Raw genomic sequence first — 115,343 nt, forward strand, 5'->3', positions numbered from 1 at the left:
CAGGCCGTCGCCGCCGTGCCCGACGGTCTGCCGGTGTCCACGGTGGCGCTGTCCGACGAGTACGACCCGGTCGGGATGTGGCTGCGCGCCAAGGGGCGCCCCTTCTACGACCGCGAGGCGCATTCCGCCCCCGCGGCCCCGGCGGGCGGGTACGGCTACCCCCCGGCTGCCCCGCGCGCCTACTGACGTCACACGTAACACCTGCACAACACACCTCAAACCCTTCCCCATCAGTCACCGGTGTCCCGGTTGCCCTGACTGCTCCACCCAATTCGGCCATTCATCAAGGCAGTTGGGTGACATGACCGATCTGGTCGGTTAGTGCACGACTGGTCCGCTCAGACGATCACGACGTCCGGATAACGGAAGCCGTCTGACCGCATCACGTTTAGGCAACCATTCACCGTCAGGTCTGGCGGGTGATCGCGAACGCGTTGAAGACTCCCGGCTAACAAGGGCCGGTTGGCCCGTCGCAGATCACCGCACCACCTGATGGAACAAGCCGCCACAGCGGCTGGTACGGGCCGGCCATCCGCCGGCCGGGAGGGGTCAGAGGCACTGTGACCGCACCGCTCGAGACCACCGGATCGGCTGCCGAGGTGCCGCCGGAGGCAGTACTCACGGGGGCCAAGCAGAGCCAGATCGAGGGCCGTTCACTCGGACAGATCGCCTGGACGCGCTTCAAGCGCGACAAACTCGCGGTCGCCGGTGGCGTCGTCGTCGTCCTGCTCGTCCTGCTCGCCGTTCTCTCCAAGCCGATCCAGTGGGCGTTCGGGATGGATCCGAACGAGTTCCACCAGGACCTGATCGACCCGGCCCTGCTGGCGCCCAAGGGAGCCTGGGGCGGGATGAGTTGGGAACACCCGCTGGGTGTCGACCCGCAGTACGGGCGCGACATCCTGTCCCGGATCATCGAGGGCTCCTGGGTGTCGCTGCTCGTCGCGGGCGGCGCCACGCTGCTCTCGGTCGTCATCGGCGTGATCATGGGCGTCACGGCAGGGTTCTACGGCGGCTGGGCGGACACCCTGATCAGCCGCGCGATGGACGTCTTCCTGGCGTTCCCGCTCCTGCTCTTCGCCATCTCGATCTCCGCGTCCCTCCAGGACGGGGCGTTCGGAATGACCGGGCTGCCACTGAGGATCAGCGTGCTGATCTTCGTGATCGGCTTCTTCAGCTGGCCGTACATGGGCCGTATCGTCCGGGCCCAGACGCTCAGCCTGCGCGAACGCGAGTTCGTCGAGGCGGCCAAGAGCCTCGGCGCCCGCGGTCCGTTCATCCTGATCCGGGAGCTGCTGCCGAACCTGGTCGCACCGATCCTGGTCTACTCCACGCTCCTGATCCCCACGAACATCCTGTTCGAGGCCGGACTCAGCTTCCTCGGCGTCGGCATCTCGCCGCCGCAGGCATCGTGGGGCGGAATGCTCTCCACCGCGACCGACCTCTACGAGGCGGACCCGCAGTACATGATCGTGCCGGGCCTGGCGATCTTCATCACGGTCCTGGCGTTCAACCTGCTGGGCGACGGGCTGCGAGACGCCCTCGACCCGCGAGGCAAGTAAGCACGCGGCACCTGCCACACACGACACATCTGCCGCAACCATCCATAGAGGGGGCATTCCTCAGGTGAAGACGAGAAAAGCGACCGTCCTGATCGCTACCGCCGTGGCGCTGACGCTGGGGGCCACCGCGTGCAACGACTCCAAGGACGACAAGTCCGGCGGTAGCGGCACCAAGTCCGCCGCCGACGCCGGTCTGACCCAGATCGTCAACAAGTCCGACAAGAAGGGTGGCACCGCCACCTACGCGATGTCGGACGTCCCGGACTCCCTGGACCCGGGCAACACGTACTACGGCTGGGTGCAGAACTTCTCCCGCCTGTACGGCCGCACGCTCACCACGTTCAAGCCGGCCGCCGGCAAGGACGGCCTGACCGTGGTCCCGGACCTCGCGGAGTCGCTCGGCAAGCCCAGCGCCGACGCGAAGACCTGGACGTACACCCTGCGCAAGGGCCTGAAGTTCGAGGACGGCACGCCGATCACCTCGAAGGACGTCAAGTACGCCGTCGAGCGGTCGAACTTCGCCCCCGAGGCGCTGTCCAACGGCCCGACGTACTTCAAGTCCCACCTGATCGACGGTGACAAGTACGAGGGTCCGTACAAGAACAAGGACCCCAAGGGCATCGCGTCCATCGAGACGCCGGACGACAACACCATCGTCTTCAAGCTGAAGGACGCCTTCGCGGACTTCGACTACCTGGCGACGTTCTCCCAGACGGCTCCCGTGCCGAGGGACAAGGACAAGGGCGCGACCTACGTCCAGCACATCGTCTCCTCCGGCCCGTACAAGTTCGAGTCGTACGAGGAGGGCAAGGGCGCGACCCTCGTCCGCAACCCGCAGTGGGACCAGAAGACCGACCCGATCCGCCCGGCCCTGCCGGACAAGATCAGCATCCGGTTCAAGGTCAACGCGGTCACGGTCGACAACGACCTGCTCGCCGACAACCTGACCGTCGACGCGGCCGGCACCGGTGTCTCCCCGCAGACCCAGCCGAAGGTCATCACCAACCCGAAGTACAAGGCGCAGACGGACGGTTCGTACGCCGGTGCCACCTCGTACATCGGTCTGAACGTGCACGTGGCCCCGTTCGACAACGTGCACTGCCGCAAGGCCGTCCAGTGGGGCATCGACAAGGCGTCGATCCAGGCCGCCGCGGGTGGCGCGCCCAAGGGTGACGTCGCCTCGACGCTGCTGCCGCCGTCGGTCAACGGCTACGCCAAGTTCAACCTGTACGAGACCCCGGGCGACAAGGGCGACGAGGCCAAGGCCAAGGACGAGCTCAAGCAGTGCGGTCAGCCGAACGGCTTCTCGACCAACCTGACGGCCCGCTCCGACCGCCCGTCCGAGATGGCCATGGCCACCGCGGTCCAGGCGTCGCTGAAGAAGCTCAACATCAACGCCGAGATCAAGTCCTTCCCCGCGGGCAAGTACTTCCAGAACTTCGCCGGCAACCCGCAGTACGTGCACGACCACAAGCTCGGCATGATCATGACCGCGTGGGGTGCCGACTGGCCGACCGGCTTCGGCTTCCTGGACCAGATCATCAACGGCTCGGCCATCAAGCCGTCCGGTGGCAACAACGTCCAGGAGCTGAACGACCCGGCGATCAACAAGGCGCTGAACGACGCCATCGCCAACACGGACAAGGCCGCCCGTGAGAAGGCCTGGGGCGACATCGACAAGATGGTCGCCGAGAACGCCTCCGCCGTGCCGCTGATCTACCGCAAGAACCTGCTGTTCCGCCCGAACTCCGCGACGAACGTCACGGTCACCCAGGCGTACCTCGGTATGTACGACTACCTGCTGATGGGTTCCTCCAAGTAAGCGGCTGAGCCCCCGAGTTCTTTGAAAGGCAGGTGAAGGCTCCGGTGCCCGCCGGGTCGGGAAGACCCCCGGCCTGGCGGGCACCGGTTGCCGGACAGCTGTGGCTGCGTACATCATCCGACGCGCTTTCGGCGCGGTGGTCCTGCTGCTGATCGTCAGCGCGGTCACCTTCGCGATTTACTTCCTGGTGCCCCGGCTGGCCGGCCAGACGATGGACCAGTTGGCCGCCCAGTACGTGGGCAAGGACGCCAATGCCGGTGCGATTGCCGCGGTGAAGAAGAACCTCGGGTTCGATCAACCGCTCTACACCCAGTACTGGCACTTCATCAAGCAGATCTTCGTCGGCGCGACCTACAAGTTCGGCCCCGACGCCTCGGTCTGCAACGCCCCCTGCTTCGGCTACTCGTTCAAGAACCACGTCGAGGTCTGGCCGCAGCTGACCCAGCGCATCCCGGTCACCTTCTCGCTCGCCATCGGTGCGGCCGTCATCTGGCTGATCTCCGGTGTGGCGATCGGCGTCGTCTCCGCCCTCAAGCGGGGTTCGTTCATGGACCGCATCTTCATGGCGATCGCCCTCGCCGGCGTCTCGCTCCCGATCTTCTTCACCGGAATGCTGGGCCAGGGACTGTTCACCGTCCAATGGCCCATCTGGAACGGTGTGCACTATGTGAACTTCACGGACAACCCAGCCGACTGGGCCTGGAACCTGCTGATCCCCTGGTGCAGCCTCGCCTTCCTCTACTCCGCGCTCTACGCCCGGCTCACCCGGGCCGGAATGCTGGAGACGATGGGCGAGGACTACATCCGCACCGCCCGCGCCAAGGGCCTGCGGGAGCGGACCGTCATCGGCAGGCACGGCCTGCGCGCCGCGCTCACCCCGATCGTCACCATCTTCGGCATGGACTTCGGTCTGCTGGTCGGCGGCGCGGTCATCACCGAGCAGGTCTTCTCCTTCCCGGGCCTCGGCTTCTACGCGGTCGACGGCGTCCGCAACAACGACCTCCCGGTCGTCATGGGCGTGACCCTGGTCGCCGCCTTCTTCATCGTTCTCTGCAATCTGCTGGTGGACCTGGTGTACGCCGCGATCGACCCCAGGGTGAGGCTCTCGTGAGCGACCTGAACAAGACCGGCGCGGCCGTCGGCGAGCCGGTGGCCGAGCGCCCCGCCGACACCGGGGAGGCGTTCCTCTCCGTACGGGACCTGCGCATCCACTTCGACACCGACGACGGCCTGGTCAGGTCCGTCGACGGGGTCAGCTTCGACATCAAGCCCGGCAGGACCCTCGGCATCGTGGGCGAGTCCGGCTCGGGCAAGTCGGTGACCTCGCTCGGTGTGATGGGGCTGCACCGCAGCGCCAACGCCAAGATCTCCGGCGAGGTGTGGCTGGACGGCGAGGAGCTGATCGGCGCCGACCCCGACCACGTACGGCGGCTGCGCGGCCGGAAGATGGCCATGATCTTCCAGGACCCGCTCTCCGCGATGCACCCGTACTACTCGGTCGGCGCGCAGATCGTGGAGGCCTACCGCGTCCACAACGAGGTCTCCAAGAAGGTCGCCCGCACCCGCGCGATCGAGATGCTCGACCGGGTCGGCATCCCGGAGCCCGGCAAGCGTGTGGACTCGTATCCGCACGAGTTCTCCGGCGGTATGCGCCAGCGCGCGATGATCGCGATGGCGCTGGTCAACAACCCCGAGCTGCTGATCGCGGACGAGCCGACCACCGCCCTGGACGTCACCGTCCAGGCGCAGATCCTGGACCTGATCCGCGATCTGCAGAAGGAGTTCGGCTCCGCCGTCATCATGATCACGCACGATCTGGGCGTGGTCGCCGAGATGGCGGACGACCTCCTGGTGATGTACGGCGGCCGGTGCATCGAGCGGGGCCCCGCGGAGAAGGTCTTCTACGAGCCCCAGCACCCCTACACCTGGGGCCTGTTGGGATCGATGCCGCGCATCGACCGCGAGGAGACCGAGCGGCTGATCCCCGTCAAGGGCTCGCCGCCGTCGCTGATCAACGTGCCGTCCGGCTGCGCCTTCAACCCGCGCTGCCCGTACGCGGACCTGCCCAAGGACAACGTCACGCGCACCGTGCGTCCCGAGCTCAAGCAGTGGGACGACGCCGAAGGGCACTTCTCCGCCTGCCATATGTCGCAGGAGGAGCGGACCCGTATCTGGACCGAAGAGATTGCGCCGAAGCTGTGAGCGACAAGAAGCCCACGGGCACCGAGAAGGCGATCCCGGAGCAGTCGGCCGCCTCGCCCGAGCCGATCCTCAAGGTGGAGGGGCTCACCAAGCACTTCCCCATCAAGAAGGGCCTGCTCGGGCGGCAGACCGGTGCGGTCAAGGCGGTCGACGGCGTCTCCTTCGACGTCCGGGCGGGTGAGACCCTCGGCGTGGTGGGCGAGTCGGGCTGCGGCAAGTCGACGATGGGCCGCCTGGTCACCCGGCTGCTCGAACCGACGGGCGGCAAGGTCGAGTTCGAGGGCCACGACATCACGCACCTGTCGGCCGGGCGGATGCGTCCGCTCCGCCGCGACATGCAGATGATCTTCCAGGACCCGTACGGCTCGCTGAACCCGCGCCACACCATCGGCGGGATCGTCTCCACCCCCTTCCGGCTCCAGGGCGTCACGCCCGAGGGCGGGGTGAAGAAGGAGGTCCAGCGGCTGATGGAGCTGGTGGGCCTCAACCCCGAGCACTACAACCGCTATCCGCACGAGTTCTCCGGCGGACAGCGCCAGCGCATCGGCATCGCCCGCGCGCTCGCGCTCAACCCGAAGCTGGTCGTGGCGGACGAGCCGGTGTCGGCGCTCGACGTGTCGATCCAGGCGCAGGTGGTCAACCTTCTGGACGACCTCCAGAGCGAGCTGGGCCTCACCTATGTGATCATCGCCCACGACCTGTCGGTCATCCGGCACGTCTCGGACCGGATCGCGGTGATGTACCTCGGCAAGATCGTGGAGCTCGCCGACCGCAAGTCGCTGTACTCGGCCCCCATGCACCCGTACACCAAGGCACTGCTTTCGGCCGTGCCGGTGCCGGACCCCAAGCGCAAGGGCGTCAAGAGCGAGCGGATCCTGCTCAAGGGCGATGTGCCGTCGCCCATCTCGCCGCCGAGCGGCTGCCGCTTCCACACCCGGTGCTGGAAGGCGACGGAGATCTGCAAGACGCAGGAGCCGCCGCTGATCGCCCTGAAGACGGGCCATCAGGTGGCCTGCCACCACCCGGAGAACGCGCCGGACCAGGCCCCGGGCGAGACGGTGCTGCCCGAGGCGCGGGAGTCGGTGGAGGTGGTGTCGATGACGAAGGCCGAGGCTGTGGCGGAGGCGTCGACAAAGACCGAGCCGGTCGCCGGGACCGAGGCGGCGGATGAGGCCACTGAGACGGCCGCCGACGCGGAGGCGCCGGAGGCTTCCGAGCCTGCGGCGGAGTCCAAGGCGGAGCCCGCATCGGAGCCCGGGGCGAAGTCCACATCCGGACCGGACTCCACCGTTCAGGAGTCAACCGACAAGTAACGCATGACGGTTCGGCAAAGTCATGTTCACGCCGAAACGGGAGAGTGCAGAGTCTGCCTGTCCGTACGCACGGAAACGCGTTCGAAGGGCAGACCCATGGCACTCTCCCGTTCGGCACGCCGTACCTCACGGCTGCTCGCCCTCGCCACCGCGGCGGCATCGGCCTTCACCATCGCCGCCGCACCCGGCGGCGGCTCGCCCGGCGCCGCGGGCATCGGCGACCCCTACTTCCCCGACCTCGGCAACGGCGGCTTCGACGCCCTCCACTACGACCTCGGGGTCAGCTACCACCCGGACTCCGGGCGGCTCGACGGGCGTACGACGATCACCGCCCGCGCCACCCAGACCCTCACCAGCTTCGACCTCGACCTCCAGAAACTCACCGTCGACGCGATACGGGTGAACGGCAGACCCGCCGACTTCACCCGCAACGGCGACGAGATCCTGGTGACGCCCCGTCACAAGCTGCACAGGGGCCAGGAGTTCGAGGTCACCGTCGTCTACGGCGGCGTTCCCGTCGCGCTCAACGGCCCCATCGTCTTCGGCTCCGACTACGGCTGGATGAAGACCAAGGACGGCGTCTTCGTGGCCTGTGAGCCGAACGCCGCCTCCACCTGGTTCCCCTCCAGCGACCACCCCGCCGACAAGGCCACCTACGACATCCGCATCGACGCCCCCAAGGGCCTGACCGGTGTCTCCAACGGCCGGCTGGTCTCCTCGTACGACCGCGGCGACCGCTCGTACTCCCACTGGCGCGAGAACAGGCCCATGGCGACGTACCTGGCAACGGCGACCATCGGCAAGTTCGACGTGCGGACCGGGAGGACCCCGGCCGGGACGCCGATCTATGTGGCGATCGACCCGGTGCTCAAGGGGCAGAACCAGGTCGACGTGTACGGAGTGACGGCCGAGGCCACCGACTACTGGTCCGAGGTCTTCGGCCCGTACCCCTTCGAGGAGACGGGTGCGATCGTCGACGACATGCCGCAGGCGGGCTTCTCGCTCGAAGTGCAGTCCAAGCCCGCGTACTCGGCGGTGCGCAACGAGACCACCATCGTCCACGAGCTCGCCCACCAGTGGTTCGGTGACTCGGTCTCGGTGGCGCAGTGGAAGGACATCTGGCTCAACGAGGGCTTCGCGAGCTACGCGCAGTGGCTGTGGGAGGAGCACAAGGGCCGGGGGACCGCCCACGACCTGGCCCGCGCCTACTACAACCGGATCCCGGCCGGTGACGCGTTCTGGCAGATAAAGGTCGCCGACCCGCAGCGCGACACGATGTTCGCCGGGGCCGTCTACCGGCGCGGCGCGCTGACGCTCCAGGTGCTCCGCGAGCGCATCGGCGACCAGGCGTTCTTCAAGCTGCTGCCCGCGTGGACGAAGCTCCACCGGTACGGCAACGCGAACACGTCCCAGTTCGTCGCGCTGGCCGAGAAGATCTCGGGACAGCAGCTGGACGACCTCTTCCAGACCTGGATCTACTCGACGGGCAAGCCGGCCTGGTGAGCCGGTCCCGGTAGGGCGGCCAGGCCGGGAGCGCGAGCACCGGACATGTCCGGCTGAAAACTTCGAGTAAAAATGTCAGGTGCTCCACGAACTGTTCACCCCCTCCGTCCAGCATGCGCTCGACCTCGTCGGAATCTTCGTCTTCGCGATCTCCGGCGCGCTGCTCGCCGTACGCAAGAACTTCGACGTGTTCGGCATCGCGGTCCTGGCCGAGGTCACCGCGCTGGGCGGAGGGCTGTTCCGTGACCTGATCATCGGCGCGGTACCGCCCGCCGCGTTCAGTGATCTCGGGTACTTCATCACGCCGCTCCTCGCCGCCGTCCTGGTGTTCTTCCTCCACCCCGAGGTCGAGCGGACCCAGAACGCGGTCAACGTGTTCGACGCGGCGGGCCTCGGCCTGTTCTGCGTCACGGGCACGACCAAGGCGTACGACTACGGGCTCGGCCTCACCTCGTCCGCGGCCCTGGGCCTGGCCACGGCGGTCGGCGGCGGCGTCCTGCGCGACATCCTGGCCAACGAGGTCCCGTCCCTGCTCCGCTGGGACCGCGACCTGTACGCGGTCCCGGCGATCGTGGGCGCCACGATCGTGGCCCTCTGCATCCGCTTCGACACCCTGAACGCGGCGACGAGCGGCGCCGCCATCATCACGGCGTTCCTGCTCCGCCTGGCGGCGATGCGGTACCACTGGCGCGCGCCGAGGGCATGGAACCGGAGGAGCGCGGCGGCGGAGGAGTAGGCCCTGGCGGGGCCCGGTGTTCGTCTGCGGGTGGGTGGGTGGCTGGTCGCGCAGTTCCCCGCGCCCCTAAAAGCGCCCCTGCGGGCCGCCCAGGGGATTGCCGCGGAGCGGCATCTTTAGGGGCGCGGGGAACTGCGCGAGCAACCGGCCACCGGCCCGCAGACGAACGAGGAAGCGGGGTGCAGGGGCCGCAGGCCCCGCAAGCGGGGGCCGGGGGCGTAGCCCCCGGGAGACCACCTCAGCCCACCACCCACCCCCGGAGGGTTTAGGGAAGGGGCGGGGCGGGGCAAAAAAAGCTACCGCTCAGTAACGTACCCGTGTACCGTGGCCGCATGGCACAGGCAACGATCGGGGACAGCGAGTTCGACCGGGACACCGCCGTCACCCCGCGCGAAGACGAAGACGGCGTCTACGACGCCCACCTCTCGGCGGGGTGGACGATCATCCACGCCGTGAACGGCGGATACCTCCTCGCCCTCCTCGGCCGCACCCTCGGCCAAGCCCTCCCGCACGCCGACCCCTTCAGCGTGACGGCCCACTACCTCACCCCCTCGGCTCCCGGCCCCGCCGTCGTCCGCACCCAGCGCGTCCGCACCGGCCGCACGCTCTCCACCGGCCAGGCCTCGCTCTTCCAGTACGACGAGAACGGCGCCGAGGTCGAGCGCATCCGCGTCCTCGCCTCGTACGGCGACCTGGACGCCCTCCCGGACGACGTGCGCACCACGGCCAAGCCGCCGGCGATCCCGCCGATCGAGCACTGCCTCGGCCCGGCCGACGCCCCCGCCCCGATCCCGGGCAGCTCGGCCATCACCGAGCGGCTGATGCTGAAGCTCGACCCGACCACCCTCGGCTGGGCGGTCGGCGCCCCCTCGGGCAAGGGGGAGATGCGCGGCTGGTTCGGCCTGGCCGACGGCCGCGACCCCGACCCGTACTCGCTGCTGCTCGCCGTCGACGCCCTCCCGCCGACCGCGTTCGAGATGGGCCTGACCGGCTGGACGCCCACGGTCGAGCTGACCGCGCACATCCGCTGCCGCCCGGCACCCGGCCCGCTGCGGGTCTCCATCACCACCCGCAACCTGGCCGGCGGCTTCCTGGAGGAGGACGCCGAGGTCTGGGACAGCGCCGACCGCCTGGTCGCCCAGTCCCGCCAGCTGGCCCGCGCCCTGCGCACGCCGTAACCCGTACGCCCCTCCGCCGGGCCGCCGCCCTCCGCTCAGCTCTCAGTCGAGCTCTCAGCCGAGTTCTCAGCCGAGCTCTCAGTCCAGCCAGTGGCGGCGGCCCAGCGTGACCAGCCTCAACTGCCGCCGCGCGGTGGCCAGTACGGCCTCCTCGGCCCGCCGCGCCGCCTCGTCGCCGCCGTCCGGGTCCGCACCCGCGCCCGCCTCCAGGATCGCCGACGCCGTCATCACCATGTGGTCGACATAGACCCCGGCCAGCATCCGCAGATCGGCCGCGCTCCACCCCTGCGACTCGGGGTCCGCGCCCAGCGCCTCGGCCACCTCGTCGGCGAACCGCCGCAACTGCACGCCGATGGCGGCCCGCACCGGCGCCACCCCGCCGTGCCGCTCCCGCGCGATGAAGCGGACGTGCGCCGGGTGCGCCCGTACGTGCGTGGCGATCAAGGCCACCGCCCGGTCGATGCGCTCCTCGCTCCCGCCGGTCGTCACGATCGCCGCCCGGATCGTCTCGTGCAGACTCCCCAGCGCCTCCTCGACCAACGCCACCCCGAGGTCGGCGGTGTCCTTGAAGTGCCGGTAGAACGCGGCGGGGGCGACCCCCACGGCCCGGGTGACCTCGCGAAGGCCCAGGCTGCTGAGGCTCTGGTGCTCCAACAGCCCGAGTGCCGCGTCCAGGAGGGCCTGACGCGTCTTCTGCTTCTGGGCCTGTCGGATCCCGAGAGTGTGGCTCATTCCACTCAGTAAACAGCTGTTCGCTGATTTTGGAAAGGCTAGACTGGGTAGTCAGTGAACAGTCGTACTCTGAACGGCGGACTCCGCAACGGACTCCAAGAGCGACTGGTCCAAAACGACTGATCCAAAACGATTGATCCGAAACGAGACCAAGAGAGGCACCCCATGCTTTTCCTCGTCGCAGCCCTCCTCCTGCTGGGGGTCGTGCTGGGCTCAGCGGCGCACCTCCCGCTCCCGGTCACCCTCGTCGCCGCCGGCGCCATCGGGCTCTGGCTGATCGTCTTCGCCGTACGTGAACGCTTCTCGTCGCACCGGAGGGCCTGACCATGGAACTCGTCCTGAACCGCCGCCGTGTCCGTGACAAGGACGCCGACGGCATGGCCGTCGCCGCCTTCGTCCTCGGTCTGCTCGGCCTGCTGGTCATGAACGTCGTGCTCGGCCCGATGGCCATCGTGCTCGCCGGCCTCGCCCTGCGGTACCGCACCACCCGACGCGGCCGCGCCTGGCTCGGACTCGCCCTCGGCTTCGCCGACCTCGCGGTCCTCGCGGCCCTGGCGATGGCCGACGGAACCGTCTCCTGGGGGCTCGGCGCCTGAGGCCGGTCCGGGTGGCTCGTAGAATCGGGCCCACCATGGCTTACCTCGACCACGCCGCGACCACCCCGATGCTCCCGGAGGCGGTCCAGGCGATGACCGCCCAGCTCACCGCCACCGGCAACGCGTCCTCGCTGCACGCTGCCGGACGCCGGGCCCGACGAACCGCCGAGGAGGCCCGCGAGGAGCTCGCCGAGGCACTCGGCGCGCGGCCCAGCGAGGTCGTCTTCACGGCCGGCGGCACCGAGGCCGACAACCTCGCCGTCAAGGGCCTGTACTGGGCCCGCCGCGACGCCGACCCGCGCCGGGTCCGGGTCCTGGCCAGCCCCGTCGAGCACCACGCCGTGCTCGACGCGGTCCACTGGCTCGCCGAGCACGAGGGCGCGACGGTCGAGTACCTCCCCGTCGACCGGTACGGGCGGGTGCACCCCGAAGCCCTGCGCGAGGCGATCGCGCGCGACCCCTCCGACGTGGCCCTGGCCACCGTCATGTGGGCCAACAACGAGATCGGCACGGTCCTGCCGGTGGCCGAACTCGCCGCCGTGGCGCGCGAGTTCGACGTGCCGCTGCACGCCGACGCGGTGCAGGCCGTGGGCCAGCTCGACGTCGACTTCGCCGCGTCGGGTCTGGCCGCGATGACGGTCTCGGGCCACAAGATCGGCGGCCCGTACGGCATCGGCGCGCTGCTGCTCGGCCGTGAGTACACCCCCGTGCCCGTGCTGCACGGCGGCGGCCAGGAGCGCCATGTGCGCTCCGGCACGCTGGACGTCCCGGCGATCGCCGCCTTCGCGGTGGCGGGCCGGCTGGCCGCCGAGCGCCGCGCCGACTTCGCCCGGGAGGTCGGGGGCCTGCGCGACCAGCTGGTCGACGCGGTCCGCGAGGCGGTCCCGGACGCGATCCTGGGCGGTGACCCGGCCCCCGGCGGCCGCCTCCCGGCGAACGCGCACTTCTCCTTCCCGGGCTGCGAGGGCGACTCGCTGCTGCTGCTCCTGGACGCCCAGGGCATCGAGTGCTCCACCGGCTCCGCCTGCACGGCGGGCGTGGCCCAGCCCAGCCACGTCCTGCTCGCCACCGGCACCCCGCCCGACCTGGCCCGGGGCACCCTGCGCTTCTCCCTCGGCCACACCTCCACGGAGGCCGACGTCCGGGCGGTGGCGACGGCGATCGGCCCGGCGGTGGAGCGGGCGAGGACGGCGGGGCTGAGCTGACGCCCCCGGCGGGGTGCGGCCCGGCCCGCACCCCGCGCCCGGGATACTCGCGAGCCACCCGCCCCGCACGCCACGTACTCTGGTGGGTGCTATGACGAAGACATCCCCGCGCCCCCTCCGTGTGCTCGCCGCCATGTCCGGAGGCGTCGACTCGGCCGTCGCCGCCGCCCGCGCCGCCGAGGCGGGCCACGACGTCACCGGCGTCCACCTCGCCCTGTCCGCGAACCCGCAGTCCTTCCGCACCGGCGCCCGGGGCTGCTGCACCATCGAGGACTCCCGCGACGCCCGCCGCGCAGCCGATGTCATCGGCATTCCCTTCTACGTCTGGGACCTCGCGGAACGCTTCCGCGAGGACGTCGTCGAGGACTTCGTCGCCGAGTACGAGGCGGGCCGCACCCCCAACCCCTGCCTGCGCTGCAACGAGAAGATCAAGTTCGCCGCGCTGCTCGACAAGGCCCTCGCCCTCGGCTTCGACGCCGTCTGCACCGGCCACTACGCCACGGTCGTCCTCAACGAGGACGGCAGCCGCGAGCTGCACCGCGCCAGCGACATGGCCAAGGACCAGTCCTACGTCCTCGGTGTCCTGGACGAGAAGCAGCTCGCCCACGCGATGTTCCCGCTCGGCGACACCCTCACCACCAAGGACGAGATCCGCGCCGAGGCCGAGCGCCGGGGCCTGGCCGTCGCCAAGAAGCCGGACAGCCACGACATCTGCTTCATCGCGGACGGCGACACCCAGGGCTTCCTGGCCAAGCGGCTCGGCAAGGCCGAGGGCGACATCGTCGACGAGTCCGGCACCAAGGTCGGCTCCCACGAGGGTGCCTACGGCTTCACCATCGGCCAGCGCAAGGGTCTGCGCATCGGCCACCCGGCGGCCGACGGCAAGCCCCGCTACGTCCTGGACATCTCCCCGGTGAACAACACGGTCACCGTCGGCCCCGTCGAGGCCCTGGACGTCACCGGCCTGACCGCGATCAAGCCCCGCTGGTGCGGCGACGCCCCGGCCGGCCCCGGCACGTACACCGCCCAGCTGCGGGCCCACGGCGGCGAGACGGCGGTGACGGCGGAGCCGGTGGACGGCGAGCTCGTGGTGAGCTTCGCCGAGCCGGTGCGCGGCGTCGCACCCGGCCAGGCGATCGTGCTCTACGACGGCACGCGTGTCGTGGGGTCGGCGACGATCGCGACCACCACGCGGCGTACCGAAGCGCTGGCCTAGTCCGCCGCGAGGGCCTCGCCGGGCTCGGTGTCGGACTCCGTGCCTATGAAGCACAGGTGGTCCTTTATCAACGTCACGGCCGCCAGCGGCTCGTGATAGGCCCAGGCCATGTCCGGCGCGTCCGGCAGCGACCAGTACGCGGCAACTCCCTTGTACGGGCATGTGGTCCGGGTGTCCGACGCGCTCAGCAGATCCAGGCGGACGTCCTCGGGCGGCAGGTAGTAGCGGACGGGCAGGCCGTCCTCGCGCACCAGCAGCGGGCGGGTGCTGTCGGCGAGCACCTGCCCGTCCCGCACCACCCGGACGCGGAGCGCGCCCTCCCTGGCGGCCTCGGCCGAGACGAGGTGGTCCGGGTCGTACGGCGGCGGCGGGCCCGGCGGGGGTGTCGCGGCGCCGGTGGGCTCGGCGAGGATCGTGTGAATCGTCGTAGTCATGCCCGCTCAACGGCCCATCGCCCGCTGCTTGTTCCCCCGATTCGCCGTTCGGGACACTGTTCACCCGTTCGAGTGGCGAAGGGCTCCCGGCGTACGGTTGAGCCATGAACATCTGCGTCTTCCTCTCCGCCGCCGACCTCGACGACCGCTACACCCGCCCCGCCCGTGAGTTCGCCGAGCTGCTCGGCAAGGGCGGCCACACCCTCGTGTGGGGCGGCTCCGAGAGCGGTCTGATGAAGGTCGTCGCGGACGGCGTGCAGGAGGCGGGCGGACGGCTCGTCGGTGTCTCCGTCGACTTCCTGGCGGCCAAGGCCCGCGCCAACGCCGACGAGATGGTCATCGCCAAGGACCTCGCGGAGCGCAAGGCGCTGCTCCTCGACCGGGCCGACGCCGTCGTCATCATGGTCGGCGGCACCGGCACCCTCGACGAGGCCACCGAGATCCTGGAGCTGAAGAAGCACGGCAAGCACACCAAGCCGGTGGTGCTGCTGAACACCGCGGGGTTCTACGACGGCCTCAAGGTGCAGTTCCGCCGCATGGACGACGAGGGCTTCCTGCCGCTGCCCCTGACTGACCTGGTCTTCTTCGCGGAGGACGCGGTCTCCGCCCTCGCCTACCTGGAGGAGTCGGCGGGCATCCAGTAGTGCGAGCATGTCGGGTATGGCTACACACCTGATCACTGGGGCAGGCTCCGGCATCGGCGCGGCGGTCGCGCGGCGACTGCACGAGCGCGGCGACGAACTCGTGCTGCTCGCGCGCGACGCCGGGCGCGCCAAGGAGCTCGCCGGGCAGCTCCCCGGCGCCCGCACCCTCGTCGCCGACCTCGCCGACCCGGACCGCATCTCCAAGTCGCTCGGCATGCAGCCGATGCCGGACCACCTCGACTCCCTCCTGCACATCGCGGGCGTCGTCGACCTCGGCCCCATCGGTGACCTGCGCCCCAAGACCTGGCACCAGCAGCTCAACGCCAACCTGATCTCGCCCGCCGAGCTCACCCGGCTGTTCCTGCCCCAGCTGCGCGCCGCGCGCGGCCATGTCGTGTTCGTGAACTCCGGCGCCGGGCTCAACGCGCACGCCGAGTGGGGTGCGTACGCCGCCTCCAAGCACGGCCTGAAGGCGCTCGCGGACTCGCTGCGCCAGGAGGAGCACGCGGGCGGGGTGCGCGTCACCTCCGTCTACCCGGGCCGCACCGCCAGCCCCATGCAGGCCAAGGTGCACTCGCAGGAGGGCAAGGAGTACGACCCGGCGAAGTTCATCGACCCCGAGTCGGTGGCGACCACGATCCTCATGGCGATCGACCTGCCGCGCGACGCCGAGGTCAACGACCTGACGGTGCGGCCGGGCCGATGAGCGACGCCGTCAGCGACTTCCCCTGGGGCGCGGCCACCGGCGTGGGCTCCATGCCCGGCGGCGACGCGCGCGAGGCCGCCAAGACCGTCACCGGCTCCCTCATCGGGGCAGACGGCTCGGCCGGCGACTTCCCGTTCCTGCCCGAACTGCCCGCGCGCGGCCCCGGCGCCGACATGATCGGCCGCACCGCCGGGCTGCTCGTCGAGATGTACGCGCGCGTGGAGCCCAGCGGCTGGCGGCTCGGGGACCGGCCGGGCCGCGACACCCGGCGGGCCCACTCCTGGCTGGGCGAGGACCTGGACGCCCTGGAGGAGTTCACCCAGGGGTACGAGGGTCCGCTCAAGGTCCAGGCGGTCGGGCCGTGGACGCTCGCCGCCGCCCTGGAGCTGCGGGGCGGCGAGGCCTCGCTCGGCGACCCGGGCGCCTGCCGGGACCTGGCCGGCTCGCTCGCCGAGGGCCTGCGCGCCCACCTGGCGGACGTGCGCCGCCGGGTGCCGGGCGCGCGGATCCTGCTCCAGCTCGACGAGCCGTCGCTCACCGCCGTGCTGCGCGGGCAGGTCAGGACCGCCAGCGGCTACCGCACCTACCGCGCGGTCGACCGGCAGGTCGTCGAGTCGGCCCTGCGGGACGTCGTCGCGGTCCACGACGGCCCCGTCGTCGTCCATTCCTGCGCGCCCGACGTGCCGTTCGCCCTGCTGCGGCGCGCCGGCGCCGCCGCCGTCTCGTTCGACTTCTCGCTGCTCACCGAGCGTGACGACGACGTGATCGGCGAGGCGGTGGAGAGCGGCACCCGGCTGTTCGCCGGAGTGGTCGGCGGCACCGACGGCCCATTGTCAGACCCTGCCGGTAGCGTCATGGGTGTCAGGACGTTGTGGCGCAGGTTGGGGCTGCATCCGGGGACTCTCGCCGAGTCCGTGGTGGTCACCCCGTCGTGCGGTCTCGCGGGCGCCTCGCCGGCGTATGCCCGCGCGGCCCTCGCGCACTGCGTCCGGGCGGCGAGATCGCTCGCGGACAACCCTGAGTGACGGGGAAGACGGGAAACGGGAGGACATGACAGTGGCTGGCGAACAGAACGACGTGGTGCCCGCGGACGCACGGGAGAAGCACGCGCTCCTCGCCGAGCAGGTCGAGGAGCACCGCTTCCGGTACTACGTGAAGGACCAGCCGGTCATCAGCGACGGCGAGTTCGACAAGCTGCTGCGCGGCCTGGAGGCCCTGGAGGAGGAGTATCCGGAGCTGCGCACGCCGGACTCGCCGACCCAGAAGGTCGCGGGGGCGTACGAGACGGACTTCGCCTCGGTGGAGCACCGCGAGCGGATGCTGTCGCTCGACAACGCCTTCGACGACGAGGAGCTGGCCGCCTGGGCCGAGCGCGTCGCCAAGGACGTCGGCACCTCCGCGTACCACTACCTGTGCGAGCTGAAGGTCGACGGCCTCGCGGTCAACCTGACGTACGAGCACGGGCGGCTGACCCGCGCCGCCACCCGTGGCGACGGCCGCACCGGCGAGGACATCACGCCCAACGTCCGTACGATCGCGGACATCCCCGACCGCCTCAAGGGCGACCGCGTCCCCGACCTGGTCGAGATCCGGGGCGAGGTCTACTTCCCGATGGAGGCCTTCGAGGGGCTGAACGCGCGTCTGGTGGAGGCGGGCGACAAGCCGTTCGCCAACCCGCGCAACGCGGCGGCCGGTTCGCTGCGCCAGAAGGACCCCAAGGTCACCGCCACCCGCCCGCTCCACATGGTGGTGCACGGCATCGGCGCGCGCGACGGCTTCACCATCGACTGCCTCTCGCACGCGTACGAGCTGCTGCGCGAGTGGGGCCTGCCCACCGCCCAGCACAACAAGGTGGTCGGCTCGCTGGACGAAGTGCGGGAGTTCATCGCGTACTTCGGGGAGAACCGCCACTCGGTGGAGCACGAGATCGACGGCGTCGTCGTCAAGCTCGACGAGATCCCCCTCCAGGGCCGCCTCGGCTCCACCGCGCGCGCCCCGCGCTGGGCGATCGCCTGGAAGTACGCGCCGGAGGAGGTCAACACCAAGCTGGTCAACATCCGCGTCGGCGTCGGCCGCACCGGCCGCGTCACGCCGTACGCGCAGGTGGAGCCGGTGACCGTGGCGGGCTCCGAGGTCGAGTTCGCCACCCTGCACAACCAGGACGTGGTCAAGGCCAAGGGCGTCCTCATCGGCGACACGGTGGTGCTGCGCAAGGCCGGTGACGTCATCCCGGAGATCCTGGGTCCCGTCACGGACCTGCGGGACGGCACCGAGCGGGAGTTCGTGATGCCCGCCGAGTGCCCGGAGTGCGGCACCGCGCTGCGGCCCATGAAGGAGGGCGACATCGACCTGCGCTGCCCCAACGCGCAGTCGTGCCCCGCCCAGTTGCGCGAGCGGCTGTTCTACCTCGCGGGCCGCAAGTGCCTGGACATCGAGAACTTCGGCTATGTCGCCGCCGCGGCCCTCACCAAGCCGCTGGAGCCGTCCGAGCCGCCGCTGCTCGACGAGGGCGACCTGTTCGACCTGACCATGGACCGGCTGCTGCCCATCAAGGCGTACGTCCTGGACCAGGACAGCGGGCTGCCCAAGCGCGACCCCAAGACCGGCGAGGAGAAGGTCGCCCTGGTCTTCGCCAATATGAACGGCGAGCCGCGCAAGAACGCGGTCTCGATGCTGGAGAACATCGCGGCCGCCAAGGAGCGCCCGCTGGCCCGGATCCTCACCGGTCTGTCGATCCGTCATGTCGGCCCGGTCGCCGCCGAGGCGCTGGCTCGCGAGTTCCGTTCCGTCGAGCGCATCGAACAGGCCACCGAGGAGGAGCTCGCGGCCGTCGAGGGCGTCGGCCCGACCATCGCGGCCTCCCTGAAGCAGTGGTTCGAGGAGGAGTGGCACCGCGAGATCCTGCGCAAGTGGAAGGCCGCGGGCGTCCGCATGGAGGAGGAGGGCTCCGGCGAGGACGAGGGCCCGCGTCCGCTGGAGGGGCTGACGGTCGTGGTGACCGGAACGCTGGCCCACCACACCAGAGATGGCGCGAAAGAAGCGCTCCAGAGCCGTGGAGCGAAGGTAACCGGTTCCGTTTCCAAGAAGACGTCGTTCGTCGTCGTCGGGGACAGCCCTGGTTCGAAGTACGACAAGGCGATGCAGCTGAAGGTTCCGGTTCTCGACGAGGACGGGTTCGCTGTCCTGCTGGAACAGGGTCCCGAGGCTGCTCGCGAAGCGGCTGTGCCGAGCGCTGAAGAGGGGGAATAAGAGGAGTGGAAGGCTCCTCTCGGACGGCACCGGGTCACCCGTTCAGCGCATAGCAGACGGATCGAGGTGCCCAGGTCGCATTCGGGCAAGAGCTGTAGACCGCTGCCCGTCGGAGCCTTCCGCGGCCTACTGTTGTGATGAGCGCCAGTCGTGCACGGCTGAAACGGGGAGCTTGGGGGAGTTCCCGGTCGTGGTGGCATGACAGAGGGGCCATCGCGTGGCATCGGCACCGCCGGCTGTGAGAGGGACGGGAATGAAACCGACCGAGAGCACCGCCCCGGCCGCACGGCTGCGCGGGTTCGCGGGATTCTCCTCCAGGCTGACCGCCGGCGTCCTCGGGACCGCCGCTTTCGCCCTGGCCGTGGGGTTCTACCGGGCCCTCGACACGGGCGACGCCCTCTTCCCCGGCTCCACCACGGGCTGGGCGCTGGCCGTCCTCACCGGGATCATCGTGGGTCATCTGGTCGCGCTCGGGCGCGACCGCTGGTGGGGCGGCACCGGCTCCGGCGCCGCCCTCACCCTCGCCGTGCTGCTCCTGTACGGCTGGGTGCCGGCCGGGCTCGTCTCCATGGCGGTGGTGGTGCTGGTCGGCGCGGCCCGCCGGCACCGCTGGCGCCAGGGCGTGCTGCACGGCGCGGTCGACATCCTCGGCATCGGCGCGGCCGCGCTGGTGCTCGCGGTCTTCGGCCACCATCCCAGCGTCCGCTCACCCTGGTGGCCCACCGAGTGGACCGTCTCCTCGGCCCCGGTGGTGGTCCTGGCCGCCGGAACGTATCTGGTGGTCACCCGGATACTGCTCTGGTACGCGCTGGCGCCGCGCGGCGGCGGACTGCCCACGGTCGCCCGGACGGCCCTGCTGCGGCAGGGCCTCGTCGCGGTCGCCCTGCTCGGCATCGCCCCGCTCATCTGCGTGGTCGCGATGGCCCTGCCGGTCCTGCTGCCGCTCTTCGCGGTCCCGCTGATCGCCCTCGACTCCACGCTGTGGATCGCCCGCGCCCGCGCCGAGGAGCAGCTGCGCGACCCGCTCACCGGGCTGCCCAACCGCCAGTGGCTCCTGGAGCGCACCTGGGCGGCCCTGGAGGAGGCCGAGGGCCCCGGCAACCGGGCCGCCCTCGTCCTGATCGACATGGATCGGTTCCGCTCGGTCAACGACACCCTCGGCCACCTCGCCGGGGACCGGCTGCTCCTCCAGATAGCCGAACGGCTGCGGCTCGCCCTGCCGCGCGGCGCCGAGGCGGCCCGGCTCGGCGGCGACGAGTTCGCCGTCCTGCTGCCCGTGGCGGACTCCGCGACCAGCACCATGCGGATAGCCCGCGGCCTGGTCGCCGAGCTCTCCTCGCCGCTCGACCTGGACGGGCTCACGCTGGTCCTGGAGGCCAGCGCGGGCGTCGCCGTCTACCCCGACCACGCGCTGGACGCGGAAGGCCTGCTGCGCCGGGCGGACGTGGCGATGTACCAGGCCAAGCGGGACCGCACGGGCGTGGAGGTGTACGAGTCGAAGCGGGACTCCAACACCCCCGACCGGCTGGGCCTGTTGGGCGATCTGCGGCGCGCGCTCGACGCGGGCGACGTGGAGCTCCACTACCAGCCCAAGGTCCGCTTCGACGGCCAGGTGGCCGGGCTCGAGGCCCTGGTGCGCTGGGTGCACCCGGAGCGCGGCCGGGTCCCTCCCGACGAGTTCATCGCCATCGCGGAGTCCTCGGGCCTGATGCCGCACCTGACCGAGTACGTCCTGGAGACCGCGCTCGCCCAGGTCGCCCGGTGGCGGGCGCAGGGGCTCACCGTCCCGGTCGCGGTCAACGTGTCGCCGCGCGACGTCCACACCCCGGGCTTCGCGGGTGCGGTGGCGGCCCGCCTCGCCCGGCACGGGGTCCCGGCGGGCGCCCTCCAGCTGGAGATAACCGAGCACGTCCTCCTGGAGGACCCGCAGCGGGCCGCCGACACCCTGGCGGGCCTGACCGGCCACGGCGTGAAGATGTCCCTGGACGACTTCGGCACCGGGTACTCGTCGCTGGTGCACCTGCGCCGGCTGCCGGTCAGCGAGCTCAAGATCGACCGCTCCTTCGTGGCCCGCCTCGCCGTCGACAACGAGGACGCCGAGATCGTCCGCTGCACCCTCGACCTCGCCCACTCGCTCGGTCTGCTCGTCGTCGCCGAGGGCGTCGAGGACGACGAGACCTGGGAGCGGCTGCGCGACCTGGGGTGCGACGCCGTCCAGGGCTGGCTGGTCGCCGCCGCGATGCCGCCCGCCGAGGCCACCGCCTGGCTGCTCGCCCGCGGTTCACGCGGCTGGCAGCGCCCCGCCGACCTGGAGGCGGCGGCCAGGTCCGCCGCCGCGGCCGAGGAGCCGTCGGGCACGCCGGTCCAGTGACCCGGCGCGCCCGACCGCGCGGTGCTCAGCCCGCGTGGACCGTGCCCGCGTACCGCTGGACGAACCGGGTGCCCGCGTCCGACGTCACCGTAACGTCGTAGCGGCCCTTCAGGACACGGCAGTTGAGCGAGCCGTGGCCGTGCGGGCCCACCCAGACCGTGCGCGCGCCCCGCGCGTCGTCGTCGGCGGTGACGGTGAACGCGGTCGCCGTGTCACCGGAGTTGGCGAACCGCAGCTCCACCGAGGCGTGCTCCGGCCGGGTGCCGCGCAGCGCCGCCGTGGCCGACGGCACTGCCGCTCCCGCCTCGCGGCCCGCCCGCAGGACGGTGCCGGAGAAGCGCCGCAGGAAGCCGTCCGCGCCGTGCACCGCGAAGTCGTAGCGGCCGTCCGTCCCGGCGGTGTCCCAGACGTACGTGGCGCGCGCCCCGGGAGCCACCGTGAACGGCGTGCCGGTGAAGGGCTTCAGGGCGTTCGGCAGCACCAGGAAGTGGAAGGTCTCGCTCCCGTGGTTGGCGAGCGTACAGGTGACCTTGCCGGAGACCCGGTCCACCGAGACGTCCGCCCACGGGCGGTACGGCAGCGGGCGGTGCGGGCGCGTGCCCGGCTCCTGGGTGGCCATGGACTGGGCGCCGTTGCCCGGCAGCCGCACCGCGGGCAGCGCGTTGCCCGCGTCCGCCTTCGCCATCAGGGCCGTGGTGTCGGGCAGCTCCGGAATCGAGTAGTCCGGGTGGGTGAAGTCGAAGCAGCTGGTCAGATCGCCGCAGACGGCCCGGCGCCAGTCCGAGATGTTGGGCTCGCGCACCCCGGTGACCACCTCCAGGAAGCGCAGGACCGAAGTGTGGTCGAACACCTGAGAGTTGACCCAGCCACCGCGCGACCAGGGCGATATCGCCCACAGCGGCACCCGGTTGCCGAGCCCGATGGGCCGCCCCCCGGCGAACTCGTCGGGAGTGCCCGGCTCGGGGAACGGCGGCGGCACATGGTCGAAGTAGCCGTCGTTCTCGTCGTACATGAGCAGGAAGACCGTGTGCTTCCACACCTCGGGGTTGGCGAACAGCGACTGGAGGGCGGTGTTCACCCAGTGCGCCCCGTAGTCGGGGCTGGCGGCCGGGTGTTCGCAGAAGAGGTACGGCGCCACCAGCCACGACACGGTCGGCAGCGTGCCGTCCTTGCAGTGCCGGTCGAACGCGGTGAGGTCGAACTTCGTCATCGCGTTGACGTACCGGGGGTCGTCCTCGGGGAAGGCGTGGAACTGCTTGAAGTACGAGAGCCCGTTGTCGTCGTAGTCGCCGGTCCGGTCGTCCTTGCCGGGGTTGTGGTAGACGCGCCAGCTCACCCCGGCCGTCTGGAGGCGCTCGGCGTACGTCGTCCAGTCCGCGACCGGGTTGTCGGTGACCGGGGTGTTGTCCGTCCAGGGGCCGGTCGTGCCGTCCTTGCCGGGGCCGCAGGTGCCCGACCACAGGTACAGCCGGTTGGGGTCGGTGGGCCCGGCCTGCGAGCAGAAGTAGCCGTCGCAGAGCGTGAACGCGTCGGCGAGTGCGTACTGGTAGGGGATGTCCTCGCGGGTGAAGTAACCCATGGTGCGCTCGCCCTTGGCGGCGACCCACTTGTTCATCGCGCCGCCGTTGATCGCGGTGTGGCCGGTGCCCCAGTCGTGCGGCAGGCCGCCCGCGTTCTGCGCGTTGTACTTGGTGGTGTCCATCCGGAACGGCAGGACGAAGCCGTCGGCGCGGCCCGGGCTCGGCTGGCGGAAGACGGAGTCGCCGCCGGGGAGGGTCAGCGCCTGGCGGTCGTCGAAGCCGCGGACGCCGGAGAGGGTGCCGAAGTAGTGGTCGAAGCTGCGGTTCTCCTGCATGAGGATCACTACGTGCTTCACGTCCTCGACGCTGCCCTGGGGATGCGCCGCGGTGGCGGCGGCTTCGGGCAGGCCGACGGCAGCGGCGGCGGCGGTCGCGGCGGACGCGCCCACGAAGGCGCGGCGGCTCAGCGGAGTCATGTCAGCGGTGTCCTTCGAAAGCTCGGGTGGCGAAAGCTCAGATGGCGAAAGCTCGGGTGGCGCGAGCTCAGTGGAGGGTGAAGGTGACGGCCGGGGCGGCGTGGTCGGACGGCCAGCCGTTGGCGGCGGTGTCCGGCACCGGCCGGGGCCAGCCCGTGCAGAGCGTGTGCGCGGCCTCGACCCGGAGCGGCCCGGCGTACTGGACCTGGTCGATACGGTCCTGCGGCTCGTCGGGCCGCACCGGCGACCAGGTGGCCCCCGGTTCGCGCGCCGGACGTGGGTGCGCCTCGCGGTGGGCGTCGCGCAGCCCGGCGGCGGCCAGCGCCACGGTGACCGGCCAGCGCAGCCGGGCGCCCCGGTCCAGGTGCGAGGGCGAGGCGAGCCCGGCGGCGAGGAGGACGGGGGTGCGCCGGGACGCCAGGTCCTTCTCCATCGCGGCCAGCAGCGCCGTGGCCTGCCGGTGGCGCGTGCTCTTCAGCTCGGCCGCCTCGACCTCGGCGGGGGAGCGCCCGTCGCGCAGCGCGTACGGGCCGTACCCGGCCTCGTCGAGCTGCGCGGCCCACACCCGTACCGCCCGGCCGCCGGGCAGCCGCAGGGTGGCGGCGATCGCGGGCACGTCCGCGACCGGCGCCGAGGCGTCGTCGAGCGGGAAGCGGCTGAGCAGCCCGACCCCGGCCGCCGTGTCATAGGCATGCCAGCCCAGGGCGCGGGCGAGGGTCCCGGCCGAGGTCGCGGCGGACTCCTGGAGCGCCACCACGTCGAGCCGCTGCCCCAGGGCCAGCCGCAGCAGCTTCTCGTGCGCGTCGGCGGTGTGCGCGCCCGCGTCCCACAGGTTCAGCGACGCCACGGTCAGGCTGGGCCTCGCCCCGGCGCGCCGCACCGGCACCTGGACCGTGACCGTGTCGGAGCCGCCCGCACTGTCCCTGACCGCGACCGTGACCCGGCCGGGGTGCGCGCCGGGCCGGGCGGGCGCGGTGCCGGTGACCGTCCCGTCGGCGGCCACGTTCAGCCAGGAGTCGCCGGAGAGGCGGCGGAAGGACGGGGTGCCGGACGGGTTGCCCGCCGGGCGGATCCACAGGGGGGCCAGCGCCACCGAGACGCGCTCGCCCGGCCCGTACGCGCCGGTCGTGAAGGCGTCGGTGACCGCGTGCGGCCGGACGACGGGCGGCCGGGCGGCGACGGTGAAGGGCGCTGTCCGGGCGAGGATCCCGTATCCGTCCTTGGCCAGCAGGTACGCGGTGTAGACGCCCTCGCCGAGGCCGGCGGTGTCGAGCGTGATGTCACCGGCGGCGGCCGCCACGTACGACCAGACCAGGGCGGAGCCGGTGCCGGGGCGGCGGTCGCCGTCGTAGATCCCGATCCAGTTCTTCGGGTCGGGCGCGTCGGTGGCCCAGTGGAAGGCGAGCCGGTCGCCCTCGCGGGGAGGGGCGGGCGAGGTGAGGGTCAGGGTGGCGGCGGGGGCCGCGGCCGTTCTGAGGGGGGACACGGGGGGTCTGGTCCTCTCGGCTGAGTTGGCTGGACAACTTCGCCCAGTCAGCCAGGACTTCCCTCCCGTGACGTGAACGGGACATGACCGGCGGCCGCAGATCGGGGGACGCGTCGGCGGGCACGCGCGCGTGGCGGCGGCGAGGGCGGAGGGGGCCGCGCGGACGGTGATCGGCGTCCGCCCCGCAAACCGTTTAGTCGAGTGGCGACCGGGCCCCATAGGATTGGGGCCTGTCGTCACATTCCCGCCTGCCCCGCGACGTCTGGCACGCACGCTCGCCGCGTTGCCGAACCGCCCACGTGGCTCCGCCACGAGGGCGCTCCGGCGCCTTGCGATCGCACGCACCAGACGTCGCGGGGCCCGCCCTCCGGGCGGACGACGGGAATGTGACGACAGGCCCCAACCCCAAACCACACACACCCGAACCCCTGAGGATCGCTGCATGCCTGGCATTACGCGCGAGGAGGTCGCCCACCTCGCCCGGCTGGCGCGTCTGGAGCTGAAGAGCGAAGAGCTGGACCACTTCGCCGGACAGCTCGACGACATCATCGGCGCGGTCGCCCGCGTCTCCGAGGTCGCCGACCAAGACGTACCCCCGACCTCCCACCCGCTGCCGCTGACCAACGTCATGCGCGCGGACGAGGTCCGTCCGTCGCTCACCCCCGAGCAGGCGCTCTCCGGCGCCCCGGCCCAGGAGCAGCAGCGTTTCAAGGTGCCGCAGATCCTGGGGGAGGACTAATCACATGACGGACATCATCAAGCTCACCGCCGCCGAGATCGCCGCGAGGATCGCGTCCGGCGAGCTCACGGCCGTCGAGGTCACCGAGGCCCACCTGGCCCGCATCGAGGCCGTCGACGAGAAGGTGCACGCCTTCCTGCACGTCGACCGCGAGGGCGCGCTGGCGCAGGCCCGCGCCGTCGACGCCAAGCGCGCGGCGGGCGAGAAGCTCGGCCCGCTGGCCGGCGTCCCGCTGGCGCTGAAGGACATCTTCACCACCGAGGGCATTCCCACCACGGTCGGCTCGAAGATCCTCGAAGGCTGGATCCCGCCGTACGACGCCACGCTCACCAAGCGGCTGAAGGCCGCCGACGTGGTCATCCTCGGCAAGACCAACATGGACGAGTTCGCCATGGGGTCCTCCACCGAGAACAGCGCGTACGGCCCGACCGGCAACCCGTGGGACCTCACCCGGATCCCCGGCGGCTCCGGCGGCGGCTCCTCCGCGGCGCTCGCCTCCTACGAGGCCCCGCTCGCCATCGGCACGGACACCGGCGGCTCCATCCGCCAGCCCGCCGCCGTCACCGGCACCGTCGGCGTCAAGCCGACCTACGGCGCGGTCTCCCGCTACGGCATGGTCGCCTTCTCGTCCTCCCTCGACCAGGGCGGGCCCTGCGCCCGTACGGTCCTGGACGCGGCGCTGCTGCACGAGGTCATCGCCGGGCACGACCCGCTCGACTCGACCTCCATCGACGCGCCGGTCCCGCCGGTCGTCGAGGCCGCCCGCAACGGCTCGGTGGCCGGGATGCGCGTCGGCGTCGTCAAGCAGTTCTCCGGCGAGGGCTACCAGGCCGGCGTCGTCCAGCGCTTCAACGAGTCGGTCGAGCTGCTCAAGTCGCTCGGCGCCGAGATCGTCGAGCTGGACTGCCCGTCCTTCGACCTGGCGCTCTCCGCGTACTACCTGATCGCGCCCTCGGAGTGCTCCTCCAACCTGGCCCGCTTCGACGCCATGCGCTACGGCCTGCGGGTCGGCGACGACGGCACGAAGTCGGCCGAGGACGTCACCGCGCTCACCCGCGAGGCGGGCTTCGGCGACGAGGTCAAGCGCCGCATCATCCTCGGTACGTACGCGCTGAGCTCCGGCTACTACGACGCGTACTACGGCAGCGCCCAGAAGGTCCGCACGCTCATCACGCGGGACTTCGAGAAGGCCTTCGAGCAGGTCGACGTGATCGTCTCCCCGACGACCCCGACCACCGCCTTCCCGATCGGCGAGCGCGCCGACGACCCGATGGCGATGTACCTCGCGGACCTGTGCACCATCCCGACCAACATGGCGGGCAACGCCGCCATGTCGCTGCCCTGCGGCCTCGCGCCGGAGGACGGTCTGCCGGTCGGCCTGCAGATCATCGCCCCCGCCCTGAAGGACGACCGCCTGTACAAGGTGGGAGCCGCCGTCGAGGCCGCCTTCGTGGAAAAGTGGGGGCACCCGCTGCTTGAGGAGGCTCCGTCGCTGTGAGCAAGGCACTGTCCAAGGCCAAGGGCTTCAAGAAGTCCAAGTCCGGTACGTACCTGTCCATCGGAACCACCGCCTTCGGCGCCTTCAGCGTGATCAAGCAGGCCAAGAAGGCCCGTCTGGAGCACGACACGCTGAAGCTGGTCGACGCTGCCGTGTCCGCCGCCGCCATCGTGACCGGCCTCGCGATCCTGTACCGCGAGCTGAAGCGCCTCGGCGACGACGACGTCCTGCTGGGCTGAGAGGGAAAGTTTCACCGTGACCGTCACTGAACTCCTGTCGTACGACGCGGCGCTCGCCGCCTACGACCCCGTCATGGGCCTTGAGGTCCATGTCGAGCTCGGCACGAAGACCAAGATGTTCTGCGGGTGCTCCACCGAGCTGGGCGCCGAGCCCAACTCGCAGACGTGCCCCACCTGCCTGGGCCTGCCCGGCTCGCTGCCGGTCGTCAACGCCATCGGCGTCGAGTCGGCCATCAAGATCGGCCTCGCGCTGAACTGCGAGATCGCCGAGTGGTGCCGCTTCGCCCGGAAGAACTACTTCTATCCGGACATGCCGAAGAACTTCCAGACCTCGCAGTACGACGAGCCGATCGCCTTCAACGGCTATCTGGACGTCCAGCTGGAGGACGGCGAGATCTTCCGCGTGGAGATCGAGCGCGCCCACATGGAGGAGGACACCGGTAAGTCGACGCACGTCGGCGGTGCCACCGGCCGCATCCACGGCGCCTCGCACTCGCTCCTGGACTACAACCGCGCGGGCATCCCGCTCATCGAGATCGTCACCAAGCCGATCGAGGGCGCGGGCGAGCGGGCCCCCGAGGTCGCCAAGGCGTACGTCGCCGAGCTGCGCGAGCTCATCAAGGCGCTCGGCGTCTCCGAGGCCCGGATGGACAAGGGCCAGATGCGCTGCGACGTGAACCTGTCGCTGCGCCCCAACGGGACCGAGAAGTTCGGCACCCGCAGCGAGACGAAGAACGTCAACTCGCTGCGCTCGGTCGAGCGCGCGGCCCGCTTCGAGATCCAGCGCCACGCGGCGGTGCTCTCGTCCGGCGGCACGATCGTGCAGGAGACCCGTCACTTCCACGAGGACGACGGCTCCACCACCTCGGGCCGCATCAAGGACAACGCCGAGGACTACCGGTACTTCCCGGAGCCCGACCTCGTCCCGGTCGCCCCGGCCCGCGAATGGGTCGAGGAGCTCCGCAAGGGGCTGCCCGAGCTGCCCCGGGTGCGCCGCAACCGGCTCCGCGAGGAGTGGGGCGTCTCCGAGCACGACATGCAGTCGATCCTCAACGCGGGCGCGGTCGACCCGATCGTCGCCACCATCGAGGCGGGCGCGGACGCCGCGGCCGCCCGCAAGTGGTGGATGGGCGAGCTGGCCCGTAACGCCAACGAGCAGGGCGTGGCCCTGGACGAGCTGCCCGTGACCCCGGCGCAGGTCGCCCGGGTGGCGGCGCTCGTGGCCGCGGGCGACCTCAACGACAAGCTGGCACGCCAGGTCATCGAGGGCGTCCTCGCGGGCGAGGGCGACCCGGACACGGTCGTCGAGAAGCGCGGCCTGAAGGTCGTCTCGGACGAGGGCGCGCTCGGCGCGGCCGTCGACGAGGCCATCGCGGGCAACGCGGCCATCGCGGACAAGATCCGCGGCGGCAAGGTGCAGGCCGTCGGCGCCCTGGTCGGCGCGGTCATGAAGACCACCCGCGGCCAGGCGGACGCGGCCCGCGTCAAGGAGCTCATCCTGGAGAAGCTGGGCGTCAGCGAGGGCTGATCCCCGGCGGCTTCTTACGTACGTAGTACGTGTACGACTCGGCCCCCGTATCCCCTGGGATGCGGGGGCCGAGTCATGTGCCACGGTGGCGCGGAATCAAACCCTCCTGCCGGGTGACCTCGTTCCGGAACGTCTATAGGGTGCCGAGCGTGGACGGGCGAGAAGCGGTGAGAGTGCTCGGGCGCCGGACGGCGCTGCGGTATCTGGCGCTGGGGACGGCGGCCAGTGCGGTGTCCGCGTGCACCGGCGCGGGCGCGGCGGAGGGGCCCCGCAAGCAGGCGCTGAAGGCGTTCGTGAAGGGCGAGTGGGCCTACCGCTCCAACCAGAACCACCAGGGCGTCCTGACGGTCAATCCCGATGGCCACTGGTCTGTCACCCAATGGGGTGGATTGTCCGGTCAGTGGATGCTTGACGGCGCCGTGCTCTCGGTGAGCACCGACGCCCCGACGGGCGACGCGGAGTCCGAGGAGCAGGAAGCCTTCACGCTGACCAGCATGCCGGAGAAGGTCTCCCGGTCGTTCTCCGAGCTCCTCACGCTCTCCGGCGGCTGGTCGAGCATCGGCACCGCCGTCGAGGCCGCCTACAGCAAGGGCGTGCTGAGCCTCGCCTTCCGGGGCGACGGCGCCGAGGACCTGCTCGTCACCTGCACCCGCCGCAAGTGACGGAAGGGGCCCCTGGGCCTCCTGTACGCACGGCCCCGCGCCCGCTCCCGAAGCCGCCCCCCGGTCCGCCCCTGTGCCCGCCTTGTGAGTAACCCCACGAAACGGGCAAACGATCACTATTCGCTGTCAGAGTTGCAGCGCGTAGAGGTCATGCGTTCTTTGCGGGCTGTTCAAGCTTCGCGGGCTGTTCACGTCGTCCGTCGTACCGGCTGTTCCCGGGCAAAGATCCACGAACCATCCAGGGAGCACATTCGTTGGCAGCCATCGCACGGTGGTGCATCAGGCACCGCCTCGTCGCCGTCCTGCTCTGGCTCCTCGCGTTCGGCGGCGCCACGGCCGCCACCGCCGTCGCCGGCTCCGCGTACTCCAACGACTACGAGGTCCCGGGCACCGAGTCCGGCCGCGCCACCGCCCTGCTCGACGCCGGATTCCACGGCGGCCTCGGCGGCGACACCGACACGGTCGTCTGGCGCACCGACACCGGATCCGTGCGCGCCCCCGACGTACAGCAGCGCCTGTCCAAGGCCCTCGGCGCGGTCGCGAAGCTCCCCGGCGTGGCCTCCGTGACCAGCCCGTACGGCCGTGACGGCGGCGCGCAGATCAGCGCCGACGGGCACACCGCCTACGCCTGGGTCGCCTTCGACCGGCCCGCCGACGAGATCCCCGAGGCCCAGGCGCGGGCCGTCGTCGACACCGCGAGAGCCGCCTCCGCGGACGGACTCCAGGTCGCGGTCGGCGGCAGCGCCGCCGCGCTCACCGAGACCGGCTCCGCGCACCTCAGCGAGATCGTCGGGGTGGTCGTCGCGGCCGTCGTCCTCTTCCTCGCCTTCGGCTCGCTCGCCGCCAGCATCCTGCCCATCGTCACCGCGGTGGTCTCCGTCGGCACCGCGTACGCCGGCATAGGCCTGCTGAGCCATGCCATGACCGTCGCCGACTTCGCGCCCATGCTCGGCCTGCTCATCGGGCTCGGCGTCGGCATCGACTACGCGCTGTTCATCGTCACCCGGCACCGCCGCGGCCTGCGCCAAGGGCTCTCCGTCGACGAGGCCGCGACCCGGGCCGTGGCGACGACCGGGCGGGCCGTGGTCTTCGCGGGCGCGACCGTCTGCATCGCGCTGCTCGGCATGCTCATCCTGCGGCTCGGCTTCCTCAACGGGGTCGCCGTCGCGGCCTCGCTGACCGTCGTGCTCACTGTCGCCGCGTCCGTGACGCTGCTGCCCGCGCTGCTCTCCCTCATCGGGACGCGGGCGCTCAGCCGCCGCGAGCGGCGCCGGCTCGCGGAGCACGGGCCGCAGCCCGAGCCGCCCACCGGCTTCGCGGCCCGCTGGTCCGCCTTCGTCGAGCGCCGCCCCAAGCTGCTCGGCTCGGTCGCCGCCGCGGTGATGCTGGTGCTAGCCCTGCCCACGCTCTCGCTCCACCTGGGCACCTCCGACCAGGGCAACAACCCGGCGAAGTCCACCACCCGCACCGCCTACGACCTGCTCGCCGACGGCTTCGGACCCGGCGTCAACGGGCCGCTCACCCTCGCCGCGAAGCTCGACGGCGCCGACGACCGGCTCGCCATGGAGCGGCTGCCCGACGTACTGCGGTCGAGCCGGGGCGTCGCCTCGGTGAGCCCGGTGACGTACAACGCCAGCGGGGACACGGCCGTCCTCACCGTGGTGCCGGACTCGGCGCCGCAGTCCCAGCACACCAGCGCCCTAGTCGACCGGCTGCGCCACGAGGTGCTGCCGGGCGCCGAGAAGGGCACCTCGCTCGACGTCCACGTGGGCGGCGTGACCGCGAGCTACGACGATTTCGCGGGAGTGATCGTCGGGAAGCTGCCGCTCTTCATCGGCGTGGTGATCGCCCTCGGCTGCGTCCTGCTGCTGCTCGCCTTCCGCTCGCTCGGCATCCCGCTCAAGGCCGCCGCGATGAACGTGGCGGCGGTGGCCTCCGCGTTCGGGATCGTCGTCGCGGTCTTCCAGTGGGGGTGGGGGAGCGAGCTGCTGGGCCTGGGGGCGTCCGGCCCGATCGAGCCCTTCCTGCCGGTGATCATGGTGTCGGTGCTCTTCGGGCTCTCCATGGACTACCAGGTGTTCCTGGTCAGCCGGATGTACGAGGAGTGGCTGGAGACCGGCGACAACCGGCGCGCGGTCCGGGTCGGCCTCGCCGAGACCAGCCGGGTGATCAACTCGGCCGCGGTGATCATGATTTCGGTCTTCCTGGCGTTCGTGCTCAGCGGCGAGCGGGTGATCGCGATGTTCGGCATCGGCCTCGCGGCGGCCGTCGCCCTCGACGCGTTCGTCCTGCGCACCCTGCTCGTACCGGCCCTGATGCACCTGCTCGGGGGCGCCAACTGGTGGCTGCCCGGCTGGCTGGACCGGCGGCTTCCGCGGATCAGCATCGAACCGCCCGAGTGCCGCCGTGCGACGATTCCCGTGCAGCGCGCGAGCGAGCCGGTCGACGAGCTCGTGGGCTAGCCGTACACATGGCCGTTGCGCAGGGACGTGGAGGAGCGGGATGTTCGCGATATCGCTGGGGGACGACGGCGCGGAGCTGCGGCCGCTGGAGCCGCACCACGCCGAGGAGTACCTTGCGCACATCGACCGGGGGCGTGACTTCATCGGGCAGTTCATCATGCTCGCCGAGGTGAGCAAGGACCTGGAGTCGGCGAGGGCGTTCCTCCAGGGGTACGCGGACAAGGCGGCCGCCGACACCGGGCGCCTCTACGGCATCTGGTCCGGCGGCACGCTCGTCGGCGGCGTCCTCTTCCGGACGTTCGACGCCCGGCTCGGCACCGCGGAGGCGGGCTGCTGGCTGGAGGAGTCGGCGGTCGGGCGCGGGCTCGTCACCCGCGCGGTCCGGGTGCTGATCGACTGGGCCGTCGAGGAGCGCGGGATCGAGCGCGTGGAGTGGCTGGCCGCCTCCGGGAACACCGCCAGCATCAACGTGGCCAAGCGGCTGGGGATGTCGCGGGACGGGGTGCTGCGGTCGAACTACCCGTACCGGGGTGTACGGCAGGACACCGAGGTGTGGTCGGTGCTGGCGGCGGAGTGGCGGGACGCGCGTCGTGCGCGTGAGGAGCGGTGAGCTTCTGCCGGTGAGCGGCCCCGGGGACGTCCGTTAAGGGCCCTCTCAGAAACGCCGCCTACCGTCCCCGGCATGACTGCCACCCCCGCCACCACCAAGACCGACAACGAAGCCGACGCCGAGGCGACGGCCACCGAGGAGTCGGCGGCCACTGACACTGCCGCTGACACGACCCCTGACACCGCCGCACAGGAGCAGGACGACGACGAGCTCGGCGACGACCTCCCGCCCGCCTCGCCCGTGCGCACCGCGATCGGTGCCGGTGCCGCAGCCGTCGTCTCCGGGGCGCTCGGCCTCGCCTCGCTCACCGGCACCTGGACGGGCAAGGTCCTTTCCGAGCGCGAGACCCTGCTCGGCCAGATCAAGACCGCCCAGGGCGGCTCGGCCTCCGCGCAGATCCACGAGATCTACGCCGACTCCTGGCACACCACCGCCGCCGTCAACGGCGGCTTCGCGCTGCTCGCCCTGCTCGTCGGCGCGTTCGTGCTCGCCCGCCCCGCGTTCGGCGCCCCCGACGCCCAGCCGCAGCCCGGCTGGGTACGGGCGGTCGCGCTCGGCGGGCTCGTCCTCGGCGCGATCGGCCTGCTGCTCTCCGTCGGGATGTTCTTCGACCTGTTCGCGACCCTGCCCTCGACCGGCTCCTGACGGCCCTGGCGGCCTTGACGGCTCAGAGCGACGGGGGCGCCATCGTGAAGCGGGCGAGGACGGTGGCGCGCACGGTCTGGCGCTGAGGCTCCAGATCGAGCGCCGGGACGCTCTCCGGCGCGCCGCCGCCGTACCCCGCCGCGCGCATCATCCCGGGCGCCGGCACCGGGTACGGCCGTGCGTCCTCGGCGCCCTCGTCGGCCAGTTCGAGCAGCGCCACCAGGTCGCTGCCGAGCGCCGTCGCGTACTCGCGGGCGCGCTCCACCGCCTGCTCCACGGCCCGGCGCCGGGCCTTCCCGTACGCGGGCGAGGCCGGGCGCAGGCCCCACCAGGGGCCGTCCACCCGGGTCAGTTCGAGGGAGGCCAGGCGCGAGGCGAGTTCGCCGAGCGCCGTGAAGTCACCGAGCTCCACCGTCACCCGCACGTGCCCGTGGTAGGCGCGCACCCGCTCGCCCCGGCCGGACTTGCCCAGTTCGGGGCTGACCGAGAACGAGCCCGTCTCCAGCTGCTCGACCGCCTCCCCGTACGACTTGACCAGGTCGAGGACGGCCGCGTTGCGGCGGGTGAGGTCGTCGAGGGCGGTACGGCGGTCGGTGCCGCGCGCGGTCACCGTCACGCCGAGCCGGGCGATCTCCGGGTCGACGTCGAGCACGGCCTCGCCCCGGACCGCGATCCGGGGGGCGTCGGGGGTGCCGTAGGGCAGGTGCGGGGACGGATCGGTCATCTCGGCTCCATGGGTCGGCTGCGTGCGGCCCACTCTTCCACCGGCCCGCCCCGTAAGGCATCCACCGAGGCATCCACCGGGGCATCCGCCCGGCATCTGAGGCCCCTTGCTCATGCCTAAGCACCCCGCCCCGCCGCCCTGAGCGGATCTAAGGCCCCGCCGCCGTACGGATGCGGCACTCTCCCGATGTGCCGGGACCCCCTGGGAGACGAGAGTTGAGGCATCGCAGGAAGCGATGAACCACCACTCAAGCCCCGCCCGGGGCACCAGGGAGCCCGAGATGTTCGCGTACGAGATGCACAAGGTGAACCAGGCCGAGCTGCTCCGCGAGGCCACCGCCCAGCGGCTGGCCCGCCAGGCCCGCGTCGCACGCCGGGCCCGGCGCAACGCCGACCACGAAGCCGAAGGGCGGGTGAGCCACCTCCGGGACCTGCGCGACCGTTTCGCGCACGCCGCCTGAGCGCCGCGATGATCTCCCCAGCCTCCACGGGTGCCGCTGGACCGGACGGCTGTGCGATGCTCGGCGACGTGGAGACCAGGTCTTTCAGCCCCGTGTTCGTCGGCCGCGCCGGAGAACTGACCGCCTTGACCGAAGCGCTCGCCCGCGCCACCGCGGGCGAGCCGCAGGCGTTGCTGGTAGGCGGTGAGGCCGGGGTCGGCAAGACCCGGCTCATCGAGGAGTTCACCAACGCCGCCTGCGACGCCGGAGCCGTGGTCGCGGTCGGCGGCTGCGTGGAAATCGGCGCCGACGGCCTGCCGTTCGCCCCCTTCTCCACCGCCCTGCGCACCCTGCGCCGCCGACTGCCCGACGAACTCGCCGCGGCCGCCGACGGTCAGGAGGAGGAGCTGGCCCGGCTGCTGCCGGAGCTCGGCGAGGCCAGCCGGGAGACCGGCGAGGACGGCACCGCCCGCCTCTTCGAACTCACCGTACGACTCCTGGAGCGGACCGCCGCCGACCGCACGGTCGTGCTGGTCCTGGAGGACCTGCACTGGGCGGACGCCTCCACCCGCCATCTGCTCGCCTACCTCCTGCGCACCCTGCGGCGCGGCCGCCTCGTCGTCGTCGCCACCTACCGAGCCGACGACATCCACCGCCGCCACCCGCTGCGCCCCCTGCTCGCCGAACTCGACCGGCTGCGCACGGTCCGGCGCATCGAGCTGTCCCGCTTCAACCGGGGCGAGGTCCACCGCCAGCTCACCGGGATCCTGGCCGCCGAGCCCGAACCGGCGCTGGTGGACGAGATCTTCGCGCGCTCCGACGGCAACGCCTTCTTCGTGGAGGAGCTGAGCGTCTGCCATGAGTCGGGCTGCGTCCCCGGCGGCGGCCTCAGCGAGTCCCTGCGCGACCTGCTGCTCGTACGGGTCGAGGCGCTGCCCGAGAACGCCCAGCTCGTCGTGCGCATTCTCGCCGAAGGCGGCTCCACCGTGGAGCACCCGCTGCTCGCCGCGGTCTGCGGGCTCGCCGAGGACGACCTCATCATCGCGCTGCGGGCGGCCGTTGGCGCCAACATCCTGCTGCCGACGGAGGACGGCGACGGCTACCGCTTCCGGCACTCGCTGGTCCGCGAGGCCGTCAGCGACGACCTGCTGCCCGGTGAGCGCTCCCGCCTCAACCGCCGTTACGCCCAGGCCCTGGAGGCCGACCCCGCGCTGGTCCGCGCCGATGTGCACGCCACCCGCCTGGCCAGCTACTGGTACTGCGCGAACGACGCCGCCAAGGCGCTGCCCGTGGTGCTGCGCGCCGCCGTCGAGGCCCGCAAGCGGCACGCCTACGCGGAGCAACTGCGCCTGCTCGAACGCGGCATGGAGCTGTGGGACTCTGTCCCCGCCGACGTCCGCACCGACCTGCGCCCGCTGGACTACGCGGGCGCCTACCCGTCGTGCGGCACCTGCGACCCCGCCACCACCCCGCTCGGCTATCTCGACCTGCTCGCCGAGGCGGCCGTCGCGGCCCGCTTCAGCGGCGAGCGCGAGCGCGCCGTGAAGACGGCCAGGCGCGCGCTGCGGCTCATCGAGTCCGAGGAGGGCGACGCCCCGCCGGGCACCCCCCACGGCGACCCGCTGCGGGCCGCCTGGTTCTGGACCGAACTCTCCAAGCTGGTGCAGAGCCTCGGGCGCGGCGACGGCTGGGACGAGATAGCCACCGCCCAGGAGCTGGTGCGCGGACTGCCGCCGTCCGCCGTGCACGCGGCGGTCCTGGCCACCGCCGCGGGCTGGGGCATGCTGCACCGCCCCGGCCCCGAGTCGCTCGCCGCCGCCGAACGGGCCGTCGAGTACGCCCGACTCGTCGACGCCGAGGAGATCGAGCTCAACGCCCGGCTCACTCTCGGCAGCCTGATGGTCGACGCGGGCGACATCGAGGGCGGCCTCGCCCTGATGCGCGGCGTCATCGACCGCTCCCTCGAACTCGGCCTCGTCGGCGAGGCGGCCCGCGGCCATGTGAACCTCTCCTCCAGTCTCGAATCGGTCGGCCGCTCCCAGGAGGCCGCGCGGACCGCCGCCCAGGGCGTACAGGTGTCGCGCAGGTTCGGCCTCCTCGACAGCGAGGCCTGGGCCGCCACCAACGAGTCCGACGCCCTGCTCAGCCTCGGCCGCTGGGACGAGGCCACCGAGCGCGTCGAGTGGGTCCGGCGCTCCGGGGTGACAGGCAAGCCCCGGGGCTACTCCGCACTCCGCCTCGCTCAACTCTCCCTGCTGCGAGGCGAGTTGGATCTCGCCGCCACCCGCCTCGCCGACGCCGTGGGCCACTTCGGCGCCCGCGACCTGCTCCCGCAGAACGCGTTGCCGGTGGCCCGGGCCGAGCTCACCGTCGCCGCCGGGCAGGGCCGGTTCGCCGACGCGCGCGCCGTGCTTGCCCGCGCGGCCGAGGCCGGTTTCCCGCCCGGCACCCAGCGGTACGGCTGGCCGCTGCTGATCACCGCCGCCGCCGTGGAGGCCGATCTGCGCGGGCTGCCCGCCGCCGCCGACGGCCGGACCGAAGCCCTGGCCCTGATCCGCTCGGCGGCCCGGACGATGCCCACCCCCAGCCCGCTCGCCAAGGCCTACGCCCTGTGCGTCGAGGCGGAGCTGGCCCGCGCCGACGGCCGGGACGAGGCGGCCCGCTGGGAGGCCGCCGCCACCGCGCTCCAGCCCCTTGAGCGCCCGTACGAACTCGCCCGGGTCTGCCACCGGTGGGCCGCCGCGCTGCTCGCCGAGGGCAACCAGCGCGACCGGGTCGGCACACTGCTGCGGCAGTCCCACTCCGCCGCCGTACGCCTGGGGGCCCGGCCGCTGGCGGAGGAGCTGGAGCTGCTGGCCCGCCGGGCCCGGCTGCCGCTCACCGCGCCGGAGACCGCCGTCCCGGACGAGCCCGCCGACCCGGCCGGGGCGCTCGGGCTGACCAGCCGGGAGCAGGACGTCCTGCGCCTGGTCGCCGCGGGGCACAGCAACCGGCAGATCGCCGAGGAGCTGTACATCTCCCCGAAGACGGCCAGCGTGCACGTCTCCAACATCCTGGCCAAGCTGGGCGTCTCGGGCCGCGGCGAGGCCGCCGCGCTGGCCCACCGGCTCAACCTCTTCACGGAGAGGGCGGCCTGAGCGGGAGCGGGAGCGGGGGCGGGGTGTGCTGCTCGGCGCGCCCCGTCCCCGTCGCCCGAGTCGCCCCTCGGTCGCCCCTGCGCCTACGTCACCTCCAGTTCCAGGATCCTGTCGTCGCCCGGCTTCGGGGTGCCCCGGCCGTCGGTCTGGCTGGTGACCAGCAGCAGGGTGTGCGGCCCCGTCGCTATCACCGTGCGCAGCCGTCCGTACGTGGACGTCAGGAACGCCTCGGGCCGCGCGAGCGGTTTGGTGCCGTCGAGCGGGATGCGCCACAGGCGCTCGCCGCGCAGGGAGGCCATCCAGATGCTGCCCGCCGCGTACGCCACACCGCTCGGTGAGGCGTCCGAGGTCTTCCACTGCTCCACCGGGTCCACGAACCCCGGCTTGCTCCCCTTGCCCTCGACCAGCGGCCAGCCGTCGTTGTCGCCCGGCCCGATCACATTGAGCTCGTCCCAGGTGTCCTGGCCGAACTCCGAGGCCCACAGCCGGTTCGCGCCGTCCCAGGCGAGGCCCTGCACATTGCGGTGGCCGGTCGAGTACACCACCGAGTCCGCCTCGGGGTTGCCGTGCACCGGCTGCCCGTCCGGCGTCATCCGCAGGATCTTGCCGCCCAGCGACTTCTTGTCCTGGGCCAGGCCCCGGTCGCCCGTCTCGCCGGTGCCCGCGTACAGCATCTTGTCGGGGCCGAAGGCGATCCGGCCGCCGTTGTGGATGGTGCCCTTGGGGATGCCCCGCAGGATGGTGTCGGGCGCGCCCAGCTGCTCGCCCGCCGGGCGCTTCTCGTCGTAGATCATGCGGGCGACGCGGTTGTCGGACTCGGTGGTGAAGTACGCGTACACCTGGTGGTCCGAGGCGAACGCGGGGGAGAGCGCGAGGCCGAGCAGGCCGCCCTCGCCGCCCGGTTTCACCCCCGGCACGCTGCCGATCACGGTCTGCTTGCCGGCCGCGTCGATCCGGCTCACCGTGCCCTCGTCGCGCGAGGCGACCAGCAGGCCCCCGTCGGGCAGCGGGGCCACGCCCCAGGGCGACTTGAGGCCCTGGGCCACGGTTCTGGTGACCTTCACCGAGCCCTTCGGGGGTGGCAGATCGGCGGCGGGCGCGGAGGTGGACGCTCCCGGGGAGCCGGTCGCGGGCGTCGAGCGGGCGCCGCCGTCGGGCCGCGGCGCGGTCCCGGACGAGCACCCGGCCGCGAGCACCAGCGCGGCAGCGGCCAACAGGGCCGTCACAGCAGGACGTTGCACGGTTCGCATTCCTTTCGAGCGGCTGCGGTCTCTACGGTACTTACACCGCCCGAGCCGCTCAGGTTCCCGATCTCCCCGATCGCCTTTCCGGCCCTGCGGGACCCCTCAGTCCCAGTACTCTCTCTCAGCCCCAGAGGCCTCTCGGTCCCAGGACCCTCCTCGGTCCGGGCCCGCTCCCCTCAGTCCCACGACCCCCGAGCCCCCGGCAGCCGCTCGATCTCCGCCTCGTCCCGGTCCGTCAGCGCGAGCCCGGCCGCCGCCGCGTTCTCGCGGGCCCACTCCTCGCGTTTGGTGCCCGGGACCGGGACCACGTGCGGGCCCCGGCCGAGCAGCCACGCCAGCGCGACCTGGGCCGGGGTCACCCCGTCCCCGTGGCGCGCCGCGACCCGGCGCAGCCCCGCCACCACGGGCTGGTTGGCCGCCATCATCTCGGCGGTGAAGCGGGGGTGCCGGGCGCGTACGTCGTCCGGCTCGAAGCCCTGGCCCGGCGTGAGCGTGCCGGTGAGGAAGCCGTTGCCGAGCGGCATCGCGGCCAGGAAGCCGACGCCCCGCGCCGCGCACCACGGCAGCAGCGCGTCCAGCGCCTCGCGCGCCCACACCGACAGCTCCGCCTGGACGGCGCTGACCGGGAAGACCTGCTGCACGCGCTCCAGTTGACGTATCGTCACTTCATAAGGAGCGCCGGACCGGCGGGCCGTCAGCGGGCCGCCCGTCGCGCACACCCCGAGCGCCCGCACCTTGCCCGCCGTCACCAGCTCCGCCATCGCGCCCCAGGTCTCCTCGACCGGCACCTCGGGGTCCGCCCGGTGCAACTGGTAGAGGTCGATCACATCCGTCTGGAGCCGCCGCAGCGAGGCGTCGCAGGCGCGCTTCACATAGCCGGGCCGCCCGTTGGCCACGACATGCGCGTCGCCGCCCACCAGCAGGCCGCACTTGGTGGCGACGAAGGCGTCCGCGCGGCGCTCCTTCAGGGCCCGGCCCACCAGCAGCTCGTTCTTGAACGGGCCGTACATGTCCGCCGTGTCGAGCAGGGTGGACCCGGCGTCGAGCGCGGCGTGCACGGCGCGCAGCGAGCGGTCCCCGCGCTGCTGCGACGTGGTGTAACCCCAGCTCATCGGCATGCAGCCGAGGCCGATCGCGCCCACCTCCAGGGCCGCCGCACCGATAGTCCTGCGCTCCAACTCCCCGTACCCCTCCGAACAGCCCTGGGTGTGCCCCCCAAACTAACCTCTGGCCGTCGCCGGTCCTGACATAGCCTCCCGGCATGACTGCAGACGTGTGGCTCCCCCTCCCGGCCGACGAGGTCCCGGGCCTGCCCGACGGCCTCTCCTACCGCTACTGGGACGGCGGCCCGGACTATCCCGCCGACCCCGCCGACTGCGCCTTCTACGTGGTCCCGTACATGAAGGGCTCCGAGATCGCGGTGCGGCCGCTCGCCGCGATGACCGGCGTACGGGTCGTACAGACCCTGTCGGCGGGCATCGACCACGTACAGCCGGGCCTGGACGCGCTGCCTAGGGGCGTGCGGCTCTGCAACGCGCGCGGTGTGCACGAGGCGTCCACCGCCGAACTCACCCTCGCGCTGATCCTGGCCTCGCTGCGGGGGATTCCCTCGTTCGTCGCGGGGCAGGAGAAGGAGGAGTGGCGGTCCGGGTTCTATCCGGCGCTCGCCGACAAGTCGGTGCTGATCGTCGGGTACGGATCGATCGGCGCGGCCATCGAGGACCGGCTCGCGCCTTTTGAGTGCGCCCGGGTGGCGCGCGTGGCGCGCTCCTGGCGCACGACTGCGCGCGGCCCAGTGCATCCCCTCACCGAACTTCCCGCACTCCTCCCGGAAGCCGACGTGGTGGTCCTCTCCACACCGCTCACGGAGCAGACGAAGGGCCTGGCGGGCGCAGAGTTCCTGGGCCGCATGAAGGACGGGGCGCTCCTGGTGAACATGGCCCGGGGCCCGGTCGTGGACACCAAGGCGCTCCTCGCCGAGCTGGAGAGCGGCCGCATCCGCGCCGCCCTGGACGTCACCGATCCCGAGCCGCTGCCCGCCGGACACCCGCTGTGGCATGCGCCGAACGTTCTGATCAGCCCTCATGTCGGGGGCTCCACTTCGGCGTTCCTGCCGCGCGCGAAGGCGTTGATCACCCGCCAGCTCACCAAGTACGCGGCGGGGCAGCCACTGGACAACATCGTCCTGACCACCGGGTAGGGCCGCGCCGCCTTCGATTCGCGACTCTGCGCACCGGTCCGAGTGCGATCCGTATCCACAACTCCCTTGGTGGTCACGGAGCGTAGAGGAACTATGTCCCTGAGTGACGAGACTGGTGTATCGTCCCGACCGGGGGCTGCGCCGCGTGTCTGGCGGCGCGGGGGAGCGAATGTCACAGCGAGGGGGGCGACGGGCGATGCACGGCCAATGGACGAACGATCCGACGCGGCGGAGCCGCCGACGGCTACCCCGAGGCGCACGGCCGGGGCTCCCGAGGGGCCGCACCCGGCCCAGGGTCCGGGTCCGGGCCCGCACCCGGATGCCGGCCCGGACCCGGCCGCCGGCCAGGGCGGCCCGCCCGCCCTCCCCGACCGCCCGCCCGGCGGCCGAGAGGGCCCACCCGCCGGGCCGGGCGAGCGGTTCCGGAGCGCTCCGCACCCGTATCGCGTGCGGACCCGGAGGGGCCCGGTGAGCGCCGGTGCGGTGCTGCCCCACCGGCCCGTCCACGGTGGCGGGACGGGCCTGGTCTCCCAGCTCGTCCTCGCGGTGATCTGCGCGGGGTACGCGACGGGGGCGGCGCTCGGCTGGGGATCCCCGGAAGTCGCCGATGTGATGGGGGACTTCGGGCTCAGCGCCGCGGCGACGGCGGCCTCGGTCTCCTGCTTCCTCTACGCGCGCGGAGGCGCCGGGGAGGGGGAGAGCCGCTTTCGGCCCGCATGGCTCCTCTTCTCGTTCTCCTCCGCCATGGCGGCGAGCGGCAACGGAGTCTGGGGGTGGTACCAAGTGGTGCTCGGGCACCCGGTCCCCTCGCCCTCCATGGCCGACCTGTTCTTCCTGCTCTTCGCGCCGCCCGCGATCGTCGGGCTGCTGGTCCTGGCCAAGCGTCCGGTCACCCGGGCGGGCTGGGTCTGCCTGGCCCTCGACTCCTGGCTGATCGGCGGCTCGCTGCTGACCCTGTCCTGGAGCCTGGCGCTGGCGCACACCGCGCACTTCCAGGGCGAGAGCGTCGCCCGCGCCGCGCTGGCGCTGGCGTACCCGCTGCTCGACATCGTGCTCGTGAGCATGGTGCTCGCGCTGCACTTCCGGCGCTCCTCCGCCAACCGGTCGGCGATCAACACGGCGATCGCCGCGCTCGCCCTGACCGTGCTGTGCGACGCGCTGTACACCTCGCCGCTGCTGCGCGCGCACTACCGCTCCGGCCAGCTCCTGGACGCGGGCTGGTTCGCCGCCTCGCTGCTGCTGGCCTACGCGCCGTGGGGCGTCCGCAGGCTCACGCCGGGCCCGGCGCCCGCCCCGCCACCGCCGCCCCGGCAGCCCGGCGCGCTCCCGGCCAGCAGGCCGATCGCGGGCTCACTGGGGGCGCTCACGCCGTACCTCGCGGCCGCCGTGTGCACCTTGGGGATCCTCTACAACGTGATCGAGGGCCGCCGGGTCGACCGGGTGGTGGTCTTCACCGGGTGCACGGTGGTGCTCGCGCTCGTCGTACGCCAGGCGATCATGCTCGTCGACAACATCGCGCTGACCCATGAACTGGCCCAGAAAGAGAACCACTTCCGCTCCCTGGTGCAGGGCTCCAGCGACGTCATCATGATCGCCGCGCCCACCGGCATACTGCGCTACGTCAGCCCCGCCGCCGCGGGTGTCTACGGGCGGGACGCGGAGGACCTGGTCGGCTCCGAGCTGGCCTCCCTCATCCACCCCGAGGACCTGGGCCGGGTCGTGCACGAGGTGCGGCGCTTCCTGGCCGCGCCCCCGCAGGAGGAGCCGGCCGGCCGGATCGAGTGCCGCTTCCGGTCGGGCACCGGCGAGTGGCTGAACGTGGAGTCGACCATCAACCGGCACCAGGGCGGCCTCATCCTCAACAGCCGGGACGTCACCGAACGGGTGCGCCTGCAGGCCCAGTTGCAGCACAACGCCGAGCACGACCCGCTCACCGACCTGCCCAACCGGGCCCTGTTCACCGAGCGCGTCCGCCAGGCGCTGAGCGGCCGCCGCGCCTCCGACCCCGGCACGGCGGTGCTCTTCATCGACCTCGACGGCTTCAAGCAGGTCAACGACACCATCGGCCACCAGGCCGGCGACGAGCTGCTGATCCAGGCGGCCCGCCGCCTCCAGGACTCGGTGCGGGCCGGCGACACGGCGGCCCGCCTCGGCGGCGACGAGTTCGCCGCCCTGATCCTCGGCGACGGCGGCCGCGACCGGGCGGCCCGCCAGCGCCAGGTGTGCGAGATCGCCGACCGGCTGCGCCTGACGCTCTCGCAGCCGTACCAGATCGACGGCAACGAGGTGCGGGTCGCCGCCTCCATCGGCGTCGCCTTCGCCGAGCGCGACGTCAGCGCCCGCGAGCTGATGCGCAACGCCGACCTCGCGATGTACCGGGCCAAGTCCGGCGGCAAGAACCGCGTCGAGATGTACGCGCCGCAGATGCAGGCCGAGGTCGTCCGCAAGACCGAGCTGGCCGCCCGGCTGCGCACCGCGCTGCACGAGGGCGAGTTCGCGCTGCTGCACCAGCCGGTGGTCAACCTCACCACCGGGCGGGTGGCGGCGGTGGCCGCGCAGGCGCGCTGGAGATCCGCCCAGGGCATCCTGTTCACCCCGGCCGAATTCCTACGGGTCGCCGACGACAGCGAGCGCACCGCGGAGCTGGGCCGCTGGCTCCTCGAAGAGGCCGTCGAGCAGGCCGCCGAGCGCGGCAGAGCCGGGCACGACACCCCGGTCGCGGTCCGCCTCCCGGCCCGCCGCCTGCTCGACAAGTCGATGCCGCTCGGCTCCGTGGAAGCCCTGCTGACCAGGCACGGCCTGCCGTCGGGCGCCCTGGTGATCGAGCTGTCCGACAGCGACCCCAGGATCTCCTTCGACGAGCTGGAGCGGCGCCTGGTGAGCCTGCGCCGGCTCGGCGTGCGGATCGCCCTGGACGGCTTCGGCAGCGGGTACGCGGCGATCAACGCCCTGCGCCGGCTCCCCATCGACGTACTGAAACTGGACAGGGGACTGGTCGAGGGCGTGGTCGAGTCCGCCCGGCTGCACAAGATCACCAGCGGGCTGCTGCGGATCGCCTGCGACCTGGGGATGCAGTCCGTGGCCGACGGCGTGGACGTGCCGGAGCAGGTGCTGGCGCTGCGGGCCATGGGGTGCACCCACGGCCAGGGCATGGCATTCTCCGGGCCGCTGGACGAGTACCGGCTGCGCAGGGCGCTGATGCGGGGCACCTTCCCGGTGCCTGGCGGGGCCGCGTTGCCCGTGCTCAGCGGCCGGGCGATGCCCTCCGTCCGGGTCAATCATTCAAATAGTGAGACACCCGTCCCACCCACTTGACACTACCGGGGCGCCGGGGGGAGGGTCAGTGCCATGCGCACCCGAATTCTCGTACTTGGAAAGCGCGTCGGCTGAAGCCGGGCCCCCACGCGGGCCCAGTGGACCACACCCGACGCGCTCCCCTCGCTTGCCTCACGGCACGAGGGGTTTTTTGTTGCACTGGCACCCCTGAAGCACGACAGCGATCTCGACCAAACCCCCGCAAAAACCCTCAGCTTCGAGAAGAGAATGCCGATGACCGAGCAGGCCACCGGGGCCCACCATCCGCAGCCGCGGGCCCGTAACGGCGGACACCACGCCGCCCCCGTCGAGCACGTCACGGGCGCGCAGTCCCTCATCCGCTCTCTCGAGGAAGTCGGGGCCGAGACCGTCTTCGGCATTCCGGGCGGTGCCATCCTCCCGGCGTACGACCCGATGATGGACTCCACCCGGGTCCGCCACGTCCTGGTCCGCCACGAGCAGGGCGCGGGCCACGCCGCCACCGGTTACGCGCAGGCCACCGGCAAGGTCGGCGTCTGCATGGCCACCTCCGGCCCCGGCGCCACCAACCTGGTCACGCCGATCGCCGACGCCCACATGGACTCCGTGCCGCTGGTCGCGATCACCGGGCAGGTCTCCTCCAAGGCGATCGGCACCGACGCCTTCCAGGAGGCGGACATCGTCGGCATCACCATGCCGATCACCAAGCACAACTTCCTGGTCACCAAGGCCGAGGACATCCCGCGGACGATCGCGGAGGCCTTCCACATCGCCTCCACCGGCCGCCCGGGCCCGGTCCTGGTCGACATCGCCAAGGACGCCCTCCAGGCCCGCACCACCTTCTCCTGGCCGCCGCACATGGACCTGCCGGGCTACCGCCCGGTCACCAAGCCGCACGCCAAGCAGATCCGCGAGGCCGCCAAGCTGATCGTCCAGGCCAAGCGCCCGGTCCTGTACGTCGGCGGCGGCGTCCTGAAGGCCGGCGCCACCGCCGAGCTGAAGGTCCTCGCGGAGCTCACCGGAGCGCCCGTCACCACCACCCTGATGGCGCTCGGCGCCTTCCCCGACAGCCACCCGCTGCACGTGGGGATGCCCGGTATGCACGGTGCGGTCACCGCCGTCACCGCGCTGCAGAAGTCCGACCTGCTGATCGCGCTCGGCACCCGCTTCGACGACCGGGTCACCGGCAAGCTGGACAGCTTCGCCCCGTACGCGAAGATCATCCACGCGGACATCGACCCGGCCGAGATCGGCAAGAACCGCGAGGTCGACGTGCCGATCGTGGGCGACGCCCGCGAGGTCATCGCCGATCTGGTGCAGGCCGTCCAGGCCGAGCACACCGAGGGCCACACCGGCGACTACACCGCCTGGTGGAACGATCTGAACCGGTGGCGCGAGACCTACCCGCTCGGCTACGACCAGCCGGACGACGGCAGCCTCTCGCCGCAGCAGGTCATCCAGCGCATCGGCGAGCTCGCCCCCGCCGACACCATCTACGCGGCCGGCGTCGGCCAGCACCAGATGTGGGCCGCCCACTTCATCAACTACGAGCGCCCCGCCACCTGGCTGAACTCCGGCGGCGCCGGAACGATGGGGTACGCGATCCCGGCGGCCATGGGAGCCAAGGCCGGTATGCCGGACCGCCCGGTCTGGGCGATCGACGGCGACGGCTGCTTCCAGATGACCAACCAGGAGCTCACCACCTGTGCGCTCAACAACATCCCGATCAAGGTCGCCATCATCAACAACGGCGCCCTCGGGATGGTCCGCCAGTGGCAGACCCTCTTCTACAACCAGCGCTACTCCAGCACGGTCCTGCACGCCGACGACACCGGCCACCACACGACCGGCTCCCAGGTCGGCGCGTCCAACGCACCCCGCCAGGGCACCCGCGTCCCGGACTTCGTGAAGCTGTCCGAGGCCATGGGCTGCTACGCGATCCGCTGCGAGCGCCCGGAGGACCTGGACAAGGCCATCGAAGAGGCCAACTCCATCAACGACCGCCCGGTCGTCATCGACTTCATCGTCCACGAGGACGCCCAGGTGTGGCCGATGGTCGCCGCCGGCACCTCCAACGACGAGGTCATGGCCGCCCGGGGCGTCCGTCCCGACTTCGGCGACAACGAAGACGACTGAGAGAGCAGAGAGAGACCGTCACCATGTCGACCAAGCACACGCTCTCCGTCCTGGTGGAGAACACCCCCGGCATCCTCGCCCGGATCGCCGCGCTCTTCTCCCGCCGCGGCTTCAACATCGACTCGCTCGCCGTCGGTGTCACCGAACACCCCGACATCTCGCGCATCACCATCGTGGTCAATGTCGAGGACCTGCCCCTGGAGCAGGTGACGAAACAGCTCAACAAGCTGGTCAACGTCCTGAAGATCGTCGAACTCGAGCCCAGCGCTGCGATCCAGCGCGAGCTCGTCCTGGTGAAGGTGCGTGCCGACAACGAAACGCGCTCCCAGATCGTCGAGATCGTCCAGCTGTTCCGCGCCAAGACCGTCGACGTCTCGCCCGAGGCCGTGACCATCGAGGCCACCGGCGGCGCCGACAAGCTGGAGGCGATGCTCAAGATGCTGGAGCAGTTCGGCATCAAGGAGCTCGTCCAGTCCGGGACGATCGCCATAGGGCGCGGCTCGCGGTCCATCACCGACCGCAGCCTGCGTGCCCTGGACCGCACGGCCTGAACCCGCCCCCTCGCGGTTTCGTATCGCGAGACTTGAAACTTCCCGACGCATCCCCGCCGTACGGTGGGACGCAACACCAGCACACCAAGGAGATATCCCAGTGGCCGAGCTGTTCTACGACGCCGACGCCGACCTGTCCATCATCCAGGGCCGCAAGGTCGCTGTGATCGGTTACGGCAGCCAGGGCCACGCCCACGCGCTGTCGCTCCGTGACTCGGGTGTCGACGTCCGCGTCGGTCTGCACGAGGGCTCCAAGTCCAAGGCCAAGGCCGAGGAGCAGGGCCTGCGCGTGGTCACGCCCGCCGAGGCCGCCGCCGAGGCCGACGTCATCATGATCCTGGTCCCGGACCCGATCCAGGCCCAGGTCTACGAGGAGTCCATCAAGGACAACCTGAAGGACGGCGACGCGCTGTTCTTCGGCCACGGCCTCAACATCCGCTTCGGCTTCATCAAGGCCCCCGAGGGCGTCGACGTCTGCATGGTCGCCCCCAAGGGCCCGGGCCACCTGGTCCGCCGCCAGTACGAGGAGGGCCGCGGCGTCCCGTGTATCGCGGCCGTCGAGCAGGACGCGACCGGCAACGGCTTCGCGCTCGCGCTCTCGTACGCCAAGGGCATCGGCGGCACCCGGGCGGGCGTCATCAAGACGACCTTCACCGAGGAGACCGAGACCGACCTGTTCGGCGAGCAGGCCGTGCTCTGCGGCGGTACGTCCGCGCTGGTCAAGGCGGGCTTCGAGACCCTCGTCGAGGCTGGCTACCAGCCGGAGATCGCCTACTTCGAGTGCCTCCACGAGCTGAAGCTCATCGTCGACCTGATGTACGAGGGCGGCCTGGAGAAGATGCGCTGGTCGGTCTCCGAGACCGCCGAGTGGGGCGACTACGTCACCGGCCCCCGCATCATCACCGCCGACACCAAGGCCGAGATGAAGAAGGTCCTCACCGAGATCCAGGACGGCACCTTCGCCAAGAACTGGATGGACGAGTACCACGGCGGTCTGAAGAAGTACAACGAGTACAAGACCCAGGACGAGAACCACCTCCTGGAGACCACCGGCAAGGAGCTGCGCAAGCTCATGAGCTGGGTGAACGACGAGGAGGCGTAAGCCTTCGCGAGGGGCCGCGGCGATACGCCGCGGCCCCTTGTCCATCCCGTCCACACCCAGACGGGTGACATTCCGCCACGGCGGAAAAGACCACCTAGAGCACCACTACACTGCTGCTCAATACCTACGCGTCAGGCCCACAGCGTCGTGCGTCTTCTACGCGGCTAGCAAACCTCCACCGCCTGCGGCCGTCGGGACGGCAGTCCGCAGCATTGGACTTGTGAGGACTCACGTGAGCTCGAAACCTGTCGTACTCATCGCTGAAGAGCTGTCGCCCGCCACCGTCGACGCCCTCGGTCCGGACTTCGAGATCCGGCACTGCAACGGAGCCGACCGCGCCGAACTGCTGCCCGCCATCGCCGACGTGGACGCGATCCTGATCCGCTCCGCGACCAAGGTCGACGCCGAGGCCGTCGCCGCCGCGAAGAAGCTGAGGGTCGTCGCCCGTGCGGGCGTGGGCCTGGACAACGTGGACGTCTCCGCCGCCACCAAGGCCGGCGTGATGGTCGTCAACGCCCCGACCTCCAACATCGTCACCGCCGCCGAGCTCGCCTGCGGTCTGCTGGTCGCCACCGCGCGCAACATCCCGCAGGCCAACACCGCGCTGAAGAACGGCGAGTGGAAGCGGAACAAGTACACCGGCGTCGAGCTGAGCGAGAAGACCCTCGGCGTCGTGGGCCTCGGCCGCATCGGCGTCCTGGTCGCCCAGCGCATGTCGGCCTTCGGCATGAAGATCGTCGCGTACGACCCCTATGTGCAGCCCGCGCGCGCCGCGCAGATGGGCGTCAAGCTCCTCACCCTCGACGAGCTGCTCCAGGTCGCGGACTTCATCACCGTGCACCTGCCCAAGACCCCCGAGACGCTCGGCCTCATCGGCGACGAGGCGCTCCACAAGGTCCAGCCGCACGTCCGGATCGTGAACGCGGCGCGCGGCGGCATCGTCGACGAGGCCGCGCTGTACTCGGCGCTCAAGGAGGGCCGCGTCGCGGGCGCGGGCCTCGACGTGTACGCGAAGGAGCCCTGCACGGACTCCCCGCTCTTCGAGCTCGACCAGGTCGTCTGCACCCCGCACCTGGGCGCCTCCACCGACGAGGCCCAGGAGAAGGCGGGCATCGCGGTCGCCCGCTCGGTCCGTCTGGCGCTCGCCGGCGAGCTGGTGCCGGACGCGGTCAACGTCCAGGGCGGCGTCATCGCCGAGGACGTCAAGCCGGGTCTGCCGCTCGCCGAGCGCCTGGGCCGGATCTTCACCGCGCTCGCGGGCGAGGTGGCGGTCCGCCTCGACGTCGAGGTGTACGGCGAGATCACCCAGCACGATGTGAAGGTGCTCGAACTCAGCGCGCTCAAGGGCGTGTTCGAGGACGTGGTCGACGAGACCGTCTCGTACGTGAACGCCCCTCTCTTCGCGCAGGAGCGCGGCGTCGAGGTCCGTCTCACCACGAGCTCGGAGTCGCCGGACCACCGCAACGTGGTCACCGTGCGCGGCACGCTCTCGGGCGGCGAGGAGGTGGCGGTCTCCGGCACGCTTGCGGGCCCCAAGCACCTCCAGAAGATCGTGGCGATCGGCGACTTCGACGTGGACCTGGCGCTCGCCGACCACATGGTCGTGCTGCGTTACGAGGACCGCCCCGGTGTCGTCGGCACGGTCGGCCAGATCCTCGGCGAGGCGGGTCTGAACATCGCGGGCATGCAGGTCGCTCGTGCGGAGGAGGGCGGCGAGGCGTTGGCCGTCCTGACCGTGGACGACAGCGTGCCGCAGCCGGTGCTGAACGAGGTCGCGGAGACGATCGGTGCGGCGTCTGCCCGTTCGGTGAACCTGGTCTGATCTGTCGGCTGGGATGGTGCTGGCTTGCTCGCGCAGTTCCCCGCGCCCCTGGGTATTTAGGGGCGCGGGGAACTGCGCGATCGGCCCACCACGGTTCGCAGCCGAAAGACCACCCCTCGACACGATGCGCCGATCCCGCCATACGCGCGTATTACACGTACGTATAAAACCCGGTAGGCTCCCCTCATGGGACACCGTGAGGATCTGCTAGAGGGCGCCAAGCGCTGCCTGCTGGAGAAGGGCTTCGCGCGCACGACAGCGCGGGACATCGTCAAGGAGTCGGGGACGAATCTCGCGTCCATCGGCTACCACTACGGCTCCAAGGACGCGCTGCTCGCGCAGGCCTACATCGCCCTGGTGGAAGGGATCTCGGAGGCCTTCGACGCCCCCCAGCAGGTGGCGGCCACCGAGCCCGGCTCCCTGGAGCGCTTCCAGGAGGTCTGGTCGAACATCATCGCCACCATGGAGCAGCCCGGCTCGATGTGGCACCTCAGCATGGAGATCGTCGTCATGGGCGACCAGCTGCCGGGGGTCCGCGACCATCTGGCGCAGGCCCAGCGCGAGGGTGCGCGCGGCATCATCCCCATGTTCATGGGGGGCGAGGAGGCCGAGGTCGGCGACGACGAGGTCGACACGCTCGGCAAGCTCTATATGACGATGCTGATGGGGCTCATCGCCCAGTGGACGTTCGACCCCGGTACGGCGTCGAGCGCGGCCGAGCTGACGGAGGGGCTGCGGCGGCTCATCGCGGCGGCCGGACCCGACAAGCCCTCACAGGCGTGACGCCTTCAGAGCCATGTGCAGCAGCAGCCGGTCCTCGCCCTCGTCGAGGTCGAGACCGGTGAGCTGCTCGACCCGGGAGAGCCGGTAGTAGAGGGTCTGGCGGTGGATGCCGAGTGCCGCCGCCGTGCGGCCCGCCTGGCCCGCGCAGTCGAGGAACACCTCGGCGGTGCGGGCCAGTTCGGTGTGTGCCGGGGTGAGCAGGGCGCGGACCGCCACGTCGTGGGACGCGGTGTCGGGGAGCGCGGTCAGCAGCCGGTACGGGCCGATCGCCGCCCACTCGGCGACCGGGCCGAGCCCGGGTGCGGCCAGCGCGGCCCGGGCCGCCGAGGCGGCCTCGTGCCAGGAGGCGGGCAGCTCGCCCAGGCCCCGGCGGGGGAGCGCGACCCCGGCGGCGGCGCCCGGCCCCGCCGTGGCACGCAGCCGCTCGGCGGCGGTCAGCGCGGGCGCGAGCGCGTCGGCCGAGCGGAGCCGGACGAGCGCGCCGAGCACCTGGGCGCGCGGCGCCTCCAAGGGTTCGGCCTCCTCCCCGTGCGCCCCCCACGGCACCGCGCACAGCGCCGCCGTCCCGGGAACGGTCCGTACCGACGGGGTCTCCTGGGGCCAGGGGCTGACGCAGACCACCGCGTGCAGACCGTCCGCGTCCGGGCCGAGCGCCGCGCGCAGGGCCGCCGTCGCCATGTCGCGCTGCCAGCCCCGCCCGGCGGTCAGCGCCGCCCGGAACTCGCGCGAGAGGTCGGCGCCCGCCTGCGTCTCGTCGGCGAGCAGGCCGCCGATGCGGGCGGCCACCTCCATCGCGGCGGCCAGGCGGTCCTCGGCCGGGCCCGGGTCGGCGTCCAGCAGCCATACGTAACCGAGCACCACGCCGCGGTGGCGGACCGGCAGGCAGACGCGGTCGCGGAAGACGCCCGCCTCGGGGGCCGCCGGGATACGGACCGGGCCGGTCGCCCGGGTGATGCCGAAGCCCTCGAACCAGGCGCGGACCGCCGGGGTGGAGCGGCGGGTCAGGATCGAGCGCGTGCGCACCGGGTCCATGGCCGAGTCGTCCTCGGAGTCGTGCGCACCGAACGCGATCAGCCCGAAGTCCCGGTCCTCCAGGGTCGCGGGGGCACCGAGCAGCGCCGAGATCTCATCGACCAGGTCCTGGTAGTCGCCCTTCACAGCAGCCATTCTCGCGCACATCGGCGCCGCCTTCAGACATCTGTCTGAGATGCGGGGCACGGATGCGTGACAGGTGTCGATGGCAGAGGATCGGAAGGATCCTTAGGTTTCACGGTGGTTCTCCGTGCCGTTCCCGGAACGTCGGGTTTCGGCCCCCTGCTACCCCTTTCCATGGAGGTGCCCCGTGCTGGGTCCCGTGATCCTCGCCGCGTCGCGGAGCGACAAGATGCGCCGTTTCATCTCGGCCGCGCCCGGCACCAAGCAGGTCGTCGACCGGTTCATCGCCGGTGAGACGGTCGAGCAGGTCGTGCCGATCGTCAAGGACGCCGCGGGCAAGGGCCTGGAGGTCACCCTGGACGTGGTGGGCGAGGACATCACCACCGTGGAGCAGTCGTACGCCGCGCGCGACGCCTACCTCCAGCTGATCGAGCGCCTCAAGGACCTGGACCTGGGCACCCGCGCCGAGATGTCGGTGAAGCTCTCCATGTTCGGCCAGGCGCTGGAGGGCGGCCACGAGCTCGCCCTGGCCAACGTCCGCCCGGTCGTCGAGGCCGCCGCCGCCATCGGCACCACGGTCACCCTGGACGCCGAGGACCACACCACCCTCGACTCGATGTTCGCCATCCACGAGGAGCTGCGGAAGGACTTCCCGCAGACCGGCTGCGTCATCCAGGCGTACCTCTTCCGTACCGAGGACGACGCCCGCCGCCTGTCCGCCGCCGGCAGCCGCGTCCGGATCGTGAAGGGCGCCTACAAGGAGCCCGCCTCCGTCGCGTACCAGGACAAGGGCGAGATCGACAAGGCGTACGTCCGCATCCTGAAGATCCTCATGGACGGCGAGGCGTACCCGATGATCGGGTCGCACGACCCGCGCCTGATAGCCATCACCCAGGAGCTCGCGCGCCGTGCCGGGCGCAAGCTGGACGAGTACGAGTTCCAGATGCTGTACGGCATCCGCAGCGACGAGCACGTCCGGCTCGCGGCCGAGGGCCACCGGATGCGCGTCTACACGGCGTACGGCACCGACTGGTACGGCTACTTCATGCGCCGCCTCGCGGAGAAGCCGGCCAACCTGCTCTTCTTCGCCCGCTCCATTCTCACCAAGGGCTGAGCCCACCACCCCTCATCAAGGAGTTCAGAGACTCATGGACGCTGTAACCCAGGTCCCCGCTCCCGTCAACGAGCCGGTGCACGGCTACGCCCCGGGTTCGCCCGAGCGTGCGCGCCTCGAAGCCAAGCTCAAGGAGCTGGCCCAGAACCCGATCGAGCTGCCGATGACCATCGGCGGCGAGAAGCGGATGGGCGGCGGCGAGCGCTTCGACGTCGTGCAGCCGCACAACCACCAGGCCGTCATCGGCACCTACGCCAACGCCACCACCCAGGACGCCCAGGACGCGATCGACGCCGCCCTGGCCGCCGCCCCGGCGTGGCGCGCGATGTCCTTCGACGACCGCGCCGCGATCATCCTGCGCGCCGCCGAGCTGCTCGCCGGTCCCTGGCGCGAGACGCTGGCCGCGTCCACCATGCTCGGCCAGTCGAAGACCGCCCAGCAGGCCGAGATCGACACCCCGTGCGAGCTCGTCGACTTCTGGCGCTTCAACGTCCACTACGCCCGCCAGCTGCTCGCCGAGCAGCCCCCGGCGAACTCCCCGGGCGTGTGGAACCGCATGGACCACCGTCCGCTGGAAGGTTTCGTCTACGCGATCACGCCGTTCAACTTCACGGCCATCGCGGGCAACCTGCCGACCGCCCCGGCCCTGATGGGCAACGTGGTCGTGTGGAAGCCGTCCCCGACCCAGACCCACGCCGCCGTGCTGCTGATGCAGCTCCTGGAGGAGGCCGGGCTGCCCAAGGGCGTCATCAACCTGGTCACCGGCGACGGCCTGGCCGTCTCCGAGATCGCGCTGAACCACCGCGACCTGGCGGGCATCCACTTCACCGGTTCCACCAAGACCTTCCAGCACCTGTGGAAGACGGTCGGCACCAACATCGAGAAGTACCGCACCTACCCGCGTCTGGTCGGCGAGACCGGCGGCAAGGACTTCGTCGTCGCGCACCCCAGCGCCGACCGCGCGGTCCTGAAGACCGCCCTGACCCGTGGCTCCTTCGAGTTCCAGGGCCAGAAGTGCTCGGCCTCCTCGCGCGCGTACATCCCGGCGTCGATCTGGAACGACGGCTTCAAGGAGGAGTTCGCGGCCGAGGTCGACGGCATCACCATGGGTGACGTCACCGACCTGTCGAACTTCATCGGCGCCGTCATCGACGAGCGCTCGTTCGCCAAGAACAAGGCCGCGATCGACCGCGCCAAGGCCGACGCCTCCTGCACGATCGTGGCCGGCGGCACCTACGACGACTCGGTCGGCTACTTCGTCCGCCCGACCGTCATTGAGTGCTCGGACCCGGAGAACGAGGTCTTCACGACCGAGTACTTCGGCCCGATCCTGGCGATCCACGTCTACGAGGACGACAAGTACGACGAGATGCTGACCCAGATGGAGTCGGTCTCGGACTACGCCCTCACCGGCTCGGTCATCTCCGGCGACCGCGCGGCGGCCGCGTACACGATGGACAAGCTCCGCTACGCGGCGGGCAACTTCTACATCAACGACAAGTCGACCGGCGCCGTCGTCGGCCAGCAGCCCTTCGGCGGCGGCCGTGCCTCGGGCACCAACGACAAGGCGGGCGCCCCCCAGAACCTGATGCGCTGGACGCTGACCCGCGCCATCAAGGAGACCCTGGTCCCGCCGACCGACTACACGTACCCGCACATGGGCTGACGTCCGGTCACTTCTGAACCCCGCCCCCGTCCTTGGTCCCCCAACCGAGGACGGGGGCGGTTTCCATTTCCCGATCCGTGGGGCCCTTCACAGCTTCCGCGCCAGGAAGTCGTCGATCAGCGAGGCGATCTGGGCCGCGTGGGTCTCCAGGGCGAAGTGACCGGTGGGCAGGAGGTGGACCTCCGCCTCGGGCAGGTCGCGCAGGAAGGCGAGCGCCCCGGCCGGGACGAAGATCTCGTCGTGGGCGCCCCAGGCCGCGAGCAGCGGGACCTGGGAGGTGCGGAAGTACTCCTGGAAGGCGGGATAGAGCTCGAAGTTGGAGCCGTAGTCGGCCATCAGGTCGAGCTGGATGGCGTCCTGGCCCTCGCGGGCCATCAGAGCGGCGTCGTAGTGGTACGCGTCCGGGCTGACCAGGGACGGGTCCGGAAGGCCGTGCAGGTACTGCCATTTGATGCCCTCCAGGGAGCGGATCTCCCGCACCGGCGCCTCCGTCTCCGGCGTGCGGTCGGCGATCAGGGCGAGCGGCGCCTCCCACGCCTCGCCCAGGCCCTCGGTGTACGCGTTGCCGTTCTGCGTGACGATCGCCGTGACGCGCTCGGGGTGCGCGAGGGCGAGCCGCAGCCCGATGGGGGCGCCGTAGTCCTGGATGTAGAGCGCGAACCGGGTGAGGCCGAGCTGCTCGGTGAACTCCCGCGTCAGGGCGGCCAGGTTGGCGAAGGTGTACGCGTACTCCTCGGCGGGCGGCGCCGAGGAGTAGCCGAAGCCGAGGTGGTCCGGGGCGATCACGTGGTAGCGCGCGGCCAGCTTCGGGATCAGGTCGCGGAACATGTGGGAGCTGGTGGGGAAGCCGTGCAGGAGCAGCAGGGTGGGGGCGTCGGGGGAGCCCGCCTCTCGGTAGAAGATCTCCTGGCCCCCGACGACCGCCGTCCGGTAGTGGATCCGCTCCGCGCTCATATCTAACCCCTAAAAGCTCGTTTACCGGTTGCCGTGGTGTGTGAGCAGCCAACCACGGATCGGTGTAACCGGTCAATAGGCTTAGAGGGGTTAGGGGGTCGGGGTTGGGGGCTAGAGCTCCACCAGTACCTGGTCCAGCGACTTCCGTACGAGGTCGGGGACTTCGCAGCCCTCGGCCGGATAGCCGACCGGGATCACCGCGAACGCCTTCTCGTTCACCGGGCGGCCCAGCACCTCGCGCAGGAACCGCATCGGGCTCGGCGTGTGCACCAGTGCGGCCAGACCGCTCTGGTGGAGGGCGCTCAGGAGCATCCCGACCGCGATCCCGACCGACTCGTCCACGTAGTAGTGCTTGTGCTTGGTGCCGTCCTCGGCCAGCCAGTACCGCTGCTGGAAGACCACGATCAGGGCCGGGGCGTCGGTGAGATGGCTCTTGACGGCGTCCGTGCCCAGCGGGCGCAGCGCCGCCAGCCACTCCTCGCCGAGCCGGCCGTCGTAGGAGACGCGCTCCTCGTGCTCGGCCGCCTCCCGGATCCGCCGCCGTATCTCCGGATCGCGGACCAGGACGAAGGTCCAGGGCTGCTGGTGCGCGCCCGAGGGAGCGGTCGCCGCGCAGGCGACCGCGTCCCGGACGGCCTGCTCGGGGACCGGGTCGGGGGAGAACTGGCGTACCGTACGGCGCCGCCCCATCGTCTCGCGCAGCGCCGCCGCGCGCGCCAGGGACTCGGCGGCGGGCATCCGGGCGGGGCGGTAGGGGACCGGGTGGTAGGGCTCGCCGTGGGTCGGGGTCCACTGCTGTTCTGTCGTCGGTGACATGAAAGCGAGTCTGGAGGAGCCGCGCCCGGCGCGGAAGGACGCGAAGCGGCCTGCCACAGTGGGCGCATGACTGAGTCTCAGCACACCGCGCACACCTCACAGCTCGGCCCGGACGGCCTGCCGAGAATCCGCGAACTGCTCGACACCGCCTTCGGCGGGGACTTCAGCGACGAGGACTGGGACCACGGGCTCGGCGGGGTCCACTCGTTCCTGGACGACGAGAAGGGGATCGCCGCGCACGGCAGCGTGATCATGCGCCGGGTGCTGCACGGCGGCCGGTCCCACCGCGTCGGCTACGTCGAGGCCGTCGCCGTGCGCGAGGACCGGCGCCGCCAGGGGCTCGGCGGGCGGGTGATGGCCGCCTTGGAGCACGTGATCGACGAGGCGTACGAGTTCGGCGCGCTCTCCGCGTCCGACGAGGGCGCCGAGCTCTACCGGGCGCGCGGCTGGCAGGTCTGGCCCGGCCGGATCGAGGTGCTGAGCCCGGACGGGGTGGTGCGCCTCGCCGAGGAGGAGGGCACCACCTACCTCCGCCCGGCCGCGGGCGGGCGGCTGCCCGACCCGGCGCAGCCGCTGATCTTCGACTGGCGCGACGGCGATGTGCTGTGAGACGTCGTCTGTAACGTCGTTACAGATCTACAGGACGCCCGCGTCGCGCGCCGTCCACACCGACGGGTACAGCGGTCGGAAGCCCAGCTCGTCCCGGATCCGCAGGGTCGACACGATCGTGTAGAAGGGGTCCGGGTCGGTGCGCTGCGCCAGCTCCGGCGGCACCTCCACGCCGTTGAGCTGGTGCAGCTCGACCGCCGTCACCGGGCAGTCGTCCGCGATGTTGTACTTGCGGCCCGCCACCCCCGGCGCGTACAGCAGCCGCATCAGGGCCTGCGCCACGTCCGCGTGGTGCACCATCGGCAGCCGCTGGGCGGCGGCCCACTGCCCGGCCCAGTGCACCGAGTAGGCCAGGTGCGGGTCGCCCTCGCCGTAGACGAAGGCGAGCGCACCCACACGCACGTCGAGGCCGTGCTCGCGGTGGAGGGCGAACAGGCCTTCCTCGGCGGCCACCTTGGACTCCGCGTAAGTCCCCCACAGCGGGCCGCCGGGCAGTGGCGCGTCGTCCTCGGTCAGCGGGCGCCCGCGCCCCAGGCCGTACGCCAGGTTCGACGACACCTGGACGAACCGGCTCACCCCGGCCTCCAGCGACGCCCGGCCGAGGGAAATCGCCGCGTCGCGGTTGACGGCGCGGTTCTCCTCGTCCGGCACGTTGCGGTACGCCACCGCGAGGTTCACCACCGCGTCCACCCCGGCCAGCGCCTTGGCCACGGACTCCTCGTGCCGTACGTCGCCGACCGCCACCTCATGGGCGCCGAGGGCGGCACCGCGCGCCTCGTCGCGCACCAGGACCCGCACCACGTCGGCCCGCTGGACCAGCCTCGGCACGAACCGCCGGCCGACCTCGCCCGTCGCCCCCGTCACCAGAATCCGCATCGCACGCTCCTCTCGGTTGCCTGGCCCCAGCGTGGCGCGAGGTGGCCGACGGCGGGAGGGGCGTCCGTATCCAGGGAGCGGGACTCCCTGGATACGGACCGTGGCCACCGGCATGCTGAGGGTGTGGACAGAGAAGAACTCGCGGACTTCCTGCGGCACTGCCGGGCCCGTCTCGAACCGTCGGACGTCGGCCTCGCGGCCGGGCCCCGGCGGCGGACGGCCGGGCTGCGCAGGGAAGAGGTCGCCCAGCTCACCGGGATGTCGGCGGACTACTACACCCGTCTTGAGCAGGCCCGCGGCTCGCGCCCGTCCCGGCAGATGCTGACCGCGCTGGCGCGGGCTCTCAGGCTCAGCCGGGACGGGCGCGATCACCTCTTCCACCTCGCCGGGGAGGAGCCCCCGCGCGAGCGGCACGGCTCGGTCCATGTGCGCCCCGGCCTGATGCTCATCCTCGACCGGCTGCACGACGCGCCCGCGCAGGTGATGAGCGACTGGGGCGAGGTGCTCGCCCAGAACGCGATGGCGGCCGCCCTGGTCGGCGAGTCCGAGCCCGGCCGGAACATCATCCGCGGCTACTTCACCGATCCCGCGTTGCGTGCCCTGTTCCCGCCCGAGGACCAGGCCGAGCACGCCCGCAGCCACGTCGCCCAGCTGCGGGCGGTGCTCGCGGCCCGCCCGGACGACCCGGAGCCGGCGGCGCTGGTGGCCGAACTGCGCGCGGTCAGCGAGGAGTTCTCGGCGCTCTGGGACCAGCACGAGGTGGAGACGCGGCACGCCAAGGCGAAGCGGTTCCTCCACCCCGTGGTCGGCCTCCTGGAGCTGGACTGCGAGATCCTGCTGAGCTCAGGCGAGGGCCAGTTCCTGGTGGTCCACTCGGCCCGCCCGGGCACGGAGGCCCACCAGCGGCTCGAACTGCTGCGGGTGGTGGGGCTCCAGGACCTGACGGTCAGCCGCTGACGGATAGGGGCTGTCAGGTGTCAGATGTCAGTTGCTGACGGTCGGCTGTCAGGTATCAGATGTCAGCCGCTGACGGTCGGCTGTCAGGTATCAGATGTCAGCCGCTGACGGTCGGCTATCAGGTATCAGATATCAGCCGCTGACCGACGCCGCGCCCGTCTCGATGTGGGGCTCAGGCGTCCTCGACGCCCCGCGCGACTTCCCGCTTGACGCGCTGCCAGGCCAGGGCCATGGCCACCGGGGCGGCGACCGCCGCGCCGATCAGCGCCGGGTAGGCCACCGGGTCGCCGCCGTAGTGAATCGCGGCGGCGGTCGCCGTGCCCGAGACGACGGCCGCGGCCAGCATCTGCTTGAGCTTTCCCCGGTACATGTCGCTGAGGAAGAGCTGCTTGGCGGGCGGCGCCACCAGCTCGTCGAGCCCGGCCGCGGGCCCGGCGCTCGCCGCCTTGGGACGCTTGAAGTACATGAAGAACATCCAGTGCCCGCACGGCTCCCAGCCGTCCGGGGCGAGCCCGGCCGTCACCGACTCGCGCTCGGCCGCGTTGTTGGCGCTCTCGCGCCGGTACTCCCACCGCATCGCCGCCGCCGGGTCGCGGCGGCAGACGAACCGGCCGAGCCGGTCCAGGCCCTCGACCTCCCAGCCCTGGTCCCCGTAGTGGTTGAGGTGCTTGCGGTCGGTGTAGATGTCGGCGGTCCACTTCCAGGTCTCCGCCTCGGCGCCCGGCTCCTGGGCCGCCCGGCCCCCGGTGAGCCGGGCCGCGAAGTCCTCCGGCGCGCCGAACTCCTCGTACGGATCGGTGGATCCGGACTCCGCCAGATAGCCGGTGAGCTCGGCGACGTTCGCCGCCACCTCGCCCGGCGGCATCCCCGAGGCGCGCAGCTTCTCGGCGAGGGCCCGGAAGTAGTCCTTCTGCTCGCTCATGACGGTCGTCCCCCTGGTGTCGCGCTGGTCAGCATGGTCTGTACGGCGGTGTGGAACTCCAGCCAGGACGCGCCCTGTTCGGCGAGCGCCCGGTGGCCCTCCTCGGTCAGCCGGTAGTACCGGCGGCCCGGCCCGCGCTCGGCGGCGCGGAACTCCCCGACGGCGAGCCCGGCCTCTTCGAGCCGGTTCAGGACGGGGTAGAGCGTCCCGCCTTTGATCTCCCCGAGCCCGGCCGCGGCCAGGGTCTTGGAGATCTCGTAGCCGTAGCTCTCGCCCCCGGTGAGACAGGTGAGGACGAGGAGGTCGAGGACGCCCTTGAGCCAACTGGATCTGCGGTCTGCGGCCATGCGTGTATTCCAGCACTAGCTAGGTAGGAATGCAAACTAGATGCCGCACCTCACTAGATGCCGTACCTCACTAGGTTGTGGTGTCGATCTGGGGGATGGGTGCGGCTACTCGCCCACCCGGATCAGCATCTTCCCCGTGTTGCCTCCGCGCAGCATGCCGATGAATCCCTCCACGGTCCGCTCGATCCCGTCGCTCACCGTCTCGTCCGACACCACCCGCCCCGACCGCAGATGCGGCACCAGGAACTCCTCCAACTCCCCCTGTACGTCACGGTGGTCGCGCACCAGGACGCCCTCCAGGCGCAGGCTCTTCGCCACCACCGAGTAGAGGTTGCGCGGGGCGGCGGGCGGTGCGGCGAGGTTGTTGTACTGGGCCACCGCGCCCACCCAGGCGATCCGCCCGTGGTCGCGCAGCGCCGAGATCGCGCCCTCCAGATGGTCGCCGCCCACGTTGTCGACGTACGCGTCGATGCCGTCCGGGGCCGCCTTCGCCAGCTGCTCGCCCACCGGGCCGTCGTGGTAGTCGAAGGCGGCGTCGTAGCCGACCGCCTCCGTCAGGAAGGCCGCCTTGGCGGCCGAGCCCGCGCTGCCCACGATCCGGCCCGCGCCCAGCAGCCGCGCGATCCGGCCCGCCGCCGTGCCGACGCCGCCCGCGGCCGCCGAGACGAACAGGTCCTGGCCGGGCCGCAGTTCGAGAGTGCGGGTGAGCGCCACGTACGCGGTGAGGCCGGTGCCGCCGAGGATGCCCAGATGCGCCGAGAGCGGCACTCCCTCGTACGACGTGATCGTGCGCGTCCCGTCCACGCCCAGGGTGACCAGAGCGTGGGTGCGCCAGCCCTGCCGGTGGAAGACGAGGTCGCCCTCGCGCAGGCCCGGGTCGAGCGAGGCGACGACCCGGCCGAGCGCACGGCCCTCCAGCGGCTCGTTCAGCGGGGCGGAGTCCATCACCTCGCGGTGGTACGGGTCCACCGAGAGGTAGAGGTTCCGGACGAGGGCGGTGCCGGGCGCGGGCTCGGGGACCGGGCCGCGCACGAGAGCGAAGTCGTCGGGGGAGGGCAGGCCCTTGGGGCGGGCGGTCTGGTGCACGGTGAGCGAGGTCGTCGTCATGGGGCAGACGCTAGGAAGGAATGCGCGGGCCGGGCAGGGGGTTGCGTCGATGGAACCGCCCGATCCATCGATTCTCCTCATACGTCCAGGTGGGAGCCCTGATGCCGAACGACCTCGCCCCGCGTGAACTGCGCGTGCTCGCCGCCGTCGAGCAGGAGCGCAGCTTCTCCGGGGCCGCCGTGGCGCTCGGTATGACCCAGTCGGCGGTGTCGCACTCGGTGCGGTCCAGTGAGGCCAAGATAGGCGCGGTGCTCTTCGAGCGGGGCCGCGGCGGGGCGACCCCGACGCCCGCGGGGGCCAGGGCCGCCGCGTACGCCCGCCGGGTGCTGCGGATGCTCGACATGCTGGCGGCCGAGGCGCGCGGCGCAGCGCCCGACCCGGCGGGGGACACCGTGGCGGGGCCGCTGCGGATCGCCGCCTTCCGCAGCGCGGCGCTGCATCTGCTGCCGCCCGCCCTGGAACGGCTCACCGCCCGGCACCCCGGGATCACCCCGCAGGTCCGGGTGGTGCGGGAGCTGGGGGCCGGGACGGCGGGGGAGGTGGCGGCGGGCCGTGCGGACCTCGGCATCGCGACGATCGGGACCGGCTCGCCGGTGCCGCCCGGGCTGGTCGGTGACGTCCTCCTGGAGGAGGGGTACGCGCTGGTCCACCCCTCGGGGCATCCGGCGCCGCGCTCGCTGCCGCTGGTCGACTGGATGGAGAACTGCTCCTCGTACACCCGCGAGTGGTGGGCCGAGCAGGACTGGATTCCGGCGGCGACGGTTCAGGCGGAGGACGATGGAGCGGTGCTCTCGATGGTGAGCAGTGGTTTCGGTATGGCGATCATGCCGGAGCTGTCGCTGACCGGAGCACCGCACACAGTCGAGATCGCCGATCTCGGAGTGGAGCGGCCGACGCGGTCCGTGGGCTATGTGACCACGCCGGAGCTCGCCGGGACGGTCGCGGTCCGCGCGCTCATCCGGGAGCTGCGGGCGCTGCGGCGGTGAGGCGGCGACGAGGCGCCGGTGACGCCGGGACGAGGCCGCCGTCTCAGATAGTAGGAAGTCCGAGTAATTGTGGAGACAGAAGCGGAGTCCTCCCTTAGCTTTGTAGGAGCCGAACGTCTCGCTAGATCCAGCGAATGGCGGTCGCGAGCGCGGTGCCCCTTGGCAGGCAACCCCTGCGGCAGCGCTCCCCGCCCCTTCCGGCGCCTCGATATCCCCCGTGATCTCAAGGAGTCGATCCCTCATGTCCGAGACGACGACCGTCCGCCGTGTCCGTCACGCCTCCCGTACGACCGATGCCGACCGTAAGAACGCCGCGGCCGCGCTGCAGCGCGCGCTTGACCGCAGGGACAACGGAGGCGCCTCCGGGCACGTGGCCGGGTAGTCGGCGCGCTTTCGTCTGCGGGCCGTCCTGGGCTGGTCGCGCAGTTCCCCGCGCCCCTGGGGATGAGGTGGCGCGGGGAAACGCGGCCGCGGCCTATCTGCCGCGCCTGATCTCGAAGTGGTCGATCCTCGCTCCGGACTCCGCCAGTGCCGAGACCCTCATCGACGGGTGGTGACCCGCTTCGACCTCCACCGCCAGGAACGAGTAGCCGGTGAAGCGGACCCGGGACCACTCCACGGTCTCGGTCTCCTTCTGGCGGCCCTTCACCCAGTGGTAGCTCGCGACGCTCTCCTGGTCCTTGACGTGGCCCTCGTAGCTGTCGGGGGCCGGGAAGTCGTAGAGCGCGCGGCCCGCGCCGCCGGCCGTGACGTACACGATGCCGTCCCGCGTCGGGTCGGTGCGCTCGCCGATCGGGACCTTGCGTCCCACCGCGTTCCTCAGGATCGCGTCGGTGCGCTCGTACACATGGTTGTGGCCGTTGATGACCAGGTCCACCTGGTGCTTCTCGAAGAGCGGCACCCAGGCCTCGCGCACCCCGCCCTCGGAGGCGTGCGCGTTGGTGGTCGAGAAGGCGCAGTGGTGGAAGAAGACCACGATGAAGTCGACGTGCCGGTCGGCGCGCAGCTCGGCCAGGCGTCTGTCGAGCCACCGGGTCTGCTTGCCGCCGCTGATGCCGTAGTTGGCGGGGATCTCGTACGAGACGTCGTTGGCGTCCAGCGCGACCACGCCGACGTTGCCGTGCACGAACGAGTACACGCCGGGCTGGTCGACCGGGTCCGGGCCGTTGTCCGGCAGCGACCAGCGGGCGTTCTGGCCACCGTAGCCGTCGGGCGAGTACCAGGCCTCCATGTCGTGGTTGCCGGTGGTCACCATCCACGGCACGGTCTTGGCCACCGACTCCGTCTGCGCCAGGAACTGGTCCCAGGTGCGCGCGTCGTAGCTGTCGCCGGAGGTGCCCGAGCCGGACGGGTCGGCGTAGCAGATGTCGCCCGCGTGCAGATGGAACGCCGGGTTCTGACCCAGGATCAGCTGGTCGTTGCCGAGCGCGTGGTAGCTGACGCCCTGGTCGCCGAAGGCCGTGAAGGTGAACGACTCGGCCCGCTCGGGCGCGGTGGTGAAGGTGCCGAGCGTGCCCAGGTTGCGCGGGTCGGCCGGGTCGAAGCCGTCGTGGCCGACGCCGTAGTAGTACGTGGTGCCCGGCCGCAGCCGCTCCAGGCCCGCGTGCACGTAGTACTGCTCGGCCGCCGCGATCTTCCCGCCGTTCAGCACCGGCGTGGTGAGGTGGCGCACCTCGGCGCCGATCCGGTGGCTGAGCGCCCACGGCTTGAGCCCGATCCGGAGGTACGGCCGCCGCACCGCGAAGGGGACCTGCCAGGAGACCGTCATCTGCGTCTTGGGGTCCGCGCCGTACGCGAGGTGCCGCCCGAACGGAGCCACCAGCGAGCCGTCCACCTCGGTGCCGGGGCCGCGCGAGGTGAGCACGGCGGGTGCGGCCTGGGCGGGCGACGCCGTGGCGAGTCCGCCGCCCACCCCGGCACCGGCGATCGCGGCGGTCGCCACGGACGTGCGCAGCACCCCGCGCCGCGTCAGCCGCGTACGCAGGTACTCGTGCTGCTCGGCCATGCTCATACGGTCGGCGAGCTTCTCGGGTATTCCGAAACGGGGGATGTCCATGGCCGGAAACGTCCTCTCCTCAGACGACGCGCATCTCACCGCCGGGTGAACGGGGTGCGTACAGCTCCCCATGCAACTCCCCGGAATCCCCCCGCACATCACCCCTGACAGCCATTCGGCGGCCGCCCGGAGGGGCTATGGCCAAGGCCCGCCCGGGACTCGCTTTCGGCCGCGCTGTCCGCATGGTGGACTCGACATGTCAATGCATGGGACGCGGAGTACGGTGCTTTCATGTCTCGCAGCATCGATCTCGCAGTGATCCCCGGTGACGGCATCGGCCAGGAAGTGGTGGCCCAGGGCCTCAAGGTCCTGCGCGCCGTCCTTCCAGCGGACGTGAAGCTGGAGACCAAGGAGTACGACCTCGGCGCCCGGCGCTGGCACCGCACCGGCGAGACCCTGCCGGACGCGGAGCTCGACGCGCTGAAGACCCACGACGCGATCCTGCTCGGCGCCATCGGCGACCCGAGCGTCCCGTCCGGGGTCCTGGAGCGCGGTCTGCTGCTGAAGCTGCGCTTCGCCTTCGACCACTTCATCAACCTGCGCCCGTCGAAGCTGTTCCCGAACACCGCGACCCCGCTGGCCGGCCGCCCCGACATCGACTTCGTCGTCGTCCGCGAGGGCACCGAGGGCCCCTACACGGGCAACGGCGGTTCGCTGCGCACCGGTACCCCGGCCGAGGTCGCCACCGAGGTCAGTGTGAACACGGCGTACGGCGTGGAGCGCGTGGTGCGCGACGCCTTCGCCCGCGCCCAGGCGCGGCCGCGCAAGAAGCTGACGCTGGTCCACAAGAACAACGTCCTCGTCTTCGCCGGGCACCTGTGGAAGAACATCTTCGACACGGTGGCCAAGGAGTACCCGGACGTCACCACCGACTATCTGCACGTCGACGCCGCGACGATCTTCTTCGTCACCCAGCCCGAGCGGTTCGACGTGATCGTCACCGACAACCTCTTCGGCGACATCCTCACCGACCTCGCCGCGGCCGTGACCGGCGGCATCGGCCTGGCCGCGTCCGGCAACATCAACCCGACCGGCGCGTTCCCCTCGATGTTCGAGCCGGTCCACGGCTCCGCGCCGGACATCGCGGGCCAGGGCAAGGCCGACCCGACCGCCACGGTCCTCTCCGTCGCCCTGCTCCTGCGCCACCTCGGCCACGAGGCCGAGGCGGCCCGGATCGAGGACGCCGTCCAGGCCGACCTGGCCGCGCGGGACGGCTCCGCCCGTACCACCGACGAGATCGGGGACGCGCTCGCCGTACGCGTATCGGGCTGACCCGAGCGCTCTTCCCCAAGAAAGCCGCCGGGTCGCACCAGCACCCGGCGGCTTTTCCTGTACGGCCCCGGGGTGCCACCATCAGTCCCTGGGCCGCGAGCACACCGTTTTCTGTCATGGTCCCGCACGAGCGATAATCGAACGTGGGACCGCGGCATGCGGAGAAGCTCGGACGTCCCGGCAGCCGCCGGGGCGGCGTGAGCGCGGTCCGACCCACACAACCGGTGAAGGACACGCAACCATGACGACGCCCACGATCGAGCTCAAGCCGTCCGCGAACCCGCTGTCGGACGCGGAGCGTGACGCGATCCTGGCCAGCCCCGGATTCGGCCGCCACTTCACCGACCACATGGTGACGGTCAAGTGGACCGAGGGCCGCGGGTGGCACGACGCGGAGCTCACGGAGTACGCGCCGCTGTCGATGGACCCGGCGAACATGACGCTGCACTACGCGCAGACGATCTTCGAGGGTCTGAAGGCCTACCGTCAGCCCGACGGCACGGTGGCGACCTTCCGCCCCGAGGCCAACGCGGAGCGCTTCCGCTCCTCGGCCCGCCGGATGGCGATGCCCGAGGTGCCGACCGAGCTGTTCATCGCCGCCTGCGACGCGCTGATCCAGCAGGACAGGGCGTGGGTGCCGGCGTCCGGCGAGGCCTCGCTCTACCTGCGCCCGTTCATGATCGCTAGCGAGGTCGGGCTGGGTGTCCGCCCCGCCAACGAGTACCTCTTCATCGTGATCGCGTCGCCCGCCGGGGCCTACTTCCCCGGTGGCGTGAAGCCGGTCTCCGTCTGGCTCTCCGAGGAGTACGTGCGCGCCGTCAAGGGCGGTACGGGCGCGGCCAAGACCGGCGGCAACTACGCCGCGTCCCTGGTCGCCCAGGCCGAGGCGGCCGAGCACGGCTGCGACCAGGTGGTCTGGCTGGACGCGGTGGAGCACCGGTGGATCGAGGAGATGGGCGGGATGAACCTGTACTTCGTGTACGGGGACCGCATCGTCACGCCGTCGCTGACCGGGTCCCTGCTGCCGGGCATCACCCGTGACTCGCTGCTGAAGATCGCGCGGGATCTGGGGTACACGGCGGAGGAGGGGCGGATCTCCACGGAGGACTGGAAGCGGGACAACGAGGCGGGGACGCTGACCGAGGTGTTCGCGTGCGGCACGGCCGCGGTGATCACGCCGGTGGGGTCGGTGAAGTCCGCGCGGGCGAGCTGGACGCAGGGGGATGGGGAGCCGGGTTCTGTGACGATGCGGCTGCGCAAGGCGCTGCTTGACCTTCAGACGGGTGTTACGCCGGACACGCATGGGTGGATGCACCCCCTGGGCTGACCGGGGTTTTTGCCCCCACCCCGCCCCTTCCCTAAACCCTCCGGGGGTGGGAGGGGGCGGAGGTGTTTTCCCGGGGGCTACGCCCCCGGACCCCCGCTGCGGGGCCTGCGGCCCCTGCACCCCGCTTCCGGGGCTCTGCCCCGGGTCCCGGCGTGGGGTGGGTGGGTTAGCGGGGCTGCGTCCCGGGTCCCGGCGTGGGGTGGGTGGGTTAGCGGGGCTGCGTCCCGGGTCCCGGCGTGGGGTGGGTGGGTTAGCGGGGCTGCGTCCCGGGCCCCGGTGTGGGGGTGGGTGGGTTAGCGGGGCTGCGTCCCTGCCCCGTTCGTCTGCGGGCCGTGGCCGGTTGCTCGCGCAGTTCCCCGCGCCCCTACAGGGGCGCCCCGGAGGGGCGCATTCAGGGGCGCGGGGAACTGCGCGACCAGCCCCCACCGGGCCGCAGACGAAAACGGGGTCCGGGTCGCAGGCCCAATACGCGGGCTCAGCCCACCTCCACCCCCGGAGGGTTCAGGGAAGGGGCGGGGTGGGGGAGACTCCGCCTCGTCAGCGCCGCGTACGCCACACCCCCCACCAAACCCGACAGCAGGAAGCTGCAATCCACCCCGCCAGTGAAGCGCAGCAGCGGCCCCGACCACTGCGGCAACGACACCGCCAGCAGGCCCGCCCCCGCCCCCAGCGCCCAGGAAAGCGCGGCCCGCCAGTTCCACCCGGCCCGGTACCAGTACGCCCCGCCCCGTGAGCGGCGGTTGAAGACCTGGAGCGCGTCCGCGTCGTACACCCCGCGGCACCGCACGAAGCCGATCAGGGTGATGACCGCCCACGGCGTGCCGATCGCCGTCAGGAGCAGGACGAAGGACGTCATCGCGGCCTGCGCCTCCCAAGCGTAGTGGCCCGCGAAGACGCACACCGTCGCGACGGCCGCCACCGCGAACGTCGCCTGCGTACGCGACGCGCGCGGCAGGATCGCGTCCAGGTCGAGGCCCATCGAGTACAGCATCAGGCCCGCGTTGCCCACCGAGCCCGCCGACGCGGCGAGGAGGAGGGGGACCAGGTACCAGCCGGGGGCAGCCGAGACCAGCGGGGCCGCGTAGTCCGTCGCCGCCCGCGCCGCGTACGCCGTGAACGTGCCGAACAGCTGCGGCACAAGGAGTCCGGCCGTCAGGCCCAGCCACGTCGCGTGGAGCACCCGGCGCGGGGTGTGGCGGGACGGCGAGATGTAGCGCGTGTAGTCGCCCAGGAGCGTGATGAAGGCGATCGGGCCGCTCAGCCCGGCCGCGACCAGGGCGAGCAGCCACGTCGGCCAGAACGAGCCGAGCAGGTAACCGCCCGCGTCGGGCAGCGCGGCCGTCGTGAAGTGCGGGGCATACGCCGCCACGCCCAGGACCAGCAGCGCCGTCATGCCGACCGCGAGGACCCGGGACAGCCGCAGCAGCACCCGGTACCCGTACACCGCGCCGATGACCGTCGCCGCCGCGAGCACCGCGTACACGACGGCGTACGAGACACCGCCCGTGGGCAGGCCGAACAGCCGGTGCAGGACGCCCGTCATCGCGTCCCCGCCGATCCACACCGTCAGCGCGGTGTAGCCGAGCGAGAGCAGCAGCCCGACCACCGAGCCGACGAGACGGCCCCGTACCCCGAACTGCGCGCCCGACGACGTCGACAGGTTCGTGGCCGTGCGCAGCGACACCAGTGCCAGCGGGGCCGTCAGCAGGGTGCCGGCCAGGGTGCCCGCGACGACCGCGCTCACCGACGCCCACCAGCCGAGGCCGAAGGAGACCGGCAGCCAGCCGAAGACGATGACGCCCAGGCAGAGGTTGGAGCCGAGCAGGATCGACACCAGATCGCGCGGACCGCTGGTGCGCTCCGCCTCCGGGATGGTGTCGACTCCGCGCTGTTCGATCCGCATGGGCTGCCCCTGAGTCTTGGTGATGGCTTGGTTCGGTTTGGTTCGGGTGGCTCGAATTCGCCGTTTCTCTGTTTGAGTGACGTTCAATGTGTGGCATCTCGCTGCGCCCGTCAACCCCCTTGACTCATGACAGAGCGCAATAAGTGTGGTTAGAGTGTTGTTCAAATAGGAGGTGTGGTGGCGTGCGACTTACCCCCACGGAACGTGACCGGCTGCTGCTCTTCGGCGCCGCCGAGCTCGCGCGGGCCCGCCGGGCCCGAGGGCTGCGACTGAACGTGCCCGAGGCGACCGCGCTGATCGCGGACACCGTCTGCGAGGCGGCCCGCGACGGGCGGCGGCTCGCCGAGGCCATCGAGGCGGCCCGCTCGGTGCTCGGGCCCGACGACGTCCTGCCGGGCGTCGCGGACGTGGTCACCGAGGTGCACGTCGAGGCCGTCTTCGACGACGGCTCGCGGCTCGCCGTGGTCCCGGCGCCCCTCGACGGCGCCGCCGGGCTCGGCGAGGACGCGCCCGGCGCCGTGCTGCCCGGGCCCGAGGGCCCCGAGCCGGAGCCCGCCGTCCGGCTCGCCGTGCGCAACACCGCGGCCGTCCCGGTCAGCGTGACCTCGCACTTCCACTTCTTCGAGGCCAACCCGCGCCTCGACTTCGACCGCGCCGCCGCGTACGGGATGAGGCTGTGCGTCCCGGCCGGGTCCTCGGTCCGGTTCGACCCGGGCGGCGAGGGCGAGGTCGGGCTCGTCCCCATCGGCGGCGCGCGGATCGCCATCGGCTTCGCCGGGCTCGTCGACGGGCCCCTGGACGCGCCCGGCGCCAAGGAGGAGGCCCTGCGCAGGGCCGCCGCCTGCGGCTATCTGGGCGCCGGCACCTCGGAAGGGACCCCCGTATGAGCAAGCAGACCCGGCACAGCGACCACTGCGCCCCCGGCAGCCGGCACATCGACCCGCAGGAGTACGCGGCCGTCTTCGGGCCCCGCGCCGGCGACCGGATCCGGCTCGGCGACTCGGGCCTGACCGTGCGGGTCGAGTCCGACTCGCAGAATCCGGGGGACGAGTTCCTCGCCGGGTTCGGCAAGACCGCCCGCGACGGGCTGCACCTGAAGGCCGCCGCCGTCCGCGAGACCTGTGACGTCGTGATCAGCAACGTGGTCGTCATCGACGCCATGCTCGGCATCCGCAAGGTGTCCATCGGCATCCGCGAGGGCCGTATCCACGCCATCGGGCGGGCCGGGAACCCGGACACCCTCGACGGCGTGGACGTCGTCGTCGGCACCGGGACCAGCATCGTCTCCGGCGAGGGGCTCATCGCCACCGCCGGAGCCGTGGACACCCACGTCCATCTGCTCTCGCCGCGCATCATGGAGGCCTCGCTCTCCTCCGGCGTCACCACGCTCATCGGCCAGGAGTTCGGGCCGGTGTGGGGCGTCGGCGTCAACTCGCCCTGGGCGCTGCGCAACGCGTTCGCCGCCTTCGACGCCTGGCCCGTCAACATCGGCTTCCTGGGCCGGGGTTCGTCCTCCGACGGCGCCCCGCTGGTGGAGGCGCTCGCCGAGGGCGGCGCCTGCGGCTTCAAGGTGCACGAGGACATGGGCGCGCACACCCGCGCCCTGGACACGGCGCTGCGGGTCGCCGAGGAGCACGACGTGCAGGTCGCGCTGCACAGTGACGGGCTGAACGAGTGCCTGTCGGTGGAGGACACCCTGCGCGTCCTCGACGGCCGTACGATCCACGCCTTCCACATCGAGGGCTGCGGCGGCGGCCACGTCCCCAACGTCCTGAAGATGGCGGGCGTGCCCAACGTCATCGGCTCGTCCACCAACCCGACGCTGCCGTTCGGCCGGGACGCGGTAGCCGAGCACTACGGGATGATCGTCTCCGTCCACGGCCTCAAGCCGGACCTGCCCGGCGACGCCGCCATGGCGCGCGACCGCATCCGGGCCGGGACGATGGGCGCCGAGGACGTGCTGCACGACCTGGGCGCGATCGGCATCACCTCCTCCGACGCCCAAGGGATGGGCCGCGCGGGCGAGACCGTGCGCCGCACCTTCGCCATGGCCGGGAAGATGAAGGCCGAGCTCGGGCCGCTGGAGGGCGACGGCGAGGGCGATGACAACGCGCGCGTGCTGCGCTACATCGCCAAGCTCACCATCAACCCGGCCATCGCCCACGGCCTGGCCCACGAGGTCGGCTCCATCGAGGTCGGCAAGCTGGCCGACATCGTGCTGTGGCGGCCCGCCTACTTCGGCGCCAAGCCGCAGATGGTCCTCAAGGCCGGATTCCCCGCCTGGGGTGTGACGGGCGATCCGAACGCGGCCACCGAGACCTGCGAACCCCTCGTCCTCGGCCCGCTCTTCGGCGCCCACGGGGCGACCCCCGCCGAGCTCTCCGTCGCCTTCGTGGCCCGCGCGGCCCTCGACGGGGGGAGCGATCTGATGCCCACCCGCCGGCGCCGGGTCGCCGTGCGCGGCACCCGGGGCATCGGCCCCGCCGACCTGGTGTTCAACTCCCGCACCGGAGCCGTCGACGTGGACGGCCGCACCGGTCTCGTCACCCTCGACGGCGATCCGCTGCGCTCCGAGCCCGCCGACTCCGTCTCCCTCAACCGCCTCTACTTCCTGTAAGGACCCGTCTGATGTCTGCTGCCGCCGACGGCTTCCGCATGCCCGCCGAGTGGGCCCCGCACGAGCGCACCTGGATGGCGTGGCCGGGCCCGAACGTCACCTTCCCGAACGAGGCGGAGCTCGCCGAGTCCCGCGCCGCCTGGGCCTCCGTCGCCCGCGCCGTGCGCCGCTTCGAGCCGGTCACCGTCGTCTGCGGCCCCGGCCAGAGCACGGCGGCGGCCGCCCTGCTCGGCCCGGACATCGACCTAGTGGAACGCGAACTCGACGACGCCTGGATGCGCGACATCGGCCCCACCTTCCTGACCGACGGCACCGAACTCGCCGCCGTGGACTGGACGTTCAACGGCTGGGGCGCCCAGGACTGGGCCCGCTGGGAGCACGACGCCAAGATCGGCGCGTACGTCTCGGACCTCGCCGGGGCCCGTACGTACACCTCCCGCCTGGTCAACGAGGGCGGGGCGATCCACGTCGACGGCGAGGGCACGGTGCTGCTCACCGAGTCCGTGCAGCTCGGGCCCGAGCGCAACCCCGGCTGGACCCGCGAGCAGGTCGAAGCGGAGATCCACGGGATGCTCGGCACCCGCAAGGCGATCTGGCTGCCGCGCGGCCTGACCGCCGACTACCCCCCGCACGGCTACGGCACGCTGGGCCACGTCGACATCGTCGCCGCGTTCGCCCGCCCCGGCGTGGTCGTCGCCCACACCCAGCCGGACCCGGCCCACCCCGACCACGAGGTGTGCAAGGAGAACGTGGCGCTGCTGCGCGGCCAGACCGACGCCCGGGGCCGGAGCATCGAGGTCGTGGAGGTCCCCGCGCCGACCGTCCTCACCGACGACCACGGCTGGGTCGACTACTCGTATATCAACCACTACCTCTGCAACGGCGGCGTCGTCCTGTGCGGCTTCGACGACCCGAGGGACGAGAACGCGGCGGGCATCTTCCGCCGTCTCTTCCCCGAGCGGACCGTCACCCTCGTCGACGCACGTACGATCTTCGCTGGGGGCGGTGGCATCCACTGCATCACCCAGCAGCAGCCCAGGGTGTGATCAGCCGGGGTGTGATCCAGGAGGAAGAGGACATGGCCGGTCCGGCCCGCGCGCGGAAGAACGCGCCGCCGCGCGAGGAGGTGCTGGCCGCCGCCATGGCCACCATCGCGGAGCGCGGTCTGGACGGTCTGACCATGGCCGGGCTCGGCCGCGAGGTCGGCATGTCCAGCGGCCACCTCCTCTACTACTTCCGCAGCAAGGACGAACTGCTCCTCGAGACCCTGGAGTGGAGCGAGGGCCGCCTCGGCGCCGAGCGCCGGGCCCTGCTCTCCCGGCCGGGCGCGGTCCGCGAGCGCCTGGACGCGTACATCGACCTGTACGTGCCGGACGGCGCCCGCGATCCGCACTGGATCCTGTGGCTGGAGGTCTGGAACCGTTCGCAGAGCGCTGCCACCGACGCCCTCGCCCGCGCCCGCCAGGCCGCCATCGAGGGCGCCTGGCACCGCGACCTGGTCGCGATCATCGCGGAGGGCGTCTCGCGCGGCGAGTTCCGCCCGGTCGACGCGGACCGCTTCGCGGCCCGGCTGCGCGCGCTGCTCGACGGCTTCAGCGTCCATGTGGCGGTCGGCATACCGGGCACGGGACGGCCCCAAGTCCTCGACCACGTAAGGGAGTTCGTGGACGAGTCGCTGACGGGGCATCGGCCGGACCGCTGACCGGGCGCTGAACGCAACGTACGCAAGTACGCCTTATCGTTGCGTCCGCGAGCCTTGTCGGCCGCATCGGGCTGGGCCACCGTGATCTTCCATGGGACGAGAGCAGTGGAAGAAGATCTGGGTCGGCTCGGCCGGGAACATGGTCGAGTGGTTCGACTGGTTCGTGTACGCCACCTTCGCGGTGTACTTCGCGGACGCGTTCTTCCCGAAGGGGAACGACACCGCGAACCTCATGAACACGATGGGGATCTTCGCCGTCGGCTTCTTCATGCGGCCGGTGGGCGGCTGGCTGCTCGGCCGCATCGGCGACCGCCGCGGCCGCAAGGCGGCGCTGACCCTGACCGTCACCCTGATGTCCGCCTCGGCGATCCTGATCGCGGTGGCGCCGACGTACGGGGTGGCCGGGTACGGCGGAGTGGCGGTCCTGCTGGTCGCCCGGCTCCTCCAGGGCCTGTCGGTGGGCGGTGAGTACGCGGCCAGCGCCACCTATCTGACCGAGGCGTCCGACCCCGGCCGCCGCGGCTTCGCCTCCAGCTTCCAGTACGTGTCGATGACCGCGGGCCAGCTCGTCGGCCTCGGCCTGCTGATCGTCATGCAGCACACGATGTCCGAGGACGCGCTGCACAGCTGGGGCTGGCGGATCCCGTTCATCGTGGGCGCGCTCGGCGCGGCGATCGTCTTCTACCTCCGGCGCACCATGCTGGAGACCGAGGTGTACGCGGAGTCCGGCGCGGCGCTCGACGAGGACCGGGGCACGCTGAAGGCGCTGTGGGGCCACCGCAGGGAGGCGTTCCTGGTCATCGCGCTGACGATGGGCGGCACGGTCGCGTACTACACGTACACCACGTATCTGACGAAGTTCCTCTCCAAGAGCGCGGGCATGCCGAAGCCGACGGCGTCGCTGGTGTCGTTCTGCGCGCTGTTCGTCTTCATGTGCCTCCAGCCGCTCGCGGGCATGCTCTCCGACCGGATCGGCCGCCGTCCGCTGCTGATCACGTTCGCGGTCGGCTCGACGTTCCTGACGGTGCCGATCATGACGATGCTCAAGCACGCGGGCACGTTCTGGCCGGCCTTCGGCCTCGCGCTGCTCGCCCTGGTGGTGGTGACGGGCTACACGTCCATCAACGCGTGCGTGAAGGCGGAGCTGTTCCCGACCGGCATCCGCGCGCTGGGAGTGGCCCTCCCGTACGCCATCGCCAACGCGCTGTTCGGCGGTACGGCGGAGTACGTGGCGCTCTGGTTCAAGAGGGGCGGCATCGAGTCGGGGTTCTACTGGTACGTGGCGGGGTGCGCGGCGGTGAGCCTGGTGGTGTACCTGACGATGAGGGAGACGCGGGACATCGACCTCAAGAAGACAGCCCCTCCGGCGTTTGAGGAGCGGGGTTCGGGGCGAAGCCCCGACGGCGCCCGCACGGGACAGGTGCCCGCATCCTGAGACCCGCCCCCGCCCGCCGCACGGCGTATGGCAGACTGCGGACCGTGCTCGCTTTCATGATGATTATGGACAGCAGCGCGCCGGTCCGCAGTGACCGCTGAACCCGCGGCAAACCCCCCGCGGCAGCGGACATCGTGCCCCAGACCCGCGCGCAGACCCTTCGCACCCGCGAGGGGTTTTTTCGTTTCCCGGCCCACCACGGCCGGACGCGAGCCGCACGCGATGATGGGGGCAAGTGGAGCCAGAGAATCCGGAGCCACTCACCCGACAGGAGTCACACCAGCATGACGGCCAACGAGGCACCTGAAGAGAGCCATCGCGTCGACGACACGTTCCACGTCTTCGACACCACGCTGCGCGACGGCGCCCAGCGCGAGGGCATCAACCTCACCGTCGCGGACAAGCTGACGATCGCCCGGCACCTGGACGACTTCGGGGTGGGCTTCATCGAGGGCGGCTGGCCCGGCGCCAACCCCCGCGACACGGAGTTCTTCGCCCGCGCCAAGCAGGAGATCGACTTCAAGAACGCCCAGTTGGTGGCGTTCGGGGCGACCCGCCGCCCGGGTGGCAGCGCGGCCACGGACCCGCAGGTCAAGGCGCTGCTCGCGTCCGGTGCCCCGGTGATCACGCTGGTAGCCAAGTCCCACGACCGCCATGTCGAGCTCGCCCTGCGCACCACGCTGGACGAGAACCTGGAGATGGTCCGGGACACGGTCTCCTACCTGCGGGAACAGGGCCGCCGGGTGTTCGTCGACTGCGAGCACTTCTTCGACGGGTACCGGGCCAATCCCGAGTACGCCAAGTCGGTCGTCCGGGCCGCGAGCGACTCCGGCGCCGACGTCGTCATCCTCTGCGACACCAATGGCGGCATGCTGCCCGCCCAGATCCAGGCCGTGGTCTCCACGGTCCTCGCCGACACCGGCGCCCGGCTCGGCATCCACGCCCAGGACGACACGGGCTGCGCCGTCGCCAACACGCTTGCCGCGGTGGACGCGGGCGCGACGCACGTGCAGTGCACGGCCAACGGCTACGGCGAGCGCGTCGGCAACGCGAACCTGTTCCCGGTGGTCGCGGCGCTTGAGCTCAAGTACGGCATGAAGGTCCTGCCCAAGGGCGCGCTGGCCGAGATGACGCGCATCTCGCACGCGATCGCCGAGGTGGTGAACCTGACCCCGTCGACGCACCAGCCGTACGTGGGTGTCTCCGCCTTCGCCCACAAGGCCGGCCTGCACGCCTCGGCGATCAAGGTCGACCCCGACCTCTACCAGCACATCGACCCGGGCCTGGTCGGCAACCGCATCCGGATGCTGGTCTCCGACATGGCGGGCCGCGCCTCCATCGAGCTCAAGGGCAAGGAGCTCGGCGTCGAGCTCGGCGACGACCGCGAGCTGGTCGGCCGGGTCGTCGCCCGCGTCAAGGAGCGCGAGCTCAAGGGCTACACGTACGAGGCGGCGGACGCGTCCTTCGAACTCCTGCTGCGCGCCGAGGCGGAGGGCCGGGCCCGCAAGTACTTCCGCATCGAGTCCTGGCGCGCCATCGTCGAGGACCGCCCCGACGGCACGCACGCCAACGAGGCGACGGTGAAGCTGTGGGCCAAGGGCGAGCGGATCGTGGCGACGGCGGAGGGCAACGGCCCCGTCAACGCGCTCGACCGGGCGCTGCGGGTCGGTCTGGAGCGCATCTACCCCCAGCTGGCCAAGCTGGAGCTCGTCGACTACAAGGTCCGCATCCTGGAGGGCCGCCACGGCACGGACTCCACGACCCGGGTCCTGATCACGACGACGGACGGGGCGGGGGAGTGGGCGACGGTGGGCGTCGCGACGAACATCATCGGGGCGTCGTGGGGGGCGCTGGAGGACGCGTACACGTACGGACTGCTCCGGGCCGGGGTGGAGCCGACGGAGTAGCCGCGCCCCCGTCACGGGCCTGTGTTCGTCTGCGGCTGGTCGCTGGTTGCTCGCGCAGTTCCCCGCGCCCCTTAGATGCCGCTGCGCGGCAATCCCCTGGGCGCCCCGCAGGGGCGCATTTAAGGGGCGCGGGGAACTGCGCGACCAGCCACCCACGGTCCGCAGACGCACGAGGGGGAAAGGGGTGTTTGTCCGGTTCGCCGGAGAGTCCGGTAGCGTCGGACACATGAGGTCCCGGGTCATGTTCGCGCTCGCCGCCGCCGCACTCACCGCCCTGGCCACCGTCGCCCCTAGGGCGACCGCCGCGTCCGGTGTGGCCGACGTCGCCGCCGCGCTCAAGAAGGCGCCGGTTTACGTCGACCCCGGCGCCGCCGCCCAGCTCTCCGCCGCCCAGGCCGACGCGCTGGCCAAGAAGATCAAGGACGCCGACAAGCCGCTCTTCGTCGCCGTGCTGCCCGCGACCGCCGCGTTCCCCAAGGAAACCCTCCTGCGGAACCTGCGTACGGACACCGGCGTCACCGGCCTGTACGCCGTCCGCCTCGGCGACGCCTTCAACGCCGGAGCCGACCGCAAGGTCATGTCGGCGCAGGCCGTCGACAACCTGAAGACGGCCGTACGGGCCCCGGGCACCGCCACGGACGCGTCGACCCAGCTCAACGCGTTCGTCGACCAGGCCCTGCCCTCGATGCGCGGCCACGCCCCGGCCTCCTGGGGCGGCGGCTCCGGCGACGAGGGAGGGGTCTCCACCACCGGCCTCATCGCCACCGGCGCGGTCGTCGTCGCGGGCGGCGCCGGTGCGTACGCCCTGGTCAGGCGCAGCCGCAAGAAGAAGGCCGAGGAGGAGCGGGCCGCGCTCCAGCGGCTCCAGGTGGTCGTCGACGAGGACATCACCGCGTTCGGCGAGGAGCTCGACCGGCTGGACTTCCACCCGGCGGAGGCGGGCGCCGACGACGCCATGCGCGCCGACTACGAGCGCGCGCTCGACTCGTACGAGACCGCGAAGACGTTGATGGCGGCGGCCCGGCACCCCGGTGACGTACGCGGGGTGACCCAGGCCCTGGAGGACGGGCGGTTCTCGCTCGCCGTGCTCGCCGCCCGCCGCGAGCACCGGCCGCTGCCCGAGCGCCGCGCCCCCTGCTTCTTCGACCCGCGCCACGGCCCCTCGGTCGAGGACGCCACCTGGTCCCCGGCGGGCGGCGCCCCGCGCGAGGTCCCGGTCTGCCTCGCGGACGCGACGCGCCTGCGGGACGGCCAGGACCCGCTGGTGCGGGAGGTCGACACCGACGGCGGCCGCCGTCCGTACTACGACGCGGGTCCGGCGTACGGCCCCTGGGCCGGCGGCTACTTCGGCGGCGGCATGCTGCCCGGGCTGCTCATGGGCACGATGCTCGGCTCGATGCTCTCCACCCCCGCCTACGCGGCCGACTACGGCGGCGCCGACTTCGCGGGCCAGAGCTACGAGGGCGGTGACGTCTCGGGCTCCGACTTCGACGCGTCCGACTTCGGCGGCGGCTGGGGCGGCGGCGGTGGCGGTGACGGCGGCGGGTTCGACGGGGGCGGGGGCTGGTAGGGACTACCGGGTCACGCGGACTTGATCGCGGAGATGTCGAAGGTCAGCTTGACCTTGTCGCTGACCACGACACCACCGGTCTCCAGCGCCGCGTTCCAGGTCAGGCCCCAGTCGGAGCGCAGGATGTCGGCGCTGCCCTCGAAGCCGACGCGCTGGTTGCCGTAGGGGTCGGTGGCCGAGCCGTTGAACTCCAGGTCGATGGCGAGCGGCTTGGTGACGTCCTTGATGGTGAGGTCGCCGACGATCCGGTACTTGTCGCCGCCGAGCTGCTGGGCCTCGGTGGAGCGGAAGGTCATCAGCGGGAACTGCTCGGCGTCGAAGAAGTCGCCGCCGCGCAGGTGGTTGTCGCGGTCGGCGATGCCGGTGTCCACGGAGGCGATCTTCACGTCGATGACGGCGGCGGAGGCGGCGGGGTCGGTCCCGTCGAGGGTGAGGGTGCCCTCGTGCTCGGTGAACGAGCCGCGGACGTTCGTGACCATGGCGTGACGCACGGTGAAGCCGATGCTGCTGTGCGCCGGGTCGATGGTGTACGTGCCGGTCAGGGCGGCGAGGGCCGGGTCGACGGGGGCGATGGTCGTGGTCGTGCCGTTGCTCTTGCGGGCGAAGATTCCCATGGCTGCTGCTCCTTCGGGGCGGTCGGTTGAATGTTCAACAAGAACGACTGTAGACCCATTCCGTTCAACTTTCAACAACTAGTTCCGAGGCGTGCCGGGGAGCTGTCAGAGGAGCCGGGGGCGGAGTCGGGGATGCCGCGTGCGCAGGCCTCTGTGCGGGCGCCCTAATGCCGAGGCGGCACCGGTGCGGGCCCCAGTGTCGTCGTCCCCGGCGCCGCCCGGTGCCCCAGGCCCGTCCGGTACGCGTCCAGCGCCGCCTCCGTGCGGCCCGCGCGGCGCAGCAGGTCGCCGAGGAGGCGGCACAGGTCCGCCAGGTCGCCCGTCGCGCCGCTGCGCTCCAGCAGACCCAGGGCCGTCACATAGTGCTCCTCCGCCGCCTCCAGGTCGCCGCTCTCCTCGCGGATCAGACCGAGGAGGCGGTGCGCGCCGCCCGCGTGGACGGCGCCGTGCCGGTCGCCCAGCTCCGGCGCGGGGTCGACGAGCGGGGTGAGCAGTGCGGCGGCCTCCGTGTGGCGGCCCAGCCGGCGCAGCACGTCGGCCAGCTCGACCTCGACCTGGCAGGTGAAGAGCGCGGCCCGCTTGGCGGCCAGCATGTCGCGGGCGGTGCGCAACTCCCGCTCGGCGGCGCTCAGTTCGCCGTCCTGGGCGTATACGTACCCCCGCATCCAGTGGCAGTGCGCCAGATCGGTCCGCAGCCGCAGCTGGCGGTAGACCGACTGGGCCTTGGCCAGTGACGCGTCGGCGTCGGCCGTGCGGCCCTCGGCCAGGAAGGTGCGCGCCACCTGCCGGTGCATTCCCGCGACCAGCGCCGGGTCGGAGACCTGCGGCGCGAGCGCGAGAGCCAGCTCGGCGGCGTGCGCGGCGCGCGCCTGGGCGCCCATGTCCAGATACGGGCCGATGATCGCCGAGTAGAGCAGGACCAGCGACTCCGGGTCGTTGAGGCCGCTCGTGCCGAGCTCGTCGATGGTCGATTCGAGCAGGTAGCAGGCGTAGCGGAGCTCGCCCGCCAGGACGTGGGCGATCGCCCGGCCCCGGATCGCACGCGCCCGGCGCGGCAGCGGCTCGCCCATCAGCTGGCGCTCGGACGCCTCGAAGTGCCGTATGGCATCGGCCAGTTCGCCGGTCTCCAGGGCGCAGTCGCCGAGGCCGAGCAGGGCCTCCGCCTGCTCGGGGAGCAGATCGTGCAGCTCGGCCTCGGTCAGCAGCCGGCGGTAGTGCACGGCCGCCTCCTCCGCGTCGCCGGTCGCCAGCAGCCGCTGGGCGTCGGTGAGTCCCAGGCGCAGCTCGGTCGCCAGGTGCGCGGGGCGGCCGGTGGCCAGCTCCTCGTACGTGGTGCCCAGGCGCTCGGCGAGGTGGCGCAGCGCCGCCTCGGAGGGCCTGACCTTGCCGGACTCCAGGGTCGACACATAGGCCGGGGTGTAGGCGGGCTCGGCCAACTGCCGCTGGGTGAGTCCCCGTTCGGCACGCAGTCGCTGCACCCGGCGGCCGATCGCGGCAGGTTCGTCCATCGTGTCTCCCTCGTACCAGGGCATTGCGCATGCCCCGTGCGCCCCCTAACTTAAGCGAGCCGTTCAACAGATTTATCCGACTGCTTAACTTCCGTCTTTGGGGGAGGAATTCATGCGCTCAGCCTTGCGTCTGCGCAGAACCATAGCGGCGACCGGACTCGCCGCGTCCGTCGTTGCCGCACTCCTGTCCGGGCCCGCCGCGGCCGCGGGCGGCCCGGCTCCCCGGCCGCGCGTCGAGGTCGAGATACCCGGGCCTGAAGGGGGAGCCGCGGCCGGGTCCGGCCATGTGCGCGTCCCGGCCGCCGGGGTGAGCCGCCCCGCCGCCCGGCTCTTCGGGCGGGCCGCCGACGCCGACGGCGACGTCGGCGAGATGGTGGACAACGGGCCCAGCGCCGACCGCCTCGACGTCGTCATCGTGGGCGACGGCTACACCGTCGACCAGTTGGCGAAGTTCCACGCCGACGCCAAGGCGAAGTGGGGCGAGGTGACCGGCGTCGAGCCGTACACCACGTACCAGAACCTCTTCAACGTATGGACCGTCGACGCCGTCTCCGCGCAGTCGGGCGTCTCCGGCGACCCCGCCAAGGGCGACGTGAAGGACACCGCGCTCGGCTCCTACTTCTGGTGCGACGGCATCGAGCGGCTGCTCTGCGTCGACCAGGACAAGGTCGACGCGTACGTGGCCAAGGCCCCGCAGGCCGACCTGGTGATCGTGCTGGCCAACAGTGCCAAGTACGGCGGCGCCGGGTACAACGAGCCCAGTCAGAAGCTCGGTTACGAGGGGATCTCCACCGCGTCGGCCGACAACGCCAAGTCCGGCCAGGTCGCCATCCATGAGACCGGCCACTCCCTGGGCAAGCTCGCGGACGAGTACTTCTACCCGGGCACGCCCGGCTACGAGCACTACTCCGGGCCCGAGGTCGCCGAGTCCAACATCTCCGTGCTGAGCGCCGCCGAGATGGCCGCGCGGCGGACCAAGTGGTACCGCTGGCTGGGCGAGACCTCGCCCGACGGCGGCACGGTGGGTGCGTACGAGGGCGGCGGCTACTACGTCACCGGGCTCAACCGCCCCACCGACAACTCCATCATGCGCATCCTCGGCAAGCCCTTCAGCCTGCCCGGACGCGAATCGATGATCGCCGGGTTCTACCGGCACGCCTCGATCGCCACGGCCGCCGTGCCCACCGCGCGGACCCTGCGCGGCCACGACCGGGCGCGGGTGACCGTGCCCCGCCTTGTGGGCGCGGACGCCGAGCAGCCGACGATCCGCTGGTACCTGGACGGGCGCGAGCTCACCCGGTTCCAGGGGCGGACCTGGGTCGGTGTCGCGCAGGCGGTCATCTCCCCGTGGGACCGGCGCACGCACCAGCTCAAGGTGACCGTGACCGACCCGACCAAGTCGGTCCGGGACCCGCAGATCGCGGCCGGGCTCACCGATTCGGTCACGTGGAGCGTGCGGCGCTAGCGACGGCCTTGCTCAGCAAGCGCTTTCTCTTCGGCGTGTCCGGGGCATTGAACGTCCCGGTCACGCCGTGCTACACCAACGGCAGCGGTCGGTCTACACCACTTCCCTCCGGGAGTTCCCCGTGTCCTTGCTGCCCCCGTGGTCCCGTCGTACGTTCCTCACCGTCGTGGGGGCAAGCGCTCTCACCCTGACCGCGGCTCCCAAGGCGGCCGCCGCCGACGAGTTCGCCGTGCTGCGCGGGCGCTGGCGCGACCTCTCGCTCGGCACCGGCTACGACCCGGGCGCCGAGCCGTACGCCTCCCGGCTCAAGGAGACCGGCGACCGCGCCCGGGCGTTCCGGGCCTCGATGGCCCCGGCCGAGCACGCGCTGTGGCCGGACTGCCCGTTCGACCCGCCCGCCGGGATCACCCAGAGCTACGGCCGGCTGTGGACCATGGCCCAGGCCTACGTCCAGCCCGCCACCGGACTCACCGGCGACCCGGGTCTGCTCGGCGACATCGTCGCCGGTCTCGACCACCTGTCGGCGAAGGTCTACAACCCGTCCACCACGCGCTACGGCAACTGGTGGGAGTGGCAGATCGGCAGCCCCCGGCTGCTGACCGACCTGGTCAACGCGCTCTACGAGCAACTGGACGAGGGCCGGATCCAGGCCGCCTGCGCCGCCGTCGACCACTTCGTCCCCGACTCCGCGCTCGGCGACTACTCGGGCACCTCCACCGGAGCCAACCGCGTCGACCTGTGCCGTTCGGTCGCCGTGCGCGGGGCCGTCGGCCGCACCCCCGCCAAACTCGCGTTCGCCCGCGACGCCCTGTCGCCGGTCTTCCCGTACGTCACCAAGGGCGACGGCCTCTACGCCGACGGATCGTTCATCCAGCACACCTCGATCGCCTACTCCGGTACGTACGGACAGGTCATGCTCGACGGGCTCGGGCGGCTCTTCACGCTGCTCGCCGGGACGAGCTGGGCCGTCACCGACCCCAACCGGCAGATCATCCTGGACAGCGTGGAGCGCGCGTACGCGCCGCTGATCCACAACGGGCTGGTCATGGACAGCGTCAACGGGCGGGCGGTGAGCCGGGGTTATCTGCTCGCGGACGACCTGCACGTGATGCGCGGCGACCACTTCCACGGGCAGGGCATCATCGCCGCGATCGCGGTCCTCGCGGGCGGCGCCTCCGAGGCCGAGCGGACCCGCTGGCAGGGCATGATCAAGGGCTGGATCGAGCGGGATCCGACCCATCCCGTCCTCGCCGCCCGCCAGTTCGGGGTCGCGGACCTGGCCCGGCTCCAGGCGGTCGTGGAGTCACCGGTGGCCGCCGCGTCCGAGCCGGTCGGGCACACCCTGTTCGCCGCCATGGACCGCGCCGTCCACCGCCGCCCCGCCTGGACCGCCGCCATCGCCATGGCCTCCGAGCGGATCTCGTACTACGAGTGCGGCAACGGCGAGAACCCGCGCGGCTGGCACACCGGCGCCGGAATGCTCTACTGGTGGCCGGGGGAGCGGGGCAACGACCAGTACACGGACTGGTTCTGGCCGACCGTGGACCCGTACAGACTGCCCGGGACCACCGTGTCCACCAAGCGGCTGGCCGACCGGGCGGGCGGCGAGTGGGGCGCGGCCAAACCCGCCGTGAAGTGGGTGGGCGGGGCCGGCGACGGCGAGTTCGGGGCCGTCGGCCAGCATGTGAAGGGGCTCGGCTCGACCCTTGAGGCGCGCAAGTCCTGGTTCTGCACGGCCGGGACCGTCATCTGCCTCGGCGCCGGGATCACCGCGAGCGATGGCGTCCGGGTCGAGACGGTCGTCGACAACCGCAACCTGGGCGAGGCCGGGACCGGCACCTTCTCCGTGGACATGGCCGCCCGCCCCCGCTGGGCGCACCTGGAGGGCCACGGCGGCTGGGTCTTCCCCGGCGGCACCCCCGCCCTGCACACCCTGCGCGAGCCCAGGACCGGGGCCTGGAGCGACATCAACACCACCAGCTCGACCGAGCGCCGCACCCGCACCTATCAGACGCTGTGGCTGGACCACGGGGTCGACCCGGCGGGCGCCTCGTACAGCTACCAGCTGATGCCGGGCGCCTCGCGGCAGACGGTCGCGGCCCGCGCCGCCGACACCGGCTGGCTGTCGGTGCTCGCCAACACGGCCGCCTGCCAGGCCGTGTCCGTGCCCGCGCTCGACCTGCTGGGCGCCAACTTCTGGCAGGCTGGGAGCGCGGGCCCGCTGGCGGTCTCCGCCCCCGCGAGCGTCCTCGTACGGAGCAAAGGGGCGACGGCCACGCTCCGGATCAGCGAGCCGCCGCGCACCGGGCAGCCCTTCGAGGTGACCTGGAACCGTCCCGTACGACGGGTGACCAGTGCCGATTCCACGGTCGAGGTGCTCGCCACCGGCCGGGCGCTGCGGCTGCGGATCACCCCGGGCACGGCGGGCGCGACCCACCGCTGTGACGTGGCTCTCACCTGATCGGGTTGTTGGACCTCCACAAAGCCGGACGGGCCTGAGCTGGCACTTCGCCTGCATCGCGGGATTGTTCTGTTCAGGGGTACCAGGAAAACGGTCCGGAGACTGTACGGAGTCGACGGCGGGAAATTCTTGGTCGGCTTCGTAGGGTCGATGCATGACCGTTGTGGACGAAACCCCGGGTGAGCCGAGTGACGCGCGTGGCCGCGTGGCCGAGCTGCTGGCCCTGCGCGAGCAGGCCCGGCGCGGGCCGAGCGAGCGCGCGACCGAGGCGCAGCACGCCAAGGGCAAGCTGACCGCGCGCGAGCGGATCGACCTGCTGCTCGACCCCGGTTCGTTCAAGGAGGTCGAGCAGCTGCGGCGGCACCGGGCGACCGGCTTCGGCCTGGAGGCGAAGAAGCCGTACACGGACGGTGTCATCACCGGCTGGGGCACGGTCGAGGGCCGTACGGTCTTCGTCTACGCGCACGACTTCCGCATCTTCGGCGGCGCCCTGGGCGAGGCCCACGCCACGAAGATCCACAAGATCATGGACATGGCCATCTCGGCCGGTGCGCCCCTGGTCTCGCTGAACGACGGCGCCGGCGCCCGCATCCAGGAGGGCGTCAGCGCCCTCGCGGGCTACGGCGGCATCTTCCAGCGCAACACGCGCGCCTCGGGCGTCATCCCGCAGATCAGCGTGATGCTCGGCCCGTGCGCGGGCGGCGCGGCCTACAGCCCGGCGCTCACCGACTTCGTCTTCATGGTCCGCGAGACCTCGCAGATGTTCATCACCGGCCCGGACGTCGTCCGCGCGGTGACCGGCGAGGAGATCACCCAGAACGGGCTCGGCGGCGCGGACGTGCACGCCGAGACGTCGGGCGTGGCCCACTTCGCGTACGACGACGAGGAGACCTGCCTCGCCGAGGTCCGCTACCTCCTGTCGATGCTCCCGTCCAACAACCGGGAGAACCCGCCGTCGCACCCCAGCGAGGACCCGGCCAACCGGCGCGGCGACGTGCTGCTCGACCTGGTGCCCGCCGACGGCAACCGGCCGTACGACATGCACAAGGTGATCGAGGAGCTCGTCGACGACGGCGACTACCTGGAGATCCACGAGCGCTGGGCCCGCAACATCATCTGCGCCCTGGCCCGGCTCGACGGCCAGGTCGTGGGCATCGTGGCCAACCAGCCGCAGTCGCTCGCGGGTGTACTGGACATCGAGGCGTCGGAGAAGGCCGCCCGTTTCGTCCAGATGTGCGATGCTTTCAATATTCCGATCGTCACCCTTCTGGACGTGCCCGGCTTCCTGCCCGGTGTCGACCAGGAGCACGGTGGGATCATCCGGCACGGCGCGAAGCTGCTGTACGCGTACTGCAACGCGACCGTGCCCCGGATCTCGCTGATCCTGCGCAAGGCCTACGGCGGGGCGTACATCGTCATGGACTCCCAGTCCATCGGCGCCGACCTCACCTACGCCTGGCCGACCAACGAGATTGCGGTGATGGGCGCCGAAGGTGCCGCCAACGTCATCTTCCGCAAGCAGATCGCGGAGGCCGAGGACCCCGAGGCGATGCGCGTGCGCATGGTCAAGGAGTACAAGGCCGAGCTGATGCACCCGTACTACGCGGCCGAGCGGGGCCTGGTCGACGACGTCATCGACCCCGCCGAGACCCGCGAGGTGCTCATCGCCTCCCTCGCGATGCTGCGCACCAAGCACGCCGACCTGCCGTCCCGCAAGCACGGCAACCCGCCTCAGTAACGAGGAGTTCCGTTGACCACCCCGACTTCTTCCTCTCCTTCCGTCCTCCGCGTCGAGAAGGGCGAAGCCGCTCCCGAGGAGCTGGCGGCCATCACGGCCGTCCTGCTCGCCCGTGCGGCCGCCCAGCCCGCCCAGGCCCCGTCGCGCGGCCGCGACACGGCCGGCTGGCGCCGTCTGGAGCGCACGCCGGGCTTCCGCGCCCCGCACTCCTGGCAGGGCTAGCCCGTAGCGCCTGAGAGAAGGCCCCGCCGCTCCTTGTGGAGCGGCGGGGCCTTCTCTCGCTTTAGGTACGGGGTGCCCCGTACCCACCAGGGGCGCGGGGAACTGCGCGACCAGCCACCGACGGTCCGCAGACGAACGACTACGCTTCCAGCGCGAAAGGCCCCGCCGCTCCTCTCGGAGTGGGGGGCCTTTCGCGTCGTACAGGGGCAGGGCCTACCGGAGCCGCGCCATCAGCGCGTGCTCGACCAGCGTGATCAGCGCGCTCTTCGCGTCCGCGCGGTGGCGGGCGTCGGTGGTGATGATCGGGGTGTCCGGGCCGATCTGGAGCGCCTCGCGGACCTCGTCCGGCGTGTACGGCTGGTGGCCGTCGAAGCCGTTGAGGGCGATGACGAACGGCAGGCCGCTGTTCTCGAAGTAGTCGACGGCCGGGAAGCAGTCGGCGAGGCGGCGGGTGTCGACGAGGACGACGGCGCCGATCGCGCCGCGGACCAGGTCGTCCCACATGAACCAGAAGCGGTCCTGGCCGGGGGTGCCGAACAGGTACAGGATCAGGTCCTGGTCGAGCGTGATGCGGCCGAAGTCCATCGCGACCGTGGTGGTCGTCTTGTCGCCCGTGTGCGTGAGGTCGTCGATGCCCGCGGAAGCGGACGTCATGACGGCCTCGGTACGCAGGGGGTTGATCTCCGAGACCGCGCCGACGAACGTGGTCTTGCCCACGCCGAAGCCGCCCGCCACCACGATCTTCGCGGAAGTAGTGGAGCGGGCAGCACCGCCGCTAGAGCTTGCGAAGTCCACTGAGCACCCTTTCGAGCAGTGTCACATCTGGCTGGCCGCCGGCGGACTCGTCGCCGCCGGGCTGGTGGATGGCGACAAGTCCGGCCTCCGCCAGGTCGGCGACGAGGATTCGGGCAACGCCGAGGGGGATGGAGAGGAGTGCCGAGATCTCGGCGACCGACTTGATCTCACGGCACAGATGGCAGATCCGCTGGTGCTCGGGCAACTGCCCTTGCAGCCTGGCGGGTTCCGCCGTGGTGTGCACCAGCGCCTCGATGGCGAGCTGGTAGCGCGGCCGGGTGCGGCCGCCGGTCATGGCGTACGGACGCACAAGGGGGTTGTGCGTCCCGCCTGCCGGGGAAGGCTGGGGGGTCTGCCGCGGCTGCACCGGCTCGATGCGGGGTTGCGGCGGCTGGTCATACGGACCCGGCTGACGGTGGGGCTGCTGGTACGGGTGCTGGCCCTGGCCGCTTCTGCTGGGGGCGGAGGGAAAGTTGAACCGGTTCTGCCCGTGCTCACCCGGAGACTGCTGTCCACCGCTGTATGGGTGTCCGCCTGGGGGTGTTGTCACGTTTCCTCCTCCGACTGCCGGTCGCCCGTTCCTGTGGGACCGCGCCACCGCACTTTATGGCGCGGTGGCGAGAAACGCACTGCCTGTCTGGTAGTTGAGAACGGAAGGTTCACAACTAATTAAGGAGACTGCCCTGGAGTTCCGCGCGCAGGTCCGGGGTGAGGACGGTGCCCGCGCGGTCGACAAGGAGAGCCATCTCATAGCCCACGAGACCGATGTCGGCCTCGGGGTGGGCGAGTACGGCCAGCGAGGAGCCGTCCGAAATGGACATGATGAAGAGGAAGCCGCGCTCCATCTCCACGACCGTCTGGTTGACGGCGCCGCCCTCGAAGATCCGGGAGGCTCCCGCGGTCAGGGACGTCAGTCCGGAGGCAACAGCCGCCAGCTGATCGGCCCGGTCCCGGGGGAAGCCTTCGGACATCGCCAGCAGGAGTCCGTCGGCGGAGACCACCACCGTGTGGGACACCCCGGGGGTGTTGTCCACGAAGTTGGTGATCAACCAGTTCAGATTCTGCGCCGCCTGGCTCATCGGGCTCACACTAACGCTCCTGGTTGTAGGTGTTACTTGTGTCCGACCCCGCGCTGCGGCCCTGCTGCACGCCGCGGCGCAGGTTGCTCAACCTGCCGCGGACGTCCTCGGGAGCGCGGGAGACCTGTGGGCCGCCCTGCGGGGTCTGCTCGGCCGCGCCCTCGACCAGATTGGCCTTGGGCACCCGCCGGGGAAGTCCGGAGGGGGTGACCCCGCCGGCCTTCGGCTCACGCAGCTTCTCGGCCCGCGTCCAGCGCTCGTCGTTGGTCGAACGCCAGTCGTCGGTGGGCCCGTCGGTGGTGCCGGCGTCGGCGCCGTTCGCGGCTCCGGTGCCGTTCACGGTTCCGTTTGCGGTTCCGTTCACGGTCGCGGAGGCGGAGCCGGTGCCGTTGACGGGCCGGCGCTGCTGCTCGGGCTCGGGCCGCTGCGGTTCGGACTTCTGCTGCGGCTCCTGGGCGGCGGGCTGCCAGTTCTGCTGGCTGCTGCCGCGCCTGGGCAGACCGGCGCCGGTCATCTGGTGGGAGGAGGCCGGGGTGGGGCCCGGACGGTCGAAGCCTACGTGCTCGCGGCCGCCCGCGGGAACGTCCGGAGCGGATTCCGCTTCCTCGTTCGCCTGCGGGTAGTCGGAGGTGTAGGAGTCCTGGTACGCGGTGTTCTGCGGCCACTCGCCCTGGTGGGGCGCGTCGCCGTAACCGCCGTCGTACTGCGGGCCGTCAGCCGCGGGCGCCTGGTAGGCGGCCTCCGCGTAGCCCTGGTCCGGGTAGCCGTTCTGCTGCTGGCCCTGCTGCTGTCCGTAGGACTCCTGCGGGTACGCGTCGGGGTAGTCCTGCGCGTACTGCTGCTGCCCGTCGAACTGGTTGTCGTACGCGCCCTGCGGGGTGGTGTACGACTCGTCGAAGCCGCCCTCGTAGGACTGCTGCCGGCCGTACTGCTCGTCGTACGCGCCGCCCTGCTGCACACCGTCGACCTCGTCGCGGTAGAGCGGGCGGTCGCCGCCCTGCGCCTGGGCCTCCAGGGCCGCACGGCGCTCCTCGCGCATCAGCGAGCGGTTGACCGGGTCGAGCTGGAGGGCTTCGCCCTGCTCGCCCGTCTCGTAGCGGGAGTCGTCGAAGCCGAGCTCGGCGGCGGTGCGCATGGCCGGGGCGGCCGGGGCCTCGAAGCCCTGCTGCTCCGGGATGATCTGCGAGACCGTGAAGTCGTCGCCGGGCAGCGGCTCGCCACCGCCACCGTGGGTGATCGCGTCCGGGAGCATGACCAGCGAGGTGGTGCCCGCCTGCTCGCCGGAGGGGCGCAGCTGGACGCGGATGCCGTGCCGGTCGGACAGCCGCCCGACCACGAACAGGCCCATGCGCTGCGAGACGGCGGCGTCCACGGTCGGCGGGTTGGCCAGCTTGTGGTTGATGTCCGCGAAGTCCTCGGCGGTGAGGCCGATGCCCTTGTCGTGGATCTCGATCATGACGCGACCGTCCGGGAGGCGGGTGGCCGTCACACGAACCTTGGTCTGCGGGGAGGAGAACGTCGTGGCGTTCTCCAGGAGCTCGGCGAGCAGGTGCACGAGGTCGGTCACGGCCTGGCCGTGGATCTCGCTCTCCGGCACACCGGTCAGCTCGATGCGCTCGTACGACTCCACCTCGGAGGAGGCGGCGCGCAGCACGTCGACCAGCGGGACCGGCTGGTTCCAGCGGCGGCCCGGCTCCTCGCCGGCGAGGACGAGGAGGTTCTCGCCGTTGCGGCGCATACGGGTCGCGAGGTGGTCCAGCTTGAAGAGGCTCTCCAGCTGGTCCGGGTCGGCCTCGTTGTTCTCCAGGTCGGTGATGAGGGTCAGCTGGCCCTCGATCAGGGACTGGTTGCGGCGCGACAGGTTGGTGAAGATCGCGTTGACGTTCCCTCGCAGGAGCGCCTGCTCGGCGGCGAGCCGGACGGCCTCGCGGTGGACCTGGTCGAAGGCGCGGGCGACTTCGCCGATCTCGTCCGTGGAGGTGATCGGGATGGGCTCGACCCGGGTGTCGACCCGGCCGGGCTCGGTGCGCGAGAGCTGGTCGACGAGCATCGGCAGTCGCGTTTCGGCCACCTCGAAGGCGGCGGAGCGCAGCCGGCGCATCGAGCGGCTCATCTGGCGGGCCACCATGCCGGCCAGGATGAAGGCGGCGAGCAGCGAGACCACGACGATCGCGCCGTTGAGGTACGCGGAGTCCTTGGCGTCGTCGGCGATCTGACCGGCCTCGTTCACCGCCTTGGTGACGAGCTCCTGCTCGATCTCGGTGTAGCCGTCGAACTTGGCGGTGGAGGCGGCCATCCAGGCGTCGGGCGTGATGCCCTGGGCCTTGAGCTGCTTGGCGCTCTGGCCCTCGCCGATCGCGGCGGCCATGCTGTTGAAGGGCGAGCCGTCGCGGGCCGGGGCGGCACCGATGCGCGGGCCGTCGTCGGCCTGCTGGCGCACCGCGGGAAGGTCCTTGGCGGCCTGGGCGGCCTTGGCCTCCATGACCTGCTTCAGATGGGCGCTGTCCTCGTCCGTACCACCGGCGTCGAACTCGCCGAGGGCGATGAACTCCAGGTAGTTGTACGAGTTGAACGCCTTGACCTGCATCTGGAAGGTCTTGGGGTCCTCGCTCGGCCGCATGATGAGGTGCAGACCGATGGAACGCTGCAGCGACTCGGCGGCCTTGGCGAGGTCGACCGCGTACACCATGCGGCCGTAGCTGGTGATGTTGCCGGTGCCGAGGCCGAGCTCGTTGGAGAACGTGCTCAGGTAGTGGGGGACCGCGGTGTAGCCCTCTTCGGTGAGCACCGGGTTCTTCGCCTCGACGCCCTTGGCGTAGGCGGTCTTGCGCAGCTGGTCGAGGTTCTTCTCGGCCTCGCGGACCTTGGTCAGACGGCGCTGGAGGCTCGCCGTGTCCGGCATGCCCTTGACCTCGTCGTCGAACTTGGCGCGGGCCGCGTCCGAGGCGGCGTACGCCTTGTTGATGACCTCGTCGTCGCGCTTGTTCTGGAGCAGGGGGCGAGCGGTGAGGTCACGCTCGTTGAGCAGGGCCTGGCCGTACTCCGAGGCGGCGCGCACGATGTTCGCCGTCTTCTCGGCGTCACGGGCGTCGCGCCAGGTGGATATGGAGTTCTTGACCTCGAAGCCGCCCATGACGAGGCCGACGAGGACGGGGATGAGGAGGATGGCGTTCAGACGGGTGGCCACCCGCCAGTTGCGCGGCGAGAACTTGCTCTGGCTGCCGGAGTCGGGGCCCGCGGCAGGACCGGCGCCCTTGCCCGCGCCCTTGCCCCCGGAGGGGGTCGGCAGCTCGTCCGGCGTCGCCGCACTGCGCTGCGGCGGGGTGAAGTTGCCCCGCGCCTGCTGCGTCGCGGAGCTCGTCGTGCTTCGCCTCACTCGACCAACAACCTCTCGGCGCCGGCACCTCTCGCGGTGTGCCTTTAAATGTTCTGAGCCGTACTACTCGGGAGTTCGTCGAATTCCAGCACGCCAGGGGGGTCCGTTCCAAACAGCTGGAATGAGGGGTTCCGAGTGGCACACGCCTCAGATAAAACGGGCATAAAGAGCGAGCCCCGCCAAAAGACGGGGCCGATGTGAGCGCAGCGACACCGTGTGAACGCGGCGGGTGTCCGTGACGTGGGAATTCTCTGTCGAAACGTTATGAACACAGGGGCGGATCGTGTCAAAGGACACAGTCCGCCCCCGTTCGTCTACGACAACTGCCGTATGGCCCCGACTACTTGAGTCGTGCCATCAGCGCATGCTCGACCAGGGTGATCAGCGCGCTCTTCGCATCGCCGCGATGGCGGGCGTCGGTCGTGATGATCGGGGTGTCCGGACCGATCTGCAGCGCCTCGCGGACCTCGTCCGGCGTGTACGGCTGGTGGCCGTCGAAGCCGTTCAGCGCGATCACGAACGGCAGGCCGCTGTTCTCGAAGTAGTCGACCGCGGGGAAGCAGTCGGCCAGGCGCCGGGTGTCCACCAGGACCACGGCGCCGATCGCGCCGCGGACCAGGTCGTCCCACATGAACCAGAAGCGGTCCTGGCCGGGGGTGCCGAACAGGTACAGGATCAGGTCCTGGTCCAGGGTGATGCGGCCGAAGTCCATGGCCACCGTGGTGGTGGTCTTGTCCCCGGTGTGGGTGAGGTCGTCGATGCCCGCGGACGCGGACGTCATGACGGCCTCGGTGCGCAGCGGGTTGATCTCCGAGACGGCGCCCACGAACGTGGTCTTGCCCACGCCGAAGCCGCCCGCCACCACGATCTTCGCGGAGGTGGTCGACCGTCCCGCTCCGCTGCTAGAGCTTGCGAAGTCCACTGAGCACCCTTTCGAGCAGCGTCACATCCGGCGTGCCGCCGGCCTCTCCATTGCCCGGCTGGTGGATCGCCACCATGCCGGCCTCCGCCAGGTCGGCGACAAGAATCCGGGCCACGCCGAGCGGCATCTGCAGCAGCGCCGAGACCTCCGCCACCGACTTCACCTCGCGGCACAGGTGGCAGATCCGCTGGTGCTCCGGGAGCAGCGTGGCCAGGTGCGCCGGGTCCGCGGTCGTGCTGACCAGGGCCTCGATGGCGAGCTGGTAGCGCGGCCGGGTCCGGCCGCCCGTCATGGCGTACGGGCGGACCAGCGGCTGGTCGCCTTCACTGTCGTAGTGCGCGTCGTGCAGAGCGCCGTACGAATCGTGTGAGGCGGGTGGCGGGGTCATGGATCCTCCGGGCGGGACAGCAGGGACAGCGAGTGTCTTCGAGCCGTCGGCTGTGGCCGGTGGGGGGCGGGGTGCGGCCGGACGGTGGGTTCTGACTGAGGAGTGGGGTGCCTCAGTGGAGCAGGCTCCCCTGGAGCTCGGCTCGCAGATCCGGGGTGAGGACGGAGCCCGCGCGGTCGACCAGGAGGGCCATCTCGTAACCGACCAGGCCGATGTCGCACTCGGGGTGGGCGAGCACGGCCAGCGAGGAGCCGTCGGAGACGGACATGAGGAAGAGGAAGCCGCGCTCCATCTCCACCACGGTCTGGGCGACGGTCCCGCCCTCGAAGATCCGGGACGCACCCGCGGTCAGCGAGGTGAGACCGGACGCCACGGCCGCGAGCTGGTCGGCCCGGTCCCGCGGAAAACCTTCTGACATGGCAAGCAGGAGTCCGTCGGCAGAAACCACCACTGTGTGGGACACCCCGGGGGTGTTGTCCACGAAGTTGGTGATCAACCAGTTCAGATTCTGCGCCGCCTGGCTCATCTGACTCAACTATCGCTCCTGCTGGTGAGTGGGGTCCATCGAGAAACTGCCGGTCGACGGGCCGTTTCCGGCCTGCCGCCCCTGCTGGATACCCCGGCGGAGATTGGTCAGGCGGCCGCGCACGTCGTCGGGCGCACGCGAGACCTGGGGGCCTGCCTGGTTCTGCTGCTGCTGTGCGGTGCCCGCGACCAGATTGGCACGCGGGACCCGCTTGGGCAGACCGGAAGTGGTGACACCGCCGGCGGCGGGCTTGCGGGCCCGCTCGGCCTGGCGGACGAGTTCGTCGTTGGGCGAGGGCCGCCAGGAGCTGTTGCCCGGTGCGCCGTTGCCGGCGGCGCCGTTGGCGTCCCGCTGGACGGGCGCCGGGCGGCGCTCGGCGGGCGGCTGCTGCGCCGCGGCCGGGGGCTGCGCCGGACGCATGCCCTGCTGGGGTCCGCCCTGGTTGCCCTGGTTGCCCTGGCCCTGGACGCCCGGTGCGGGCTGTCCCGGCTGCTGGCCGTTCTGACCGCCCTGCTGCCCGTGGAACCAGTTGGTCTCCAGGGTGTCGTACAGCGGCGTACGGCCGTCACCGGCGTTCGGCGCCGGCGGCAGGGCCTCGGGCTGCTGCTGCGGCAGGTTCCCGGCGGCCGGACGCGGCTGCTGGTTCTGCCGGGGCTGCTGCGGCGCCTGGTACTGCTGGGGCTGCGGCTGCTGCGGCTGCTGCGGCTGCGGCTGCGGGGCGCGCGGCGCGTCGAAGTCCGGCCGGGCGTACTGACCGGTGCTCTGGCCGCTGTTCTGACCGTTGCCGGGACCGGCGTTCTGACCGGGCCGGTCGTACGTGCCGGGCCGCTCGAACTGTCCGGTCTGCGACGGGTTCTGGGCACCCTGCGGCGCGCCGAAGACATCCGGGCGCACGAACTGGCCGGTGGACGAGGGGTCCTGGCCGGCGGGAGGCGGTCCGTCGAAGTCCGGGCGGGCGAACTCGGCCGTGGAGCCGGGGCCCTGCCGGTCGTCGAGCTGCGGCCGGGGGTACTGCCCGGTGTGCTGCTCGGCTTCCTCGTGGCCGCGCGGGCCGTCCTGCGCGGCCTGCTCGTTGCCCCAGCTCGCGGCCTGCGGGCGCTGCGGGGCGCCGCCGGGCAGCTCGGCGCGCGGGGCGCCGGGCGGCGGGGTCAGCGGGCGGTCGCCGCGGCGCGGGGCCGGGGGCTGCTGGGCCGGGGTGCTGGTGCCGAAGGCGCCGCCCTGGCCGAAGCCGCCCTGGTTCTGGCCCTGGCGGGGCTGCTGGGCGCCGCCGTCGCGCGGGGGCAGCGCGGCACGCGGACCGGCTCCGCCGGCCACCGCGCCGCGCGGGGCGCCCGCGCCGAGCCGTCCGTTGCCACCGCTGCCGGCCGGGCCGCTGCCGAGCGCACCGGCGAGACCGGCGCGGGCACCGGGGCCCGGGGTCACGCCGGGACGGCCGGCACCGGGGCCCGCCGGGCCCTGGCCCTGGGGGCCGCCGGGCTTGCCCGGGGCCTTCTTGCCGCCCTGGGCGACGTCGACGGGCAGCATGACGAGCGCCGTCGTACCGCCGGAGTCGGAGGGGCGCAGCTGGATGCGGATGCCGTGTCGCAGGGACAGGCGGCCGACCACGAACAGACCCATGCGGCGCGAGACCGAGACGTCCACGGTGGGCGGCGACGCGAGCCGCTCGTTGATCGCGGCGAGGTCCTCGGGGGAGAGGCCGATGCCGGTGTCGTGGATCTCGACCAGGACGCGGCCGTCGGGCAGCGCGTGACCGGTGACGCGGACCTTGGTCTGCGGCGAGGAGAAGGAGGTCGCGTTCTCCAGGAGCTCGGCGAGCAGGTGCACGAGGTCGTTGACCACGCGGCCGGCGACGTCGGTGGCGGGCACGGCCGCCAGCTCGATGCGCTCGTACTGCTCCACCTCGGAGGCGGCGGCGCGGAGCACGTCGACCAGCGGGACCGGGCGGGTCCAGCGGCGGCCGGGCTCCTCACCGGCGAGGACGAGGAGGTTCTCGCCGTTCCGGCGCATACGGGTCGCGAGGTGGTCGAGCTTGAAGAGCGAGGAGAGCTGGTCCGGGTCGGCCTCGCGGGACTCCAGTTCGGAGATGAGCGAGAGCTGGCGCTGGATGAGGCCCTGCGAGCGGCGCGAGAGGTTGGTGAACATCGCGTTGACGTTGCCTCGCAGAAGGGCCTGCTCGGCGGCGAGTCGTACGGCCTCGCGGTGCACGTCGTCGAAGGCCGCGGCCACCTGGCCGATCTCGTCCCGGGAGTGCACGCCGACCGACTCCACGGACGTGTCGACGTCCTGCGGGTCGGACTCGGAGAGCTGCTTGACGAGCTCGGGCAGCCGGTCCTGGGCGACCCGGGTGGCGGTGTCCTGGAGGCGCCGCAGCGAGCGGATCATGGACCGGGCCACGACGAACGCGCCGACCAGCGAGACGCCGAGGACGATGAGGATCAGGGCACCGTTGAGGATCGCCTCGCGCTGCGACTGGTCGCGCAGCTCGCGGGCCTTCTGCTCCATCTCGCCGAGCAGGGTCTGCTCGATCGTCTTCATCTGGTTGATCTTGTTGGAGTCCTGGTCGTACCAGTCGAGGTACGAGCGCTTGGTCTCCGTGGCGAGGCCGCCCTTGAGGACGCGCTGGGAGTACGCGTTGGCCGCGGTGATCTCCGAGTTGCCCTTGTCGAGCGGGGCCATCAGCTCTTCGGGGTTGCCGTGGTTGCTCTCGTAGACGATCGAGAACGACGACAGCTCCTGGCGCTCGCCGTCCGCCGCGGACTTGGCGTAGAGGCGGTCGGACTCGGCGAGCGTGCCGCTCTTGTCCTTGGTCGCGGGGAGCGCGGCGGCGATGATCGCGCGCTGGATGGAGGCGTACTCCTTGGCGGAGGAGAACGCGGCCAGCGCACGGGTGCGCTTGATCATCTCCGGGTTGGAGGTGGCCTGCGCCATGTCCTGGGAGAGGCTGAGGAGGCCGCGGATGAGGCGGCTGTAGCCCTCGACGGTCTGGGAGTCCGAGACGTCGCCGTGGTAGGCGCTCTTGCGGATGTTGTCGAGGTCCTGGAGCTGGATCGCGATGGCCGTGACGTTGCGGCGGATCGACTCCAGGGCGTCGTCGTTGTCCGGGTTGTCGACGTCCTGGGTGGCCGTCATGAACGACTGCTTGACCCGGTCGGTCGTGCCCCGCGCCGTCTGGACCATGTCCGCGCCGGTGTCGGTGGCCAGCGGGCCCGCCGACTTGTCGCGCTCCTCCTGGAGCGCGGCGGCCAGCTCGGTGGCCTGCTTGGTCATGTCGGTGAGCAGCTGCATGTGGTCGAGCTGCTTCATGTCGTTCATCGACTGGTTGATGCGCAGCCCGCCGAGGGTGGTCGCGGCGACCACGGGCAGGGTGAGGAGCGCGACCAGGCGGGTGGAGATGCGCCAGTTGCGCAGGGCTATTCGCGACCCGGTGTCCACGGCAGGCTTCGGCTTCGGCGCGGCCGACGGCTTCTCACCGCCCGCGGCGGAGCGGCCGGTCGGGCCGGAGGGGCCGCCGGTGTCGTCGCCGCCCGGTGAAGGAGCGGACGGATTCTGGGTGGCCCGGGGGTTCTGGGCGTGCTGGGGCGAGGAACTGACTGATGTGGGGCCAGTCCCGCCGTGCGGCTCCTGCTCCGCCGCAGCGCTGCCATCCCTCTTGAAACGTCCCTGCACTAGCGTCGCAACCTCTGGACCAGGCGTCCCCCGCTCTGAACGGAAGGGACGGTGTCGGCGTCGTGGGGCAAGTGTGCGCCCCATGTGTTGGTCGTGAGTGACCGGCGCTTGTTGGTCTCCCCCTCCCCGCCGCCACTCGGCGCTGCGTTGCGCCCTTGCGCGCCGGTCAGTGACCCGCGGCGGTGCGTGGAATTCCAGCACAGTGCCGGATCTCCAACAAGGCCCGCGTACCGGGCTGTGACCTGAGTGACACATTGTGATGGGCAGGTCACGAGCCGTAGAAACCATGCACGGATGAATCGGACTTTTACCCACGAGTCGCTTACGTGGGAGTCGTGACCCAGTCGCCATGATCAAGAGCGGAATGGAGGGTTCAGTGGTGCAATGTCCGTTTCGATGGCCGGAATTGACGGGGCGTAATGCCCGAATTGTTTACCAACTCGTGAGCAAACTCACACGATGATCGTCGCCTCTACGGCCGTTTGCCGGGAATTCGAATGTTTAGCCTGACGCTTTACAGGGATGGCCAATCCGACAACCGGCGCCGCCGCGCGCCCCGCAACCGACAGGGTTCGAACGGCAGATGAAGACGACGATGATGATCCGCACCATAGCCAACCCCCGCCGCACCACCCTGGCGCACCTCGCGGACGCCGAGGAGATGCAGACGGAGCTCCTGCCCGAGCACTCGGTGGACCTGCCCACCCAGACGGCCAACCCGCGCCGCACCGTCCTGATGGACGCACCGGTCGCCGCCGCCCAGTAGATAGCGCGGGTCGCCCCCTCACCCGCGTTAGCCTGGAGCGTCAGTCTCCAGCCAGCGACCAAGTGAGGGGCGACAGCATCCCGTGCGCATCGCCAGATTCTCCATCGACGGCAATGTCGCCTTCGGCGCGGTCGAGGACACCCCGCAGGGGCCCGTGCTCGACATCATCAAAGGCATTCCTTACGCCGACTTCGAGCTCTCCGGGACCAAGGTCCCGCTGAGCAAGGTCCGGCTGCTGCCGCCGGTGCTGCCCAACAAGGTCGTGGCCATCGGCCGCAACTACGCGGAGCACGCCAGGGAGCTCGGCAACGAGGTCCCGGACGTTCCGGTCGCCTTCTTCAAGCCCACCACCTCGGTGATCGGCTCCGGCGACGCGATCGAGTACCCCTCCTTCTCCAACGAGCTGCACCACGAGGCCGAGCTCGCCGTGGTGATCGGCCGGATGTGCCGCGAGGTCCCGCGCGAGCGCGTCAAGGACGTCATCTTCGGCTACACCTGCGCCAACGACGTCACCGCGCGCGACGCCCAGCAGCGCGAGAAGCAGTGGGCCCGGGCCAAGGGCTTCGACACCTCGTGCCCGCTCGGCCCCTGGGTGGAGACCGACCTCGACCCGACGGATCTCACGATCCAGGCGACGGTCAACGGCGAACAGCGCCAGCTGGGCCGCACCAGCGAGATGATCCGCTCCATCGAGGACCTGGTCGTCCACATCACCGAGGCCATGACGCTGCTCCCGGGCGACGTCATCCTCACGGGGACCCCGGCCGGAGTCGGCCCCCTCAACGTCGGCGACGAGGTCGCCGTCACCATCGAAGGCATCGGCACTCTCACCAACAAGGTTGTCAAGCGTGGCTAGCGCATCCGGCTCTCCCGTACGCGTCCGTTTCTGTCCCTCCCCGACCGGCAACCCGCACGTCGGCCTGGTCCGCACCGCCCTGTTCAACTGGGCCTTCGCCCGGCACAACCAGGGCACCATGGTCTTCCGCATCGAGGACACCGACGCGGCCCGCGACTCCGAGGAGTCGTACAACCAGCTGCTCGACTCGCTGCGCTGGCTGGGCCTCGACTGGGACGAGGGCCCGGAGGTCGGCGGCCCGCACGCGCCCTACCGCCAGTCCCAGCGGATGGACATCTACCAGGACGTGGCCGAGAAGCTGCTCGCGGGCGGCTACGCGTACCACTGCTACTGCACCACCGAGGAGCTCGACGAGCGCCGCGACGCGGCCCGCGCCGCCGGCCGGCCGTCCGGCTACGACGGCCACTGCCGCGACCTGAGCGCCGAGCAGAAGGCGGCGTACGAGGCGGAGGGCCGCACGGCCATCGTCCGCTTCCGGATGCCCGACGAGCCGATCACCTTCACGGACCTGGTCCGCGGCGAGCTGACCTTCACCCCGGACAACGTGCCGGACTACGGCATCGTGCGCGCCAACGGCGCCCCGCTGTACACGCTGGTGAACCCCGTCGACGACGCCCTGATGGAGATCACCCACGTCCTGCGCGGCGAGGACCTGCTCTCCTCCACCCCGCGCCAGATCGCGCTCTACAAGGCGCTGATCGAGCTGGGCGTGGCCAAGGGGACCCCGGCCTTCGGCCACCTCCCGTACGTCATGGGCGAGGGCAACAAGAAGCTCTCCAAGCGCGACCCGCAGGCCTCCCTGAACATCTACCGGGAGCGCGGCTTCCTCCCGGAGGGCCTGCTCAACTACCTCTCGCTCCTCGGCTGGTCCTTCTCGGCCGACCAGGACGTCTTCTCGATCTCCGACATGATCGCGAAGTTCGACGTCGCCGACGTCAACGCCAACCCGGCCCGCTTCGATCTGAAGAAGGCCGAGTCGATCAACGGGGACCACATCCGCCTGCTCGACGTGAAGGCGTTCACGGCCGCCTGCGAGCCGTGGCTGACCGCCCCGCACGCCAACTGGGCGCCCGAGGACTTCGACCGCGCCGCCTGGGAGGCCATCGCGCCGCACGCCCAGACCCGGGTCACGGTCCTCTCGGACATCACGGCCAACGTCGACTTCCTCTTCCTGAAGGAGCCGGTCGAGGACGAGGCGTCCTGGGCGAAGGCGATGAAGGAGGGCTCGGACGCGCTGCTGCGCACGGCCCGCGAGAAGCTGGAGTCGGCCGACTGGTCGTCCCCGGAGTCCCTCAAGGAGGCCGTCCTGGCCGCCGGCGAGGCGCACGGCCTCAAGCTCGGCAAGGCCCAGGCCCCGGTCCGCGTCGCCGTCACCGGCCGCACGGTGGGCCTGCCGCTCTTCGAGTCCCTGGAGATCCTGGGCAAGGAGAAGACGCTGGCCCGCATCGACGCGGCGCTCGCGAAGCTCGCGGCATAGCCGAGCGATGTAAGAGTGACGTACGACCCGAAGGGGCGGCAGCCGGTCCGGCTGCCGCCCCTTCGGCGTACCGTCGCCGTATGACCGTCCGCGCCGTCCTCTGGGACCTAGACGACACCCTCTTCGACTACGCCTCGGCCGCCCGCAGGGGCATGCACGTGCATCTGGAGGCCGAGGGGCTGCCCGACGCGTACGCGTCGATGGAGCAGGCGCTCACGACCTGGGACGAGCTCACCGCGTACCACTGGGCGCGGTTCGCCGCGGGGGAGACCGACTGGCAGGGGCAGCGGCGCGACCGGGTGCGCGCGTTCCTGGGGGCCGAGCTGAGCGACCCCGACGCCGAGGCGTGGTTCGAGCGGCACCTGGCCCACTACGAGGCCGCCTGGTCGCTCTTCCCGGACACCGTGCCCGTCCTCGACCGGCTCGCCGACGGCTACCGGCACGCCGTCCTCTCCAACTCCTCCCTCCACCACCAGGAGCGCAAACTGCAGGTCCTGGGCGTACGGGACCGGTTCGAGGCCGTGGTGTGCGCGGCCGAGCTGGGGATCTCCAAGCCCGACGCCGGGGCCTTCCACGCGGCCTGCGAGGCGCTGGGCCTGGCGCCGGGGGAGGTCGCGTACGTGGGCGACCAGCCCGACATCGACGCGCGCGGGGCGGGCGAGGCGGGGCTCCTGGGGATCTGGCTGGACCGCCACCAGGTGGGCGGGCGGCCCGAACTGATCCGGATCACGGGCCTGGAGGAGCTCCCGCCCCTGCTGCGCCGCGATACCCGTTTTGGAGCGCCGGACACCTTCGGGTAATGTTCTTCCTGCGCCGAGGGGAGCGGGAAGAAAAGCCCGGAACCGAAAGCGCAAGCCGAGCAAGACTCCCAGCGGGGGTTGCGCTTTGGTGGCCTATGGTGTAATTGGCAGCACGACGGTTTCTGGTTCCGTTAGTCTAGGTTCGAGTCCTGGTAGGCCAGCTCGCAGAGCTTATCTGCACCGCGGATTCCAGATCCGCAAAGCCCCCGTTGTGTAGCGGCCTAGCACGCTGCCCTCTCAAGGCAGTAGCGCCGGTTCGAATCCGGTCGGGGGTACAGATCCTTCCCAGGGAGGCAGTCCGGGTCGCACCCGCTGACTCTCATGCAGGATCGCTAGGGCCCCCGTTGTGTAGCGGCCTAGCACGCCGCCCTCTCAAGGCGGTAGCGCCGGTTCGAATCCGGTCGGGGGTACTGGTCTAAACCACCATGGGCTATGGTGTAATTGGCAACACTACGGTTTCTGGTACCGTCATTCTAGGTTCGAGTCCTGGTAGCCCAGCGGATCGTCAAGATCTGAGGATCTTACGGGATCCAAGCACGCCCCCGTTGTGTAGCGGCCTAGCACGCCGCCCTCTCAAGGCGGTAGCGCCGGTTCGAATCCGGTCGGGGGTACGTGAAGAAGGGGCCCGGCACACACTGTGTGCCGGGCCCCTTCCGCATGTCCGGAAGGCACTCGGGGGCCGGTCGCCCCCGGGCGCTGTTCACGGCCTGACGAACCGCCGCGCCGACTCCTGCGCCTGGGCCAGCCGCCGCAGACTCAGCAGCACCGGCTCGTACAGGACGGTCAACGCCACCGCCGCCTCGACCTGTTCGGCCGGGGCGTCGTAGCGCTCCACCAAGTCCAGGTCGGTGACCGCCACTTGGGCGGCGGCCGCCGCGTACGGGGCCAACTCCTCGGTGGAGCAGGGATATCCGAGCCGGGCGAGCGCGGTCACCGCCGCGAGCAGCGTCAGATACGCGCCCGAGCTGCCCTGCGGGTCCGAGCCGCCGTACTGCCAGCCGAGCCCGTCGACCAGCGCGTCCACCGTCGCGCGCGCCGCCCGCGCGTACGGGTCGGCGGGGTCGGGCTCCGGCGCGTTCGGCAGGGCCTCGACGGCGACGCCGAGCCGCGAGTGGTGGTCCAGGGAGTCGTCCTCCAGGGCCGCGAGCACCCCCTTGGCGGCGGCCACCGGCACCCGGCCCACCTGGATCAGCGCGCGCACCAGCTTGAGCCGCTGGAGGTGGGCGGTGTCGTAGTCCGCCTGGGTGGCGGTGACCCGGTGGCCCGGCGGCAGCAGCCCCTCGCGCAGGTAGTACTTGATCGTCGCCGGGGCTACCCCGCTCCGCTCGCTCAGCTCCGCCAGTCTCATTCCTCTTGCGCCTTCCCTTGGAGAGTGCCACTATCTAACCACCGGATAGCGCAACTATCCAATGCAGGGCCCGAGCGCCGTCGTCTGTCACTGGGGGAACGTCATGAGCGAGAAGCCGATCGAAGGACGTATGACCGCCGCCGCCGAGGGGGACATGGTGGTCTTCCTCATCGGGATGCGCATCAACCGCTTCCGCGCGCTGCGCAGTTGGCTGCCGGTCACGGCCGCGATGCCCCGGATGCTGAAGGAGCTCGTCAAGGACGAGGACAGCGGGCTGCTCGGCTTCCAGCCCGTGCTGGCCGGGCCGCGCACCCTGGCGGTGGTGCAGTACTGGGAGTCCAAGGAGAAGCTCCTGGCGTACGCGTCGGCGCAGGGCAAGGAGCACCGCCCGGCCTGGGCGGCCTTCAACCGCCGGGCGCGGGGCGCGAAGGGGGCGGTGGGCATCTGGCACGAGACGTACGTGGTCCCCGCGGGCTCGCACGAGTCGGTCTACGTCGGCATGCCGGCGTTCGGCCTCGGCAAGGCGACGGGTGTGGTGCCGGTGGGGCGCCGGGGGGACCGGGCGGCGGACCGCTTGAAGGCGGCGTAGCCGCGCCCCGGGGGCGGGTGCGTCGTCTGCGGGCCGTCTGTGGCTGGTCGCGCAGTTCCCCGCGCCCCTGAAAACTCTCGGTCATGTGCGGACCGTGCCCGCTTCTCGCGCAGCTCCCCGCGCCCCTGGGAAGCTGTGGCTGAGCTGGCTTCTCTGGCTGCGGCGGACGACCTAAGGGGCGCGGGGAACTGCGCGAGCAACCACAGACGGCCCGCAGACAACCCCCGGGCAAAAGAAACGGCCCCCGCTGCGGCGTTGAAGCGGGGGCCGGAGGTGGACGTGGGGTGGGCTAGCCGTTGCGGCGCAGGGCCTCCGAGAGGCGGGCGGCGGCGTCGATGACCGCCTGGGCGTGCATCCGGCCGGGATGGCGGGTGAGGCGCTCGATCGGTCCGGAGACCGAGACGGCCGCCACCACGCGGTTGGACGGCCCGCGCACCGGCGCCGAGACCGAGGCCACGCCCGGCTCGCGCTCGCCGATCGACTGGGCCCAGCCCCGGCGCCGTACGCCCGACAGGGCCGTCGCCGTGAAGCGGGCGCCCTGCAGGCCCCGGTGCAGGCGCTCCGGCTCCTCCCAGGCCATCAGGATCTGGGCGGAGGAGCCCGCCTTCATCGTCAGGGTCGAGCCGACCGGCACGGTGTCCCGCAGTCCGGACAGCCGCTCGGCCGCCGCCACACAGATCCGCATGTCGCCCTGGCGACGGTAGAGCTGGGCGCTCTCGCCCGTCACGTCGCGCAGATGCGTGAGCACGGGACCCGCCGTGGCCAGCAGACGGTCCTCGCCGGCCGCGGCCGCGAGCTCCGCGAGCCGCGGGCCGAGGATGAACCGGCCCTGCATGTCCCTCGCCACCATCCGGTGGTGTTCCAGTGCCACGGCAAGACGGTGTGCCGTGGGTCGTGCGAGCCCGGTGGCCGCGACCAACCCCGCGAGGGTGGCCGGACCGGACTCCAGGGCGCTCAGGACGAGAGCCGCCTTGTCGAGAACGCCGACGCCGCTAGAGTTGTCCATGAAACGATACTCGCGTCTCACTCTGTGAAACGCAAGTTCAATTTTCTCCGGAACTTGCGAACCTGTACTGGCGGTCCGCACAACGGTCCGCAGCCACCGTCCGGTCCCGGGGGCCCGGCGGTACACCCGGTCTCTAGTTGGGCCGGCGACGACGCCGGCCGGAGGGAAAGCGATGGGTAGGACACTCGCGGAGAAGGTCTGGGACGACCATGTCGTCAGGCGCGCCGAGGGCGAGCCCGACCTCCTCTTCATCGATCTGCACCTGCTGCACGAGGTGACCAGCCCGCAGGCGTTCGACGGTCTGCGCGCCAACGGCCGCCCGGTGCGGCGCCTCGACCTCACCATCGCCACCGAGGACCACAACACCCCGACCCTCGACATCGACAAGCCCATCGCCGACCCGGTCTCCCGGGCCCAGCTGGAGACGCTGCGCAAGAACTGCGCCGAGTTCGGCGTACGGCTGCACCCGCTCGGCGACGTCGAGCAGGGCGTCGTCCACGTGGTGGGACCGCAGCTGGGCCTGACCCAGCCCGGCACCACCGTGGTCTGCGGCGACTCGCACACCTCCACGCACGGCGCCTTCGGTGCCCTGGCGTTCGGGATCGGCACCTCACAGGTAGAGCATGTGCTCGCCACCCAGACCCTGCCACTGGCGCCCTTCAAGACCATGGCCATCACCGTCGACGGCGAGCTGCCCGACGGCGTGACCGCCAAGGACCTGATCCTGGCCATCATCGCCAGGATCGGCACCGGCGGCGGCCAGGGCTATGTCCTGGAGTACCGCGGCTCGGCCATCGAGAAGCTCTCGATGGAGGCCCGGATGACCATCTGCAACATGTCGATCGAGGCCGGCGCCCGGGCGGGCATGATCGCCCCCGACCGGACCACGTTCGACTACCTCGAAGGCCGCGCGCACGCCCCCAAGGGCGCCGACTGGGACGCGGCGGTCGCGTACTGGCAGACCCTCAAGACGGACGAGGACGCGGTCTTCGACGCCGAGGTGGTCATCGACGCCACCGAGCTCTCGCCGTTCGTCACCTGGGGCACCAACCCGGGCCAGGGCGCACCGCTTTCGGCGTCCGTCCCCGACCCGGCTTCGTACGAAGACGCTTCGGAGCGCCTGGCCGCCGAAAAGGCCCTGGAGTACATGGGGTTGACCGCGGGCCAGCCGCTGAAGGCCATCGACGTCGACACCGTCTTCGTAGGTTCCTGCACCAACGGCCGCATCGAGGACCTGCGCTCGGCCGCCTCCGTCATGGAGGGCCGCAAAGTCGCCGACGGCGTACGGATGCTGGTCGTCCCGGGCTCGGTGCGGGTCGCCCTGCAGGCCGTCGAGGAGGGCCTGGACAAGGTCTTCACCACCGCCGGCGCCGAATGGCGGCACGCGGGCTGCTCGATGTGCCTGGGCATGAACCCGGACCAGCTGGCCCCCGGCGAGCGCTCCGCCTCCACCTCCAACCGCAACTTCGAGGGCAGGCAGGGCAAGGGCGGCCGCACCCATCTGGTCTCGCCGCAGGTCGCGGCCGCGACAGCGGTTCTCGGCCATCTGGCCTCGCCCGCCGACCTCACCGACGCCCGTACGCCCGCTGGAGTCTGATCAGCCATGGAAGCTTTCACCACGCACACCGGCCGGGCCGTCCCGCTGCGCCGCTCCAACGTCGACACCGACCAGATCATCCCGGCCCACTGGCTGAAGAAGGTCACCCGGGACGGCTTCGAGGACGGACTGTTCGAGGCCTGGCGCAAGGACCCGTCCTTCGTCCTGAACAAGCCCGAGCGCCAGGGGGCGTCGGTGCTGGTCGCGGGCCCCGACTTCGGTACGGGATCCTCGCGCGAGCACGCGGTCTGGGCGCTGCAGAACTATGGCTTCAAAACCGTGATCTCGTCTCGGTTCGCCGATATCTTCCGGGGCAACTCGCTGAAGAACGGGCTGCTCACCGTGGTTCTCGACCAGAAAGTCGTGGACCAGCTCTGGGAGCTGACGGAAAACGACCCGAACGCCGAGATCACCGTTGACCTCAACGACCGCCAGGTCCGCGCGGAAGGCGTCACGGCCGACTTCGAACTCGACGAGAACGCCCGCTGGCGGCTCCTGAACGGCCTCGACGACATCAGCATCACCCTCCAGAACGAGCCGGACATCGCCGCGTACGAGGCGAAGCGCCCCTCCCACAAGCCCAGCACTTCGCTGGTCTGAGGCTTTCGCGGGCCGGTCGCCGCCTCCTGGGCGGGCCTTCGGCAGTCTTTCGGCCCAACACGCCCCCTGTCTTTCGGGACAGGGGGCGTGTTGCGTTGCGGGGTGTCAGGGTGGCGTCAACTAGCCTAGGCTGCACAGCAGATGGCCGGATTGGGACTTGCGCGACCGGTGGTCGTTGGGGGGCCGGAAACCACCCGGAATCCCTCAGTTGCCCCCGCCGGAGGCGACAACTCGCCCCAGATGGCACAATCGGCGCATGGAACGCGACAGCCAACTCAAGCTCTACCGGGTCGTCGCGGACCGACTGAAAGAAGCGCACACAGTGGTGCGTGAACTGCAAGTCCCGGAGGGCGTACGGATGGCGCTGTCCCGGAAGCTGCTGGTCATCACAGCGGCTGCCAAACACGATCTCGCCGATGCGGCAAGGCGTCTGGACCGGTTGATGAAGGACCTCGACGAGGGCCGATTCCCCGAAGACGACTGAGTTGCAAGGAGTTGGCGAAGGCCGACTTCGTTGCGGCACTAGGGTGATTAGCCCGTTTCGTGTTTGATTTGCGGTATATATCTGCCTAACGTGCGAAAAAGCCAGAACAGATTCGTTCCGGCCAATGTCTCCGAAGGGGAAGACGTGAACAAGGCGCAGCTCGTAGAAGCGATTGCCGACAAGCTCGGCGGCCGTCAGCAGGCCGCGGACGCCGTGGACGCGGTGCTGGACGCGGTCGTCCGCGCCGTCGTCGCTGGCGACCGGGTCTCGGTCACCGGTTTCGGTTCGTTCGAGAAGGTCGACCGTCCGGCCCGTTACGCCCGCAACCCGCAGACGGGTGAGCGCGTGCGGGTCAAGAAGACCTCGGTTCCGCGCTTCCGTGCGGGTCAGGGCTTCAAGGACCTGGTCAGCGGCTCGAAGAAGCTCCCCAAGGGTGACGAGGTCGCCGTGAAGAAGGCGCCCAAGGGCAGCCTCTCCGGTGGTACGTCCAGCCGGAGCACGGTCAAGAAGGCGGCGGCGAAGAAGGCCACCACCGCCAAGAAGGCCGCCGCCAAGAAGACCACGGCGAAGAAGACCGTCGCGAAGAAGACCGCCACGAAGGCCGTGGCGAAGACGACGGCGGCGAAGAAGACCACCGCAAAGAAGGCCACCACCGCCAAGAAGGCGACCCCGGCCAAGAAGGCGACCACCACCAAGAAGGCCGTGGCGAAGAAGACCGCGCCCGCGAAGAAGGCCGTCGCGAAGAAGGCGCCCGCCAAGAAGGTCACCGCGCGCAAGACCACCGCCAAGAAGACGACTGCCCGCAAGAAGTAGGCACCGCCGGACGGCTCACGCGCCGGGCCGGGCTCCCCTCGGGGAGCCCGGCCCGCGGCGTGTCCGGCCGTTTTCAGGGCATCCGCCGCCTCAGAAGGTCTGCAGCGTCACCAGCGTGATGCGCAGGGACGCGCCCTCGCCCTCGGTCTCGATGCGCACGCGCTGGCCCACCCGCAGCAGCCGCAGCCCGCCCGCGTCGAAGGCCTCGGCCCCGAAGTCCACCGGGGTGCCGTCGTCGAGCAGCACACTGCCGCTGCGGGTCTCGAAGTCGTATGTGTACGCGGTCGCCTGCATACCGGAAAGCCTAGTGCCCCGGTACGACATCGACCGCGCCCCGCAGCGCCGCCGTGGCCGGGCCCGGGCCCAGGGCGAGCGCGGTGCGCAGGTCCGCGCCGGTGTCCACGTCCTGGCGCACCGAGTCCACCCCGCTCAGCAGGATTTCCGCCGCCCCCGACGCCGAATGCGCGGCGCGCGAGGGCCCGCCGAAAGCCGGGGCCAAATCCACTCCGGGCCCCGCCGAAAGGAATGTCGTCCCGATTCCGGCCGCATCGGCCAGAAATGCGCGCGGAAATACGGAGGCGGCATCCAGAACGCGGCCCAATTCCGCCGGCCGCAGTGCGGGCAGATCCGCGTTGAGGGCCGCGACCGGCGCCCCGGGGCGCAGTGCCCGTACCGCGTACGCCCCGTGCGCGAGAGCGGCGTTGAGGCCCGCACCCGGGCGGTCCCCGACGATCCGGGCGCCCAGCGCGGCCAGCTCCGCGCCCGCCAGCGGATCGTCCGTGACGACCGCCACATCCCGTACCGCGGGGCAGGTGAGCGCCGCCCCCACGGTGTCCAGGGCGAACGCCAGAGCGAGCCGCGGCCGCAGCCGCGCGCCGACGGCGGGGGCGAGCCTGCTCTTCGCCAGTGCCAACGGCTTCAGCGGTACGACCAGGGACCAGCGGGCCGGTGGTGCGGTGTTCGTGGCGTCCTCCTGGCTCTCGGCTCTCCCCGCCCCGTCGAACGCATAGTCGCTGGACAGGACCGGGGTCATTGTCACCCGGCCAGGAGGGGGCGCCCCACGGTCGGGGCGTACGGTGTTCTCGACAGACCGGAGGGCCGGGGCGACACTTGCTCCCTGCGTGGTTCACGCAGTCATCGACAGTGGTCTGTCCTAGAGGAAGGTGCTCCGAGTGTCCCGCCGCAGAATCGGCTTCTGGTACCGCCTGGCGGCGGTCATCGCCAAACCTCCACTGGTGGTGCTTTTCAAGCGGGACTGGCACGGAATGGAGAACATTCCGGCGGAGGGCGGCTTTATCACCGCCGTCAATCACAACTCGTATCTCGACATGTTCTCGTACGGGCACTTCCAGTACAACACCGGACGGGTGCCCCGATTCCTCGCCAAGGCCGCGCTCTTCAAGGCGCCCGGCGTGGGACTGCTGCTGCGCGGCACGGGCCAGATTCCCGTCTACCGCGAGTCCTCCAACGCCTTCGGCGCCTTCCGGGCCGCCGTCGACGCGATCGAGGGCGGCGAATGCGTCGCGTTCTACCCCGAGGGCACCCTCACCCGCGACCCCGGCATGTGGCCGATGACCGCCAAGACCGGTGTCGCGCGCGCCGCGCTGCAGACGAAGGCCCCGGTCATCCCGGTCGCCCAGTGGGGCGCCAACTTGGCGATGCCGCCCTACGCCAAGGAGAAGAAGGTCCGCCTCTTCCCCCGCAAGACCCTCCAGGTGAAGGCCGGTCCGCCGGTCGACCTCGAGCGCTTCTACGACAAGGAGCCCACGCCCGAGGTGCTGCGCGAGGCGACCGAGGTCATCATGGCCGCGATCACCCGCCAGCTGGAGGAGATCCGGGGCGAGAGCGCCCCCGCGAAGCCGTACGATCCGCGCGAAGTCCGCGCGCAGCAGCGCCGCAAGGCCGCCGGGGAGGGCACCAAGTGACACACGCCGCCACCAAGGCAGCAGTATTCGGAACCGGCTCCTGGGGTACGGCGTTCGCCATGGTCCTCGCCGACGCGGGCTGCGAGGTGACCCTCTGGGGCCGCCGCCCCGAACTCGCCGAGGCGATCAACACCACCCGCACCAACCCCGACTACCTGCCGGGCATCGAACTGCCCGCGGGGGTACGGGCGACCACCGACCCCGCCGAGGCCGCCGAGGGCGCCGACTTCACCGTCCTGGCCGTGCCCTCGCAGACCCTGCGCGGCAACCTCGCCGCCTGGACGCCGCTGCTCGCCCCCGACACCGTGCTGGTCTCCCTGATGAAGGGCGTCGAACTCGGCACCGCCAAGCGGATGAGCGAGGTGATCGAGGAGGTCGCCAAGGTCTCCGCCGACCGCGTCGCCGTGGTCACCGGACCCAACCTCGCCAAGGAGATCGCCCAGCGCCGGCCCGCCGCCGCCGTGGTCGCCTGCCGCGACGAGGCCGTGGCCCAGCGCCTCCAGGCCGCCTGCCACACCCCGTACTTCCGGCCGTACACCAACACCGACGTCGTCGGCTGCGAGCTCGGCGGCGCCGTCAAGAACGTCATCGGGCTCGCCGTCGGCATCGCGGACGGCATGGGCCTGGGCGACAACGCCAAGGGCTCGCTCATCACCCGCGGCCTCGCCGAGACCACCCGGCTCGGGCTCGCGATGGGCGCCGACCCGCTGACCTTCTCCGGCCTCGCGGGCCTCGGCGACCTCGTCGCCACCTGCTCCTCGCCGCTCTCGCGCAACCACACCTTCGGCACCAACCTCGGCCGGGGCATGACCCTCCAGGAGACCATCGCGGTCACCAGGCAGACCGCCGAGGGCGTCAAGTCCTGCGAGTCCGTGCTGGATCTGGCCCGCCGCCACGGCGTCGACATGCCGATCACCGAGACCGTCGTCGGCATCGTCCACGAGGGCAAGCCGCCGGTGGTCGCGCTCAAGGAGCTGATGTCGCGCAGCGCCAAGTCCGAGCGGCGCTGAAGGCGGCGGACCGAACGGGTACGCTCAACGCGATATGAGCAGCGAGAACCTCCCCCAGAGCCCTGAGAGCACCCAGCAGCCGCGCAAGCCGCGGGTGGCCGTCGTGTTCGGCGGCCGCAGCTCCGAGCACGGCATCTCGGTCGTCACCGCCGGTGCCGTGCTGCGCGCCATCGACCGTACGAAGTACGACGTGCTGCCCATCGGCATCACGACGGACGGCCGCTGGGCGCTCACCGCCGACGAGCCGGAGCGGATGGCCATCGCCGACCGCAAGGTGCCCAGCGTGGCCGAGCTCGCCGAGTCCGCCGAGGGCGGCGTCGTGCTCCCCGTGGACCCCAACAGCCGCGAGGTCGTCTACACCGAACCCGGCCAGGTCCCCAAGGCGCTGGGCGAGGTCGACGTCGTCTTCCCGGTGCTGCACGGCCCGTACGGCGAGGACGGCACCCTCCAGGGCCTCCTGGAGCTCTCCGGCGTCCCCTATGTCGGCTCGGGCGTGCTCGCCTCGGCCGTCGGCCAGGACAAGGACTACATGAAGCGGGTGTTCACCTCGTTCGGGCTGCCGGTCGGCCCCTACCTGGTGGTCCGGCCGCGCGAGTGGGAGCAGGACCAGCAGGGCGCCCGCAAGCGGATCGCCGCGTTCGCGGGCGAGCACGGCTGGCCGCTGTTCATCAAGCCGGCCCGGGCCGGCTCCTCCTTCGGCATCACCAAGGTCGACTCCTTCGAGGGCCTGGACGAGGCCATCGAGGAGGCGCGGCGCCACGACCCCAAGTTCCTGGTCGAGTCGCTGCTGCGCGGCCGTGAGATCGAGTGCGGCGTCCTGGAGTTCGAGGACGGGCCGCGCGCGAGCGTGCCGGCCGAGATCCCGCCGGTCACCGACCACGCCTTCTACGACTTCGAGGCCAAGTACATCGACTCGGCCGACGGGATCGTGCCCGCGCCGATCGGCGCCGAGGCCACCGCCGAGGTGCGCCGGCTCGCCGTGGAGGCGTTCGAGGCCGCGTCCTGCGAGGGATTGGTCCGGGCGGACTTCTTCCTCCAGGAGAACGGCGAGTTCGTGATCAACGAGATCAACACGATGCCGGGCTTCACGCCGATCTCGATGTACCCGCGGATGTGGGAGGCCACCGGCGTCGACTACGCGGAGCTGGTGGACCGGCTGATCGACGCGGCGCTGCGCCGCTCCACGGGCCTGCGTTAGACCGTCTTCGCGATGGCCTTTTGGATGGGGGCGCCGAACGGCTGGAGCACGGACGCGTCGTTCGCGTAGCGCTTGCCCGTTCGCAGCTCGACGTAGGGGTCCCGGTACTGGGTGATGAAGCGGGGCCCCTCGGCGCGCTGCTGCACGGTCCAGTCGACGCCCTCGACGCCGACGCCCGGGAGCGTCGGATCCGACATCTCCTCGGGTCGCGGGATGCCGCAGCGCAGTACGATCTCCGCGTCCCCGTTCCCCCACCGGGCCGTCAGCGGTGAGTCAGGGGTGGGGTCGTGCCGCTTCTGCCCGGCCACGGTGTCCGGCAGCGCCTTGTCCAGCGCCGCGCAGGCGGCCGCCTCCTTCGCCGCCGGCGAGGGAACCGCGGTCCCCGTGTCGGCGTCGGACGAGGAAGAACAGCCCGCGGCCGCCATGAGCATGGCGACCGCGGGCAGGGTGAGCAGCGGACGGCGGCGCGGAGAAGTCACCGGTCAAGGGTAAGCGGGGGCTACAGATGAACCACCGGGCAGGTCAGGGTGCGGGTGATCCCGTCCACCTGCTGGACCTTGGCGACCACCATGCGGCCCAGCTCGTCGACCGTGTCCGCCTGGGCGCGCACGATCACGTCGTACGGCCCGGTGACGTCCTCGGCCTGGATCACCCCCGGAATCTTTGCGATGGTCTCGGCGACGGTCGACGCCTTGCCCACCTCGGTCTGGATGAGGATGTACGCCTGTACCACGGAACCTCCAGGGCGGCCACGAGGATCATGTCCCCTCCCTACGGCGGGGAGGCCCAAGGGGGGAAGAAAGAGACGCCACGGTATCGCGTCGCCGTGTGCGCCGGGGAGTACCGCGCAGGCGCGGGCGCTCGCACATCCGCGTGCGCGGAGCAGAAGTTGACGTATGTGTTGACGGTACCCACCGAGATGACGGCTCGCGACCGCGAGCGCACCGGGTGCCAAGGGGTACGAGGATGAGAGGTGGCACGGTGAAAGGCACTGTGGGCGAGTTGGGGGAGTTCGGGCTCATCAGGGAGCTGACCTCCCGGCTCACCTCGACCCCCGCGGTCCGGATCGGCCCCGGCGACGACGCCGCGGTCGTGACCGCACCCGACCGCAGGGTGGTGGCGAGCACGGACATCCTCCTGGAGGGCCGCCACTTCCGGCGCGACTGGTCGACCGCGTACGACGTGGGCCGCAAGGCCGCCGCGCAGAATCTGGCCGATATCGCCGCCATGGGCGCGGTCCCGACGGCACTGCTGCTCGGGCTGGTCGTCCCGGCCGAGCTCCCGGCCACCTGGCCGGTCGAGCTGATGGACGGGATCCGTGACGAGTGCCAGGTCGCGGGGGCGGCCGTGGTCGGCGGCGACGTCGTGCGCGGCGACACCATCACCGTCGCCATCACCGCCCTCGGCGACCTGCGCAACCACGAGCCGGTGACCCGCGGCGGCGCCCAGCCGGGCGACGTGGTCGCGGTGACCGGCTGGCTCGGCTGGTCGGCGGCGGGCTACGCGGTGCTCTCGCGCGGCTTCCGCTCGCCGCGCGCCTTCGTGGAGGCCCACCGCCGCCCGGAGCCGCCGTACCACGCGGGCCCCGCGGCCGCCGGGCTCGGCGCCACCGCCATGACGGACGTCAGCGACGGCCTGGTGGCGGACCTCGGGCACATCGCGGAGGCGAGCAAGGTCCGTATCGACCTGCGCTCGGGCCTGATCGACATCCCGACGCAGATGAACGACATCGGCCAGGCGGTCGGCATCGACCCGATCCAGTGGGTGCTGACCGGGGGAGAGGACCACGCGATCGTGGCGACGTTCCCGCCGGACGTGAAGCTGCCCGCGCGCTGGAAGGTGATCGGGGAGGTGCTCAACCCGTCGGCGCTGCCGCAGGTGACCGTCGACGGCGCCCCCTGGACCGCGAAGGGCGGCTGGGACCACTTCGGGGACGCGGAGTGAGCGCCGCGCCGCCCCGGGTGCTGACCGTCGCCGGTTCCGACTCCGGCGGCGGCGCGGGCATCCAGGCCGACCTCAAGACGATGCTGGCCCTCGGCGTCCACGGGATGAGCGTGATCACCGCCGTGACCGCGCAGAACTCGCTGGGCGTCCAGGGCGCCTGGGAGCTGCCCGCCGAGGCGGTCCGGGCGCAGTACCGCTCGGTGGTCGACGACATCGGCGTCCAGGCGGTCAAGACGGGAATGCTCTCGTCCGCCGCCCTGGTGGAGACGGTCGCGGAACTCCTGTCCGCGACGGACGCGCCGGTGGTCGTGGACCCCGTAGGGGTCTCCAAGCACGGCGACGCGCTGCTGGCGGCGGAGGCACTGGAGTCCGTACGGACCCGGCTGCTCCCGGTCGCGACCGTGGCCACGCCCAACCTGGACGAAGTGGCGCAGCTCACGGGCGTACGGGTCGAGGACGAGGACGGAATGCGGCGGGCGGCGGAGGCGATCCTCGCCCACGGCCCCCGCTGGGCCCTGATCAAGGGGGGTCACCTGGCGGGCTCGGCGTCCCCGGAGGCGGCCGACCTGCTCACCGACGGCACGCGGGAGCACTGGCTCCGCACCCCGCGCCTGGACAACCGCCACACGCACGGCACCGGCTGCACCCTGGCCTCCGCCCTGGCCTCGGGCCTCGCGAAGGGCCTCACGGTCCCGGAGGCGGCGGTGTCAGCGAAGGAGTACGTGACGGGGGCGATCGGGGCGGGGTTCGCACTGGGGGCGGGGATCGGCCCGGTGGATCATGGCTGGCGGTGGCGCACCGGCTGAGGGGTGCGGGGGCTACCTGATGGGCTTCTCGCCCCGATCGCCCCCATCCCCCCAGGGGCGCGGGGAACTGCGCGCCCAGCCACGCACGGTCCGCAGACCGGCACCGGCCCTTTGGGCCCACCGGCCGCAGGTCGAAAACGCACGACAAAAAGCCGGCCCACCAAGGTGGACCGGCTTTTTGGGCAACCGGAAAGGCTGCGCTACGACGAAACGTCGGCGTTAGCGCGAGACCTTGCCGGCCTTGATGCACGAGGTGCAGACGTTGAGCCGCTTCGGCGTCCGACCGACCACGGCACGCACACGCTGGATGTTCGGGTTCCAGCGACGAGACGTACGGCGGTGCGAGTGCGAAATGTTGTTGCCGAAGCCCGGCCCCTTGCCGCAGACGTCGCAGTTGGCAGCCACGGGTCACTCCAAAGACTTCAGATGCACTTACAGTGAAAACCGGCGCACCGGAATCAGAGATCTGAAGTGGCTTGCCGGGGAATGGCCCGACTCTCGCCGGGCAACCGAAGCAGCATACAACGGCTGCTCCCGAGATACGAAACTACCATGACCGCCGCCGCACCCCACCCCGGGCCGACGCCCCGCCCCGGGTCTACCCTGCTGCTGGCCCGCAGCTCACCGGCCGCCCAAGGAGGACACCAGGTGCACGAGAAGGAGGGGCGGCCCGCAGGGCCTCCGTTGAGGGCGGTGGTGGGAGACGGGCGGGCCCTGGACGCCGTCGCGGTACGCACCTGGTGCTCGCTGGCCCTGGACGGGCTCGGCCGGGACCGCGAGGAGATCGACGCGGTCAACGTCTACCCCGTCGCGGACGGGGACACCGGCACCAACCTCTATCTGACCGTGGAGTCCGCCCACCAGGCGGTCGAGGCGGTCTTCGCCGCGTACACCGAGGTGCCGCAGACCGGGGAGCCCAAGACGGCCGACGTCATACGGGCCATGGCGCACGGCGCCCTGGTGGGCGCACGCGGCAACTCCGGCACGATCCTCTCCCAGCTGCTGCGCGGCATGGCCGAGGTCCTGGCCGAGCGCGGCACGGACCTGTCCGGGGCCCTGCGCCGGGCCGCCGAGTCGGCGTACGAGGCGGTCGCGCACCCGGTCGAGGGCACGGTCCTGACAGTGGCGACGGCAGCGGCCGACGCGGCCCGGGGGACGGACGGCGACGCGGCGGCCGTGGCCACCGCCGCCTACGGCGGAGCCCGGCGGGCCCTGGAGGAGACGCCCGGGCAGCTCGCGGTCCTCGGCCGCGCCGGGGTCGTGGACGCGGGCGGCTGGGGTCTGGTGACGGTCCTGGGGGCGC

102 protein-coding genes and 5 tRNA genes (2 of these 107 cut by a window edge) are annotated in these 115,343 nt (G+C 71.4%); 74 read left to right on the forward strand and 33 right to left on the reverse strand.

All coding sequences use genetic code 11. From position 1 onward, the window contains the following. From BX283_RS27885 to BX283_RS27925, 9 genes are all read left to right on the forward strand, one after another. Positions 1-186, forward strand: partial view of an enhanced serine sensitivity protein SseB C-terminal domain-containing protein gene (locus BX283_RS27885; RefSeq protein ID WP_101390244.1) — the final stretch only. 612 nt of this gene lie to the left of the window's left edge; the window shows 186 of its 798 coding nt (coding positions 613-798); the start codon falls outside the window, past its left edge; it ends in the stop codon at positions 184-186. Positions 187-560: 374 nt separating this feature from the next. After that, a complete protein-coding gene (locus tag BX283_RS27890; protein WP_101390245.1) occupies positions 561-1,559 on the forward strand; it encodes an ABC transporter permease in 999 nt (332 codons plus the stop codon). A gap of 64 nt (positions 1,560-1,623) precedes the next feature. Continuing rightward, positions 1,624-3,381 (forward strand): ABC transporter substrate-binding protein, encoded by a 1,758-nt coding sequence (locus tag BX283_RS27895; RefSeq protein ID WP_101390246.1) that lies wholly within the window; start codon positions 1,624-1,626, stop codon positions 3,379-3,381. A gap of 100 nt (positions 3,382-3,481) precedes the next feature. After that, positions 3,482-4,492 (forward strand): ABC transporter permease, encoded by a 1,011-nt coding sequence (locus BX283_RS27900; RefSeq protein WP_101390247.1) that lies wholly within the window; start codon positions 3,482-3,484, stop codon positions 4,490-4,492. Further along, positions 4,489-5,583 (forward strand): ABC transporter ATP-binding protein, encoded by a 1,095-nt coding sequence (locus tag BX283_RS27905; RefSeq protein ID WP_101390248.1) that lies wholly within the window; start codon positions 4,489-4,491, stop codon positions 5,581-5,583. The genes BX283_RS27900 and BX283_RS27905 overlap by 4 nt, the downstream gene beginning before the upstream one ends. Continuing rightward, positions 5,580-6,896, forward strand: a complete 1,317-nt coding sequence (locus tag BX283_RS27910) for an ABC transporter ATP-binding protein (protein ID WP_101390249.1) — start codon at positions 5,580-5,582, stop codon at positions 6,894-6,896. Before BX283_RS27905 ends, BX283_RS27910 begins: the two co-directional genes overlap by 4 nt. Positions 6,897-6,992: 96 nt before the next feature. Then, complete coding sequence (locus BX283_RS27915; protein WP_101390250.1) at positions 6,993-8,399, forward strand: M1 family metallopeptidase; 1,407 nt, start codon at positions 6,993-6,995, stop codon at positions 8,397-8,399. Positions 8,400-8,478: 79 nt separating this feature from the next. Then, positions 8,479-9,135, forward strand: a complete 657-nt coding sequence (locus BX283_RS27920) for a trimeric intracellular cation channel family protein (protein ID WP_101390251.1) — start codon at positions 8,479-8,481, stop codon at positions 9,133-9,135. A 332-nt stretch (positions 9,136-9,467) separates the two neighbouring features. Continuing rightward, positions 9,468-10,313, forward strand: a complete 846-nt coding sequence (locus BX283_RS27925; RefSeq protein ID WP_101390252.1) for a thioesterase family protein — start codon at positions 9,468-9,470, stop codon at positions 10,311-10,313. Between the two features lie 78 nt (positions 10,314-10,391). On the opposite strand, the gene BX283_RS27930 is transcribed toward BX283_RS27925, so the two are convergent. Continuing rightward, positions 10,392-11,045, reverse strand: coding sequence for a TetR family transcriptional regulator (locus BX283_RS27930; RefSeq protein WP_101390253.1), 654 nt, complete (start codon positions 11,043-11,045; stop codon positions 10,392-10,394). A 165-nt stretch (positions 11,046-11,210) separates the two neighbouring features. Here BX283_RS27930 and BX283_RS40770 point away from each other — a divergent pair, with 165 nt between their 5' ends. From BX283_RS40770 to mnmA, 4 genes are all read left to right on the forward strand, one after another. Beyond that, on the forward strand, positions 11,211-11,369 hold the full coding sequence (locus BX283_RS40770; protein ID WP_180357271.1) for a hypothetical protein: 159 nt from the start codon (positions 11,211-11,213) through the stop codon (positions 11,367-11,369). 2 nt (positions 11,370-11,371) lie between these two features. After that, complete coding sequence (locus tag BX283_RS27935; protein WP_101390254.1) at positions 11,372-11,641, forward strand: DUF4190 domain-containing protein; 270 nt, start codon at positions 11,372-11,374, stop codon at positions 11,639-11,641. Between the two features lie 35 nt (positions 11,642-11,676). After that, positions 11,677-12,846, forward strand: coding sequence for a cysteine desulfurase family protein (locus BX283_RS27940; protein WP_101390255.1), 1,170 nt, complete (start codon positions 11,677-11,679; stop codon positions 12,844-12,846). Positions 12,847-12,937: 91 nt separating this feature from the next. Next, complete coding sequence (gene mnmA, locus BX283_RS27945; protein WP_101390256.1) at positions 12,938-14,062, forward strand: tRNA 2-thiouridine(34) synthase MnmA; 1,125 nt, start codon at positions 12,938-12,940, stop codon at positions 14,060-14,062. On the opposite strand, the gene BX283_RS27950 is transcribed toward mnmA, so the two are convergent. Continuing rightward, positions 14,059-14,361, reverse strand: a complete 303-nt coding sequence (locus BX283_RS27950) for a DUF427 domain-containing protein (RefSeq protein ID WP_257584396.1) — start codon at positions 14,359-14,361, stop codon at positions 14,059-14,061. The two genes, mnmA and BX283_RS27950, sit on opposite strands and share 4 nt — an antisense overlap. Positions 14,362-14,600: 239 nt before the next feature. Between BX283_RS27950 and BX283_RS27955 the strand changes: the two genes are divergently transcribed. The 5 genes from BX283_RS27955 (at position 14,601) to BX283_RS27975 (ending at position 21,466) form a co-directional block, all read left to right on the forward strand. Beyond that, the gene (locus BX283_RS27955) at positions 14,601-15,140 is read left to right on the forward strand and encodes a TIGR00730 family Rossman fold protein (protein WP_101390258.1); all 540 of its coding nucleotides are present in this window, start codon (positions 14,601-14,603) and stop codon (positions 15,138-15,140) included. A 7-nt stretch (positions 15,141-15,147) separates the two neighbouring features. Beyond that, positions 15,148-15,846: an SDR family oxidoreductase gene (locus tag BX283_RS27960; protein WP_101390259.1), complete on the forward strand. Its 699-nt coding sequence runs from the start codon at positions 15,148-15,150 to the stop codon at positions 15,844-15,846. Continuing rightward, positions 15,843-16,871, forward strand: a complete 1,029-nt coding sequence (locus tag BX283_RS27965) for a methionine synthase (protein ID WP_101390260.1) — start codon at positions 15,843-15,845, stop codon at positions 16,869-16,871. Before BX283_RS27960 ends, BX283_RS27965 begins: the two co-directional genes overlap by 4 nt. Positions 16,872-16,896: 25 nt before the next feature. Beyond that, on the forward strand, positions 16,897-19,095 hold the full coding sequence (gene ligA, locus BX283_RS27970; RefSeq protein ID WP_373979299.1) for an NAD-dependent DNA ligase LigA: 2,199 nt from the start codon (positions 16,897-16,899) through the stop codon (positions 19,093-19,095). Between the two features lie 253 nt (positions 19,096-19,348). Continuing rightward, complete coding sequence (locus BX283_RS27975; protein WP_101390261.1) at positions 19,349-21,466, forward strand: bifunctional diguanylate cyclase/phosphodiesterase; 2,118 nt, start codon at positions 19,349-19,351, stop codon at positions 21,464-21,466. 25 nt (positions 21,467-21,491) lie between these two features. On the opposite strand, the gene BX283_RS27980 is transcribed toward BX283_RS27975, so the two are convergent. Together BX283_RS27980 and BX283_RS27985 are read right to left on the reverse strand one after the other, a co-directional pair. Continuing rightward, the gene (locus BX283_RS27980) at positions 21,492-23,462 is read right to left on the reverse strand and encodes a phosphocholine-specific phospholipase C (protein ID WP_101390262.1); all 1,971 of its coding nucleotides are present in this window, start codon (positions 23,460-23,462) and stop codon (positions 21,492-21,494) included. Positions 23,463-23,529: 67 nt separating this feature from the next. Further along, on the reverse strand, positions 23,530-24,948 hold the full coding sequence (locus tag BX283_RS27985) for a hypothetical protein (protein WP_101390263.1): 1,419 nt from the start codon (positions 24,946-24,948) through the stop codon (positions 23,530-23,532). A 442-nt stretch (positions 24,949-25,390) separates the two neighbouring features. Here BX283_RS27985 and gatC point away from each other — a divergent pair, with 442 nt between their 5' ends. The 8 genes from gatC to BX283_RS28025 all read left to right on the forward strand — a co-directional run bounded on the left by gatC (position 25,391) and on the right by BX283_RS28025 (position 33,331). Continuing rightward, a complete protein-coding gene (gatC, locus tag BX283_RS27990; RefSeq protein ID WP_007266718.1) occupies positions 25,391-25,687 on the forward strand; it encodes an Asp-tRNA(Asn)/Glu-tRNA(Gln) amidotransferase subunit GatC in 297 nt (98 codons plus the stop codon). Positions 25,688-25,691: 4 nt separating this feature from the next. Further along, entirely contained in the window at positions 25,692-27,185 is a 1,494-nt protein-coding gene (gatA, locus tag BX283_RS27995; protein WP_101390264.1) for an Asp-tRNA(Asn)/Glu-tRNA(Gln) amidotransferase subunit GatA, read from the forward strand. After that, a complete protein-coding gene (locus BX283_RS28000; protein WP_101390265.1) occupies positions 27,182-27,424 on the forward strand; it encodes a hypothetical protein in 243 nt (80 codons plus the stop codon). Before gatA ends, BX283_RS28000 begins: the two co-directional genes overlap by 4 nt. A 16-nt stretch (positions 27,425-27,440) precedes the next feature. Continuing rightward, entirely contained in the window at positions 27,441-28,952 is a 1,512-nt protein-coding gene (gatB, locus tag BX283_RS28005) for an Asp-tRNA(Asn)/Glu-tRNA(Gln) amidotransferase subunit GatB (RefSeq protein ID WP_101390266.1), read from the forward strand. Between the two features lie 149 nt (positions 28,953-29,101). Further along, positions 29,102-29,614, forward strand: a complete 513-nt coding sequence (locus BX283_RS28010; RefSeq protein WP_143676461.1) for a hypothetical protein — start codon at positions 29,102-29,104, stop codon at positions 29,612-29,614. A gap of 254 nt (positions 29,615-29,868) precedes the next feature. Next, on the forward strand, positions 29,869-32,076 hold the full coding sequence (locus tag BX283_RS28015; RefSeq protein ID WP_101390268.1) for an MMPL family transporter: 2,208 nt from the start codon (positions 29,869-29,871) through the stop codon (positions 32,074-32,076). Between the two features lie 40 nt (positions 32,077-32,116). Further along, positions 32,117-32,686: a GNAT family N-acetyltransferase gene (locus BX283_RS28020; RefSeq protein WP_101390269.1), complete on the forward strand. Its 570-nt coding sequence runs from the start codon at positions 32,117-32,119 to the stop codon at positions 32,684-32,686. Positions 32,687-32,758: 72 nt separating this feature from the next. Beyond that, positions 32,759-33,331 (forward strand): hypothetical protein, encoded by a 573-nt coding sequence (locus BX283_RS28025; protein ID WP_101390270.1) that lies wholly within the window; start codon positions 32,759-32,761, stop codon positions 33,329-33,331. A gap of 22 nt (positions 33,332-33,353) precedes the next feature. Here BX283_RS28025 and BX283_RS28030 read toward each other — a convergent pair whose 3' ends face one another. Continuing rightward, positions 33,354-34,055 carry an SIMPL domain-containing protein gene (locus BX283_RS28030; protein WP_101390271.1) on the reverse strand — a complete coding sequence of 234 codons (702 nt, stop codon included), beginning with the start codon at positions 34,053-34,055 and terminating at the stop codon, positions 33,354-33,356. Between the two features lie 235 nt (positions 34,056-34,290). Between BX283_RS28030 and BX283_RS28035 the strand changes: the two genes are divergently transcribed. Together BX283_RS28035 and BX283_RS28040 are read left to right on the forward strand one after the other, a co-directional pair. Continuing rightward, positions 34,291-34,515, forward strand: coding sequence for a hypothetical protein (locus BX283_RS28035; protein WP_257583902.1), 225 nt, complete (start codon positions 34,291-34,293; stop codon positions 34,513-34,515). A gap of 56 nt (positions 34,516-34,571) precedes the next feature. Continuing rightward, a complete protein-coding gene (locus BX283_RS28040; protein WP_101390273.1) occupies positions 34,572-37,631 on the forward strand; it encodes a helix-turn-helix transcriptional regulator in 3,060 nt (1,019 codons plus the stop codon). An 83-nt stretch (positions 37,632-37,714) separates the two neighbouring features. Here BX283_RS28040 and BX283_RS28045 read toward each other — a convergent pair whose 3' ends face one another. Next, positions 37,715-38,872, reverse strand: a complete 1,158-nt coding sequence (locus tag BX283_RS28045) for a sorbosone dehydrogenase family protein (protein ID WP_373979300.1) — start codon at positions 38,870-38,872, stop codon at positions 37,715-37,717. Between the two features lie 179 nt (positions 38,873-39,051). Beyond that, positions 39,052-40,053 (reverse strand): aldo/keto reductase, encoded by a 1,002-nt coding sequence (locus BX283_RS28050; RefSeq protein ID WP_101390275.1) that lies wholly within the window; start codon positions 40,051-40,053, stop codon positions 39,052-39,054. 83 nt (positions 40,054-40,136) lie between these two features. Between BX283_RS28050 and BX283_RS28055 the strand changes: the two genes are divergently transcribed. The 7 genes from BX283_RS28055 (at position 40,137) to BX283_RS28085 (ending at position 50,763) form a co-directional block, all read left to right on the forward strand. Further along, the gene (locus tag BX283_RS28055) at positions 40,137-41,075 is read left to right on the forward strand and encodes a 2-hydroxyacid dehydrogenase (protein ID WP_101390276.1); all 939 of its coding nucleotides are present in this window, start codon (positions 40,137-40,139) and stop codon (positions 41,073-41,075) included. A 468-nt stretch (positions 41,076-41,543) separates the two neighbouring features. After that, positions 41,544-44,390, forward strand: a complete 2,847-nt coding sequence (locus BX283_RS28060) for a bifunctional diguanylate cyclase/phosphodiesterase (RefSeq protein ID WP_180357272.1) — start codon at positions 41,544-41,546, stop codon at positions 44,388-44,390. Between the two features lie 228 nt (positions 44,391-44,618). Next, positions 44,619-46,505 (forward strand): acetolactate synthase large subunit, encoded by a 1,887-nt coding sequence (locus BX283_RS28065; RefSeq protein ID WP_101390278.1) that lies wholly within the window; start codon positions 44,619-44,621, stop codon positions 46,503-46,505. 23 nt (positions 46,506-46,528) lie between these two features. After that, positions 46,529-47,056, forward strand: coding sequence for an acetolactate synthase small subunit (gene ilvN, locus BX283_RS28070; protein ID WP_067164603.1), 528 nt, complete (start codon positions 46,529-46,531; stop codon positions 47,054-47,056). Positions 47,057-47,156: 100 nt separating this feature from the next. Continuing rightward, positions 47,157-48,158, forward strand: a complete 1,002-nt coding sequence (ilvC, locus tag BX283_RS28075) for a ketol-acid reductoisomerase (RefSeq protein WP_101390279.1) — start codon at positions 47,157-47,159, stop codon at positions 48,156-48,158. A 232-nt stretch (positions 48,159-48,390) separates the two neighbouring features. Then, positions 48,391-49,980 carry a phosphoglycerate dehydrogenase gene (gene serA, locus BX283_RS28080; protein ID WP_101390280.1) on the forward strand — a complete coding sequence of 530 codons (1,590 nt, stop codon included), beginning with the start codon at positions 48,391-48,393 and terminating at the stop codon, positions 49,978-49,980. 186 nt (positions 49,981-50,166) lie between these two features. Then, on the forward strand, positions 50,167-50,763 hold the full coding sequence (locus tag BX283_RS28085) for a TetR/AcrR family transcriptional regulator (protein WP_101390281.1): 597 nt from the start codon (positions 50,167-50,169) through the stop codon (positions 50,761-50,763). On the opposite strand, the gene BX283_RS28090 is transcribed toward BX283_RS28085, so the two are convergent. Then, positions 50,752-51,921, reverse strand: coding sequence for a CdaR family transcriptional regulator (locus tag BX283_RS28090; protein WP_101390282.1), 1,170 nt, complete (start codon positions 51,919-51,921; stop codon positions 50,752-50,754). The two genes, BX283_RS28085 and BX283_RS28090, sit on opposite strands and share 12 nt — an antisense overlap. Positions 51,922-52,105: 184 nt before the next feature. Between BX283_RS28090 and BX283_RS28095 the strand changes: the two genes are divergently transcribed. Further along, positions 52,106-53,032: a proline dehydrogenase family protein gene (locus BX283_RS28095; RefSeq protein WP_101390283.1), complete on the forward strand. Its 927-nt coding sequence runs from the start codon at positions 52,106-52,108 to the stop codon at positions 53,030-53,032. 34 nt (positions 53,033-53,066) lie between these two features. Further along, positions 53,067-54,698 carry an L-glutamate gamma-semialdehyde dehydrogenase gene (gene pruA / locus BX283_RS28100; protein ID WP_101390284.1) on the forward strand — a complete coding sequence of 544 codons (1,632 nt, stop codon included), beginning with the start codon at positions 53,067-53,069 and terminating at the stop codon, positions 54,696-54,698. Between the two features lie 87 nt (positions 54,699-54,785). Here the strand turns inward: pruA and BX283_RS28105 are convergent, their stop codons facing one another. Then, the gene (locus BX283_RS28105; protein WP_101390285.1) at positions 54,786-55,652 is read right to left on the reverse strand and encodes an alpha/beta fold hydrolase; all 867 of its coding nucleotides are present in this window, start codon (positions 55,650-55,652) and stop codon (positions 54,786-54,788) included. Between the two features lie 111 nt (positions 55,653-55,763). Next, positions 55,764-56,468 (reverse strand): nitroreductase family protein, encoded by a 705-nt coding sequence (locus BX283_RS28110; protein WP_101392613.1) that lies wholly within the window; start codon positions 56,466-56,468, stop codon positions 55,764-55,766. Positions 56,469-56,534: 66 nt separating this feature from the next. Here BX283_RS28110 and BX283_RS28115 point away from each other — a divergent pair, with 66 nt between their 5' ends. Next, positions 56,535-57,077: a GNAT family N-acetyltransferase gene (locus BX283_RS28115; RefSeq protein ID WP_101390286.1), complete on the forward strand. Its 543-nt coding sequence runs from the start codon at positions 56,535-56,537 to the stop codon at positions 57,075-57,077. Between the two features lie 27 nt (positions 57,078-57,104). On the opposite strand, the gene BX283_RS28120 is transcribed toward BX283_RS28115, so the two are convergent. Beyond that, a complete protein-coding gene (locus tag BX283_RS28120; protein WP_101390287.1) occupies positions 57,105-57,953 on the reverse strand; it encodes an NAD(P)-dependent oxidoreductase in 849 nt (282 codons plus the stop codon). Positions 57,954-58,076: 123 nt separating this feature from the next. Here BX283_RS28120 and BX283_RS28125 point away from each other — a divergent pair, with 123 nt between their 5' ends. After that, the gene (locus tag BX283_RS28125; RefSeq protein ID WP_101390288.1) at positions 58,077-58,910 is read left to right on the forward strand and encodes a helix-turn-helix transcriptional regulator; all 834 of its coding nucleotides are present in this window, start codon (positions 58,077-58,079) and stop codon (positions 58,908-58,910) included. A 172-nt stretch (positions 58,911-59,082) separates the two neighbouring features. Here BX283_RS28125 and BX283_RS28130 read toward each other — a convergent pair whose 3' ends face one another. The 3 genes from BX283_RS28130 to BX283_RS28140 all read right to left on the reverse strand — a co-directional run bounded on the left by BX283_RS28130 (position 59,083) and on the right by BX283_RS28140 (position 61,286). Beyond that, on the reverse strand, positions 59,083-59,832 hold the full coding sequence (locus tag BX283_RS28130; protein ID WP_257583905.1) for a hypothetical protein: 750 nt from the start codon (positions 59,830-59,832) through the stop codon (positions 59,083-59,085). After that, positions 59,829-60,179 (reverse strand): PadR family transcriptional regulator, encoded by a 351-nt coding sequence (locus BX283_RS28135; RefSeq protein WP_101390289.1) that lies wholly within the window; start codon positions 60,177-60,179, stop codon positions 59,829-59,831. The genes BX283_RS28130 and BX283_RS28135 overlap by 4 nt, the downstream gene beginning before the upstream one ends. A 105-nt stretch (positions 60,180-60,284) precedes the next feature. Further along, a complete protein-coding gene (locus tag BX283_RS28140) occupies positions 60,285-61,286 on the reverse strand; it encodes an NADP-dependent oxidoreductase (RefSeq protein ID WP_101390290.1) in 1,002 nt (333 codons plus the stop codon). A 101-nt stretch (positions 61,287-61,387) separates the two neighbouring features. Here BX283_RS28140 and BX283_RS28145 point away from each other — a divergent pair, with 101 nt between their 5' ends. Together BX283_RS28145 and BX283_RS28150 are read left to right on the forward strand one after the other, a co-directional pair. Next, a complete protein-coding gene (locus BX283_RS28145; protein WP_101392615.1) occupies positions 61,388-62,272 on the forward strand; it encodes a LysR family transcriptional regulator in 885 nt (294 codons plus the stop codon). Positions 62,273-62,513: 241 nt separating this feature from the next. Beyond that, positions 62,514-62,654, forward strand: coding sequence for a hypothetical protein (locus tag BX283_RS28150; RefSeq protein ID WP_101390291.1), 141 nt, complete (start codon positions 62,514-62,516; stop codon positions 62,652-62,654). Positions 62,655-62,747: 93 nt separating this feature from the next. On the opposite strand, the gene BX283_RS28155 is transcribed toward BX283_RS28150, so the two are convergent. Next, positions 62,748-64,328 (reverse strand): metallophosphoesterase family protein, encoded by a 1,581-nt coding sequence (locus tag BX283_RS28155; protein WP_101390292.1) that lies wholly within the window; start codon positions 64,326-64,328, stop codon positions 62,748-62,750. Positions 64,329-64,559: 231 nt separating this feature from the next. Here BX283_RS28155 and BX283_RS28165 point away from each other — a divergent pair, with 231 nt between their 5' ends. Both BX283_RS28165 and BX283_RS28170 read left to right on the forward strand, forming a co-directional pair. Then, complete coding sequence (locus BX283_RS28165; RefSeq protein WP_101390294.1) at positions 64,560-65,600, forward strand: 3-isopropylmalate dehydrogenase; 1,041 nt, start codon at positions 64,560-64,562, stop codon at positions 65,598-65,600. A gap of 241 nt (positions 65,601-65,841) precedes the next feature. Next, entirely contained in the window at positions 65,842-66,927 is a 1,086-nt protein-coding gene (locus tag BX283_RS28170) for a branched-chain amino acid aminotransferase (RefSeq protein ID WP_101390295.1), read from the forward strand. A gap of 475 nt (positions 66,928-67,402) precedes the next feature. Here the strand turns inward: BX283_RS28170 and BX283_RS28175 are convergent, their stop codons facing one another. Beyond that, complete coding sequence (locus BX283_RS28175; protein WP_101390296.1) at positions 67,403-68,830, reverse strand: cytosine permease; 1,428 nt, start codon at positions 68,828-68,830, stop codon at positions 67,403-67,405. Between the two features lie 182 nt (positions 68,831-69,012). Between BX283_RS28175 and ureA the strand changes: the two genes are divergently transcribed. The 7 genes from ureA (at position 69,013) to BX283_RS28210 (ending at position 78,061) form a co-directional block, all read left to right on the forward strand. Beyond that, positions 69,013-69,717, forward strand: coding sequence for an urease subunit gamma (gene ureA / locus BX283_RS28180; RefSeq protein ID WP_101390297.1), 705 nt, complete (start codon positions 69,013-69,015; stop codon positions 69,715-69,717). Continuing rightward, complete coding sequence (locus BX283_RS28185; RefSeq protein ID WP_101390298.1) at positions 69,714-71,447, forward strand: urease subunit alpha; 1,734 nt, start codon at positions 69,714-69,716, stop codon at positions 71,445-71,447. Before ureA ends, BX283_RS28185 begins: the two co-directional genes overlap by 4 nt. 11 nt (positions 71,448-71,458) lie before the next feature. Further along, positions 71,459-72,493 carry an agmatine/peptidylarginine deiminase gene (locus BX283_RS28190; RefSeq protein WP_180357274.1) on the forward strand — a complete coding sequence of 345 codons (1,035 nt, stop codon included), beginning with the start codon at positions 71,459-71,461 and terminating at the stop codon, positions 72,491-72,493. 32 nt (positions 72,494-72,525) lie between these two features. Then, positions 72,526-73,149, forward strand: coding sequence for a TetR/AcrR family transcriptional regulator (locus BX283_RS28195; protein ID WP_101390299.1), 624 nt, complete (start codon positions 72,526-72,528; stop codon positions 73,147-73,149). Positions 73,150-73,240: 91 nt separating this feature from the next. After that, positions 73,241-74,584: an MFS transporter gene (locus BX283_RS28200; protein WP_101390300.1), complete on the forward strand. Its 1,344-nt coding sequence runs from the start codon at positions 73,241-73,243 to the stop codon at positions 74,582-74,584. Positions 74,585-74,868: 284 nt separating this feature from the next. Next, positions 74,869-76,491 (forward strand): citramalate synthase, encoded by a 1,623-nt coding sequence (gene cimA, locus BX283_RS28205; protein ID WP_101390301.1) that lies wholly within the window; start codon positions 74,869-74,871, stop codon positions 76,489-76,491. Positions 76,492-76,717: 226 nt separating this feature from the next. Continuing rightward, complete coding sequence (locus tag BX283_RS28210; RefSeq protein WP_101390302.1) at positions 76,718-78,061, forward strand: hypothetical protein; 1,344 nt, start codon at positions 76,718-76,720, stop codon at positions 78,059-78,061. An 11-nt stretch (positions 78,062-78,072) separates the two neighbouring features. Here the strand turns inward: BX283_RS28210 and BX283_RS28215 are convergent, their stop codons facing one another. Then, positions 78,073-78,675: a YceI family protein gene (locus BX283_RS28215; RefSeq protein WP_101390303.1), complete on the reverse strand. Its 603-nt coding sequence runs from the start codon at positions 78,673-78,675 to the stop codon at positions 78,073-78,075. A 164-nt stretch (positions 78,676-78,839) separates the two neighbouring features. Beyond that, the gene (locus BX283_RS28220; RefSeq protein WP_101390304.1) at positions 78,840-80,183 is read right to left on the reverse strand and encodes a helix-turn-helix domain-containing protein; all 1,344 of its coding nucleotides are present in this window, start codon (positions 80,181-80,183) and stop codon (positions 78,840-78,842) included. A 112-nt stretch (positions 80,184-80,295) separates the two neighbouring features. On the opposite strand from BX283_RS28220, the gene BX283_RS28225 reads away from it, so the two are divergent. The 4 genes from BX283_RS28225 to BX283_RS28240 all read left to right on the forward strand — a co-directional run bounded on the left by BX283_RS28225 (position 80,296) and on the right by BX283_RS28240 (position 86,069). Beyond that, positions 80,296-81,648, forward strand: coding sequence for a M64 family metallopeptidase (locus tag BX283_RS28225; protein ID WP_101390305.1), 1,353 nt, complete (start codon positions 80,296-80,298; stop codon positions 81,646-81,648). Positions 81,649-81,778: 130 nt separating this feature from the next. Continuing rightward, positions 81,779-84,109 carry a polysaccharide lyase 8 family protein gene (locus BX283_RS28230; protein ID WP_101392617.1) on the forward strand — a complete coding sequence of 777 codons (2,331 nt, stop codon included), beginning with the start codon at positions 81,779-81,781 and terminating at the stop codon, positions 84,107-84,109. A gap of 154 nt (positions 84,110-84,263) precedes the next feature. Beyond that, positions 84,264-85,847 carry an acyl-CoA carboxylase subunit beta gene (locus BX283_RS28235; protein WP_101390306.1) on the forward strand — a complete coding sequence of 528 codons (1,584 nt, stop codon included), beginning with the start codon at positions 84,264-84,266 and terminating at the stop codon, positions 85,845-85,847. Between the two features lie 12 nt (positions 85,848-85,859). Then, positions 85,860-86,069: an acyl-CoA carboxylase subunit epsilon gene (locus BX283_RS28240; RefSeq protein ID WP_101390307.1), complete on the forward strand. Its 210-nt coding sequence runs from the start codon at positions 85,860-85,862 to the stop codon at positions 86,067-86,069. Between the two features lie 213 nt (positions 86,070-86,282). Here the strand turns inward: BX283_RS28240 and BX283_RS28245 are convergent, their stop codons facing one another. The 8 genes from BX283_RS28245 to BX283_RS28280 form a co-directional block, all read right to left on the reverse strand. Continuing rightward, positions 86,283-86,864, reverse strand: coding sequence for an ATP/GTP-binding protein (locus tag BX283_RS28245; protein WP_069978110.1), 582 nt, complete (start codon positions 86,862-86,864; stop codon positions 86,283-86,285). Next, complete coding sequence (locus tag BX283_RS28250) at positions 86,845-87,414, reverse strand: DUF742 domain-containing protein (protein ID WP_067164656.1); 570 nt, start codon at positions 87,412-87,414, stop codon at positions 86,845-86,847. Before BX283_RS28250 ends, BX283_RS28245 begins: the two co-directional genes overlap by 20 nt. A gap of 115 nt (positions 87,415-87,529) precedes the next feature. After that, positions 87,530-87,943 carry a roadblock/LC7 domain-containing protein gene (locus BX283_RS28255; protein ID WP_026057603.1) on the reverse strand — a complete coding sequence of 138 codons (414 nt, stop codon included), beginning with the start codon at positions 87,941-87,943 and terminating at the stop codon, positions 87,530-87,532. Positions 87,944-87,953: 10 nt separating this feature from the next. Continuing rightward, positions 87,954-91,319, reverse strand: a complete 3,366-nt coding sequence (locus BX283_RS28260; protein ID WP_101390308.1) for a nitrate- and nitrite sensing domain-containing protein — start codon at positions 91,317-91,319, stop codon at positions 87,954-87,956. Between the two features lie 340 nt (positions 91,320-91,659). Then, positions 91,660-92,241 carry an ATP/GTP-binding protein gene (locus BX283_RS28265; RefSeq protein WP_101390309.1) on the reverse strand — a complete coding sequence of 194 codons (582 nt, stop codon included), beginning with the start codon at positions 92,239-92,241 and terminating at the stop codon, positions 91,660-91,662. After that, the gene (locus BX283_RS28270) at positions 92,222-92,629 is read right to left on the reverse strand and encodes a DUF742 domain-containing protein (RefSeq protein WP_067164662.1); all 408 of its coding nucleotides are present in this window, start codon (positions 92,627-92,629) and stop codon (positions 92,222-92,224) included. Before BX283_RS28270 ends, BX283_RS28265 begins: the two co-directional genes overlap by 20 nt. A 112-nt stretch (positions 92,630-92,741) precedes the next feature. Continuing rightward, the gene (locus tag BX283_RS28275; RefSeq protein ID WP_067164664.1) at positions 92,742-93,155 is read right to left on the reverse strand and encodes a roadblock/LC7 domain-containing protein; all 414 of its coding nucleotides are present in this window, start codon (positions 93,153-93,155) and stop codon (positions 92,742-92,744) included. 9 nt (positions 93,156-93,164) lie between these two features. Continuing rightward, a complete protein-coding gene (locus tag BX283_RS28280) occupies positions 93,165-96,821 on the reverse strand; it encodes a nitrate- and nitrite sensing domain-containing protein (RefSeq protein ID WP_101390310.1) in 3,657 nt (1,218 codons plus the stop codon). A 583-nt stretch (positions 96,822-97,404) separates the two neighbouring features. On the opposite strand from BX283_RS28280, the gene BX283_RS28285 reads away from it, so the two are divergent. The 9 genes from BX283_RS28285 (at position 97,405) to BX283_RS28325 (ending at position 101,331) form a co-directional block, all read left to right on the forward strand. Continuing rightward, positions 97,405-97,587: a hypothetical protein gene (locus BX283_RS28285; protein ID WP_101390311.1), complete on the forward strand. Its 183-nt coding sequence runs from the start codon at positions 97,405-97,407 to the stop codon at positions 97,585-97,587. 82 nt (positions 97,588-97,669) lie between these two features. After that, on the forward strand, positions 97,670-98,443 hold the full coding sequence (locus BX283_RS28290) for a fumarylacetoacetate hydrolase family protein (protein ID WP_101390312.1): 774 nt from the start codon (positions 97,670-97,672) through the stop codon (positions 98,441-98,443). Next, on the forward strand, positions 98,436-99,920 hold the full coding sequence (gltX, locus tag BX283_RS28295) for a glutamate--tRNA ligase (protein WP_373979301.1): 1,485 nt from the start codon (positions 98,436-98,438) through the stop codon (positions 99,918-99,920). The genes BX283_RS28290 and gltX overlap by 8 nt, the downstream gene beginning before the upstream one ends. Positions 99,921-100,000: 80 nt before the next feature. After that, positions 100,001-100,720, forward strand: a complete 720-nt coding sequence (locus tag BX283_RS28300) for an HAD family hydrolase (protein ID WP_101390314.1) — start codon at positions 100,001-100,003, stop codon at positions 100,718-100,720. A gap of 89 nt (positions 100,721-100,809) precedes the next feature. Continuing rightward, positions 100,810-100,881, forward strand: a tRNA-Gln gene (locus BX283_RS28305). A 41-nt stretch (positions 100,882-100,922) separates the two neighbouring features. After that, a tRNA-Glu gene (locus BX283_RS28310) sits at positions 100,923-100,995 on the forward strand. A gap of 62 nt (positions 100,996-101,057) precedes the next feature. Continuing rightward, positions 101,058-101,130: transfer RNA gene (locus BX283_RS28315), tRNA-Glu, on the forward strand. 16 nt (positions 101,131-101,146) lie between these two features. Beyond that, positions 101,147-101,218 (forward strand) — tRNA-Gln (locus BX283_RS28320). A 40-nt stretch (positions 101,219-101,258) separates the two neighbouring features. Continuing rightward, positions 101,259-101,331: transfer RNA gene (locus BX283_RS28325), tRNA-Glu, on the forward strand. An 89-nt stretch (positions 101,332-101,420) separates the two neighbouring features. Here the strand turns inward: BX283_RS28325 and BX283_RS28330 are convergent. Further along, positions 101,421-102,068 carry a MerR family transcriptional regulator gene (locus tag BX283_RS28330; protein ID WP_101390315.1) on the reverse strand — a complete coding sequence of 216 codons (648 nt, stop codon included), beginning with the start codon at positions 102,066-102,068 and terminating at the stop codon, positions 101,421-101,423. A gap of 103 nt (positions 102,069-102,171) precedes the next feature. On the opposite strand from BX283_RS28330, the gene BX283_RS28335 reads away from it, so the two are divergent. Then, positions 102,172-102,657 (forward strand): DUF4188 domain-containing protein, encoded by a 486-nt coding sequence (locus tag BX283_RS28335; RefSeq protein ID WP_180357275.1) that lies wholly within the window; start codon positions 102,172-102,174, stop codon positions 102,655-102,657. 289 nt (positions 102,658-102,946) lie between these two features. Here BX283_RS28335 and ndgR read toward each other — a convergent pair whose 3' ends face one another. After that, entirely contained in the window at positions 102,947-103,663 is a 717-nt protein-coding gene (gene ndgR, locus BX283_RS28340) for an IclR family transcriptional regulator NdgR (protein WP_005311436.1), read from the reverse strand. Positions 103,664-103,835: 172 nt separating this feature from the next. On the opposite strand from ndgR, the gene leuC reads away from it, so the two are divergent. The 4 genes from leuC (at position 103,836) to BX283_RS28360 (ending at position 107,157) form a co-directional block, all read left to right on the forward strand. Continuing rightward, positions 103,836-105,260 carry a 3-isopropylmalate dehydratase large subunit gene (gene leuC, locus BX283_RS28345; protein ID WP_101390316.1) on the forward strand — a complete coding sequence of 475 codons (1,425 nt, stop codon included), beginning with the start codon at positions 103,836-103,838 and terminating at the stop codon, positions 105,258-105,260. 6 nt (positions 105,261-105,266) lie between these two features. Beyond that, on the forward strand, positions 105,267-105,860 hold the full coding sequence (leuD, locus tag BX283_RS28350; protein WP_101390317.1) for a 3-isopropylmalate dehydratase small subunit: 594 nt from the start codon (positions 105,267-105,269) through the stop codon (positions 105,858-105,860). 256 nt (positions 105,861-106,116) lie between these two features. Beyond that, positions 106,117-106,344 carry a hypothetical protein gene (locus tag BX283_RS28355; RefSeq protein WP_101390318.1) on the forward strand — a complete coding sequence of 76 codons (228 nt, stop codon included), beginning with the start codon at positions 106,117-106,119 and terminating at the stop codon, positions 106,342-106,344. Positions 106,345-106,488: 144 nt separating this feature from the next. Beyond that, entirely contained in the window at positions 106,489-107,157 is a 669-nt protein-coding gene (locus BX283_RS28360) for an HU family DNA-binding protein (RefSeq protein WP_101390319.1), read from the forward strand. A gap of 90 nt (positions 107,158-107,247) precedes the next feature. Here BX283_RS28360 and BX283_RS28365 read toward each other — a convergent pair whose 3' ends face one another. Next, the gene (locus BX283_RS28365) at positions 107,248-107,451 is read right to left on the reverse strand and encodes a hypothetical protein (protein ID WP_101390320.1); all 204 of its coding nucleotides are present in this window, start codon (positions 107,449-107,451) and stop codon (positions 107,248-107,250) included. A 10-nt stretch (positions 107,452-107,461) separates the two neighbouring features. Next, positions 107,462-108,190, reverse strand: a complete 729-nt coding sequence (cofC, locus tag BX283_RS28370) for a 2-phospho-L-lactate guanylyltransferase (RefSeq protein WP_101390321.1) — start codon at positions 108,188-108,190, stop codon at positions 107,462-107,464. A 139-nt stretch (positions 108,191-108,329) separates the two neighbouring features. Between cofC and BX283_RS28375 the strand changes: the two genes are divergently transcribed. From BX283_RS28375 to BX283_RS28385, 3 genes are read left to right on the forward strand one after another with little or no spacing between them, the layout of a single operon-like run. Next, complete coding sequence (locus tag BX283_RS28375) at positions 108,330-109,082, forward strand: 1-acyl-sn-glycerol-3-phosphate acyltransferase (RefSeq protein WP_101390322.1); 753 nt, start codon at positions 108,330-108,332, stop codon at positions 109,080-109,082. Continuing rightward, positions 109,079-110,092: an NAD(P)H-dependent glycerol-3-phosphate dehydrogenase gene (locus tag BX283_RS28380; RefSeq protein WP_101390323.1), complete on the forward strand. Its 1,014-nt coding sequence runs from the start codon at positions 109,079-109,081 to the stop codon at positions 110,090-110,092. The genes BX283_RS28375 and BX283_RS28380 overlap by 4 nt, the downstream gene beginning before the upstream one ends. Positions 110,093-110,126: 34 nt before the next feature. After that, positions 110,127-111,290, forward strand: coding sequence for a D-alanine--D-alanine ligase family protein (locus BX283_RS28385; RefSeq protein ID WP_101390324.1), 1,164 nt, complete (start codon positions 110,127-110,129; stop codon positions 111,288-111,290). Here BX283_RS28385 and BX283_RS28390 read toward each other — a convergent pair. Together BX283_RS28390 and BX283_RS28395 are read right to left on the reverse strand one after the other, a co-directional pair. After that, on the reverse strand, positions 111,287-111,769 hold the full coding sequence (locus BX283_RS28390) for a DUF3515 domain-containing protein (protein WP_257583906.1): 483 nt from the start codon (positions 111,767-111,769) through the stop codon (positions 111,287-111,289). The two genes, BX283_RS28385 and BX283_RS28390, sit on opposite strands and share 4 nt — an antisense overlap. A 20-nt stretch (positions 111,770-111,789) precedes the next feature. Next, on the reverse strand, positions 111,790-112,023 hold the full coding sequence (locus BX283_RS28395) for an Lrp/AsnC family transcriptional regulator (RefSeq protein WP_064070330.1): 234 nt from the start codon (positions 112,021-112,023) through the stop codon (positions 111,790-111,792). Positions 112,024-112,271: 248 nt separating this feature from the next. Between BX283_RS28395 and BX283_RS28400 the strand changes: the two genes are divergently transcribed. After that, entirely contained in the window at positions 112,272-113,234 is a 963-nt protein-coding gene (locus tag BX283_RS28400) for a thiamine-phosphate kinase (RefSeq protein WP_101390325.1), read from the forward strand. After that, positions 113,231-114,040: a bifunctional hydroxymethylpyrimidine kinase/phosphomethylpyrimidine kinase gene (gene thiD, locus BX283_RS28405; RefSeq protein WP_101390326.1), complete on the forward strand. Its 810-nt coding sequence runs from the start codon at positions 113,231-113,233 to the stop codon at positions 114,038-114,040. Before BX283_RS28400 ends, thiD begins: the two co-directional genes overlap by 4 nt. A 219-nt stretch (positions 114,041-114,259) precedes the next feature. On the opposite strand, the gene rpmB is transcribed toward thiD, so the two are convergent. Next, the gene (rpmB, locus tag BX283_RS28410) at positions 114,260-114,445 is read right to left on the reverse strand and encodes a 50S ribosomal protein L28 (RefSeq protein WP_003957616.1); all 186 of its coding nucleotides are present in this window, start codon (positions 114,443-114,445) and stop codon (positions 114,260-114,262) included. Between the two features lie 147 nt (positions 114,446-114,592). Between rpmB and BX283_RS28415 the strand changes: the two genes are divergently transcribed. After that, positions 114,593-115,343, forward strand: partial view of a DAK2 domain-containing protein gene (locus BX283_RS28415; RefSeq protein WP_101390327.1) — the beginning only. The gene runs 998 nt beyond the window's last position; the window shows 751 of its 1,749 coding nt (coding positions 1-751); the start codon lies at positions 114,593-114,595; its stop codon lies beyond the right edge, outside the window.

It is taken from the genome of Streptomyces sp. TLI_146 (assembly GCF_002846415.1).
Taxonomy (GTDB): domain Bacteria; phylum Actinomycetota; class Actinomycetes; order Streptomycetales; family Streptomycetaceae; genus Streptomyces.

Bases quoted from the DNA above. Each gene is read 5' to 3' on its own strand.
- BX283_RS27915 (WP_101390250.1), top strand. From the start codon at position 6,993: ATGGCACTCTCCCGTTCGGCACGCCGTACCTCACGGCTGCTCGCCCTC.
- BX283_RS27925 (WP_101390252.1), top strand. From the start codon at position 9,468: ATGGCACAGGCAACGATCGGGGACAGCGAGTTCGACCGGGACACCGCC.
- BX283_RS27930 (WP_101390253.1), bottom strand. From the start codon at position 11,045: ATGAGCCACACTCTCGGGATCCGACAGGCCCAGAAGCAGAAGACGCGT.
- BX283_RS40770 (WP_180357271.1), top strand. From the start codon at position 11,211: ATGCTTTTCCTCGTCGCAGCCCTCCTCCTGCTGGGGGTCGTGCTGGGC.
- BX283_RS27935 (WP_101390254.1), top strand. From the start codon at position 11,372: ATGGAACTCGTCCTGAACCGCCGCCGTGTCCGTGACAAGGACGCCGAC.
- BX283_RS27940 (WP_101390255.1), top strand. From the start codon at position 11,677: ATGGCTTACCTCGACCACGCCGCGACCACCCCGATGCTCCCGGAGGCG.
- mnmA (WP_101390256.1), top strand. From the start codon at position 12,938: ATGACGAAGACATCCCCGCGCCCCCTCCGTGTGCTCGCCGCCATGTCC.
- BX283_RS27955 (WP_101390258.1), top strand. From the start codon at position 14,601: ATGAACATCTGCGTCTTCCTCTCCGCCGCCGACCTCGACGACCGCTAC.
- BX283_RS27960 (WP_101390259.1), top strand. From the start codon at position 15,148: ATGTCGGGTATGGCTACACACCTGATCACTGGGGCAGGCTCCGGCATC.
- BX283_RS27965 (WP_101390260.1), top strand. From the start codon at position 15,843: ATGAGCGACGCCGTCAGCGACTTCCCCTGGGGCGCGGCCACCGGCGTG.
- ligA (WP_373979299.1), top strand. From the start codon at position 16,897: ATGACAGTGGCTGGCGAACAGAACGACGTGGTGCCCGCGGACGCACGG.
- BX283_RS27975 (WP_101390261.1), top strand. From the start codon at position 19,349: ATGAAACCGACCGAGAGCACCGCCCCGGCCGCACGGCTGCGCGGGTTC.
- BX283_RS27980 (WP_101390262.1), bottom strand. From the start codon at position 23,462: ATGACTCCGCTGAGCCGCCGCGCCTTCGTGGGCGCGTCCGCCGCGACC.
- gatC (WP_007266718.1), top strand. From the start codon at position 25,391: ATGCCTGGCATTACGCGCGAGGAGGTCGCCCACCTCGCCCGGCTGGCG.
- gatA (WP_101390264.1), top strand. From the start codon at position 25,692: ATGACGGACATCATCAAGCTCACCGCCGCCGAGATCGCCGCGAGGATC.
- BX283_RS28020 (WP_101390269.1), top strand. From the start codon at position 32,117: ATGTTCGCGATATCGCTGGGGGACGACGGCGCGGAGCTGCGGCCGCTG.
- BX283_RS28025 (WP_101390270.1), top strand. From the start codon at position 32,759: ATGACTGCCACCCCCGCCACCACCAAGACCGACAACGAAGCCGACGCC.
- BX283_RS28030 (WP_101390271.1), bottom strand. From the start codon at position 34,055: ATGACCGATCCGTCCCCGCACCTGCCCTACGGCACCCCCGACGCCCCC.
- BX283_RS28035 (WP_257583902.1), top strand. From the start codon at position 34,291: ATGAACCACCACTCAAGCCCCGCCCGGGGCACCAGGGAGCCCGAGATG.
- BX283_RS28040 (WP_101390273.1), top strand. From the start codon at position 34,572: ATGCTCGGCGACGTGGAGACCAGGTCTTTCAGCCCCGTGTTCGTCGGC.
- BX283_RS28055 (WP_101390276.1), top strand. From the start codon at position 40,137: ATGACTGCAGACGTGTGGCTCCCCCTCCCGGCCGACGAGGTCCCGGGC.
- BX283_RS28065 (WP_101390278.1), top strand. From the start codon at position 44,619: ATGCCGATGACCGAGCAGGCCACCGGGGCCCACCATCCGCAGCCGCGG.
- ilvN (WP_067164603.1), top strand. From the start codon at position 46,529: ATGTCGACCAAGCACACGCTCTCCGTCCTGGTGGAGAACACCCCCGGC.
- BX283_RS28085 (WP_101390281.1), top strand. From the start codon at position 50,167: ATGGGACACCGTGAGGATCTGCTAGAGGGCGCCAAGCGCTGCCTGCTG.
- pruA (WP_101390284.1), top strand. From the start codon at position 53,067: ATGGACGCTGTAACCCAGGTCCCCGCTCCCGTCAACGAGCCGGTGCAC.
- BX283_RS28105 (WP_101390285.1), bottom strand. From the start codon at position 55,652: ATGAGCGCGGAGCGGATCCACTACCGGACGGCGGTCGTCGGGGGCCAG.
- BX283_RS28110 (WP_101392613.1), bottom strand. From the start codon at position 56,468: ATGTCACCGACGACAGAACAGCAGTGGACCCCGACCCACGGCGAGCCC.
- BX283_RS28115 (WP_101390286.1), top strand. From the start codon at position 56,535: ATGACTGAGTCTCAGCACACCGCGCACACCTCACAGCTCGGCCCGGAC.
- BX283_RS28120 (WP_101390287.1), bottom strand. From the start codon at position 57,953: ATGCGGATTCTGGTGACGGGGGCGACGGGCGAGGTCGGCCGGCGGTTC.
- BX283_RS28130 (WP_257583905.1), bottom strand. From the start codon at position 59,832: ATGAGCGAGCAGAAGGACTACTTCCGGGCCCTCGCCGAGAAGCTGCGC.
- BX283_RS28135 (WP_101390289.1), bottom strand. From the start codon at position 60,179: ATGGCCGCAGACCGCAGATCCAGTTGGCTCAAGGGCGTCCTCGACCTC.
- BX283_RS28140 (WP_101390290.1), bottom strand. From the start codon at position 61,286: ATGACGACGACCTCGCTCACCGTGCACCAGACCGCCCGCCCCAAGGGC.
- BX283_RS28145 (WP_101392615.1), top strand. From the start codon at position 61,388: ATGCCGAACGACCTCGCCCCGCGTGAACTGCGCGTGCTCGCCGCCGTC.
- BX283_RS28150 (WP_101390291.1), top strand. From the start codon at position 62,514: ATGTCCGAGACGACGACCGTCCGCCGTGTCCGTCACGCCTCCCGTACG.
- BX283_RS28155 (WP_101390292.1), bottom strand. From the start codon at position 64,328: ATGGACATCCCCCGTTTCGGAATACCCGAGAAGCTCGCCGACCGTATG.
- BX283_RS28165 (WP_101390294.1), top strand. From the start codon at position 64,560: ATGTCTCGCAGCATCGATCTCGCAGTGATCCCCGGTGACGGCATCGGC.
- BX283_RS28170 (WP_101390295.1), top strand. From the start codon at position 65,842: ATGACGACGCCCACGATCGAGCTCAAGCCGTCCGCGAACCCGCTGTCG.
- BX283_RS28175 (WP_101390296.1), bottom strand. From the start codon at position 68,830: ATGCGGATCGAACAGCGCGGAGTCGACACCATCCCGGAGGCGGAGCGC.
- BX283_RS28185 (WP_101390298.1), top strand. From the start codon at position 69,714: ATGAGCAAGCAGACCCGGCACAGCGACCACTGCGCCCCCGGCAGCCGG.
- BX283_RS28190 (WP_180357274.1), top strand. From the start codon at position 71,459: ATGTCTGCTGCCGCCGACGGCTTCCGCATGCCCGCCGAGTGGGCCCCG.
- BX283_RS28195 (WP_101390299.1), top strand. From the start codon at position 72,526: ATGGCCGGTCCGGCCCGCGCGCGGAAGAACGCGCCGCCGCGCGAGGAG.
- BX283_RS28200 (WP_101390300.1), top strand. From the start codon at position 73,241: ATGGGACGAGAGCAGTGGAAGAAGATCTGGGTCGGCTCGGCCGGGAAC.
- cimA (WP_101390301.1), top strand. From the start codon at position 74,869: ATGACGGCCAACGAGGCACCTGAAGAGAGCCATCGCGTCGACGACACG.
- BX283_RS28210 (WP_101390302.1), top strand. From the start codon at position 76,718: ATGAGGTCCCGGGTCATGTTCGCGCTCGCCGCCGCCGCACTCACCGCC.
- BX283_RS28215 (WP_101390303.1), bottom strand. From the start codon at position 78,675: ATGGGAATCTTCGCCCGCAAGAGCAACGGCACGACCACGACCATCGCC.
- BX283_RS28220 (WP_101390304.1), bottom strand. From the start codon at position 80,183: ATGGACGAACCTGCCGCGATCGGCCGCCGGGTGCAGCGACTGCGTGCC.
- BX283_RS28225 (WP_101390305.1), top strand. From the start codon at position 80,296: ATGCGCTCAGCCTTGCGTCTGCGCAGAACCATAGCGGCGACCGGACTC.
- BX283_RS28235 (WP_101390306.1), top strand. From the start codon at position 84,264: ATGACCGTTGTGGACGAAACCCCGGGTGAGCCGAGTGACGCGCGTGGC.
- BX283_RS28255 (WP_026057603.1), bottom strand. From the start codon at position 87,943: ATGAGCCAGGCGGCGCAGAATCTGAACTGGTTGATCACCAACTTCGTG.
- BX283_RS28270 (WP_067164662.1), bottom strand. From the start codon at position 92,629: ATGACCCCGCCACCCGCCTCACACGATTCGTACGGCGCTCTGCACGAC.
- BX283_RS28275 (WP_067164664.1), bottom strand. From the start codon at position 93,155: ATGAGCCAGGCGGCGCAGAATCTGAACTGGTTGATCACCAACTTCGTG.
- BX283_RS28285 (WP_101390311.1), top strand. From the start codon at position 97,405: ATGAAGACGACGATGATGATCCGCACCATAGCCAACCCCCGCCGCACC.
- BX283_RS28300 (WP_101390314.1), top strand. From the start codon at position 100,001: ATGACCGTCCGCGCCGTCCTCTGGGACCTAGACGACACCCTCTTCGAC.
- BX283_RS28330 (WP_101390315.1), bottom strand. From the start codon at position 102,068: ATGAGACTGGCGGAGCTGAGCGAGCGGAGCGGGGTAGCCCCGGCGACG.
- BX283_RS28335 (WP_180357275.1), top strand. From the start codon at position 102,172: ATGAGCGAGAAGCCGATCGAAGGACGTATGACCGCCGCCGCCGAGGGG.
- ndgR (WP_005311436.1), bottom strand. From the start codon at position 103,663: ATGGACAACTCTAGCGGCGTCGGCGTTCTCGACAAGGCGGCTCTCGTC.
- leuC (WP_101390316.1), top strand. From the start codon at position 103,836: ATGGGTAGGACACTCGCGGAGAAGGTCTGGGACGACCATGTCGTCAGG.
- leuD (WP_101390317.1), top strand. From the start codon at position 105,267: ATGGAAGCTTTCACCACGCACACCGGCCGGGCCGTCCCGCTGCGCCGC.
- BX283_RS28355 (WP_101390318.1), top strand. From the start codon at position 106,117: ATGGAACGCGACAGCCAACTCAAGCTCTACCGGGTCGTCGCGGACCGA.
- BX283_RS28365 (WP_101390320.1), bottom strand. From the start codon at position 107,451: ATGCAGGCGACCGCGTACACATACGACTTCGAGACCCGCAGCGGCAGT.
- cofC (WP_101390321.1), bottom strand. From the start codon at position 108,190: ATGACCCCGGTCCTGTCCAGCGACTATGCGTTCGACGGGGCGGGGAGA.
- BX283_RS28385 (WP_101390324.1), top strand. From the start codon at position 110,127: ATGAGCAGCGAGAACCTCCCCCAGAGCCCTGAGAGCACCCAGCAGCCG.